The following is a 115,343-nucleotide window of genomic DNA, read 5'->3' as shown; positions in this document are numbered from 1 at the left end:
GAAAGAACAACTGTTAATGGAACTGCTGGGCCACACGGCTCGCTCCCTGACCCATCTCACCGCGTCAGTTACGTCGATGTCTTTCGAGTTGCTGCGCAGTGACGACGAAGTGGTCAAATCCGCCGGTCGACACATGATCGATCGCATGGCCACTATCAGCGCCGGGCTTGATGAGCATTGGCGTCTGATCGGCGAACTCACCGGCGTGCACGTCGCCCATGAGCAGATCGAAACCATCCAGGAAATCCAGCTGGCTGCGCCGCCGCAGTTGCCGCCGAATTGATCGCGGCGATTTATCGGCTGTCCTGATAACCGTCGATTCACAAGACGAACGTCGCTGGCGCCGCCTCTGCGCACGGGCCATAGTTTTGTTCCCGAGGGCGTGATCGCCTGCTCCCGAACAAGACAGAGACTGGCCATGACCAAGACTCTTCACCACCGTGCATGCCACCTGTGCGAAGCCATTTGCGGCCTGACCATCGAAACCACGGAAACCGATGGCAACGTTGCGATCACTTCGATCAAGGGTGATGCCCTCGACACTTTCAGTCGTGGTCATATCTGCCCAAAAGCCGTGGCCCTGCAAGATATTCAGAACGATCCCGACCGCCTGCGCCAGCCAATGCGCCGCGTCGGTAGCGAATGGCTGCCGATCGAATGGGACGAGGCGTTCGCGCTGGTGGCCGAGAAACTGGCGACGATTCAGGAACGTCACGGGCAGAACGCCGTTGCGGTGTATCAGGGCAATCCGAGCGTGCACAACTACGGCCTGATGACCCACAGCAATTACTTCCTGGGGTTGCTGAAAACCCGCAATCGCTACTCGGCAACGTCTGTCGATCAACTGCCGCACCACCTCAGCAGCTATCTGATGTATGGCCACGGTTTGCTGCTGCCGATTCCGGACATTGATCACACCGATTTCATGCTGATCCTCGGTGGCAATCCGTTGGCGTCGAACGGCAGCATCATGACCGTGCCGGATGTCGAGAAGCGTCTGAAGGCGATTCAGGCGCGCGGCGGCAAAGTGGTGGTGGTCGATCCGCGCCGCAGCGAAACCGCAGCGATGGCCGATCAGCATGTGTTCGTTCGCCCCGGTGGCGATGCGGCGCTGTTGTTCGGCATGCTCAATACGCTGTTCAGCGAAGGCCTGACCCGCGACAGTCATTTGCCGGTCGATGGCCTGGATGAGGTGCGCAACGCCGTGGCATCGTTCAGTGCCGAAGCCATGAGCCCGTTGTGCGCGGTGCCGGCCGAGCAGATCCGCCAACTGGCGCGCGACTTCGCTGCTGCGCCGAGTGCGGTCTGCTACGGGCGCATGGGCGTTTCGACGCAGGCCTTCGGCACCCTCTGTCACTGGGTGGTGCAGTTGATCAATTTGGTCACCGGCAACCTCGACCGCGTCGGCGGTGCTTTGTGCACCGAACCCGCTGTGGATCTGGTGGCGTCGACCTCGGGCGGGCATTTCAACAAATGGCAGAGCCGGGTTTCCGGGCGTCCTGAATACGGCGGCGAGTTGCCGGTTTCGGCGCTGGCCGAAGAAATGCTCACGGAAGGCGAGGGGCAGATCCGCGCGCTGATCACCGTGGCCGGCAACCCGGTGTTGTCGACACCCAACGGCCGGCAACTGGAGCAGGCGCTGGACGGCCTCGACTTCATGCTCAGCATCGACCTGTACATCAACGAAACCACGCGTTATGCCGATCTGATCCTGCCGTCGACCTCGGCGCTGGAAAACGATCACTACGACACCACGTTCAACCTGTTCGCCGTGCGTAACGTGACCCGCTTCAATCGCGCCATCCTCGACAAGCCCGAGGGGGCTTTGCATGACTGGGAAATCTTCGTCGGGCTGGCCAAGGCGTTCGCCGAGAAAACCGCCAAGGAACTGAAACCGACGATGCCGCCGGCGAAGATGATCGACATGGGCCTGCGCATGGGCCGCTACGGCGATGCGTCCGAGCACAAGCTGTCGCTGGCGACCCTGTACGATCATCCCCACGGCATCGATCTGGGTGCGTTGAAACCGAACCTGCCGTCACGTCTGAAAACGCCGAATCAGCGTATCCAGGCCGCACCGCCGGAAATTCTCGCCGACCTCGCGCGCTTCGCCGCATTGCAGGCGCCGGCTGCTGATGAATTGTTGATGATCGGCCGTCGCCATGTACGCAGCAACAATTCGTGGATGCACAATTTTCATCGACTGGTGAAGGGCAAGCCGCGGCATCAGTTGCTGATGCACCCGGATGACCTGGCCAGCCGTGGTCTGGCCGACGGGCAACGGGTTCGCGTGAGCTCGCGGGTCGGGCAGATTGAAGTGGAAGTGCTCGCCAGCCTCGACATGATGAAAGGCGTGGTCAGCCTGCCCCACGGGTGGGGCCACGCGCGCCCGGGCGTGCAGATGGCGATTGCCAGCGGCCAGCCGGGGTCGAGCGCCAACGACCTGACCGACGAGTGCCAGCTCGACGAACTGTCGGGCAACGCGGCGTTGAATGGCGTGCCGGTGACGGTGGCGGCGGCTTGAGCGGGTCTGTCGGGGAGACCGAGCATGGCGCTCGGGATTCCGTTACAATGCGCCACCGTGCCGACCTCTGAGTCGGAAAGTTCAGCCGAGGTGCTCCATGGATATCATCGAAACGATTAAAGAGCAGATTGCCAACAACACCATTCTGCTTTACATGAAAGGCTCGCCGAATGCCCCGCAGTGCGGCTTCTCCGCAAAAGCTGCGCAGGCTGTGATGGCCTGTGGTGAAAAGTTCGCGTACGTGGACATCCTGCAGAACCCGGAAATTCGCGCCAACCTGCCGAAGTACGCCAACTGGCCGACTTTCCCGCAACTGTGGGTCGGCGGTGAACTGGTCGGCGGCAGCGACATCATGACCGAGATGGCTGCAGACGGTTCGCTGCAAAGCACCATCAAGGCGGCTGTCGAAGCGGCAGCGGCGAACAAGTCCGAAGCCTGATCAGGCTTTATGTGGGAGCGAGCTTGCTCGCGAGAGCAATCTCTCAGTTTGCTGTGATGGTGACTGACACGACGTCTTCGCGAGCAAGCCCGCTCCCACATCGGTTTCATGCGACTTCTGCTTCTTCTGTAGGAGCTGTCGAGTGAAACGAGGCTGCGATCTTTTGATCTTCGGCCAACAAAAAGCCCCGCACCTCGAAAGAGGGCGGGGCTTTTTGTTGGTTATACGAGTTGACTGAGTATTAAGGCTGAAATCGATAAAGATCGCAGCCTCGTTTCACTCGACAGCTCCTACTCTTCGCCCATCTGCGATTGCAGATAGTTTTCCAGGCCGATCTTGTCGATCAGGCCGAGCTGGGTTTCCAGCCAGTCGATGTGTTCTTCTTCCGATTCGAGAATGTCTTCGAGCAGTTCACGGCTGCCAAAGTCGGCAACGGTCTCGCAATGAGCGATGGCGGCTTTCAGATCGGCATGGCCGGTCTTTTCGATGCGCAGGTCGCACTCGAGCATTTCGCGGGTGTGCTCGCCGATGTGCAGCTTGCCCAGGTCCTGCACGTTCGGCAGGCCTTCAAGGAACAGGATGCGCTTGATCAGCTTGTCCGCGTGTTTCATCTCGTCGATGGATTCTTTGTATTCGTGCTTGCCGAGCTTGTTCAGACCCCAATCTTCGTACATGCGCGCATGCAGAAAGTACTGATTGATCGCGACCAGCTCATTGGCGAGGATCTTGTTGAGATGCTGGATGACTGTAATGTCGCCTTTCATGATCGGAGTCCTGCCCTGTATTAACTGTATATAAGGCGGAGTTTGAGCTTGGCAGTTATAAGTGTCAAACCTAAGTTATTGAATAATAAATGAAAATTAATCGGAATAAGAATGTTTGTGTTCCGCGTCTGGACGCTAAGCAATTGATTTTCAGGCATAAAAAAACCGGACGCGAAGTCCGGTTCTTTGAAATGGGGGCATCAAGCGGCAGTAAATTCTACCGGGTAGGGGATCGCGGCCTGGGCGGTTTGCAGCTTGGTCAGGGTTTCGCGAACCACTTCCTTGGCAAGGCAGGCGCATTTGCCGCACTGGCTGGCGACGCCGGTGGCATGGCGAACTTCTTTATAGCTGCAGCAACCTTCATAGATCGCTTCGCGGATCTGTCCGTCGGTGACGCCAGTGCAGAGGCAAACATACATAAGTAAGAACCGTCGCTGGTTGTGACTCAATTGCGATGGATCTTAATGTTAACGAGAATGATTGTCAAAGTGCTTTCGGAACGCTTCGCAGCCAATTTCCCAGCGACTGACGAACGGTATTTTCCAAATGCTCGTCTGACCCCATGAATACGCAGTGGACAACCGAACAGGGAAAATCCGTTAAGGACAGGCCAAACACGCAGTGTATGATGGTCGTCCCTTGCGAAGAGGGTTCGTGTCACAGGGCTGTCGCCTGAGGGTGACAGGCTGGCCCGGACCCTGAACTTCAAGTTTTTACACCAGGAGATATCAATGAGCGTACTCGTAGGCAAACAAGCCCCAGACTTCACCGTCCCGGCCGTACTCGGCAATGGCGAGATCGTTGACAGCTTCACCCTGTCCTCGGCCATCAAAGGCAAATACGGCCTGGTGTTCTTCTACCCGCTGGACTTCACCTTCGTCTGCCCGTCCGAGCTGATCGCTCTGGACAACCGCATGGCTGACTTCAAGGCACGCAACGTTGAAGTGATCGCTGTGTCGATCGACTCGCATTTCACCCACAACGCCTGGCGCAACACCCCGGTCAACAATGGCGGCATCGGCCAGGTGAAATACACCATGGCTGCCGACATGAAGCACGACATCGCCAAGGCGTACGACGTTGAATCCGAAGGCGGCGTGGCTTTCCGTGGCGCGTTCCTGATCGACGACAAAGGCGTGGTTCGCTCGCAGATCATCAACGACCTGCCGCTGGGCCGTAACATGGAAGAGCTGATCCGTCTGGTCGACGCACTGCAATTCCACGAAGAGCACGGCGAAGTCTGCCCGGCCAACTGGAAGAAAGGCGACAAAGGCATGAACGCTTCGCCAGAAGGCGTTGCGGCTTACCTGACCGAGAACGCTGCAGCCCTGTAAGGCGCAACGTCGAGGTACAAAAAAACCGGCCCACGTGGCCGGTTTTTTCATGCGCAGGATTTGCTCGCCAAGGATCAGTCGTCGAAGTCTTCCCAGCCGCCCATCTGCTTCCAGCGATTGACGATGCCGCAGAACAGCTCAGCGGTCTTTTCGGTGTCGTAACGCGCCGAGTGCGCTTCACGACCGTCGAAATCGATGCCGGCGGCCTGACAGGCTTTCGCCAGCACGGTCTGACCGTACGCCAGACCGGCCAGCGTCGCGGTGTCGAAGCTGGAGAACGGGTGGAACGGGTTGCGCTTCATGTCCAGCCGCGCGACGGCTGCGTTGAGGAAACCCAGGTCGAAACTGCTGTTGTGCCCGACCAGAATCGCCCGTTTGCAGCCGTTGGCTTTCAGCGCCTTGCGGATGCCACGGAAGATGTCGGTCAGCGCGGTTTCTTCGCTGACGGCCATGCGCAGCGGGTGATCGAGCTTGATCCCGGTAAATTCCAGGGCTGCCGCTTCGACGTTGGCACCTTCAAATGGCTCGACGCGGAAGAAGTAGGTGTGATCCGGGTACACGAAACCCTTTTCATCCATGGCGATGGTGGTCGCGGCAATCTCCAGCAAGGCATCGGTGGCTGCGTTGAAGCCACCGGTTTCTACGTCGACGACAACCGGCAGGTAGCCGCGAAAACGTGCTGCCATCGGATGCCGGGAACCGCCGCCGCTACCTTGACCGTCCAGTTCGTCGTCGAAATGCTCTTCACTCACGCGTGTTCCTCCAGCAGGCGCCAGCGCAGTTTTTCACCGGCGCGCAGCGGGATAACGGTCAGCTCGCCAAAGGGCAGGCTGGTCGGGGCGGTCCATTCTTCACGGACCAGGGTGATGCGATCGGTGTTAGCCGGCAGGCCGTAGAAACGCGGGCCATTGAGGCTGGCGAAGGCTTCGAGCTGGTCCAGCGCGTTACGCTGTTCGAACGCTTCGGCATACATCTCGATGGCGGCGTAAGCGGTGTAGCAACCGGCGCAACCGCAGCCGGCTTCCTTGGCGTGCTGGGCATGAGGCGCCGAGTCGGTGCCGAGGAAGAATTTGGCGCTGCCACTGGTAGCGGCATCGAGCAACGCTTCCTGATGGGTGTTGCGCTTGAGGATCGGCAGGCAATAGAAGTGCGGCCGAATCCCGCCGACCAGCATGTGGTTGCGGTTGTACAGCAGGTGATGCGCAGTGATGGTCGCGCCGACGTTGGCCGAAGCCTCGTTGACGAACTGCACGGCGTCGCCAGTGGTGATGTGTTCGAACACCACTTTCAGCGTCGGGAAACGCTCGACCACGCGACGCATGTGTTCATCGATGAAAATCTTTTCGCGGTCGAACACATCGACGTCGCCACGGGTAACTTCACCGTGGATCAACAGCGGCATGCCGACGTCGGCCATGGCCTCGAGCGCCGGAAAGATCTTGTCGATGCTGGTCACGCCGGAATCGGAGTTGGTGGTCGCGCCGGCCGGATACAGCTTGGCGGCGTAGACGAAACCGCTGGCCTTGGCCTGACGAATTTCTTCCGGTTGGGTGCGGTCGGTGAGGTACAGCACCATCAACGGCTCGAACTGACTGCCGGCCGGGCGGGCAGCGAGAATGCGCTGACGATAGCCGTCGGCTTCAGCGGCGTTGCGCACCGGCGGTACCAGGTTCGGCATGATGATCGCGCGCCCGAAGGTGCGGGCCACATCGGCAACGGTATTGGTCAACACGGCACCATCGCGAAGATGAATGTGCCAGTCGTCGGGACGCAGCAGGGTCAGGCGGTCGGACATGAGGGGATTCCAGGCGGGTCAAACTGAGGCGAATGCTACCGGAAAAGACTCTTGCAGGCACCCGCTATCAAGTTTTGCCACAAGCGTCCGATATCCCGAAGGTATGCCGTAAACATTGTGTGAATCGGTGTTTGTGTTTCACAAGCCAATGGAGCCTCCCGTGCGCCAGCGTTATTTAGCCCTGCTCAGTGTGTTTGCCAGCCTTCCCGCGATGGCGCTGACCTACCAGACCCGTCTGGAGAACATTGAGTGGACGGTCGCCGGCGACCAGTTCGAGTGCCGCCTGACGCAACCGATCACCGATTTCGGCTCGGGCGAGTTCGTGCGCAAGGCCGGAGAGCAGGCGATCTTTCGGCTGAACGCCTACAACGCCATGCTCGGCGGCGGTTCGGCGACCTTGCTCGCCGCCGCTGCACCATGGCAGCCGGGGCGTGGCGATATCAATCTGGGCTCTGTGCGGCTGGGCAGCGGCAATGTGTTGTTCAACAGCTCGCAATCGCAGGCTGGTGGATTGATGAGCGGTCTGCTGGACGGACGCAGCCCGGTAGTGCGCCGCGCGTCTGGCGATGGCCGGGTCTCGGAAGTGCGTCTGTTGCCGGTCAAGTTCAGCAAAGCGTTCAACGATTATCAAAGCTGTGTGGCGAAATTGCTGCCGCAAAATTTCGACCAGATCAAGCAATCGCAGATCGGCTTTCCCGGCGAGGGCGTTGAGCTGGACCCGGCCGCCAAGGCCAAGCTGCAAGTGATGCTCGAGTACATGAAGGCCGATCCGACGGTGAACCACATCGAACTCGATGGCCACTCCGACAATAGTGGCAATCGCCTGACCAACCGCGAACTGTCGCGGCGCCGGGCGCTGGCGGTGGTCGATTTCTTCAAGGCCAACGGCATCCAGGAATCGCAGATCACCGTGCGTTTCCACGGCGAGCAGTATCCGATCGTGCCGAACACCAGCAAGGCCAATCGTGCGAAGAACCGTCGGGTCAACGTAAAACTGGCGCGCGTCGCACCGATTACCGCCCCGGCTCCGGCGCCGCAAGCGAGTACGCCGGCCACGGCCGCAGCGACTTCCTGACTCGCCGGTCATCGTCGCGCTCTCGACAGATTCTGTCGCTTTGTCGTCTTAAGCTGTCGCGCCTCTGTAAATTATCGCGTTTGAGCGGTAGACTCCCCGGCTTTCCGTAGAACCCCGTGGAGTGATGGCATGGCGGACGTAAACAAGGTCGTTCTGGCGTATTCCGGCGGCCTGGACACTTCGGTGATCCTCAAGTGGCTGCAGGATACTTATAACTGTGAAGTGGTGACCTTCACCGCTGATCTCGGTCAAGGCGAAGAGGTCGAGCCGGCCCGCGCCAAGGCTCAGGCCATGGGTGTCAAAGAAATCTACATCGACGACCTGCGCGAAGAATTCGTGCGTGATTTCGTGTTCCCGATGTTCCGCGCCAACACCGTTTACGAAGGCGAGTACCTGCTGGGTACTTCCATCGCCCGTCCGCTGATCGCCAAGCGTTTGATCGAAATCGCCAACGAAACCGGCGCCGACGCCATTTCCCACGGCGCCACCGGCAAGGGCAACGACCAGGTGCGTTTCGAACTGGGCGCCTACGCGCTCAAGCCAGGCGTAAAAGTTATTGCCCCTTGGCGCGAGTGGGACCTGCTGTCCCGCGAGAAGCTGATGGACTACGCCGAGAAGCACGCGATCCCGATCGAACGCCACGGCAAGAAAAAATCCCCGTACTCGATGGACGCCAACCTGCTGCACATCTCCTATGAGGGCGGTGTGCTGGAAGACACCTGGACCGAGCACGAAGAAGACATGTGGCGCTGGACCGTCTCCCCGGAGAAGGCTCCCGACACCCCGCAATACCTGGAACTGACTTACCGCAACGGCGACATCGTCGCGCTGGACGGCGTCGAGATGACTCCGGCCACCGTTCTGGCGACGCTGAACAAGATCGGCGGCGAGCACGGTATCGGTCGTCTCGACATCGTCGAAAACCGTTATGTCGGCATGAAGTCCCGTGGCTGCTACGAGACCCCGGGCGGCACCATCATGCTGCGCGCTCACCGCGCCATCGAGTCGATCACTCTGGATCGCGAAGTCGCTCACCTCAAAGACGAGCTGATGCCCAAGTACGCCAGCCTGATCTACACCGGTTACTGGTGGAGCCCTGAGCGTCTGATGCTGCAACAGATGATCGACGCTTCGCAGGTCAACGTGAACGGTGTTGTGCGCCTGAAACTGTACAAGGGCAACGTCATCGTCACCGGCCGCAAGTCCGACGATTCGCTGTTCGACGCCAACATCGCCACTTTTGAAGAAGACGGCGGTGCTTACAACCAGGCGGACGCGGCGGGCTTCATCAAGCTCAACGCGCTGCGCATGCGGATTGCTGCCAACAAGGGTCGCAAGTTGTTCTGAGCGGTTCAGATCGACGCGCAATAAAAAAGGCGGCCTGTTCAGGGCCGCCTTTTTTTTCGGAATTTTTGTGTGGTTCATCAAGCCGTTTCTCTTGTCTGCCTGTTGGCGGGTCGTCCCGTCAGCTTGTTCGCCCCAGCAAGGTGACTGTCTGCGTGCACAGGTTGTAAACGACACACAGCGTTGTGCCTGAGCTTTTCTTCGCCTGTTTGAGCTGTTGCAGCGCGGTATGTGCCGGAGAGTCCGAAACATGATTCGACAGGAAAACCAGAACACGCGGTTTTTTTCCCACCGCTCCGGAGAGTGTCGAGAATCGCATCGAATTCTCTGGACGCGTCAACATCTCTGGCGTCGATAATGTTCAGTTCGCTTATCAGTGGTGACAGCTTGATGGTCTGGACCACCGGGCTGGCCTGGCTTGCCATGTCGAGCGGAGGGTCGGGCGCGTTATGGATCCTGCAGGGACGCTGAAATCCGCCCCCCGCAGTGTTGCTGGATACCACACAGCTGGTTATCTCGAAAGCGCACGGTTCATCGGTTTTACGCAACGGTTCTTTTCGTTCGCTCTCGCGTTCCGGATGTCCAGTCGCCTTGAGGAAGCTTTTGTCTTTGCCGAAATCCGAGGGTGAGTAGAGGGATCGGTGATTGAAGTTGAGCGTGATGAAAAAAGAAATAACAAGTAAAAGGGAAAACTGATCAGAAACCACACATAGATTTCCCGATCCTTATTATCCAGAAACGGCAGCGAGACCGCCGCGGATGTTTCCGAAAGAATGGCAAATATGGCGATAACTGTCATTGGGTTGGTTATCTTGTTCTTTATCTTGAGCATGATTAAGTTCTATGTTGTGTGTTGGGTATTGACTGTTTCTATATATAGCAAAAGCGATCATTAAAGTTTCTGGGTGTTGTTTCAAGTTTTATAGACTGGCTGAGGGTGTGTCGAACTTGCGGTGCTGTCGCTTCGTAACGTCATATGTCTAATCGGCAATCAGCACGACAATTCGGGGGAAGATGGCATTACGTATGACTTCGGCGCGGCGTAGGACGCGTAGGCGTTTATCCGCAAAATCGATGCGGTCTTGAAGCAAGCAGTACGATTAGGCTGGGTATGGCGGGGTCTATTTGTGGGAATTATCCTCAATACCTGTAGGGAATGTCTCTCGATGCAAGTGCGTGTAAAAGTTGCTATGCGCTACAGCAAGTGACTGGGATATCGTGCGTGTTCTAAAAATTCGAACAGCGAAAACTGGACTTGCCCATGAATAAAGTGCTGATCGTGGATGACCATCCCGTCATTCGACTTGCGGTACGTATGCTGATGGAACGGCATGGCTACGAAGTCATTGCAGAAACGGATAATGGCGTTGATGCACTACAAATTGCTCGCGAACAAATGCCGGATCTTGTCATTCTGGATATCGGGATACCCAAACTCGACGGGCTGGAAGTTATTGCGCGCCTGACGTCCACCGCCATGCCGGTCAAAGTTCTGGTGCTGACCTCCCAGGCTCCCGGACATTTTTCCATGCGCTGCATGCAGTCAGGCGCTGCGGGATATGTATGCAAACAGCAAGATCTGACCGAATTGCTGAGTGCGATCAAGGCAGTTCTATCCGGCTACAGCTATTTCCCCAATCAGGCCCTGCATACCGTGCGAACCAGTCTGGGCAATGCGAGTGAAGCGGACATGGTCGATCGTCTGTCCGGGCGGGAAATGATGGTGTTGCAGCAGCTGGCGCGCGGCAAGACCAACAAGGAAATCGCTGATGGCATGTTCTTGAGCAACAAGACCGTGAGCACTTACAAGACTCGTCTGTTGCTGAAACTCAATGCGCGGTCTCTGGTTGATCTGATCGAGTTGGCGCAGCGCAATGGCCTGGTATGAACGATTCGACAACTGAGACCGTCATGGGCCGATCAAGCTTGGTTGTCGCAGAAAATGAAAAGCCTCCGCTTCGGGAGGCCTTCAGGTATCACAGATCAAAGTCGTAATCGGCCAATTGCCTTTGCAGTCGGCGCTCCTCAAGCAGGTTGTCGATTGTGCGACGCTTGCTGAGGTTGGTCTTCGCCACCTCAACCACCGGTTCGACCTCATCGGCCTCGACGGCAATAAAATCTTCTTCTACATCCAGTTGCTCTTTGTCGGTACTCATGAAGTCAACTCCCGGCTAAGACTGCCTTTGGCGCTCCTTATATCGACATTACTGCGGCGGGTAAAAAAGATTTTTTCAATCGATGGATACGAAAAACCGATGACGGCTCAATCGTCAGAAGTTTTATGTTTGTATTCGCACAGATCTTCAATGCGGCAGCTACCGCAGCGCGGTTTGCGCGCCAGGCAAACATAGCGGCCATGCAAAATCAGCCAGTGATGGGAGTCGAGCAGGAATTCTTTCGGTACAAACTTCATCAGTTTCATTTCAACTTCCACCACATTTTTCCCCGGCGCGATGCCGGTGCGATTGCTGACGCGAAAAATGTGCGTGTCGACGGCCATGGTCAATTGACGGAAAGCGGTATTGAGCACCACGTTCGCGGTCTTGCGTCCGACGCCGGGCAATGCTTCCAGCTCTTCCCGGGTCTGCGGAACTTCGCCGCCGTGGCGTTCAACCAGCAAACGGCAGGTTTCGATGACGTTTTTCGCCTTGCTGTTGTACAGGCCGATGGTCTTGATGTACTCGGACAGCCCTTCGACGCCCAGCGCATGAATCGCGGCGGGGGTGTTGGCGACGGGAAAGAGTCTGGCGGTGGCCTTGTTGACGCCGACATCGGTGGACTGCGCCGAAAGAATCACCGCAATCAGCAGCTCGAACGGCGAAGAGTAGGCCAGTTCGGTTTTCGGCTCGGGATTGTCTTCGTGCAGTCGGCGAAATATCTCAAGACGTTTTGCAGCATTCATGGGCGATGCGTTTCCTTGATGACAGAGTGACGGCGTGTCCACGCCTGATGTACGGCGAGAAGCAAACCCGATAAAACCAAAGCGCCGGGAACCAGCGTAAACAGATGCAATCCCTCGGGGAATAAAACCAGACCTGGCCAATGCGTCGATAATCCTCGGCCAAGGGTGCCATGGCCGATGATTTCGCGCAGCCCGCCGATCACCAGCATGAGCGTACCGAACATCACGCAGCGTTTGAGGCACTTGGTCATCGGCGCGCGAAGGAAACCACTGCATTCGAGCGCTACGCATTGCAAGGCAATGAGCCCTATATAAACCTCCGAGGTCTGGCGCCACGGTAGAAACCAGCGTTGCGCCGAAAGATCCGCGCAACTGGTCAAGGTTGCTGCGACTACCAGGCTGGCCAGCAAAACGCTTGTGCTCGCCAAGTGATTGCGCAGCGACGCCATACACACGGCAAACAGGCCGATTACCACGCTGAGCATCAAGATCATGCCCAACGCAGCGTTCAATGTTTGGGTGGCGCCCAGTAGCGGCACCAGCATCAGTAAACTCACCGTGCGTTTCATGGGTCAGTCCTCAACAGCAGCGCCCGATGCTCATCGAAGTAACGCAGTGCGTCATGGATCGCGTTGATGGCGGCGCGGGAGGTTATGGTCGCGCCAGCGATTTGATCAAACTGCCCCTGATCCTTTTTCAGCGCCCAACCGGCGTCCGTCGGCTCAGTACGGGATTTGCCGATGAAGGCCTGCAACCAGGCGTTCGGCCATTCACCGATGTGACCACCCAATCCCGGCGTTTCGCGCTGCTCAAGGGTTTTTACGCCCAGAAGTTTGCCATTTGCATCAATGGCAATCAGCAGTTCCAGAGTCCCCGCGTAACCTTCGCTGCGACTGCGCAACAGCACCGCCACGGTTTGCCCGGAGCGGGTCGCGCGGTAGCCGCCCGACAGCGTGCTATGGGGCCGTGCTGTGGCGGCGAGCGTCAGCGGTTGCTTCAGCGGCTGATTGTCGTAGTAATTGGCAGGAATCACATCGAGCACTTTGCGGCTGTCGAGCAAGTGCTGTTCGGCGGCAATTTGCAGTGCGCTGCTGCGCTGCAGCAGGTACGTCGCGCTGACGCCGCCGAGCGCCAGCAGCACAACCGCCATGACACTGGCTGAGCGGTTCACGCGTTCACCGCAGGCTGGCGGCTGGCGGCGAAGCGCTCCAGCGTCGGCACCAGCAGATTCATCAGCAACACCGCAAACGCGACGCCGTCCGGGTAACCACCCCAAGTGCGAATCAGATATGTGAGCAAGCCGACGCCAATGCCGAACAACAGGCGGGCGAGGGCGCTTTTCGCGCCGGACACCGGTTCTGTCACGATAAAAAATGCAGCGAGCATGGTTGCGCCGCTGAGCAGATGAAACAGCGGCGAACCATGGGAATCCGAACCCGATCCGTTCCAGCACAAGAGGCTGATGACGAACAGGCTGGCGAGCATCCCCACCGGTGCGTGCCAGGAAAAAATCCGCCGCTGCAACAGCAACAGGCCGCCGAGCAGAAACGCCAGATTCACCCATTCCACACCGCGCCCGCCGAAACGGCCGAAGGCCGAGTTGCTGGCGAACAGCTCATCGATGGTCAGGCTTTTATTGATGCGCAGACTGTCCAGTGCCGTGGCTTGCACCCAAGCGTCCGGCGCTTGAGCCGGGTCGAAAACCTGTTGCAACGCAGAGAGGAAGTCGAGGCCACGACCGGGCCAGTGCGTCATCGCTTGCGGGAACAGCACCATGCTCAGGACAAAGCCCAGCATCGCCGGATTGAAAGGGTTTTTGCCGACGCCACCATACAGGTGCTTGCCGAACAACAAGCCCGAGGCGGTCGCGATCACCGTCAGCCACCAAGGGCAATAAGCCGGTAGCGCAACGGCCAGCAACATCGCACTGACCAGCGCACTGCCATCGCGCAAGGCCGGTTGCACGCCTTGCCGACGCAGACAGGCAACGCCAGCTTCGACGAGCAAAGCGCTGGCAACCGCCAGCAACAGGTTGATCAACACGCCCCAGCCAAAAAACCAGAACATTGCCAGCAGCCCCGGCAGTGCAGCGAGCAGCACAGTATTCATCGCCTGTTGCAGGCGATCGTCCGCTGCCTCAAGGGGTGGCATGGTCTTGCACCTGGCGCTCGGCGTCAGCCACGGCTTGCTCCAGTGTTGCGATCTGCTCCGGCGCAGCCTCTGCCGCCTGAGCCTTTTTCAGCTCGGCGCGGCGCATGGCCAGTTGAATCTTCGCCCGTTTCAGCTCTGCGTCGTTGCTCGGGGCAGGGGTGACGGGCATAACCGGTTGGCTGCTTTCCAGCTTTGCCAGCGCTTGCTCGGCGGCTTCGAATTGTTGCTGCAGGACGATCAATTGCGACTGCTGCTCGAACGTCGGCGGATGACCGAAGGCCTTCAGTGATTTGTGCAGTTGCGCACGACTCATCGCCACATCAACCTTGGCCTTCTTCAGCGCCGCATCGGCGTTCGCGGCTTTTTGCGTACGCACCCGCTCCAGCGCGGCCTGCACCGGGTCGGCGGTCGACACTTGCGGCTGTGCCGCACGCTGCGCTCGCGCCTCGCGTTCGGCCTGCTTTTGCTGTTCTTCGCGCAGCAAGCGCTGGTTGCGTCGCTCGAAACGCTGGCGCGCGTGGTCACGCTTTTCGGCGCGGGCACGCTGTTCTTCGAGATTGAATGCGAGACCACCAACCACTGGAATGGTGTCAGCAGGCAGCGGATGCATTTCAATGCAGTCGACCGGGCACGGCGCGACGCACAGATCACAACCGGTGCATTCGTCGATCAGCACGGTGTGCATCAGCTTTGCCGCGCCAACAATGGCATCAACCGGGCAGGCCTGGATGCACTTGGTGCAACCGATGCATTCGGCCTCGCGGATGAAGGCGACCTGCGGCGGTGCCGGGCCACGGCTGATGTCCAGTTCCAGCACCGGTATTTTCAACAGCTCGGCCAGGGCAGCGATGGTTTCCTCGCCGCCGGGCGGGCACTTGTTGATCGGCTCGCCGTCAACGATGCCTTGTGCATACGGTTTGCATCCGGGATGGCCGCACTTGCCGCACTGGGTCTGCGGTAGCAGGGCATCGATGCGTTGAAGCAGACTCATGTTTTGATCAATCCACTGAATCCGAGAAAAATCACTGCGATCAGTCCGGCGCTGATCAGATCGACCGGCAAGCCGCGAAAGGGCAGAGGAATATCGTTGTCGGCCGTGCGCTGGCGCAGATCGCAGAATACGCTCAGCACCAGCCAGAAGCCCAACCCTGCGCCAACGCTCAAGGCTGTCGCATGCAGCAGGCCTTGATCGTTTTGTGCGTTGATCAACGCCAGTCCGAGTACGCCGGCATTGCCGAGCAGCAGCGGCCACAATCCATCGAACGGCCAGTCTGGCAGCCCGCGCGCCAGCAGTTTCAGCAGCGGCGTGATCAGCAACACGCTCAGCGGCAAAAACACAAACACGCGCAGCGCTTCAAGCTGCAACGGCACCAGCAACCCATGCCAGATCGCCTGACCAATGACGCCAACAAGCACCATCAGGCACAGCGTCGCCAATCCCAGCGCATGCACTTGGCGTCGGCTACCCGCCAGCAGCGGAGCGACGCCCAGCGGCCAGTGCAACACGAAGTTGTTGAGCAGCGCAGCACTGATCAGCGTTAACACGAGTTCGGTCATGGTTCTGCCAGCGAAACGGGCGGGTGTCTCTCAAGGGTAGGCACTATCGGGCCAGATATGAAAAATCCCACCGGCATGCAGAGCACGTCGGTGGGATCGTTTTACGGCAACGTCTTACTTGATGCGCTGACCCGGCTTGGCGCCGCTGTCCGGGCTCAGCAGGTAAATCTCTTCACCGCCGGGACCGGCTGCCATCACCATGCCTTCGGAGATACCGAACTTCATTTTCCGTGGCTTGAGGTTGGCGATCATCATGGTCAGGCGACCGTCGAGCTTGGACGGGTCCGGATACGCGCTTTTGATCCCGGAGAACACGTTGCGTTGCTCGTCACCGATGTCGAGCGTCAGGCGCAGCAGCTTGTCCGCGCCTTCGACGTGTTCGGCCTTGACGATCAAGGCGACGCGCAGGTCGATGGCAGCAAAGGCGTCGAAGTCGATTTCCGGCGACAGCGGATCCTTCGCCAGTTCGCCGTTGCCCGCAGGGCGGCGGCGCCAGTGTCGGTCTGGCTGGCGGTCAGGTCTTCTTTCGAGGCGTCGGTCATGGCTTGGACTTTTACCGGGTCGATGCGGGTCATCAACGGTTTGAATTCGTTCAACTGATGGTTGGCCAGCAACGTGGTGTGGTCATTCCAGGTCAGCGGCGCGACGTTGAGGAACGCCTCGGCATCGGCGGCCAGCAGCGGCAGCACCGGTTTGAGGAAGATCACCAACTGGCGGAACAGGTTGATGCCGGTGGCGCAGATCGCCTGGACTTCATCCTGCTTGCCTTCCTGCTTGTTCAACGACCACGGGGCCTTGTCGGCAATCCACGCGTTGGCGCGGTCAGCCAGGGCCATGGTTTCACGCATGGCGCGTGCGAAGTCGCGGGCTTCATAAGCGTCGGCAATGCTCGGCGCGGCGGCGAGGAAGGCCTCGGTCAGCTCCGGCGCGGCATTGTTGTCGACCAGCAGGCCGCCGTTACCCTTGTGGATAAATCCGGCGCAACGGCTGGCGATGTTGACCACTTTGCCGACCAGGTCAGAGTTGACCTTCTGTACGAAGTCTTCGAGGTTCAGGTCGAGGTCATCGACGCCACGGCCGAGCTTGGCCGCGTAGTAGTAGCGCAGGTATTCCGGCGACAGGTGATCGAGATAAGTGCGGGCCTTGATGAACGTGCCGCGCGACTTCGACATCTTCTGGCCGTTGACGGTCAGGTAGCCGTGCACGTTGATGCCGGTCGGCTTGCGGTAGCCGGCGCCTTCGAGCATGGCTGGCCAGAACAGCGCGTGGAAGTTGACGATGTCCTTGCCGATGAAGTGGTACAGCTCGGCAGTGGAGTCCTTGCCCCAGAACGCATCGAAATCCAGCTCCGGCGTGCGGTTGCAGAGGTTCTTGAAGCTGGCCATGTAGCCGATCGGCGCATCCAGCCACACGTAGAAGTACTTGCCCGGTTCGCCCGGAATCTCGAAGCCGAAGTACGGCGCATCGCGGGAGATGTCCCACTGCTGCAGGCCGGCGTCCAGCCATTCGGCGATCTTGTTGGCCACGGCGTCTTGCAGGGTGCCGCTGCGTGTCCAGGTCTGAAGCATGTCCTGGAAGTCCGGCAGCTTGAAGAAGAAGTGCTGGGAATCCTTGAGCACCGGAGTGGCGCCGGAGATCGCCGACTTCGGATCCTTCAGGTCAGTCGGGGCGTAGGTCGCGCCGCATTTTTCGCAGTTGTCGCCGTACTGGTCTTCGGTGCCGCATTTCGGGCAGGTGCCCTTGATGAAGCGGTCGGCCAGGAACATTTTCTTTTCCGGGTCGAAATACTGCGTGATCGAACGCTGGGCGATGTGCCCGGCGTCACGCAGCTTGAGGTAGATCTGGCTCGACAGCTCACGGTTTTCTTCGGCGTGAGTGGAGTGGAAGTTGTCGAAATCAACCAGGAAGTCGGCAAAGTCGGCGCTGTGTTCAGCCTGTACGTTGGCGATCAGTTGCTCTGGGGTGATGCCTTCCTTTTCCGCGCGCAGCATGATCGCCGAACCGTGGGCGTCGTCGGCGCAGACATAAATGCATTGGTTGCCGCGATGCTTCTGGAAGCGCACCCACATATCGGTCTGGATGTATTCCAGCATATGGCCAAGGTGGATCGAACCGTTGGCGTAGGGCAGGGCGCTGGTGACGAGGATCTTGCGTGGCTCGGACATGGGGCTTCGCTACTTGATGAAACGGAGGTCGGCCACTATAAAGCGCCGGGCAAGATATTTCACCCCTGCAAATCGTTGCCGGGCATGCCGTCCGGAGGACAGAAGGGGTACGATAGCCGCCATCTTTTCCAGTCTTGTTATCGGAGTTGCCCATGAGCGCCGTCACTCGCGCAGCGGTGGAAGCCGTCCTCAGCCAATACACCGACCCTTACCTGAACCAGGACCCGGTCAGCGCCGGTTGCGTGAAAAACATCGAGATCATCGGTGACCGCGTCAATGTGCAGCTGGAAATCGGCTACGCCGCCGGTCTGTTCAAGAGTGGTTGGGCGCAATTGCTGCAACTGGCCATCGAAAACCTCGACGGCGTGGTCATTGCCCGCGTCGAGGTTAACAGCGTGATCGCCGCACACAAGGCCCAGGCGCAGATTCCGGGGCTGGCCAACGTCAAGAACGTCGTCGCCGTCGCGTCCGGCAAGGGTGGCGTGGGCAAATCCACAACCGCTGCCAACCTCGCGCTGGCGCTGGCCCGCGAAGGCGCCAAAGTCGGCATTCTCGACGCCGACATCTATGGCCCGAGCCAGGGCATCATGTTCGGCATCCCCGAGCGCACCCGCCCTGAGGTCAAGGATCAGAAGTGGTTCGTCCCGCTCAAGGCCCACGGTGTGGAAGTCATGTCGATGGCGTTCCTGACCGACGACAACACGCCGATGGTCTGGCGCGGGCCGATGGTCTCCGGCGCGCTGCTGCAACTGGTCACGCAAACCGCGTGGGGCGATCTGGATTATCTGGTCATCGACATGCCGCCGGGCACCGGCGACATCCAGCTGACCCTGGCACAGAAGGTCCCGGTGGCAGGCGCAGTGATCGTCACTACGCCGCAGGATCTGGCATTGCTCGACGCACGCAAAGGCGTGGAAATGTTCCGCAAGGTCAACATTCCGGTGCTGGGCGTGGTGGAAAACATGGCCGTGCACATCTGCTCGAACTGCGGACATGCCGAGCATCTGTTCGGCGAAGGCGGCGGCGAAAAGCTGGCCACCCAGTACGGTGTCGAACTGCTGGCCTCGCTGCCGCTGTCGATGCTGATCCGCGAACAGGCCGATGGCGGCAAGCCGACCGTGATTGCCGAACCGGACAGCCAGATCGCCATGGTCTACCAGGAACTGGCCCGCCACGTCGGCGCTCGTATTGTGCTGCAGGAAGCGGCGACACCGGCGATGCCGAATATCACCATCAGCGACGATTGATCCATCAGCGGCGCTGAAAAACCTGTGGGAGCGAGCCTGCTCGCGAAAGCGGTAGATCAGACAACCAATGGGTTGAATGACACACCGCATTCGCGAGCAGGCTCGCTCCCACATTTGTTTCAGGGTGACAGTCAGATGCGCAAGCCGCCATCCATCTCCAGAATCCGTCCGGTGTAGTAGTCGTTCTCGAAGATATACGCCGCCGAATGGGCGATCTCCTCCGGCTTGCCCATGCGCTTGAGCGGTATCCCTGACGTCATTTTCTCCAGCGCTTCTGGTTTCATGCCCAAAGTCATCTCGGTTTCGATGAAGCCCGGCGCAATGCCCGCGACGCGAATGCCGTAACGCGCCAGTTCCTTCGCCCAGGTCACGGTTGCGGCTGCGACGCCAGCCTTGGCTGCGGAATAGTTGGTCTGGCCGACGTTGCCCGCGCGGGAGATCGACGAAATGTTGATGATCGCGCCGTTGTTCTTCAGCTCGACCATCTTCGCCGCCACCTCACGGGTGCAGAGGAACACGCCGGTCAGGTTGACGTCGATCACCGCCTGCCACTGGGCCAGGCTCATCTTGGTCATTTCGCCGTCCTTGACCTTCAGCAGCAGACCATCGCGCAGGATTCCGGCGTTGTTGATCAGGCCGTGGATGGCACCGAAGTCTTCAGCCACTTGCGCGACCATGTGCTCGACCTGTTCTTCATTGGCGACGTTGCACAGGTAGCTGCGGGCTTCGACGCCTTTGGCTTTGCAGGCGGCCACGGCATCGTCGAGTTTTTCCTGATTCAGATCAACCAGGGCCAGCTTGGCGCCCTTGCCGGCGAAATACTCGGCCATGGAACGGCCCAAACCCTGGCAACCGCCGGTGATAATGATTACTTTGTCGTTGAGTTGCATTCGCATGTCCCGCTGGCAGGTCTGAGTTGTTTTTGTTGTCGGCAACGCTCGATCGGCACCGGCCCGGGCCAGATTGCAGAGCAACATTTGCCCGGTGCGTGCCGGTTACTTTTCGCTGCGCGCCTGTCCGTTTTCTAGACGGAACCCATTTAAGGAGTCACAAATTGAGCGCTGAAGTGGCGAAGAATGCCCGAGAATTGCTTCTCAAGGAATACCGTGGAGTGCTGTCGACCCACTCGAAATCGATGCCCGGTTTTCCGTTCGGCTCCGTGGTGCCGTATTGCCTGGACGAGCAGGGCCGGCCGCTGATCCTGATCAGCCGCATCGCCCAGCACACGCATAACCTGCACAAAGATCCGAAGTGCTCGATGCTGGTGGGCGAGCGCGAGGCCGACGATGTGCAGGCGGTCGGGCGCCTGACGTATCTGGCCGAAGCGCAGAAGCTCGAAGACCCGGCAGCCATCGAGGCCGCCGCCGAGCGTTATTACCGCTACTTTCCGGATTCGCAGAATTATCACCAGGCCCACGATTTCGATTTCTGGGTGCTCAATCCGGTGCGCCATCGCTACATCGGCGGATTTGGCGCGATCCACTGGATCGACGATCTGACCCTGGCCAACCCGTTCGCCGGCAAGGCGGAAATCAACATGGTCGAGCACATGAACAGCGACCACGCCAAGGCCATCGCCCATTACGTCGAGCTCGCCGGGCTGCCCAACAGCGTGCCGGCGCAACTGGCCGGGATTGACAGCGAAGGCATGCACCTGCGCATCGGTCAGGCGGTCTATTGGCTTCCCTTTGCAGCGTCATGTAACACGCCGACACAAGTGCGCGAGGCCTTGGTTTCTCTGGCTCACGCCCAGTCCTGGCCGAAAAAAGCGCAAAGTTAAGCTTGAATTCACGCAAGGGCGACGTCATCTAAGGCTTACTGCAAGGCATTTCTTGCGTTGAGGAAACTTTGATGCGCCCTTTTCTGTTGCTCTTTCTGCTGTTTCCAGTGCTGGAGCTGTTCGTATTCGTCAAAGTGGCAGGGGCCATCGGGTTCTTCCCGGCCCTGCTGCTGATTATCGTCGGCTCGATGTTCGGCGTGTTCGTGCTGCGCGTCGCCGGCCTCGCCACGGCCCTGCGTGCCCGCGAAAGCCTGAACCGCGGCGAACTGCCGGCCCAGACCATGCTCGAAGGGCTGATGCTGGCCCTGGCCGGCGGTCTGCTGATCATCCCGGGCTTTATCAGCGATGTGGTTGGTCTGGTCATGCTGCTGCCGTTTACCCGACGCTTGCTGGCGAACAAGATGCGCCAGCGCGCCGAAGACCAGGCCATGCGCCAGCGCGCCTTCGCCGACGACCTGCAACCGCGTGGCGGCCCGGCCCCACGCGAGCCGCTCGGTCGAGAGCCGAATGTGATCGAAGGCGAGTTCGAACACCGCGACAACAAGTAACACAGCATCGACACGGCACCTGCGGGTGCCGTGCTCGTTTATGGCGTTTTTTTACTGCGTGGCGATGAAAAATTTTTTCCGCCAGCCCTTGTAATCGGCTTGTGCGCCCCTATGTATCGGTCACCGAAAGGTTTCCGGTATTCAAACCGGACAGACTTGCGCGGTTCGCTCGACGGACCGCAACCGGCGCAGGCCGGATTCGTTAAACCCGCCGGGACTACACCGGCCGATGAAAACCACAATTAGGAGAGATCGACAATGAAGCTTCGTCCTCTGCATGACCGCGTCGTCATCCGTCGCAGCGAAGAAGAAAAGAAAACCGCTGGCGGTATCGTCCTGCCAGGTTCGGCTGCTGAAAAGGCCAACCACGGTGTGATTCTCGCTGTAGGCCCGGGCAAAGCTCTGGAAAACGGTGAAGTGCGTGCACTGTCCGTGAAGGAAGGCGACAAGGTTGTGTTCGGTCCTTACTCCGGCAGCAACACTGTGAAAGTCGATGGCGAAGACCTGCTGGTAATGAGCGAGAACGAAATTCTCGCGGTTATCGAAGGCTGATATCCCCGTTCATTTTCCCGTTACTACAAAGTATTTAAGGAATATCGATCATGGCTGCTAAAGAAGTTAAGTTCGGCGATGCCGCCCGCTCCAAGATGCTCAAAGGCGTCAACGTTCTGGCTGACGCGGTAAAAGCGACCCTGGGCCCGAAAGGCCGTAACGTGATCCTCGAGAAGAGCTTCGGCGCTCCGACCATCACCAAGGACGGCGTTTCCGTCGCCAAAGAAATCGAACTCGAAGATCGCTTCGAAAACATGGGCGCGCAGCTGGTCAAAGACGTTGCCTCCCGTGCCAACGATGACGCTGGTGACGGTACTACCACCGCTACCGTTCTGGCTCAGTCGATCGTCAACGAAGGCCTGAAAGCCGTCGCTGCCGGCATGAACCCGATGGACTTGAAACGCGGCATCGACAAGGCGACCATCGCCATCGTCAAAGAGCTCAAAGCCCTGTCCAAGCCATGCGCTGATTTCAAAGCCATCGCTCAGGTCGGCACTATCTCGGCCAACTCCGACAACTCCATCGGCGACATCATTGCCGAAGCCATGGAAAAAGTCGGTAAAGAAGGCGTGATCACCGTTGAAGAAGGCTCGGGCCTGGAAAACGAACTGTCGGTTGTAGAAGGCATGCAGTTCGACCGTGGCTACCTGTCGCCATACTTCGTCAACAAGCCAGACACCATGGTTGCCGAGCTCGACGGCCCGCTGATCCTGCTGGTCGACAAGAAGATCTCGAACATCCGCGAAATGCTGCCAGTGCTGGAAGCCGTTGCCAAAGCCGGCCGTCCGCTGCTGATCGTTGCCGAAGACGTTGAAGGCGAAGCCTTGGCGACTCTGGTGGTGAACAACATGCGCGGTATCGTTAAAGTCGCTGCCGTCAAGGCACCGGGCTTCGGCGATCGTCGCAAGGCCATGCTGCAGGACATCGCTGTTCTGACCGGCGGTACCGTGATCTCCGAAGAGATCGGTCTGAGCCTGGAAAGCACCACCCTGGAGCACCTGGGTAACGCCAAGCGCGTGACCCTGTCCAAGGAAAACACCATCATCGTTGACGGCGCTGGCGTACAGGCAGACATCGAAGGCCGTATCGCTCAGATCCGTGCCCAGGTTGCCGAAACTTCCTCGGACTACGACCGTGAAAAACTGCAAGAGCGTCTGGCCAAGCTGTCCGGCGGCGTTGCAGTGATCAAGGTTGGCGCTGGTTCCGAAGTTGAAATGAAAGAGAAGAAAGCCCGCGTTGAAGACGCCCTGCACGCAACCCGCGCAGCCGTTGAAGAAGGCGTGGTACCTGGCGGTGGCGTGGCGCTGATCCGTGCTCTGGAAGCACTGACCGAGCTGACCGGCGACAACGCTGACCAGAACGTCGGTATCGCTGTACTGCGTCGCGCTGTTGAAGCGCCGCTGCGTCAGATCGCTGCCAACTCCGGTGACGAGCCAAGCGTAGTCGTCAACGAAGTGAAGAACGGCAAAGGTAACTTCGGTTACAACGCTGCTTCCGGCGAATACGGCGACATGATCGAAATGGGCATCCTGGACCCAACCAAGGTAACCCGTTCGGCTCTGCAAGCCGCAGCCTCGATCGGCGGTCTGATCCTGACCACCGAAGCAGCTGTTGCTGACGCACCGAAGAAAGAAGGCTCGGCTGGCGGCGGTATGCCAGACATGGGCGGCATGGGTGGCATGGGCGGCATGATGTAAGCCAGCCTTACCCCTGTAACGAAAAAACCCCGCCTGTGAAAGCAGGCGGGGTTTTTTATTGCCCGAATTCTGGGCGGGCTACAGACCGAGGTGTGGCCATCGCTGGCAAGCCAGCTCCCACAGGAATCCAAGGTCAGGCACAGAGTGTCTGAACACTTTGAGTCCCTGTGGGAGCTGGCTTGCCAGCGATGGCGTTCGATCAAGCGCTGACGGGGCGTGCTTTGACAACCGTTGCAGCCTTGCTCGCCGGGCGATACAGCACCCAGTAATAAGCCCCCAGACAAATCAGCCAGCAGAAAATAGCCGTCCACACGTTGTGCGAAAAGAAGTGCGCGCCCTGCATCATGCGGCTGATCGAGAACACCGAGCCCAGCGCAAAGGCAAACACAAACGCCTGTCGTGCGAGTCGCGGACGACGGTCGCGCAACACGAAGAACAACGCAAACAGGGTAAACCCGGTCGCCGCATGGCCACCCGGCCAGCAACGTCCCGGCTTGTCAGTGGCGGGGCGATGCTCCATCAGTTTGCTGTAGGTCTCGTGGCCGCCGAATTGCTCCAGGCTCCACGGGCATTGCACGGCGGTGACGGCTTTGACTGGCGTAACAAACGAAGTCGCCAGCCCCAGCGACAGCACCAGACAGCCCAGTTCGCGCTTGAACGGTTTCAGCCGTTCGATGAAAAACGCACCGATGAAACCGAGAATGGCGAACACCGAAAAGCCGATGACCACCTGTTTCGCCCGGTCATGCAGGATGTCTTCAAGGAAATAGCTGTGGCGCCCGATGAAATCGCCGGCGACCGGGTCGTAGAACATTTGCGCCAGAACCATGTCCAGATCGGTCAGTTCCAGCAACAGCAGAATGATCGCCGCCACCGCTGGGATGCCCAGACACAGCCACCAGTTCAGTGGCCTCGAAGCGGGAAGGGCAGAGGTCGACACCATGGGCAGATTCCTTGGTCGATGAAAAGAAAGGGAGAGCGCAATCGCGCGGAGTCTGCGCGCGCAGGCGTCGGCGATTTGTTAACCGAAAGTGAAAAAATCGTCGCAGCGCTCACGGCGCAGATTTATCGAAAAACGCCCCTAGCCCTGAGCCACACTTGGCCGTAAGCTGCGCGGGCCAAGACGGCCGTTACCCCGTTCGGAGGAGATGTCCATGCGAATTCTGCTGGTCGAAGACAACCGTGACATCCTGGCCAATCTGGCCGATTACCTGGGCATGAAAGGCTATACCGTCGATTGCGCCCAGGATGGTCTGTCCGGTCTGCATCTGGCGGCGACCGAGCATTACGACCTGATCGTGCTCGACATCATGTTGCCTGGCATCGACGGCTACACCTTGTGCAAACGCCTGCGTGAAGACGCCCGGCGTGACACGCCGGTGATCATGCTCACCGCCCGTGATCAACTCGACGACCGCCTGCAGGGCTTCAAGTCCGGCGCCGACGATTACCTGATCAAACCGTTCGCTTTGTCCGAACTGGCCGCGCGCGTCGAAGCGGTCATGCGCCGTGCCCAAGGCGGCGGCCGCCGTGCTTTGCAGGTCGGCGACCTGAGTTACGACCTCGATACCCTGGAAGTCACCCGCGAAGGCAAGTTGCTCAAGCTCAACCCGGTCGGCCTCAAGCTGCTTGCGGTGTTGATGCAGAAGAGCCCACACGTGCTGCGCCGGGAGATTCTCGAAGAAGCACTGTGGGGCGACGACTGCCCCGACAGCGACAGCCTGCGCAGCCATGTTCACCAGTTGCGCCAGGTGATCGACAAGCCATTCGCCAAGCCACTGCTGCACACCGTGCACGGTGTCGGTTATCGCTTGGCCGAGGGGCGAGATGGAGTTTAAGCAGAGTCTTTCCCAGCGGATCATCATCGCCTTTGCGCTGATGAGTGCGCTGGTGGCCGGCGCCTTCGCCATGGGCATCGTCGCCACGGTGCACCTGGTGGAGGAGAAGCTGATTTCCGCAGGGCTGGGCGGCGACCTGCAACGTTTGCTGTTGATGGACAACGTCTCCGACTGGAGCCATCGCCCCGAGCCTGACCAGCTGTTCTATTTCAGCGGTGGGCCGGGAGACTTCGAACTGCCCAAGGATCTGCGTCACCTCGATGCCGGTTTCCATGAAGTGTTTCGCGAGCAGCTGTCCTATCACGCCATGGTTGAAGTGGTAGATGGCCGGCGTTATGTCTTGCTGCAGGATCAAAGCGATTTCGAAGAGCGCGAGCGCGTGCTGTTTGCCGTGGTGCTGGTGGGCTTCGTGCTCAGTCTGGCGCTGGCGGTGTTTCTTGGCTGGGTGCTCGCGCGCAAAGTGATGGCGCCGGTGGTTCGCCTGGCCCGGCAGGTTCGCCATCGCGACCAGTTGCTCGGCTTGGCGCCACCCTGGCGCCGGATTACGCGGCGGATGAAGTCGGTGAACTGGCGGTGGCATTCGACGCCACGCTGGGGCGTCTGCGTCAGGCGCTGACCCGCGAAAGGCTGTTCACCAGCGACGTCAGCCACGAGTTGCGCACGCCGCTGATGGTCTTGGCCAGTTCCTGCGAATTGCTGCTGGAAAACCCCGGGATCGATCAGCGTGGCCGCGCCCAGGTCCAGCGCATTGCCCGGGCCAGCGAAGAGATGCGCGAACTGGTGCAGACCTTCCTGATGCTGGCGCGCGCACAGAACGAAGAAGCCGGGGCGGCGCCGCAGCAGAACCTGACGCAAGTAGCCGACAGCCTGCTGTGCCTGTGGCGCGAACCGATCGAGCGCAAGGGCCTGACGCTGTTGTTCGAGACGGGTAACCCACCTGACACGCGTTTCAACGCGACCTTGCTGAACGCGGTGATGGGCAACTTGCTGCGCAATGCTCTGCATTACACCGAGCAGGGCTTCATTCGCCTGACCCTCACTGCCAACGGATTTGTCGTCGAGGATTCGGGGGTGGGTATTCCCGAGGAGAAACGCGAGGCGATGTTCGAGCCCTTTGTGCGCGGCAGCGAGAAACGTGGCGAGGGTCTCGGCCTCGGTTTATCGCTGGTGCAGCGCATCTGCGAAAACCAGGGCTGGACGGTCAGCCTGAGCACAATGGACCCCAATGGCTGCCGATTCGAGGTAGATCTTGGCGTGAATGCCAGTAAATAGTGGCTCGAGGCTACTCCCGCCCACCTGTCTAAATCCTGTATAACGTTGTAATACTTTGCCGATTTACCTGACAGAATTTTCACAATTGGATGACCTGACGCTGACACGTCGCTGCCTAAGGTGACGTCATCAGAACTCAGGAGTCCAGATGATGGCCGGCCCGATCAAGCTCGATTTTTCCGAAAAGTACGACGACCAACACGCACAACGCTACCTGCGCAAGCACCAGGAGAGCCTTGGCCGCCGCCTGTCGCACTGGCGCGACGAGCAATTGGGGCGCAAGGCCCTGGCGTTGGCGGGGGATCCCGGACTGGTGCTGGATCTGCCCTGCGGCGCAGGGCGTTTCTGGCCGATGCTCGCGGAAAAGCCCAATCGGGTGATCATCGGTGCGGACAACTCCGAGTCGATGATCAAGACCGCGCTGCAAGGCCAGCCGGCCGATGTGGTCAAGCGCGTACAACCGCTGCACACCTCGGCGTTCGATATTGCCTTGCCGGATAACGCGGTCGATAGCATCTTCTGCATGCGTCTGCTTCACCATATCGGTGAAGCCGAGCACCGTAAGGTGATCCTGCGCGAATTCGAGCGGGTCACCCGCGACAGCGTGATTGTTTCATTGTGGGTCGATGGCAACTTCAAGGCGTGGAAGCGCAAGCGCGCCGAGCTGGACCGGCCGAATCGTGATTACCAGAATCGCTTTCTGATTCCGGCGGCGACGATCGAAAAAGAATTTGAACAGGCGGGTTTCCGCATTCAGGAACAACTGGACTTTATACCGCTCTATGCGATGTGGCGGGTTTACGTATTACGCAAGAGGTAGAGGATGGCAGTGCAAGCAGCGGTTGGAGCGGATCTCGCTTCGCAAGATGGTTTCGATTATTACTGGGCCCAGCGTGGCGAATGGGTGGAAGAACCCAACGTGCGCCGCGGTGGTGAAAGCGGGGTACAGCGCATCGTCGGCCGTGACGGCCAGTTGCTGTACGCCAAGCGCCAGACCGGGCACATCTATCGCAGCTGGTTGCACCCGTTCGGTCGCCCGACCGTATTGCGTGAACTCGATGCGCTGACCGGCGTGAGCAAACTCGGTGTGCGGGTTCCGCAGATCGTCTTTTGCGGCGCGCAACCGGATCCGCAACACAAGTGGCGCGCACTGCTCGTCACCAAATCACTCGATGGCTTTCAGGAACTGGAGCATTGGCTGGCCGCTGCTGGTGGTCGCGATCAATGTGGCGATGTGGTTTACGAGCGCGTGCTCAAGGACCTCGCCGAAAACCTCGCGCGCATGCACAAGGGCCGCTGGCAGCACAGCTGCATTTACATCAAGCACGTTTTCGTGCGCGTGACCGGTGAAGGCGAAGCGGCGCAGGTTGAAGTGGCGTTGATCGATCTGGAGAAATGCCGCCAGCGCCTGACCGCCTATCGCGCTGCGCAGCATGACATGAAGCAACTGCGTCGCCATTCGTCGTTCCGCGATGCCGACTGGAAAAAACTCGTCTACTTTTATGAGACGGCGTTTGGCAGCGCTATCAAAGGTTTATAGCGATGAAACTCGAAATTGCACGAGGTTTGTTCCTGGTCGGGGCCTTGGCAGTTGCTTCACTGGCGGTGGCTGCCTGGGAGCAGCCGCGCATGCAGGTCATAGGGGCGTCCGGGAACGACGCTCATTGTTCGGTTCCACGGGTGGCGAAAGCCTCCGTGGCGACCCAGCCCGATCATGATTTGCTGTTGTTCATGTTCGGACTGTCCCAGGGAATGAGGCCAGCCAGTTGAAACGATTCAAGCCCAAATAAAAGGCCTCGCAGTTGCGAGGCCTTTTTTGCACCCGGCTTTATCGGTTCACACCTTACCTGTGGGAGCGAGCTTACTCGCGAAGGCGTCGTGTCATACAACATCTTTTCCAACTGACATACCGCTTTCGCGAGCAAGCTCGCTCCCACATTGGATCTCTTTATTACGTGGGATCCGGTTTCGCCAGAAAGGTGTAAACGCACGGCAGTACGAACAGCGTAAACAACGTGCCAATCGACATCCCCGTGGCAATCACCAGGCCGATGTCAAAGCGGCTCACCGCTCCCGCGCCCGTCGCCAGAATCAGCGGCACCATGCCGAACACCATCGCCGCCGTGGTCATCAGCACCGGGCGCAAGCGAATTGCTGCCGCTTCCTCCACCGCTTCACGGGCGCTCAGGCCCTTGTCCTTGCGCAACTGGTTGGCGAACTCGACGATCAGGATGCCGTGCTTGCTGATCAGGCCGATCAGCGTCACCAGCCCGACCTGGGTGTAAATGTTCATGCTCGACCAGCCGAGAAACAACGGAATCAGCGCGCCGCAGATCGACAGCGGCACCGTCACCAGGATCACCAGCGGATCGCGGAAACTCTCGAACTGCGCGGCCAGCACCAGAAAGATGATCGCCAGCGCCAAGGCAAAAGTTACCCACAACGCGCTGCCTTCCTGCACGTACTGCCGCGAGGCACCGCCGTAGTCGAAGGCAAACCCGGCCGGGGCTTCTTCGCGGGCAATCTGCAGCACGGTGTCGATGGCTTCGCCCATGCTCACCAGCGGGAATCCGGAAATCTTCGCCGCATTGAGTTGCTGGAACTGATTGAGCTGTCGTGGTCGCGCGCGATCACTGACCTTGATCAGCGTCGACAGTGGCAGCAATTCGCCCTGAGTATTTTTCACGTAGTAGTTGTTCAGCCAGTCCGGGTTATCGCGGTAGGCCCGTTCGACCTGGGCGATGACCTTGTAGCTGCGGCCGTCGATAGTGAAGCGGTTGATTTCCGCCTCGCCGAGCAAGGTCGCCAGCGTGCCGCCAAGATCAAGCATCGAAACGCCCATTTGCGCGGCCTTGTCGCGGTCGATATCGACCACCACTTCCGGCTTGTCGAACGCCAGATCGAGATCGACAAAAGCGAATTTGCCCGACTCCATGGCGCGTTTCTCGATGCGCTCGGCGACTTGCAGCAGCAGCTCGTAATCATTGGCCGTATTGATCACGAATTCGAAGGGCAGACCTTCACCGGTACCGGGCAGGGAGGGCAGATTAAAACCGAAGATCTGCAAGCCCGGAATGCTCTCCAGCTTGCTCTGCACCTCGGGGAGGATTTCCATCTGCGTGCGGTCGCGCTCGTTCCATGGTTTGAGCAGGAAGCCGCCGATACCGGCCTGTACGCCGTTGTAGCCGTTGATCTGGAACGATGAGTAGTACTCCGGGAACTCTTTGAAGATGGTGATGAATTCGTCGGTGTAGGTGCTCAGGTAGTCGAGGTTGGTCGGCTGCGGCGCGCTGGCCATCATGAAAATGATGCCCTGATCCTCGTCCGGTGCCAGTTCCGACTTGGTGAACTTGAGAAACACCGGAATCAGGCACAGCACGATCACTGCAAACACCAGCACCACCGGCCGGGTATTGAGCGTGCCGTGCAACATGCTTTGATAACGGCGTTTGAGGCCTTCAAAGACTCGGTCGAGACGATGGGCCAGGCCGCTGGGATTCTCTTCGTGGCGCAGCAGAAACGCGCACATCATCGGCGACAAGGTCAGGGCAACGACGCCGGAAATCACCACCGCCCCGGCCAGGGTCAACGCAAACTCCTTGAACAACGCCCCGGTCAGCCCGGTGAGAAAACCGATCGGAGCATACACCGCCGCCAGGGTGATGGTCATCGACACCACCGGCATGGCAATTTCCCGCGCGCCTTCCAGCGCTGCGTCGAACGGCGTCTTGCCTTCCTCGATGTGCCGGTGAATGTTTTCCACCACGACGATCGCATCGTCCACCACCAGACCGATGGCCAGCACCATCGCCAGCAGCGTCAGCAGGTTCATCGAGTAGCCCATCATCTGCATGAAGAACATCACGCCGATCATCGACAACGGGATGGTCACCACCGGGATTACCACCGAACGCAGCGCGCCGAGGAACAGGAACACCACGACGATAACGATCAACACCGCTTCGAACAGGGTTTTCACCACCTCGTCGATCGAGGCCTGAATGAATAGCGTGGCGTCGTAGGCGATTTCGCTTTTCAGGTTCGGCGGCAGTTGCGCTTCGAGCTCGGGCATCAGCTTGCGCACTTCCCTGATCACGTCCAGCGGGTTGGCGCCGGGGGTGGCCTTGACGCCGATGTACACCGATGGCGTGCCGCCGAACGAGCTGATCGAGTTGTAGTTTTCCGCGCCCATTTCCACCCGCGCGACGTCGCGCAGCAGCACGCGGCTGTCACCGTCGACCTTGAGCGGAATCGCCGCGAAGGCCTCGGCGGATTTCAATTCGGTGTTGGCGTTGATGCTGGTGACGGTGTACTCGCCCTTTACTTCGCCAGCGGCGGAGAGGAAGTTGTACTGGCGCACCGCAGCGGTCACGTCGGCGGCGCTGAGGCCGAAGCCGGCGAGTTTCACCGGGTCGAGCCACAGGCGCATGGCGAACACCTGGTTGCCGAGGATCTCCGCTTCGGCCATGCCCGGCAGCGTCGCCAGTTTTGGCTGGATGACCCGCGACAGGTAGTCGGTGATCTGCGGGTTGCTCAGGTCCTTGCTGAAGAAACTGATGTACATCAGCGCCGAAGCGTCGGCGGATTCCTTGCTCAGCACCGGGTCTTCGGCATCCTGCGGCAGCTTGTTCTTCACCTCGTTGGCCTTGGCCAGCAGCTCGGTGAACAAGCGGTCGGTGTTGGCGCCAATGCGCGCGTAAATCGAGATCACCGAGAAGTTCTGCCGGCTGACCGAAGTCATGTAGTCGATGCCCTCGGCACTGGCCAGGCTTTGTTGCATCGGTTGGGTGATGTAGCCCTGAATGGTTTCGGCGTTGGCCCCGGGATAAGCCGTGGTCACCGTGATCAGGGCGTTTTCCATTTGCGGGTACTGGCGCAGCGGCAGCTTGCTCCAGGCCTGGAAGCCCAGCAGCACTATCAGCAGGCTGACCACGGTGGCGAGCACCGGGCGGCGGATGAACGGATCGGTAAAAGCCATGGGGATTCCTTGATCAGTCGGCGCGAGGCGGACTGTTCTGCTCGCCGAGGGTCTTGTCGTCGCTGATGGCGATGTGGGCACCGTTGTCCAGTTTGATCTGGCCCGCCGTCACCACTTGTTCGCCGCTCTGCACGCCCTTGTTGATCATCACCAGGCCATCGCGGCGCTCACCGGTCTCGACAAAACGACGTTCGGCGATCAGCAGCGGTTGGCCTTTATCATCCTTGGTGACGCTGCCGTCCTCGGCCTTCTTCTGCCCGACCACGTACACCGAGTTGCCGTACAGCGTGTAGGTGATCGCGCTTTCCGGCACCACGATGTGCTTCTGCGGATCGGGCAGCAGCACCTCAAGGCTGGCGAACATCCCCGGCAACAGCTTGCCGTCGGGGTTGGCCAGGGTGGCGCGGACAAGGATATTGCGTGTGGTGCTTTCGACGATCGGGTTGATCGCGCTGATCTTGCCGGTAAAGTTCTGTCCCGGATACGCGGCGACGGTGAACTGCACGGGCTGGCCGATGGCGAGTTTCGGCACCGCTTGTTCCGGCACGAAGAAGTCGGCGTAGAGGCTGCTCAAGTCTTGCAACGTGGCGATTTTGCTACCGCTGGCGAGGTAGTCGCCGACGTCGACCTGGCGGATGCCGATGGTGCCGCTGAACGGCGCGAGGATGCGCTTTTTCGCCAACGACGCGTTGAGCTGATTGACCGTGGCCTTGTTCTTTTGCAACACGGCGGAGAGGCGGTCGTACTCGCCTTTGGAGATCGCGCGGCTGTCGACCAGCTGCGCGCCACGGCCGAAATCAAGCTGCGCCAGGCCGAGATCGGCGCGGGCGGTTTCCAGCAGGGCGGTTTCCACGGCGCTGTCGAGTTGCAGCAATGGCTGGCCGGCCTTGACCTTCTGTCCGGATTCGAATTTGAGTTCAGTGACGGTGCCGGCAACTTCCAGACTCAGGTCGACGCCTTGCAGCGCCTTGAGCGAACCGACAGTGGGCAGGCGCATCTGCCATGGCTGTTCGCCGGCGGTGGCTACGGCGACGCTGATGGGTGGTTTCGGTTTGGAAAAGCCCTGGATCATCGTGTAGATCGAAAAGGCTTTGTATCCGCCCAGCACCAGGACGAGCAGCAAGACAACACCCAACATGATCAGCATGCGGCGACGCAGCATAAGTCCAGTTCCTTGGATAAATCATGAGACAGGCGGGCACATTACTCCGAGTACAGGGGGATTCCAACTGGCAGTTATTACAGGGTAGAAGAGGAGGGCGATCGGAACACCAGTCCTGTGGCGAGGGGATTTATCCCCGTTGGGCTGCGAAGCGGCCCCCTGAATCCTTCAGTCATACCGCAATTGCAGTTTTAAGGGCGGCTGCGCCACCCAACGGGGATAAATCCCCTCGCCACAGGATGGGGGCCATCTCAAAAATGGGGGGTATCAGGCCATCAAGTGCAGATGGTTGTCCCAGAGCCCCGCCGGCAATTCCAGCGGCTTGGCCAGCAACGGTTCCTGACGGCAATCGTAATAGCGGCAACGGCCCTGACCCGAGGTCACGACAAAGCCATCCTTCACCGCTCCGACGCCAGCGCAATCCGGCAAAGGCGCATCGAGGCGCATTTCACCACTGTCCAGATCCCAGATAAAGAAGCGGTTGCCACGCGGCGCCGTCAACGCGACCAGACGCAGATCGCTGTGCACCGCGACGCTGGCAGTGTAGTGCCCCATCGCCTGCAACTGATCCTCCGCCACCGGGAACGCCACGAATGCTTGCCCCGGCCGCTTGATCGCCAACAGCTCCGAGCGCTCGTGAGACGGGCCCATGAATTGCTGGCCGGCAACGATGGTGCCGTCGCTGGCGATGCCCAGGTGGCGCACGCTGTTCATCTGCTGGGCGAGGGTTTCCTTGCTCAGCAATGTGCCGTCACGCTGCATCAGCACCAGACTCGGCTCCATGGCGTTGAGGTTCATGTCGACGCGGCTTTCCGCCTCGGTACGAATCCCGCCGTTGGCCACCACCAGCGTCTCGCCGTCGGGCATCCACGACACCTGATGCGGGCCGAGGCCATGGGTGGAAATCTCGCCCGTGTGCACCAGCCGTTCGCCCTCGAACTTGTACACACCGAGCAGGCCACGGCCGGGATCGCTCGTGTCGTTCTCGGTGGCATACAGGTATTCGCCGTCCTTGTGCACCACGGCATGGCCGTAGAAGTGCCGGTTCGGCTGCGAGGTCACGGTCTGCAGCAGCTTGCCGTCGCGCAGGTCGATCAGGTAACTCTCGGTACCCGGACGCCGTGCAACGAACAACGCCAGCGGCTGCGTGGGGTGGTTGATGATGTCGTGACAACGCTGGCCGACGTGAGTGGCGAATAGCCGCGTACCGTCGAGCCGATAGCCGACGGCGTAATGCTTGCCGTCAGTATCGTCGCGCGCCGACAGCAGAAGCGGGCTCTGATCCTTGCGTTTGAACAGCGTCCAGCCGCCCAGCGTCACTGCTCCCAGCAGTGCACTACCTAAAGTCAGAACCTGACGTCGCAGCATGGCACTCGCCCTCATCAGTCACCGTCGTTGGCATTGAAGCCCAGTTGGATGCCCAGCGCCTTGGCCAGTTCGCCTTCATGCAGGCGATGGACGACGTTGAGGCTGTCGTAGATATCGTTGAGTTGCTGGCGACCGGCGTCGTCTTCGAGCATTTCGCCCAGCGAGCGCTGGGTGCTGTCGAACAGCTTGAGCGAAGCGGCATAGGCTGCATCGATCTTGTCCGCCAACGGTTTCTGCTCCGCCGGCAACAGACCGCGCAGGCCTTTGTTGTCGACGCCTTCCCAGACGGTTTTCGCCGCTGCGAGGCTGGCTTCCAGCGCCGTCAGCGAGGACTGGCTGCGCCATGCATCCGCCTGGAATGGCTGCGGCACGCCTTTGCTCTGACGGCCCATTGGCGTGCCGAGTTTTTTCTTCAGAGTATCCAGTGCCGTCACTTGGACGCGCAGCAGATCGGCGATCGCTTCGTGGGAATCGGCGTAGCGCTGGTTGGGGAACTTGCTCATTTGCGCGAGCATGCCGTCGGTGTTGTTCCAGCCCTGCAGGATTTCCTCGGCCAGTTGCTTCTGGCGTTCGCCGATGGCGATCAGCAGCGGGCAGTATTTGGCTTTTTGCGCATCGTTGGCGACGTCAGGCTTGGCGTCGAAGAGGATGTATTCGTAAGCCGACAGGCCCTGCACCACGACGCTGGATTTGGCCAGGGCAGCGGCATCGATCTGCGGCTGGGCGACGACCAGTTGCTCGACCTGACGGCCAACCAGATTTTTCTTGTCCGGCCAGAATTGCACTTGCCACGAACGATTGCCCTCGGCCAGCGGACCGATCAGCAGTGGTTGCAGTTCAGCCCAGGCTTTCTGCGCGTGGAGAAAATCGGCACGGGCGGTTTCCAGGCTTTCCTTGCCCTGGCAGTAGGCGAGGGCGCTGACCGCCAGTTGTCGGTCGGCTTCGACCCAACGGGTGTAGGTCGGCAGGATCACCGATTTGGCGATCGCCGCCGAGGTGACCGCTTGCGGGTCCTGCGGCGAACAGGCGCCGAGGGCGAGCGCGGCAAGGCTGGTGAACAGTAACTTGGGACGGAACATGTCGGGCTCCCGATGTTTTTTCAGTATTTAAAGTGAGTTCAGAAACGCCAGCAACGCAGCGCGCTGCTCGGCATTGAAAGACAAAACCTGTTGCTGCGCCGCCGTCGCTTCGCCGCCATGCCAGAGCACCGCTTCGAGCAGGTTGCGTGCGCGGCCGTCGTGCAAAAACTGCGTGTGGCCACTGACCGCTTGCGTCAGGCCGATCCCCCACAGCGGCGGCGTGCGCCAGTCGCGGCCGGAGGCCTTGAATTCCGTGCGGTTGTCCGCCAGGCCTTCGCCCATGTCATGCAGCAGCAAGTCGCTGTACGGACGAATCACCTGATTGGCCAATTCCGGTTCGGCGGCATCGGCGGCGGTGGTGTATTTCGGTGTGTGGCACGACTGGCATCCAGCCTGGAAAAACAGATTCTTGCCGGCCAGCACCTGTGGTTCGTTGACGCCACGGCGCGCCGGCACTGCCAGGTTGCGGCTGTAGAACAGCACCAGACGCAGAATGTTGTCGCTGACTTCCGGCTCGCCGTCCGGGCCATTGCCGTTCGGCGCCTGTTTGCAGGCGCTTTGCGCCTCGGTGCAATCGTCGAACGGCCGCAGGCTGGTGGTCAGGCCCATGTCACCCGAGAACGCATGAACATTCTGTTGATTGAGATTCGGCTGCCCGGCTTTCCAGCCGAACCGGCCGATGACGGTCTTCTGCAACTGGTCATCCCAGACCTGGTTGGGCCGGCCGTTGATGCCATTGTTCTCTTTCGCCTGGGCGGCGGCGTTGGCGAGGATCGCTTCTTCGGGGATCGCTTCGAGCAGGCCCAGACCAATCATCGGCGGTGCCACCCGCGCGGAAAAACGCGTGTCCGGGTGCATCGGGCCGTAACCGAGTTGGGTGATCTGCAGGGTCGGTTTGCGTAACTCGACCTCGGTGCCGTCCTTGAACCGTACCGGCACCGGTGTGTAGTCGACGCGCACCTTGCCTTCCGGGGCAACGCCGGGCACGGCCATGTCCTGGAATTGCCCGCCATACACCGGCTCCGGCACTACGCCGAGCTGTTCGATGACTTTGGCGTAGGGCGGCGCGTCGGGAATCGACAGGCGTACCAGCATCGACACTGCATTGCTTGCATCAGGTGCCGGCGGATGCCCGCGACCGTCCTTGATGTGGCAGTTCTGGCAGGCGTTGGTATTGAACAACGGGCCGAGACCGTCGCGGGCCGTGGTGGTCGACGGCGCGATCACCCACGGGCTGCGAAAGAAACTGTTGCCGACACTGAAGTCCACGCGCCGCGAGGGCGGCAGGTTGGCCGATGGCAGGGAAAAGGCGTTCTGATCGCTCTTGCGCACAGTCGCCGCACCGCCCGAACGCGCTTCCCCCGGCTCGGCCTTGGTGAAACGCGGGGCGTCATCGCAGGCACTCAGGCCCAGGGCCAGCAACAGTGCGGACAAGCGAAGCGGCAACGACAGCATCAGACATCCTGCAAACGGGCGAAAACAAAGGCGCAAAGTCTAACAGGGCGGGGGAGTTTGAATAAGAGGAATTATCGTTTGCTTGATAACGCGCAAGCCTTGAAGCGCATGCCAACACTGTGGGAGCGAGCCTGCTCGCGAAAGCGATGCCCGACGCGCTGAAAATGCTGCGCCGGATCAAGCCTTCGCGAGCAGGCTCGCTCCCACAGGGATAGTGGTGTGCCAATAATGAAAAAGGCGACCCGAAGGTCGCCTCTTTTTGACGCGGACGCTGCGATCAGAATTCGTGATCGGCGTTGTCCGGGTTCAGGTCGCTGATGCCCAGTTTGCCGGCAGCGGCTTCGATCGAGCCGGTCTGCTTGACCAGCGCGGCGATGGCGTCGCGGACCACCTGGTTGCCTGCGGTGTTGCCGGCGGCAATCAATTGGTCGTAGTGCTCACCCTTGTTGGCGTGATCGACCATGACCTGGATCTTCGCTTCGGTCGCGGCCAGATCGGCTTTCAGCGCGGTGTCGGCAGCCGGGTCGGCCTTGGCCACCAGCGACGACAGGCTGGCGCCGGTCAGCTTGGTGCCGTCAACACGGGTGTACTCGCCCAGGTAAACGTTACGCACGCCTTTCGCGTCGTAGAAGTGCGAGTAGTGGGTGTTGTCGCTGAAGCAATCCTGCTCGTCTTCAGGGGAGTTGGCTTCCAGGGAAACCTTCATGCGCTCGCCCGCCAGTTCACCCAGGGACAGGCTGCCCATGCCGAAGAGCATTTTGCGCAGGCCGGTTTCGCCTGGCTCGGCTTCCAGGGTGGCGCGGTAGTTGTCGGCCACGTTCGGCTTCCAGTTGCCGACCATTTCTTCCAGATCGCTGACCAGCAGTTGAGTCACGGCTTTCAGGTAGGCACGACGACGCTCGTTGTGACCGCCGGTGGCGCCGGCGCCTTCCAGGTAGTCCGAGGCCGGACGGTTGCCAGCGCCCGGGCCGGTGCCGTTCAGATCCTGGCCCCAGAGCAGGAATTCGATCGCGTGGTAGCCGGTGGCGACGTTGGCCTCGGAACCGCCCAGCTCGTTGAGGCTGGCGAGTTTTTCCGGGGTGATCTCTTTCACGTCGACCTTGTCTTCGCCGACCTGCACTTCGGTGTTGGCGATGATGTTGGCGGTGGCGCCCGGGTTACCCAGTGCGTGCTCGTAGGATTTGTCGACGTAGTCGATCAGGCCTTCGTCCAGCGGCCAGGCGTTAACCTGACCTTCCCAGTCATCAATGATGGTGTTGCCGAAGCGGAACACTTCGCTCTGCAGGTACGGCACGCGCGCGGCGACCCAGGCAGCCTTGGCGGCTTTCAGGGTGTCGGCGTTCGGCTTGGCGAGGAACGCGTCGACGGCGGTTTGCAGGGTTTTCGCGGTGGATTCGGCATCGCTGTAAACGGCGAAGACCATGTCGGCGTAGTGCGCGACCACAGCCTTGGCGGCGGCATCGTCAACTTTACCGGCAGCAGGCGCAGGTGCAGCGGCAGGCGCCGGGGCTGGAGCAGCGCTGCTGGACGCCGGAGTCATCTCGGAGGCTTTTTCTTTGTCCTTGCCTTCGCCGCAACCGGCGAGGGAAATAGCGATGGCCAGCAGACTGGCGGTAGCCAGAGGCATACGAATCATGGCGAACATCCTGCTTCGGTAGTTGAGTGGACTGGCGCCGGGGGCGCGCAAAACTGCGACATAATGCAAATCTTTCGCATTATGTGTAAAGGCGTGGCTGGAAATATTTCTTATTTGCGCATCACGATCAAAAGATCGCAGCCTCGTTTCACTGTAGGAGCTGACGAGTGCAACGAGGCTGCGATGTTTTGAGCTTATAAAATAGCCGCGTTACTGCGCTGCGCCTGCTTGAGGTAAATCCCCAGCTCCCGCGCCGGCAGCGGTTTGCTGTAGTGGTAGCCCTGACCTTCGTGGCAACCCTCGGAGATGATGTAGGTTTCCTGCTCGGCGGTTTCCACGCCCTCGGCAATCACCTGCATGCCCAGGCTTTTGCCCAGTTGAATGATCGCGCGAACGATGGTCGCGTCGTCGTCGTCATCGAGCAGGTCCTGAACGAAGCTCTTGTCGATCTTGATCTTGTCCAGCGGCAGGCTTTTCAGATAACTGAGGGATGAATAGCCGGTGCCGAAGTCGTCGATCGCAATCAGCGCACCGGAGCGGCGCAGGCTGAGCAGATGCTGGGCGGCGGTGGTGATGTCTTCCATCAGGCCGGTTTCGGTGACTTCCAGTTCCAGACTGCGCGGCGGCAAGCGGTACATCTGCAGCAGATTGTTGACCACCCGTGGCAGCTCGGCGTGGTGCAGTTGCACGGTGGACAGATTGACCGCCATGCGCAGATCGACGAAACCCTGATCGTGCCACTCGCGCAGTTGCTTGCAGGCCTGATCGAGCACCCACTCGCCGATGGCGATGATCGTGCCGTTCTGTTCGGCTAGCGGGATGAACAGGTCCGGCGGCACCAGTCCATGCTCAGGATGCTGCCAGCGAATCAGCGCTTCGACGCCGACCACGCGGTGGTCGCGATAGCTGATCTGCGGCTGGTAGACCAGGTAGAACTGGTCGCGGATCAGCGCGTCACGCAGGTCTTTTTCCAGCTCGCGACGACGGCGCATCTCGCTGTCGACGCTGGCGATATAGAACTGATAGCGATTGCGCGAGCGGGTCTTGGCCAGGGTCATGGTCTGCTCGGCTTTCTGCAACAGCTTCTCGGTACTGTCGCCGTCCTCCGGAAACAGGGTGATGCCGATGGTCGCGCGCAGGCGGATTTCCTGATCGTCAAGGGCGAAGGGCGCTTCCAGATCATCGAGAATGCTCTGCGCCAGTTCCGCGGCTTCGTAAGGCTGTTCAATGTCGGCCTGCACCAGGGCGAACTGGTCGCCGCCCAAGCGGGCGAGGGCGCCGAGGCGGCCGCTGTGGGCACGTAAACGATCGGCCAGGGCCAGCAGCAGTTGATCGCCGGTCTGGTAGCTGAATTGTTCGTTGATGCCTTTGAAATCATCCAGGCCGACGCACAACACGGCGACGCGGCGCTGCAACTTGCCGGCATCGACAAGAATCTTGTCCAGTTGCTGCTGCAATTGCTGGCGGTTCGGCAGCCCGGTGAGGAAGTCGTACTGAGCCATGCGCAGCAGGCTGTTTTCCGCTTCGTGGCGCAGATGGGTATTGCGTTCGATGGACTCGAGCAACTGGTTGGCGGTGTTGATCCACAGGCCCAGTTCGTTTTTTTCGTGGCCCTTGATCTGCGGGATCTTGTGCTCGCTGGGACGATCCGGATTGATCTCGGTGAGGTGCTCGATGATTCGCGACAGCGGCTTGGTCAGCAACCAGTGATAGACCAGGTACAGCACCAGCCCCAACGCCAGCGCACGCAGCACGCCGGAGATGAAAATGATCACCGAGCTGACGATGAAACCTTCGCCATAAGTGGCGGTGTCGAGGGTGATGCTCAGGTCGCCGTAGTATTCGCTGTAGGGCCCGCGACCGACCAGTTGCGTGGTGAAGGTGCGTTCCTGACCGAGAATCAGATCGGTCAGCCAACGGCTGTTGGAGTGCTGCAACTCGCGGGATTTCTGCGCCAGCATCGCTTCGTTGGGGTGGCCAATGGAGGCCTGGCGCACGGCGTCGTCCTGGAACAGCCCTTCGATCACCTGCATGCCCATTTCCCGATCCAGACTGTAGACAGCCTGGGTCGACGGATCGCGGAACATGTCGAGGATGCGCTCGGCATCGCCGGCAACCGCCTGACGGGTCTTGTAGGCATCGAAGACAATCTGCGCGCAGCTCAAGACTACGCCTACGATCAATGCCGACAGGAGCACGACCCGGAGCAACTTCACCGACAAGCTGTTCTTGAGTTCCAGCTTCAAAGAGGTATTCCTTGTTCCGTGCGGATAGCGTCAAGTTGCCATGAGTATTGGCAATCCCGGGTTGGCCGTCAAAGGGACAATCAGGCACGGGAAAATTCGCCGGTATCCTGGCCGCCATGTGGTCATTTGAGTAATAGCTCTGAATTACTGTGTCGGTTGCAGTCGCCCGCAACTTGAGCACCGGGTCAAAGATTTTTTCCTGTCTCTGATGGTAGTCGGCTGCAGGCCGGCGGCAAACGGCGCGAAGCTTCTTTTGCCGTGCGACAAACGCCATGCGCCGGGCATAAAAAAACCCGGCCGAAGCCGGGTTTCTGGACTGACGTGCAGCTTAAGCAGTGAAGGTCTTGCCTTCGAACTGCTCGGCCACGAACTTCCAGTTGACCAGGTTCCAGAACGCTTCAACGTACTTCGGACGCAGGTTGCGGTAGTCGATGTAGTAAGCGTGTTCCCAGACGTCGCAGGTCAGCAGCGGGGTGTCGCCGCTGGTCAGCGGGTTGCCGGCGCCGATGGTGCTGGCCAAGGCCAGGGAACCGTCAGCCTTTTTCACCAGCCAGCCCCAGCCGGAACCGAAGGTGCCGATCGAGGTTTTGCTGAATTCTTCCTTGAACTTGTCGAACGAACCGAACGCGGCGTTGATGGCATCTGCCAGTGCGCCGGTTGGCTGACCGCCGGCGTTTGGCGCCAGGCAGTTCCAGTAGAAGGTGTGGTTCCAGACCTGAGCGGCGTTGTTGAAGATGCCGCCCGAAGAAGTCTTGACGATTTCTTCCAGGGTCTTGCCTTCAAACTCGGTGCCTGGCACCAGGTTGTTCAGGTTCACGACGTAGGTGTTGTGGTGCTTGTCGTGGTGGAACTCCAGGGTTTCCTTGGAGATGTGCGGCTGCAGGGCATCGTGTGCGTAAGGCAGCGGCGGCAATTCGAAAGCCATGATGATTCTCCTAATCAGGTCTGTTGCGGTGAGCGCAAGGCCGATCACGGGCGGCCGGAAATGCACCGGCGAGTTTTTACTCTTTGCGGCGCAGGGTTCGGATCATAGCACCGGGGTCGCGCCTTAACCACGCAACAACTGTGTGGGATAGAGGTTCCAGAGCCTTTGGCAATTAATCACCCGGCGATGATCAGTTGTGCGGCGACCGCAAACATCATCAACGCCACGACCAGATCGAGAATGCGCCAGGTACTCGGGCGGGCCAGCCACGGCGCCAGCCACGCGGCGCCGAGGGCCAGGGTGAAAAACCACAGCAGCGAGGCACTCGCCGCGCCGACCACGTAAGCGCCTGGCACTGATTGCTGCGCGCCCAGCGAGCCGATCAGCAGTACCGTATCGAGATAAACGTGGGGGTTGAGCAAGGTCACCGCCAGAGCGCTGAGCATCACTGCGCGCAGCGAGCGCACGGTCTGGTTCTCGCCTTGTTCAAGGCTCTGCTTCGAACAGGCCCGTCGCAGCGCCTGGCTGCCGTACCAGATCAGAAACGTCGCGCCGCCCCAACGGGCGATCGCCAACAGGGTCGGGTTCTGCGCCAGAATCGTCGCCAGGCCGAACACTCCGGCCGCGACCAGAATCGCGTCACACACCACGCACAATGCCGCCACCGGCAAATGGTGTTCACGGCGCAGGCTCTGGGCCAATACAAAAGCGTTCTGCGTGCCGATCGCCATGATCAGGCCGAACGCCACCAGCAGGCCGTTTACATAGCTTTGCCACATGGGAGATGTCCTTGAAAGAGAGTGCTTGCTGGCTATTCTCCGGTGTAAGGCTGTATAAGAAAAACCAATAGTGCTGATCGCCCATTAGGAAAACTGATGTTCGACTATAAATTGCTTTCCGCGCTGGCTGCTGTGGTCGAACAGGCCGGATTTGATCGCGCTGCACAGGTCCTTGGTCTGTCGCAGTCGGCGATCTCCCAACGCATCAAATTGCTCGAGGCGCGGGTCGGCCAACCCGTGCTGGTGCGTGAGACACCACCAGCGCCGACGGAAATCGGCCGACGTTTGCTCAACCATGTGCAGCAGGTGCGTTTGCTCGAGCGCGACTTGCAGTCGGCGGTGCCAGCGCTGGACGAAGAAGGTCTGCCCGATCGCCTGCGCATCGCCCTCAACGCCGATAGCCTCGCCACGTGGTGGGCCGAGGCCGTCGGCGATTTCTGCGCCGAGCAGCATTTGTTGCTCGACCTTATCGTCGAAGACCAGACCGTCGGCCTCAAACGCATGCGTGCCGGTGAAGTGGCCGCGTGCCTGTGCGCCAGCGAGCGCCCGGTGGCTGGCGCACGCAGCGTATTGCTCGGCGCCATGCGCTATCGCGCCTTGGCCAGCCCCGCATTCATCGCTCGGCATTTTCCCGATGGCGTGCGCGCCGAACAGTTGCCGCGCACCCCGGCGCTGGTGTTCGGCCCGGACGATTTCCTCCAGCATCGCTACCTGGCGCTGTTGGGCGTCGACGGCGCGTTTGAACATCACTTATGTCCGTCTTCTGAAGGCTTCATTCGCCTGACCGAAGCCGGCCTCGGCTGGGGCCTGGTGCCGGAACTGCAGGTGCGCGAGCAGTTGCAACGCGGCGAGCTGCGCGAATTGCTGCCAGATAAACCGATCGACGTGCCGCTGTACTGGCATCATTGGCGCAATGGCGGCCAGTTGCTCAATCTACTGACCGAACAACTGCTGCGCTCCTCAAAGCAATGGCTAGTGGCTTGAACGCAGCTGCAAGCGTCAAGCTGCAAGCGGCAAGAACACGCACCGTTTCAACTTGCAGCTGAAAGCTCGAAGCTTGCAGCTGCTTCCTGGAGTTTTTGATGAAGATTTTGGTTACCGGCGCCAGCGGCTTTATTGGCGGGCGCTTTGCGCGTTTCGCCTTGGAGCAGGGCCTTGAAGTGCGGGTCAACGGTCGCCGGGCCGAGAGTGTCGAGCATCTGGTGCGCCGCGGTGCCGAGTTTGTGCCGGGCGATCTGACCGACGCCGATCTGGTGCGCGATCTGTGCCGCGACGTCGAAGCGGTGGTGCATTGTGCTGGTGCGGTCGGCGTGTGGGGGCGTTATCAGGACTTTCATCAGGGCAACGTCGAAGTCACCGAAAACGTCGTCGAAGCCTGCCTCAAGCAGCGGGTGCGGCGGCTGGTGCATCTGTCGTCGCCGTCGATCTATTTCGATGGCCGCGACCATCTCGGTCTGACCGAAGAGCAAGTGCCCAAACGCTTCAAGCATCCCTACGCCGCGACCAAGTATCTGGCCGAGCAAAAGGTCTTCGGCGCTCAGGAATTCGGTCTGGAAACCATCGCCCTGCGCCCGCGTTTCGTCACCGGTGCCGGCGACATGAGCATCTTCCCGCGCCTGTTGAAGATGCAGCGCAAGGGTCGTCTGGCGATCATCGGCAACGGCTTGAACAAAGTCGATTTCACCAGCGTGCAGAACCTCAACGAAGCCATGCTCAGCAGTTTGTTGGCCCAAGGTTCGGCGCTGGGCAAGGCCTACAACATCAGCAACGGTGCGCCGGTGCCGCTGTGGGACGTGGTCAACTACGTGATGCGCCGGATGGACGTCGATCAGGTGCGTAAATACCGATCGTACGGTCTGGCCTACAGCGTCGCGGCGCTTAACGAGGGCGCGTGCATGCTCTGGCCCGGACGTCCGGAGCCGACCCTGTCGCGCCTGGGCATGCAGGTCATGAAAAAAATTTCACCCTCGACATCAGCCGCGCCCGGCATTATCTCGACTACGATCCGCAAGTCAGCGTGTGGGCTGCCCTCGATGAGTTCTGTGCGTGGTGGAAAGCTCAGGACATCCGTTGAAACGATTCGGCCGGGCGGCAATGAACCGCCTTGCGGGTTGAGGGTCAATGCCTGCGGCTGCGGCGGTTATACTTCGCAGCATTTAGCCATCACCGCGTTTGCCAAAGGTTGCCTCAATGTCCATGCGAAACGATGCCCACGACGACGATTTCGACAACGTGCCAAGCCTGCGCGCCGATCCGTTCGATGACGATGACATCGCGCCCAGCCCCCGTACCTCCGTGCATTCGCGCACGGCGCCAGTGGTCAAGGTCAAGGCCGCCAGCACCGGGCCGCTGTGGGCACTGGTTGGCGCGTTGTTTTTCGCCTTCATCGGTCTGGCCTGGTGGAGCTTCCAGCAGATTTCGTTGATGGAGCAGCAACTGGTTGCTACCCAGGAAAGCTTCGCGCGGATCAGCGAAGAAGCGGCGGGGCGTCTGCAGGATATTTCCGGCAAAGTTGTCGCCAGTCAGAGCAACGTCAGCAGCGACAGCGAAGCGCTGAAGCTGCAGATCAAACAACTCGAAGGCAAGCTGCTCGACCAGAGCAAGCAGCAGCAAGGCGTGGCCGGGCAGGCCAGCGAGCTGGACAAGCGGCTGGCGCAGATGACCGCGCAGACCACCGAACAACAGAACGCCAATACCCAATTGCAGGCGCAGGTCAAAGCCCTGAGTGCTGAACTGGCGACAATCAAAAGCACGCCGGCCGATACCAGCAAGGTCGATGCCCAGTTGAAAAGTTTCGATGCCCAGTTCAAAAGCCTCGGCGCCGATATCGCCGCGCTGAAGAAGCAGGGCAACCCGAGCGCGGCGATCGATCGTCTGGAGCAGGACATCGTCGTGCTGAAAAGTCAGCAGGACAACCGCCCGGCAGCGCCACAGGGTGGCGGCAATACTGCCGAGTTCGATGCGTTTCGCGCGCAGATGACCCGCAACCTCAACACCCTGCAGGCGCAAATCCAGAACCTGCAACAACAGATCAATTCCCGCCCGTAAGCGCTCAGCGAGGCTGGCGAGCATTGCTTGTCAGCCTCACGGCGCAATGTTCAGAAACGCTCTGAATATCTCTACATGACCGCAAGCCGTCTACGCTCTTGAAACACCAAAAAGAACGAGGGATGCGCTATGGGGTTTTTGCATAAAGTGGCCTGGCTCGGCCTGATCCTGTTGGCCGGCTTCGGCCAGGCCAGCGCCGCCACCGCCGCCAAGGATGACAGCCAGGCCGCAATCGCCCTGCTGGAAAAAGCCTTGGCTTATTACCACGACAACGGTGACAAAGCCTTCGCCGCATTCAGCCGCCAGGGTGAGTTCGTCGACAAGGATCGCTACGTGTTTGTCCTCGACACCAAAGGCGTGATGCTTGCCAGTGGCGGGCCGTCATCGGCGCTGATCGGCCGTGATGTCAGCGAAGTGCTCGGCCCGGATCTGCAGAAGGCGTTCAAGGATGCGCTGAAAGTGCCGGAAGGCAACGGCATCCAGCAGGCCGAATACCGCTGGCAGAACTGGGCCGACGCCAAGGTCGAGCGCAAGCATGTGTTCTATCAGCGTGTCGGCCAGCGCATTCTTGCCGTGGGTTACTACCTGCCACGGGCCTCGGCGGAGCAGGCCAAGGCCTTGCTCGACAAAGCCGCGACGGATCTGACCAAGGACGAGAAGGGCACGCTGGTAGCGATCAACTCGCTCAAGGGTGGATATCTGCAGGATGACCTGTATGTATTTGTGGTCGATCTGAACAATCAGCGGTATGTCGCCCACGGCACCAACCTGCGCTTGATCAACACTGATTTCGGCAAGGTCAAGGACCCGGAAGGCAAACCGGTGGGCGAGCCTATTCTGGCGCTGATCGGCAAGCAGGATGAAGGCGAATATGAATACCGCTGGAAAAACCCGGTGACCGGCAAGATCGAAGACAAGCATGCGTACCTGAAAAAGGTCGGGCATTTCCTCGTCGCGGTGGGTTATTACAGCCCTTGAGCGCGCGACGATCGTTCCCACGCTCCGCGTGGGAATGCAGCCCGGGACGCTCTGCGTCCCATCCAAGGCCGAACGCAGAGCGTCCGTTGAGGCATTCCCACGCAGAGCGTGGGAACGATCAGCGCAAAAGGCTCATTTCGCGCCGTGCTCCCGTCCGCGCAGCAGGTTGTTCGGCATGGCAATCGCCGCTGCCAGCCCCAGCAACGACACTGCCGTGCTGACCCAGAGTAAATGGCGGAAGGTCACCAGCAGCTCCGCGCGCAAGGCGTTCTGCGCTTCACCGGGTGCTGCGTTCAGGCCATCGAGCAGGACGTTGCCCGAATGCCCCTCGCTGATCAGCGAGTTGCTCGCCAAGTGGGCGAAACTGGAATCGTGCAACAACGCCAGCAACAGCGCCGACATCAACGCCACGCCCACCGCGCCGCCCAGTGAGCGGAACAGATTGGTGGTGCTGGTGGCGACGCCGATGTCGCGTTGTTCCACCGAGTTTTGCGTGCCGACCAGCGAGGTCGGGAACTGCATGCCGCCAGCGATGCCGCTGAGCAACATGAACAAACCGCTGAGCAGCGTCGCTTGTGGTGGACTGAAGGCCATGCCGAGAATCGAAATCGGCATCAGAATCGCGCCGGTGAGAATCTGCGGTTTGTAGCGTCCGGTGATCGAGGTGCGACGGCCGGCGAAATAGGCGCCGATCGGCAAGCCCATGGCCAGAGGCAGCAAGTGCAACGCGGCGCTGTCGGCGCCCGCGCCGGTGACGCTTTGGAAGCGCAGCGGCATCAACACGATCAGCGAGATGGCCTGGAAACTGGTGAAGAAAATCGTGCACCAGCACAGCAGGGCATTGCGGTTGGCGAACAGGTGCATCGGCAACAATGGCTCGCGTGCACGACGTTCATGCCAGACGAACAGCGCCAACACCACCACGGCGCAGGCGAACAGGCCAAGTACTTCGCTGCTGCGCCATGAATGGCCCTGGCCGACTTCAGTGATGCCGAGCAGCAACGCCGTGAGGCCGATGATCATCAGCACCGTGCCAAGGTAATCGATCACCGGTTTGCGCTGCGGAATCGGCAAGCCGCGCAGGTTGCGCCGTGCCACCCACCAGGCGCCAAGCCCCAGCGGCAGGTTGATCAGAAACACCCAGCGCCACGACAGGTATTCGGTCATGTAGCCGCCAAGCACCGGGCCGGCGACGCTGGCCACGGCGTACATGCTGCTGAAGTAACCCTGATAGCGCCCGCGTTCACGTGGCGGGACGATGTCGCCGATGATCGCCTGGCTCACCGAGATCATGCCGCCGGCGCCGATGCCCTGAAGGATCCGTGCCAGCACCAGTTGTTCCATGCTTTGCGCCATGCCGCAGAACAGCGAGGCGAGGGTGAACAGGCCCATGCCGAACAACATCAGTTTGCGTCGCCCATACAGGTCGCCGAGCTTGCCGTAGATCGGCACCGCCACGGTCATCGCCACCATGTAACCGGAAATCACCCAGGCCAGCAGGCTGACGTCCTTGAATTGCGCGGAGATCGCCGGCATCGACACGGCGACGATGGTCTGGTCCAGTGCACCGAGGAAGATCGCCATCATCAAGGCGACCAGCACGCTGCGAATGGCCGGTTTGGGCGTTTCAGGCTGATTGAGAGTGGTCACGGAAAACCTGCGGGCAGTGATGGACCCGCGCGGCCATCGCGCGCGGGTGGATGCTCGCAGTGTAAGTCGGTAGGAAGCTATTCGATAGCCTCGTACGGAAGCCCGACGTAATTTTCTGCAATGGTTTTTTGCCCGGCTTGCGAGCTGACGAAGTAGTCCAGTTCCGAGGCGCTGATGCGTTGGCTGAACTCATCGTGCTCGTCAAAGCGATGCAGCATCGACGTCATCCACCAGGAAAACCGTTCGGCTTTCCACACCCGGCGCAGGCAGATCTCCGAGTATTTTTCCAGCAGATCGGTGCGATCTTCGCGATAGACCTTGAGCAGGATATTGAATAGCGTGCTGACATCGCTGGCGGCCAGGTTCAAGCCTTTGGCGCCAGTGGGCGGGACGATATGGGCGGCGTCGCCGACGAGAAACATGCGCCCGTACTGCATCGGCTCGACGACAAAACTGCGCAGCGGCGCGATGCTTTTTTCGATCGATGGGCCGGTCACCAGTTTTTCCGCTAGAGCAACCGGCAGGCGTTTTTTCAGTTCATCCCAGAAACGCTGATCGCTCCAGTCATCGACGTTTTCATCCGCCGGCACTTGCAGGTAATAGCGAGTGCGCGTGGCCGAACGCATGCTACACAAGGCGAAGCCGCGTTCGTGGCGGGCGTAGACCAGTTCGTCGTGGACCGGCGGCGTGTCGGCGAGAATGCCCAGCCAGCCGAACGGGTAGACCCGCTCGAAGATCTTCAGGCAATCGGCAGGAATCGACTGCCGAGCGACGCCATGGAAACCATCGCAACCGGCGATGTAATCGCAATCGACGCGCCAGCTTTCACCGTCCTTTTCGAAGGTGACAAACGCTTCGTCGCTTTTCATGCCGTGGGGAACCACATTGCTCGCTTGATAAATTGTTGGCGCGCCGGCCTCCCGACGAGCGGCCATCAGGTCGCGGGTGACTTCAGTCTGGCCGTAGACCATTACGGTTTTGCCGCCGGTCAGTGCGTGCAGGTCGATGTGCACCTGACGCCCATCCAGCGCCAGATCGAAGCCGCCATGAACCAGGCCTTCAGCGTCCATTCGCTGACCGACGCCGGCCTGACGCAGCAGCTCTACCATGCCTTGTTCAAGCACGCCGGCGCGGATGCGCCCGAGAATATAATCGGGCGTCTGGCGTTCGAGGATAAGCGTGTCGATGCCAGCGTTGTGCAGCAACTGGCCGAGGAGCAGTCCGGAAGGACCGGCGCCGATAATGGCGACTTGGGTTTTCAGGGTTTTCATTGTTTTTATGACTCGCAAGCTTCACGCAGCAATCGCCGTGAATGATTTTATGGATCGAGTGCTTGCATTTTTCCCTTGCGGGTCTGTCAATTGAAGGTGAAAACTGAGCCGATACCTGTACATTCTGCCAATCGGTGCGATTATCGCCCATAAACCCGAGGCCTGGATTGAAGTATGAACAAGCCTGCCCTGCCTTCGATTCCGGTGTTCAAGCTCTACGGTGAAAGCCTGGACTGGCCGACCCCGGACTTGCTGCACTGTGAAACCATTTCCTCGCGCAGTCGCGAACACCAATGGGAAATCAAACCCCACCGCCACGCGGATCTGTGCCAGCTGCTGTTCGTTTTCAAAGGTCAGGCAGAGCTTGAAATCGAAGGCCAGCGCACGCAGCTCGAGACCCCGGCGATTCAGGTGCTGCCACCGTTGTCGGTGCATGGCTTTCGATTTACCGAGGATGTTGAAGGCTTCATCGTTACCCTGGCCACGCCACTGATCAATCATTTGCAGGCGCAGCTGGGCGACTCGGTACACGCCTTGGCCCGCGCGGAAAACTACCCGGCCGGCAAGGATGGCGATTATCTGAACAGCCTGTTTTCAGCGTTGCAGGCCGAGTACAACGGCCATCAACCGGCGCGGGAAATGCTCATGCATTCGCTGGTCAGTGTGATCATGGTCTGGGTCAGCCGCCAGGCAATCGTCCGCCACAAGGCCAGCCAACGGCCGCAACGCCAGCGCGAATACCTCAACGGTTTCATTCAATTGGTGGAAGAGACTTACCGCCAGCACGTCAAGGTCGAAGACCTCGCCCATCGACTGGGCATCTCCGTGTCGCACCTCAACGGCACCTGCCGTGAACTGGCCGGGCAACCGGCGTTGCAGATCATGCACGAGCGCCAATTGCTGGAAGCCAAGCGGCTGCTGACCTACACCAGCATGACGATTTACGAGATGTCGGAGTTGTTGGGATTTTCCGATCCGACCAACTTCACGCGCCTGTTCCGTCGCCGCGTGGGAATTTCGCCAAAGGCATTCCGCGACCGTTTGAAGGCCGAACAACAACACTGAGAATACCGCCAGCCCCTGTGGGAGCGAGCCTGCTCGCGAATATGGTCTTTCATTCAGCATCGTGGTTGACTGACACACCGCATTCGCGAGCAGGCTCGCTCCCACAGGGGATGCAGTCCAGGTCAGTCTTGTCAGCGCAATGCGTTCAGCGTGGCATTGTGCGGAATACACCGCTCATAGTTGCAGCTCGCATACTCGCGCGGCAGCTGACGCAACTGCTCGACCCGCCAGGCAGCGGTGCCGTACAGCGCCAGCGTCGCGGCGCAGGTGATGAAAATGGCGGCGTATCTTTTTGTTTTGATGTTCATGGCGTGCGACCTCTGAACGTCTACCTTGCGGTATTACTTTGAGCATAGGTCAGGCAGGCGCAGCTGCAAGCTTTAAGCGGCAAGCGGCAAGCTGTCACGACGCGGTCAGCTCGGCGCTTGTGGCTTGAGGCTCGCAGCTTCATCCCACGCGGGATTTTCGGGAAAGCGCCGAACCAGAAAGTCGAGCAAGCTGCGCAGGGCCGCCGGCATGTGTTTGCGTGAGGCGTACACCGCGTAGATAGTCATCTGGCGCGGTTCTGCGTGTGGCAGCAAACGCAGCAGTTCGCCGTTGTGAATATGCACGCCAGCCTGGTAGGTCGGCAGCATCGCCACGCCCGCGCCGGCTAGGGTTGCGCGCAGGAGGGTGCTGGCCTCGTTGGCGCTGATATTGCCCTGCACCGGTACCGAAACCGGTTCACCATCCTCTTCGAAATGCCAAAGGCTCTTGCCGAAATAGGAATGGGTCAGGCAGTTATGTCGGCTCAAATCCTCAACCGTCTGCGGCGCCGGATGCTCAAGCAGATAAGCCGGCGCTGCGCAGACCACCGAGCGACACACGGTCAGGCGTCGGGCGATCAGATTCGGATCAAGATCGTTGCTGGTGCGAATCGCCAGATCGATGCGTTCATCGACCAGATTCACCGTGCGGTCGAGCATCTGCAGATCGATACTCACGCCTGGGTAAAGCTTGACGTATGCCGCGACCGCATCGGCCAGTTGCGCCTGGCCAAACGAGGTGCTGACACTGATCCGCAGCAGTCCGCGCGGCGCGTCATGGGGTTCGCTGACGGCGGCCTGCATGTCCTGCGACAGCTCGATCATTTGCCGACAACGCGGGAGGATTTCACTGCCGGCGGCGGTCAGGCTCAGTTTGCGCGTGGTGCGGTGCATCAGCCGCGCGCCGACCCAGTCTTCCAGCTCCGCCAGATAGCGCGACACCACCGGCCGCGACAGGTCGAGGTGATCGGCCGCCGCCGACTGACTGCCCAAATCGACCACCGTGACAAATACCCGCATTGCTTGAAGCCGATCCATGATTTGCCCGCTTTCAGAAACAAACTATGTCCAAGCATCGCATTTTTTGTACTGAGTCTGGCAACTAAGCTCTGTTGCATCGCCAGACTGGCATTCGAAACTCGGAGCAACAAATGATCGGCTTCACCCCTTTCAAACGCGTTCTGCTCGCCGCAACATTTTTCGGCTTTGCCGCCCATGCATCCGCTGCCGAGCTGAACCTTGATGTCTACAATCCGGGCACTCAGGCGATTTTCCCAGTCAGCTCGGTGCTGGTCAGCGGTGAGAAAGAAGCGATTCTGGTCGACGCGCAATTCGGCAAATCCCAGGCCGAGCAGGTGGTGGAGAAGATCCGCGCCAGCGGCAAGCAGTTGACCACCATCTACATCAGCCACGGTGACCCGGATTACTACTTCGGCCTCGACACCCTGACCCAAGCATTCCCGCAGGCGAAAGTGCTGGCTTCGCAGCCGACCGTCGATCACATCAAGCACACCGTCGACGGCAAACTGGCCTACTGGGGGCCGAAAATGGGCGCCGACGTTCCGGCGAAAACCATTGTCCCTGAAGTGCTCAAGGGCGACAGCCTGACCCTAGAAGGCAAGCAGTTGCAGGTGATCGGCCTCGATGGCAAGCAGCCGGATCGCAGCTTCGTATGGATCCCGTCGCTCAAAGCAGCGGTCGGTGGCGTAGTGGTGGCCGAGAACATTCATGTGTGGATGGCCGACACCCAGACCGCGCAATCCCACGCCGATTGGCTGCACACTCTGCACACCATCGAAAGCCTGAAACCGCAAACCGTGGTGCCCGGCCATTACCTGGGCGACAGCAGCCGCTCGCTGGCCAGCGTGCAATTCACCGCTGATTACATCAAGGCCTTCGATGCCGAAACCGCCAAGGCCAAAGACTCCGCTGCACTGATCGCAGCGATGAAAAAGCGCTACCCGCAACTCGGCGAAGAAAGTTCGCTGGAGCTCAGCGCAAAAGTCGCCAAGGGCGAGATGAAGTGGTAAGCCGAACCTGAACACGCAGCATTTTCAAGCCAACTGGAGAACGTCATGAGCAAGATCGCAATCATTGGTGCCACCGGCCGTGCCGGTAGCCAACTGCTGGAAGAAGCCCTGCGTCGCGGCCACAGCGTCACCGCCATCGCCCGCGATACCTCGAAGATCGGCAGCCGCGCCGGTGTCGTCAGCAAGAGCCTCGACGTGCTGGATTCGGCGGCGCTACAAGCGGCGGTGGCCGGTCACGACGTGGTGATCAGCGCAGCGCATTTCGCCACCGTCCCGGCCTCGGCGATTGTCGGACCGGTGAAGCAGGCGGGCGTGAAGCGCTTGCTGGTGGTCGGCGGCGCCGGTTCGCTGTTGCTGCCGGACGATACGCGGGTGATCGACAGCGCCGGTTTCCCGGCTGAATACAAAGCCGAGGCGAGCGCAGGGGCGGCGTTTCTGGAAGCGCTGCGTCAAGAGCAGGAACCGGACTGGACTTTCCTCTCGCCGTCGGCGGAGTTTGTCGAGGGTGAACGCAGCGGCCAGTATCGCGTCGGCAAGGATCACCTGTTGGTCAGTGCCGAAGGGCGTAGCTGGATCACCTTTGCCGATTATGCGATTGCGCTGATTGACGAAGTGGAGACGCCGAAGCATTTGCGGCAGCGTTATACGGTCGGTTACTAAGGCCGGGCAAAGTTTCAATGTGGGAGCGAGCCTGCTCGCGAAGGCGGCATATCAGTCAACATTCATGCTCAATGAACGACCGCATTCGCGAGCAGGCTCGCTCCCACAGGTGAGTGCAGATTTTCAGCGAGACCAGGCCTGTTCGACCAACCAGTCCATCAGTTGCTGAAGAGGCGCGCAAGGTTCCGCGTCCTGCGGCACCACCACGTAATACGCCAACCCCGTCTTCACCTTCAACGCAAACGGCATCACCAGCCGTCCTGCGTCCAGATCATCGCCAATCAGCGACCAGTCCCCAATTGCCACGCCCGTGCCATGGGAGGCCATCGACATCGCCTGATCCAGCGTTTCGAAATGCTGGCCGCTGCTCAGGTTGCCCAGTTGCAAACCCGCCGCATCGAGCCATACCGACCAGTCCTGAATGTCGTGGGTCGGGTGCAACAACAGATGATTCTGCAAATCCTTGGGTGAATTCAGCGCCGGGGACCCTTTGAGCAATTGCGGCGAGCAGACCGGTGTCAGTTGCTCGTCGAACAGATGCAGCGCGCCTGGCGAATGGTCCGGCGGCGGGCCGTAGATCACCGCGGCATCGAATGGCTCGCGCTGAAAATCCACGCCGTGTTGCAGCGAGGCCGTCAACTTCACCGGCACGTCCGGGCGTTCCTTCTGCCATTGCAGCAGACGCGGCAGCAGCCAGCGCATCACGCAGCTCGGCGCCTTGAGTTGCAAGGTTTGCCGCGTCCGGCCGATCTGCTCGGTCGCCTCGCTGATCAGCCCGAAGACCTTCTCCACCTGCGGTAGCCATTCGTGTCCTTCGGCCGTCAGCGCCAGCCCTCGTGCCAAACGAATGAACAACGGATAGCCGAGCTGTTCTTCCAGCCCGGCGATCTGCCGGCTCACCGCGCCCTGAGTGATGTGCAACTGCTCGGCGGCGCGAGTGAAATTGCAGCATTGCGCGGTGATCCAGAACGTATGCAGAGCGGGCAGGGGAGGCAGGCGTTTCATGGCGATCCGAGGTATGACGTGAGGACATGGCTAGTATGACTATTAATCGATTGTTGCCGCTAGGTGTGCGCCGTTCCAATGGCCCCATGTGCAGACCTTGTGGGAGCGGGCTTGCTCGCGAATGCGGTGGGTCAGTTATCTCGTCGCTGTTTGACACACCGCTTTCGCGAGCAAGCCCGCTCCCACAGGGGATCTGCGTTTCACCGAACGAAAGGGGCAATCAACATGGCAACGTGCGGCGAAGTACTGGTCAGGCTGTTGGAAAATTACGGGGTCGAACAGGTGTTCGGCATTCCCGGTGTGCACACCGTTGAGCTGTACCGAGGCCTGGCCCGTTCAAGCATCAACCACGTCACGCCTCGTCACGAACAGGGCGCCGGCTTCATGGCCGACGGCTATGCACGCACCAGCGGCAAACCCGGCGTGTGCTTCATCATCACCGGCCCGGGCATGACCAATATCACCACGGCCATGGGCCAGGCTTACGCCGATTCGATTCCGATGCTGGTGATTTCCAGCGTGCAGTCGCGGAGTCAGCTGGGTGGTGGGCGCGGCAAGTTGCATGAGCTGCCGAACCAGAGCGCACTGGTCGGCGGCGTCGCAGCGTTCTCGCACACGCTGATGTCCGCTGCCGAACTGCCGGTGGTGCTTGCTCGTGCTTTCGCGCTGTTCCAGGCCGGGCGACCGCGTCCGGTGCACATCGAAATTCCGCTGGACGTACTGGTGGAAGAGGCCGATGAGTTGCTCGCCAGCGTGCCGGTGAATATCGACCGCGCCGGCGCCGCACCGGCTGCCGTGGCCCGGATGGGCGAACTGCTCGCCACCGCGCAACGTCCACTGATTCTCGCCGGCGGCGGTGCTATCGACGCGGCGCCGGAGCTGACGCGAATCGCCGAATTGCTCCACGCTCCAGTGGCGCTGACCATCAACGCCAAAGGCATGCTGCCAACCAGCCATCCGCTGTTGATCGGTTCGACGCAAAGTCTGGTCGCCACCCGCGCACTGGTCGCTGAAGCTGACGTGGTGCTGGCGATTGGCACCGAGCTGGCCGAGACCGATTACGACGTCACTTTCGCCGGCGGCTTCGAGATTCCCGGCAAGCTGCTGCGCATCGACATCGATGCCGATCAGACCGTGCGCAACTACCCGCCGCACGTCGCACTGGTCGCTGATTCGGGCAACGCCGCGCAAGCCTTGCTCAGCACCCTGACGCAGAAACCGCTGGCCGAGCGCCGTAATGATTGGGGCCAGGTACGGGCCGCGCGTTTGCGCAATGAACTGGCCGCGAGCTGGGACGCGCCGACGCTGGCGCAGACGCGTTTCCTTGAAACCGTACTGCACGAATTGCCCGAAGCGGTGTTCGTCGGCGATTCCACGCAACCGGTGTACACCGGCAACCTCACCTTCAACCCCGAGCGTCCACGTCGCTGGTTCAACGCATCCACCGGTTACGGCACCCTCGGCTATGCGTTGCCAGCGGCGATCGGTGCGTGGCTCGGCGGCCAACTCGATAACGGCGCGCGCCCGCCCGTGGTGTGCCTGATCGGCGACGGCGGCTTGCAATTCACCCTGCCGGAACTGGCCAGCGCCGTCGAAGCGCGGGTGCCGGTGATCGTGCTGCTGTGGAATAACCAGGGTTACGAGGAGATCAAAAAGTACATGGTCAATCGCGCTATCGAACCGGTCGGCGTGGACATCTATACCCCGGATTTCATCGCCGTAGCCAAGGGCCTCGGCTGCGCCGCGCAAGCCATCAGCAGCATCGACGAATTGTGCGCAGCGTTGCGTAAGGCGACGGACCGGCAAGGCCCGACACTGATTGAAATCGACCAGAACCAGTGGATGCAGGCGGTGGCCCAATGATCAGTTTTCCAACCACACTCGACGGGCTCTACATCAACGGTCAGTGGTCGGCGGGGGGCGAACATCTACGGGTGATCAACCCCGCTACCGAAGCGCTGCTGATCACCGTCAACGGCGGTGACGAACACGCCGTCGATCAAGCGATCAGCGCGGCGACCGAGGCGTTCAAACACTGGTCGAAAACCACCGGCGCCGAGCGCGCTGTGATCCTGCGCAACATCGCCAACGGCGTGCGCAACGGTCGCGATCACTTGATGAACCTGCAGTCGAGCAACAATGGCAAACCGCAGTTCGAAGCGGCCATCGATGTCGATGACGTGATCGCTACTTTCGACTATTACGCCGAGCTCGCCGAAGGCCTCGACGTCGGTCAGGACAGTAATGTGCCGCTGCCCAGCGAAGATTTCAGCGCACGCTTGCGACGTGAGCCGTGCGGCGTGGTCGGGCTGATCGTGCCGTGGAATTTCCCCATGGTCACCACCGCGTGGAAACTGGCGCCAGCGCTCGCCGCCGGTTGCTGCGTGGTGCTGAAACCTTCTGAAGTGACACCGCTGCCGGAGCTGGAACTGGCGGCGATCATCGCTGAATCCGGGTTGCCCGACGGCGTGTTCAATCTGGTCTGCGGCACCGGTCTGGCGGTGGGCGCGCCGTTGTCGGCCGATCCGCGCATCGCCAAGATCTCCTTTACCGGCAGCAATGCGGTTGGCGTGCAGGTGATGCAACGCGCTGCCGAAACCGTGAAGGGTGTGAGCCTGGAGCTGGGTGGCAAATCGTCTTTGCTGGTGCTGGCGGATGCCGATCTGCAACTGGCGGTGGAACTGGCCTGTGGCGGCGCGTTCTTCAACGCCGGGCAGATGTGCTCGGCCACCAGTCGCGTGCTCGTCGCTGAGGAATTGATGGATGAGTTTCTCCAGCGCCTGCAACAGCGCGCACAGGCGATCCGAGTCGCTGATCCGTTTGATGCGGATGTGGAGATGGGCGCGCTGGTCAATCAGGCACAGTACCAGCGGGTGCTTGGGCATATCGATCGCGGCCTGAGTGCGGGGGCGCGTTTGCTCTGTGGCGGCAATCGTCCGGCGCATTTGCCGCGCGGTTATTTTCTGCAACCGACGGTGTTCACCGACGTACCGCTGGACAGCGCGTTATGGCGTGAAGAGATTTTCGGCCCGGTGGTGTGTGTTCGCAGTTTCGGCAGCGAGGCTGAAGCGATTGCCTTGGCCAATGACACGCAGTTCGGCCTGGTCGCGAGTGTGGTGACGCGCGATGCCACAGCGGCGGATCGCGTGGCCAATGCCTTGCAGGCGGGGCTGGTGTGGTTCAATGCTCCGCAGGTGATTTTCCCGCAGGCAGCGTGGGGTGGTTACAAGCAGAGCAGTGTCGGTCGTGAGCTGGGGCCTTGGGGGTTGGCGGCGTTTTTGGAGATCAAGCATGTGATCCGCGCGGTCTGATCATAGATATGTAGCGCCTGGACTGACCCCTTCGCGAGCAGGCTCGCTTCCACATTGGAATGCATTTCCCTGTGGGAGCGAGCCTGCTCGCGAAAGCGCCATAAGCCCCACTTCAGATTCCGGATCAGACAGAAAGCCGCAACCGCGCCAGATCCCGCAACGGCGGCGCGCCAAACAGGCGGCTGTACTCACGGCTGAATTGCGACGGACTTTCATACCCCACGCGATACCCCGCCGCCGAGGCTTCCAGCCCTTCGGTCAGCATCAGGCGCCGCGCTTCCTGCAGGCGCAGTTGCTTCTGGTACTGCAACGGACTCATCGCCGTCATCGCCTTGAAACGATGATGCAGCGTCGACACGCTAAGGTTCACTTCCCGGGCCAGATCATCGATGCGCAGCGGCTGTTCGAAATTGCCGTTGAGCCATTTGATCGCCTGGCTGATGCGATGGCTCTGGCTGTTCGCAATCGCAATCTCATACAGACGATGGCCCTGCGGGCTGCGCAGCAAGCGGTAGAGAATCTCCCGGCGAATCAGCGGCGCAAGCATGGCGATGTCTTTCGGCGCGTCGAGCAGCCGCGCCAGACGCAGCACCGCGTCAAGCATGGCGCTGTCGATTTTTTCCACGTACAGCCCACGTCCGGTCGGCCGTGTCGGTACGCCCATCGGGCCGGCATCGGCGATCAGCGCGGTGATTTCGGTCGGATCAATGTCGAGGCGCACGGCGAGGATCGGTTCCTCTGGCGAGACGTTGACCACGCGCCCGCTGAGCGGCATCGAAACCGACACCACCAGATAATTCAGCGGGTCGTAATTGAAGAACTCGTCGGCCAGGCGCACCTCTTTGCGCCCCTGCGCCATGATGCACAGTGCCGGCTGCGCGAGCACCGGGGCAAAGTCATGGGACTTGGTGTGGCGCGACATCACCAGCGAACCGATGGCGGTCTGGTAGCTGCCATCGTCGCTGGTGTTGCGGCGGATGATCGCCGCCAGCTCCGCACGCTGCTTTTCCATGTCGGCGCTGGGTTCGGCTTGAAAACGATCAAATGACGTCATGCAGGGCATCCTCGGCAAGTGAGGGGGGAATGCAGCAGAGCATATGTTTGTGCAAGCAGCGGCGGTAGACACATTCTGCCAAATGCTTGCCTGATTCTGCACCGCGCCGTTCCCGAACGTCGCCGAGATGCCCGACCGTAGGAGCTGCCGAAGGCTGCGATCTTTTGATTTTTGTTTTTCAGATCAAAAGATCGCAGCCTTCGGCGGCTTCTACAGGGCAGCGGTGGCGCTGGGGTTTTGGCAAGTCTCGCAGGATTGTGCAACGCGAAGGCAGGAATCGACTAACGGCGCGGCGGCCCCGGCCCTTAATCTTTGCTCCAGTCGCAGCCCGTCCCCCGGCTGCCACGCGATTTCATGGAGGGTTGATCATGTCCAAGCAGATGCCTGTCAGTCATATGGCCTTCGTTCGCGCCCAGGCCGGGCGTTCAGCGGAACTCGGCGTGCGCCTGAGCGCATTGATCGAAGTCTCGCGCGCGGCGCCCGGTTGCCTGAGTTTCTCGTTGCAACAATCGCAGTGCGACGCCGACCTGTGGCTGGTCAGCGGTTACTGGAGCAGCCAGCAAATGATGACTGCGTATTTCAACAGTCCGTCGATGGAAGTCTTCGCCGAGCTGGTCCAGGACCTGGTGGTCAACAGCCTCGACTTCCACACTTTCAGGGACGTATCTGCCGCGCAGGCCCTCGGTCAATGTTCGGCGCCGATACACAAACTCGCCGGTTGAGGGTTTAATGTCCGGCTTATTTGATTGAGCCAGGATCCGCGACATGGCACGTAAAGAGTTTGAACGCTTCGAAGCAGTCTCCGCAGTCGTCCCCGTTGAGCTGGGCGGTAACAAGGGTTATTACGCGGCCATCGCGGTCAAGGCCCTGGTCGATGGCGGCGCACCACGCTTTCACAAATTGCTCGATGAGCAGGTGTTTCCCGGCGCCATCGCTGCCGATGAAGCGGCAATCAATGAGCTGGACAAGCTCAAGGGCGTCACTGATGACGCCGAGCTGATCTGGTAATTATTTCTGCGCCCCGGGGCGCCACATCTTGAACAGAGCCTCAGGCCCCAGCTGGAAATAATCCGCCGGACCGCCGCCGCGCAGAATCGGTTGTGCGGCGGCGGTGTCGTAGATGCCGTCCTTCAGCAGCCATTTGGCGATGTGCACCGCAACCACCTCACCGAGGATCAGCCAGCTCGGTACGGTTTCGCCATCGGCGCGTTGCAGCTGGATTATCTGCGTGACTTTGCACTCGAAGGACACCGGGCTTTCGGCGACCCGAGGTACAGAAATCACCTTTGATGCCACGGTGGTCAGCCCCGCCAGTTCAAACTCGTTGACCTCAGGCGCGACCATCGCGCAGCTCTGGTTCATCTGCTCGGCCAACGGGCGTGTGGCGAGGTTCCAGACGAATTCGCCGGTCTGTTCGATGTTGTTCAGACTGTCTTTGCGCCCGACGCTGGAAAAACCAATGATCGGCGGCACGTAGTTGAAGGCGTTGAAGAAACTGTACGGCGCGAGATTGAGTCGGCCTTCGGCATCCTGCGAGGAAATCCAGCCGATGGGCCGCGGGCCGACGATGGCGTTGAACGGATCGTGAGGCAGGCCGTGGCCGTTGGCGGGTTCGTAGAAATGGATGTCATCGGACATGGGGAGCGGATTCCTGGGCTGCATTCGGATGCAGCCATAGTGCAAGGACACCGCGCATATTTCCAGCCGGACGCAAATCACCCCTGTAGAAACTGCCGAGGCTGCGATCTTTTGATTTTGACCATGAACGGGCAGCATTCATCAGTGATGAATGACCTTTTTTCCGGGTGACAATTTTTTCATCCTTCTCCGACCGCTTTTTCACCCGCGTAACGCCAGTCTGCACACGGCCAGAAAATCAATAACCGGCCGTCACAAACTGGAGCGTTCCCGCGATGAATAAATTGCCTCAAATCACCCTGGCCTTCTGGGTCATGAAAATCTGCGCGACAACCCTGGGGGAGACCGCAGGCGATTTGCTGTCGATGACCCTCAACGTCGGTTACGCGATGAGTTCGCTGATTCTGATCAGTGTGTTCGTGATGACGTTAATCACTCAGTTGATGGCCAGGACTTACAAACCGCTGCTGTACTGGCTGGTAATTCTGTCGACCAGCACCGCCGGCACGACGATGTCGGACTTCATGGATCGCACCCTCGGGCTGGGTTATGCCACCGGTTCGACGATCCTCATCGCGATTCTCCTGGCGATCTTTGTCGCGTGGCGTCTGAGCGGCGATTCGCTCAATGTCAGCAAGGTGCAAACGTTCCGTGGTGAGATGTTCTACTGGATGGCGATTCTGTTTTCCAACACTTTGGGTACCGCTCTGGGTGATTACCTGGCCGATGATTCGGGTCTGGGTTTTGCCGGCGGCGCGTTGCTGATCGGCTCGACGATTGCGGCGGTCGTGCTGCTCAAATACTTCACGAAGATTTCGCCAGTGCTGCTGTTCTGGGTGGCGTTTGTGCTGACCCGGCCCTTCGGCGCGACGTTGGGCGATTTGATGACCAAGCCCCACGAAAAGGGCGGGCTGGATTTCGGCACCATTGGCTCGTCGGCGGTGCTGGCGGGGATTCTGCTGGTGATGATCGTTGGCGCTTCGTATGCGCAGAAGCGCTTTGGCAAGCCGCAGGTTGCCGAGTTGACTTGATTCCGCGTCGCCCTCATTCGCGAGCAAGCTCGCTCCCACAGGGCAATGGGGTGCCCACAGAATATGTGAGCACCACCGACCATTGTGGGAGCGAGCTTGCTCGCGAAGGGCCTCACAGCCACCGTTGCAGTGGCTGAAAAAACCGATCAGTCAGTCACGATCCGCGAATGCTTCTGGGTGTCTTTCATGGTGATGTACACCAGCAACGACACGGCAATGCACGCGGTGACGTACCAGTAGTAGCCGGTTTCCATGCCGATGCTCTTGAACCACAGTGCGATGTATTCGGCGGTGCCGCCGAAGATCGACACGGTCAGTGCGTACGGCAGGCCGACGCCCAGGGCGCGGATTTCGGTCGGGAACAGTTCGGCTTTTACTACCGCGTTGATCGAGGTGTAGCCGCTGACAATGATCAGCGCCGCCATGATCAGGAAGAACGCGCCCCACCAGGTCTGGATGGTGTGCAGGGTCATCAGGATCGGCACGGTGAAGATCGTACCGAGCACGCCAAACGCGATCAGGATCGGGCGCCGGCCGATCTTGTCCGACAGGCCACCGATGATCGGTTGCAGGCACATGAACAGGAACAGCGTGGCGGCGGAAATGGTGGTCGAGTCGGAGATGCTCATGCCGACCGTGTTCACCAGGTATTTCTGCATGTAGGTGGTGTACGTGTAGAACGCCAGGGTGCCGCCCATGGTCAGGCCGACCACGGTCAACAGCTCTTTCGGATGGCGCATCAAGGTGCGCATCGCGCTTTCCTTGGACTTCTCTTTCTTGGTGAATGACTCGGTTTCTTCCATGCCGCGACGCAGATACAGCGCCACCACTGCACACAGCGCGCCGATGGCGAACGGGATACGCCAGCCCCACGCGTACAGCTGTTCGGTGGTCAGCATGTTTTGCAGCACGATCAATACGCCGAGGGCGATGAGCTGACCGGAGATCAGCGTCACGTACTGGAAGCTGGAGAAGAAGCCGCGACGCTCCTTGGTCGCCATCTCCGACAGATAAGTCGCCGAGGTGCCGTATTCGCCGCCAACCGACAGGCCTTGCAGCAGGCGGGCGAACACCAGCAGGATCGGCGCGCCGATGCCGATGGTTTCATAGTTCGGGCTCAGGGCGATCAGCAGCGAGCCGAAGCACATCAGGTACACCGAGGCCATCAGCGCTTTCTTGCGCCCGACCTTGTCGGCGTACATGCCCATCAGCCAGCCACCGATCGGGCGCATCAGGAAGCCCACGGCGAAGATCGCTGCGGTGTTCATCAGTTGCGCAGTGGTGGAGCCGGCGGGGAAGAAGGTCTTGGCGAAGTACAGGGAGAAGGCGGCGTAGACATACCAGTCGTACCACTCGACCATGTTGCCGACAGAGCCGCTGAAGATCGATTTGATCCGGCTGGCGGTGGTTCTCGGTTTGGCCGGCACGGCAGCCGACCCAAGGGGCAGGGCGTTGGAGTTATCCATTGAAGGATCCTTCGTTTAATTGTTTTTGTGGAGCGCGTCTGAACGCAGCCTGCCAGGGCTATAGCAGGAGGTGTGCCAAGGGGCGGAGCGCCGGACTAGAGGGGGTGGCGGGGAGGCGTGAGCGGTTTTGTGCCGACTGATTGGGCTGCGTGAGCGGATTTCCGCTTGTCGCGTGAAGATCAAAAGCCCCTCACCCTAGCCCTCTCTCAGAGGGAGAGGTGACTGACCGAGGTGTTCTTGTGGGTGTGATCGTTCCCACGCTCTGCGTGGGAATGCCTCAACGGACGCTCCGCGTTCGGCTTCGCAGGGGACGCAGAGCGTCCCGGGCTGCATTCCCACGCGGAGCGTGGGAACGATCAATCTCTGCCTCACTCCGCCAGAAACATCTCCCGACTCAACCCATGCCGCTGCATTTTTTCATTGAACGTGCGGCGCGGCAGTTGCAGTTCTTCGAGCACGGCTTTGACATCACCTTTGTGCCGGGTCAGCGCCGCGCGCAGGCATTGTGCTTCGAAGGCTTCCTGCTGCGCCGCCAGCGACTGGCCCGGATCAATCGCCGCCACCGGCTCATCCAGGCCCAACACCTGACGTTCGGCGACGTTGGCCAGTTCGCGCACATTGCCCGGCCAGTCATGGCTGAGCAGATGGCTTAATTGCGCGCCTGTCAGCGGTGGAAACGTTCGGCCCAAACGTTGCGCGGCGTTCTGGGCAAAGGTTTCGAACAGCAACGGAATGTCTTCCCGGCGATCGCGCAGCGGCGGCAGGCGCAGTTCGGCGACGTTCAGGCGATACGCCAGGTCTTCACGAAAGCGCCCGGCGCGGGCTTCGTCGAGCAGGTCCGGTTTGGTCGCCGCGACAATGCGCAAATCGACGCGAATGCTCTGGTTCGAACCCAGCCGTTCAAGCTTTTGCTCCTGCAAGACCCGCAGCAGTTTCACCTGCTGGGCCAGCGGCATGCTTTCAATCTCGTCGAGAAACAGCGTGCCGCCATCGGCGTATTCCAGCTTGCCGATGCGCTTGCCGGAAGCGCCGGTAAACGCACCGCTCTCATGGCCGAACAGCTCGGCCTCGAACAGTTGCTCCGGAATCGCCGCGCAGTTCAGCGCCACGAACGGTTTGCCGGCGCGCGGGCCGAAATCATGCAGGCAACGCGCGACCAGTTCCTTGCCGCTGCCGGTTTCGCCACGAATCAGCACGTTGACCGGCAACGTCGCCAGATCCAGCACCTGCCGACGCAACGTCTGCAAGCCCCGAGATACGCCCAGCAACGTCGCATCGAGCTTCGCGCGGTTGTCGGCCAGTTCGTGCAGGGCGCGGTTTTCCAGGACCAGGCGGCGTTTGTCCAGCGCCCGGCGCAGGCTGCCGAGCAGGGTTTCCGGGCTGAACGGTTTTTCCAGAAAGTCGTAGGCGCCGTCGCGCATGGCTTCGACCGCCATCGGCACGTCGCCATGGCCGGTGAGCAGAATCACCGGCAGATCGGCGTCGCGCTTTTGCACTTCGGCGAGCAGTTGCAAGCCGTCCATGCCGGGCATGCGCACGTCGCTGAGGATCACCCCGGCAAAATGTTCCGGGAGCGCGGCGAGGCATTCTTCGGCGCGGCTGAACAGCTGCACTTCGAACCCCGACAGGCTCAGCCACTGTTCGACGGCGTCGCGAATGCTGCTTTCGTCGTCGACCACCATTACCGAATTGAGCATCAGATGTGTGCCTCCAGATCGATTGGCAGGGTCAGGCTGAACACCGCGCCGTGGTCGCCATTCTCGGCGCTCAGGCGGCCGCCGGATTCATGCACGATGGCGAAGGATACTGCCAGCCCCAGGCCCAGACCATCGCCCACCGGTTTGGTGGTGAAGAACGGATCGAACACCTGACCCAGATGTTCCTCGGCAATGCCGCCGCCGTTGTCGCTGACGCTGAGCCGCCACAATTGCTCGTCCGCCTCGAGACGAATTTCCAGGCGCTTGCAGGCTTTGCCCTGTATCGCGTCCAGCGCATTGCGCAGCAGATTGATCAACACCTGTTCCAGACGAATCGCATCACCGCGCACCCACGCCGGACGCGCCAGGTGCAACACCAGACTGACCTGCTCGTCACGCAGGCGCGCATCGAGCAGTTGCAATGATTGGTCGACCACGGTCGCCAGATCCAGACGTTCGCGCAAACCGCCCGGACTCTTGCGCGCGAACGTCTTGAGATGGCCGGTGAGGGCGGCCATGCGCGTGAGCATGTCGTCTACCGGTTTCAGCGCTTTGTAGGCGTCATCGACGCGGCCATGTTCGAGCAGCAGGCGCAAGGTTGCCAGTTGCATGCGCTGGGCGGTCAACGGTTGATTGATTTCGTGGGCCAGCGCGGCAGACATCTGCCCCAGCGCAGCGAGTTTGGCCGATTGCACCAGACCTTCCTGAGCGGTGCGCAAGTCGCGAGTGCGCTCCTCGACCAGACGCTCGAGTTCTTCGCGATTGCGCTGACGGACCTTGGCCAGCCGCCAGCGCTGATTGAGAAACAGCAACAGAAACACCAGCGCCAGCCACACACCGGCGGCGGCCAGCGCGGCATTGCGCAAATCTTCGAAGGCGACTTGCGGACGGCGCAGCAGGTGCAGGGTCCAGCCTTCGGTGGTCAGTGGTAGCGACTCCCAAAGATAGTCTGCAGTGCCGTCCGGGCCTTCGACCCGGCGCAAGTCGCTGTTGTCATCGAAGCGCCGTAACGGCAAATGGGTCAGCGGCACCAGTGATTGCTTGTCGTACTGACGGGTGGTTTTGATTTCGGCCAGATCGCTGGCGCTCAACGGTCGCAAGGCGCGATAACGCCAGCCCGGTTGATTGGCGATGAAGATGATCCCGCGCGCATCACTGACCAGCAGCGTATCGCTGCCCTGGCTCCATTCGCGTTCCAGCTCCGGGAATTCCAGTTTCACCACCATTGCACCGAGGAACTCGTCGTTGTCCCCGAGCACTGCGCTGGAAAGGAAATAACCGGGAATCCCACTGGTCACGCCTACCGCGTAAAAACGCCCGGTGCCTTGGGTGCGGGTCTGGCTGAAGTAAGGACGAAAACCGTAATTGTGCCCGACGTAACTGCTGGGCAAGCGCCAGTTGCTGGCGGCCACGGCCAGACCGGTGCGATCGAGCAGTTCAAGGGTCGAGGACTGCGCCGCACCGTTGATCTTTTCCAGCTTCAGATTCAATGCCGCTTGCTGCGCAGTATCGACCGGCCCGGTCAGCGCCGAACGCAATTGCGGGTCCAGCGCCAGTACGGCGGGCAAGGCGCGATAGCGATCGATCAGGGTGTGCAATGAGTTGGCGTACAGCCCCAGTTGCTGATTGGCGCGGGCGGCGTCTTCTTCCAGCGCCTGACGTTCGGCATGGCGCATGGCGAGCGTCGCGGCCACGACCGTGCCGGCGATGATCAGCAGGGTGTACAACGACAGACGCAGGGTACGGGAAGTCGGCAACATGCTCGGTGCTGGGTCGGCAGAACGGGCGTGCACGATAGCATGGGCCGAGGTGGCCCGGCGTGCTGTACACGCCGGCCGTGTCTGCTAAACAGCTGTCTCCCGTACCTGACGTCGATGCACAAGGTTCGACCGCGGTTTGGCAACGGGCCTGGTTCTCGGTTCGGCAGCGATCGACTGTTCCAATTGTTGCAAGCGGTCGGTTACGCCGTCGGCTTCGCTGGGCTCTTCAACCAGCTGCTTTGCCGTTTCCAATGCCTGGTCGATCGCCTCGAACGGATCAATACCGCTCCTCACCAGCTTCATGATTTCCCGTTGTTTTTCGCCGGACAGTACGTCCAACTGGTTGTAGAACATGTCCTGAAGACGTTGCGGATAGCTGCTGAGGGTTTCGTTGAAGCGTTTGATACCGTTGAGCACTGTGCTGGCGTCATCCGCCAGATCGCTCGCTCCATCCATCACCTTCTGCGCAAGGTCTGCTCCGGACTGCACGGCGTCGCTGATCGCTTGGGCGCCATCGTTCAGTTCTTCGGTATGCATGACTTCAGTGAGCTTCAGACCCTTTTTGAAAAAGTAATACCGCATGACCGGAATGGCGATGGCGCCTATCACGCCGCCCACGAGGCCCCCTATAAAACCGCCACCCAGAGCACCGGCCGCCGCGCCAGCCGCCGCGCCAGCCGGAAAGCCGAGCAAACCACCGATAACGCCACCCACTGGCGTGCCGACCGCTGCGCCAAATCTGCCGCCTTTGTAAATCGATCTCAGCCCATAGCGGGAAAAAATGAATTTTCGAAATGTCAGGTTTTCACGCGCATCGTCGATCGCTGCGCCTTCAGGGATGAGTGCGTCGAACTTGGTGGCGAACTCATGCAGTTGACTGATCGAATCGCTGACGTTTTTCGTCATGCCTACCAGTCCGCGCAGGCTGTTTGCCAAAGATTTCAAGTAGCCTGACGTGTCGACGTAGAGCAGCGGATTGTTCGACACCATCGCATAGAGATTTAACCCATCCACATCCCCGGCCGGATCGGCGCTGACCCAGCGCTGCAACCACGGCGCGTAATAACGGGCGCCGTAGTAATACAGACCGCTGACATCCATCTCCTTGCCGGAGTAACGGATGAAGCGATACACGGTTTCCGATTCCGGCTTCATCCATGCTGTTTCGCCGAACGGGTAATAGCCTTCTGCGCTGGTGACGTCAGCCTTTTCATCAAGCTCCATCACGCAAGAGCCGAGATGGTCCTGGAGGGTGTAGCGCAGTTGGTTGTTGGCGACAGGTGGAGTCGTTACCCAATGCAGACAGCGCGCGTTGCCGAGGCTGATGACATGCAGTTCTTCGCCGTTGTCTCTGGTGCGGATTTCCAGGCCGGGCAGATAACGCACCTGATGGAAGTGATTGGCACCGGGAGCGAAGGTTTCGTGACGCTTGAACACCCGCACGCCTTGGCTGTATCGGTAGTGTTCAGCGTCGTTGGCGCTGTCTTTGCGCAGGACCAGATCGATATGTTCAAGCTCGTCGCGGCCGTTCCAGTGCAATGACGGACCGTGGTGCAGCCTGCGTTGATTGCCGTGCGGGTCGAACCAGGCGCCGAAGTCCGGCGGCTCGTCGCCTGTTTCCCAGCGCACGCCGCGGTTGCTTTTGTCGTCGATGCACAGCGTTCGGGTACGACTATTGCCGTCGCGCTGATGACGCAACTCGGTCAGGTTGCCGCCATCGTCATAGGTATACGTCTGGGTGTAGTTGAGGCGGTTTCGTTCGTCAGGCGGTTGCGGCAGGCCGGGGATGTCCGGGGGCAGGGCATCGTCATGGCCGGTGGCGCGGATCAACCGGTACAAGGAGTCGTAGCTGAATTCACGGTGCCCGTCGACCCGCTGATTGGCGAACCAGACGGGCTCGAAGGCGTGGTCTTCGATCCGGGTGATATTGCCGACGCGGTCGTAGAAATATTCCAGATCCTGCAACCTCGGCTGATCGGGTTTCTGACTTGTCCGTGTGCGCAGGCGACCATCTGCCGGGTCATACGTCCACTGGCTGAGCACTTCGTTACCGTCCAGCTGCGAGATGATCTGATCGTTGGCGTTGTACTGCACGTCCAGCAACACCTGCATGACTTTCGTCTTGACCTCCAGCTCCACTTGTTTGAGCTGCCCGGCAAGTCCGTAACGAGATGCTCTGCGGTGTCCGCCGGCATCGATCTGTTCCAGCACAGCGCCGAGTGGGCTGAACACCTGATGGCTGGTGAACGCTGCGTCATCATGAAAGGTCCGCTTTTCCACCAGCAGTTGCCCGGTGAGGGCATAACTGGTGATGTCCAGCGAACCTGAAGAATCTGTCTGTCGGATCAACTGCCCGCGCAGGTTGGAGTCTGGTTTAGCCGAGCTAGGGGCATAGGTGAAAGTATCGAGCTGACTATCGCCGTTTCCGGTGAGCTCTAGCTGCACCACGCGCAGTTGCTCGTCAAAGGTCGATTGCCAGCAGTGGCCGCGCTCGTCCCAGCGCTGCCGAGGCTCCCCGGCCAGTCCCGGCAGTACCAGGCGCCAGCCACTATCGACACTGTCGATTTTCAACGGATCGCCGTTAAGCGAGTAGAGGGTGGTGAGATTGGGTTCAGATAAGCGCGGATCCCGTTTCGCGACCAGGCGTGCGGCAGCGTCATGAGTCTGGCAGGTGATCAGGCGTTCAACCTTTGCACTCGTCGTTGCACGCAGATAGTCAACCTGCCTGACAATCAACGTCCGAGGATCTCTGACCTGCACACTGGGGGTATGGAAATGCGTTGATCTGTTCATGGCCAATGTGCTCAGGATTTATCCAGCCGCAGAGCGAAGATAAACGTGCCAGAAAGTATGCAAACTTTTTTATGCCGCCTTTTGGCCGGTATATTGGCGATATCTGCCAAGCAGCTCGATACCGCGCCTTGCTTCAGCCATCCGTACGGCGATCTCCTTCTCGATCCGATTGCGACTGATTGCGTTGGAGTCCTGGGTTCCGACGCTACCTTTTGCAAGATCCAGGACAAAACCGAATGAGCCCGCTACACCTTGGTCATAAAATTCGTTGACGCCGATTTCGCTGAAAGCTGCATTGATGTCGCTCTGGTCCTGTTCAAGCATGTCGGTAATTGAAACCAGCGCTGTTTCGAGGTTATCAATTTCGATATCTCTCAAACCGGCCAGCGCTGTTGCTGTGTCCAGCCCTGAGTGAACAATGGCCATCATGTCGCTTGCAGCAGGTACCCCTGCAATTTGGCTGAGCGTTTTCTCAGTGGCTGTTTCGATCAGTTTGTTTTGTCCCTCGGAAGTCCTCGGATCATATGATCTGAGTGTTTTTTTCAAATATTTCAGGGGGTAAAAAAGCCTGTAGTGGCGTTGCTGTGAATGCTGTTCGGGTTCAGTTTTCCGACAGCGGGCAGGACAGGAGTAGAAGCGGTGGTAAGTTCGCCAAATTTGTCCATTGCCGCGCCGGCGACTTTTGAGGCGATAATCCCACCGATTATTGTCCCGCCTATGGGCAGTATTGCCGTCCCGATTGCACCGCCTGCTTTTCCTGCTGCCGTGGTGGCAGCACCTTTACTGATGTTGAAGGTTGTGTTTATGGCCATGCGTTTGGAAATGTCGGCAGCGCTGAACATTCCGTTCAGTTGACGATTGAGCATTTGTAACTCCTTGCCCAAGTTGTCCAGGACTTTCGTGTAGGTCACGATGTCCTCCCTGACATCTTGCGGTAGGTCTTTTTTATTACCGTCGTTATCGATGAACAGGATCGGATTGTTGCCGACGAAACCATACAGATTGAGTCCATCCACATCCCCCGCCGGATCTGCGCTGACCCAGCGTTGCAGCCACGGCGCGTAATAGCGGGCGCCGTAATAATACAAACCGCTGACATCCATTTCCTTGCCGGAGTAACGAATGAAGCGGTACTCGGTTTCTGATTCCGGCTTCATCCAGGCGGTTTCGCCGAACGGGTAATAGCCTTCTTCGCTGGTGACTGTCACGTCTTCATCCAGCTCCATCACGCACGAACCCAGATGATCTTGCAGGCTGTAGCGCAGTTGGTCGTTAGTAGTGGGGGGCGTTGTTACCCAATGCAGGCAACGTGCATCGCCCGCGCTGACGATGTGCAGTTCTTCGCCATTGTCTTTGCTGCGAATTTCAAGGCCCGGCAGGTAGCGGACCTGATGGAAATGTCGCCTGTTTTGAGTAAACCACTCGTGACACTTGAAGACCCGCTGACCTTGGCTGTAGCGATAGTACTCGGCGTCGCTATCGCCGTTTTCGTGGGAAAGCAGGTTTACCCTTTGCAACTCGTCCCGGGCATTCCACTGCAACGCCGGCCCATGCTGGAGATTCCGCTGATTGCCGTGAAGGTCAAACAAGGCGTCGAAGTCCGGATCCGCATCACCCGGTTTCCAGCGCGCAGCACGATTGCTGTGGGAATCGACGAACATTTGCCGCGTATAGGTGTTGCCCTCACGTACATGGGTCAACTTGAGCAGGTTACCGCCGTTGTCGTAGCTGTAGGTCTGGCTGTAATTGAGGCGGTTTTTCGGATCGCTCGGAGCCGGCAAGCCAGGAATTTGCGAAGGCGGCGCATCGTCGTAGCCGGTGGCGCGAATCAGGCGGTACAGCGTGTCGTAGCCGAATTCGCGATGGCCGTCGACCCGCTGGTTGGCGAACCACGACGGCGTGAAGGCGTGATCCTCGATGCGGGTGACATTGCCGACACGGTCGTAGAAATATTCCAGGTCCTGCAGGCGGGACTTCTCCGGGGGCTGACTGGTCAGGGTACGCAAGCGTCCATCGGCGCGGTCGTAGGTCCAATGGCTGCGTACCCCGTTGCCGGCCACTTGCTCGATGATCTGGTCACTGGCGTTGTAGTGTGTGTCCAGCAATACCGGTTTGCGCACTTGGCCATCGATCCACAGATCCACCCGCCGCAGCTGTCCCGCAAGGCCATAGCAAAATTGTCGGCGATGTCCGCCGGCATCGATCTGCTCCAGCAGGGCGCCCAGCGGGCTGAATACCTGCCGGCTGGTGAATGCTGCGTCGTCATGAAAGGTGCGGGTTTCGATCAATGACGGGCCGACGAGCGCATGGCTGGATATTCCCAGCGACCCTGAACTGTCGGTTTGCTCGATCAACTGGCCGCGCAGGTTGTGGCTGGCGCTGACCTCACCATCGGCATAGGTGAAGGTGTCGGTCTGGTCCTCACCGTTTCCAGTGACCTGCAATCTGACCACGCGCATTTGATTGTCGAAGGTCGATTGCCAGTGATGGCCGCGTGCGTCCCAACGCTGTCGTGGTTCACTGGCCAGCCCCGGCAATATCAGGCGCCATCCGCTATCAACGCTGTCGGTGAATAGCGCATCGCCGTTAAGCGTGTAGACGGTGGTGGTGTTGGCAACCGGCAAGCGCGGATCGTGCTGCGCCACCAGACGCCCGGCCACATCGTGCTCCTGAGCGGTCACGATAGCGCTGGCTGCGCCATTTGCGGCGGAGCGCAAATAAGCGACCTGACGGATCGGCAAGCCTCGGCCGTCAATCACCGCCAGGGCCGGAGTGCGCCAATGCAACGAGGCGGTCATGCGCCCGACTCTCTCGAATGCACCACCTCTTCGGCAGTGTCGTTGAAGTCCTCGCTGATGGTGAACCAGGGATGGCAAGTCGTTCTGGCGAAGTCTTCTTTGGCGTTGATCAGCTTGATCAGACGCCCCAGCGCGTCATAAAACAGTTGGTCGAACAGTCCGAGTTTGCGCACTGATTGATTGACGTACCGGTGCGTATTGGCGAAGAACGGCCGGTACTGGCGTATCGGCAAACCCTTGTTGTTGTACTCGACGCGTTCGCTGATGCGCCAGCGCCTTTGCGCCATTTGCTCGCCCTCCTCGATAAGCAACTCACCGTTTTCGTCTACGGTGTAGGCCAGCCCCGGGTCAACCTCTTGCAGGGTTTGCAGAATACGACCGAAGCCGTCGACGCAGGTTTTGACAATCTGGATCTGCACGTCGGGGTCGTCGGGGTAGCGGTCAGCGCTGAGCATCACGGTGTGCACGGGCTCGCGATAAGCAGCATCGATAGCGTTGAGCAACAGTTGATCGTCGGGTGCCAGGTCTTTGCCTTCGGCCAGGCGCTGCCGTGCGCTGGCGCGTATGTGTCCGCCGGGCAACAGGTCGCCTTGCCTGATCGATCGGGTTTGAAGGGTGGAGGCGGGGATCCGGCCCATCCAGCTGAACAGGTTCTTGTGCAGGGTACTCGCTGCTTTTTGTACGGTTAAATATGGATTCTCGATGGCGTATTCCGCACTGGTGTCCGGTTTTGTCCAGCCGGTCAGCTCATGGAATCCGGCGTCTTTACCGTTTTCCGTGCCGTAGAAGCTGGTGACCAGCGGCTGACCTGACGGTTCGTAGATGACTTCTTCGATATTTTCATTAGCGTCAATGAGTCGCTTGGGTTTGAGTGCGTGGTAATCAAACTCCGCCACGCGAGTAATACAACCGTCAGGCAGCTCCATGCGAACGACCGTCAGGTAGTGTTGATCGTATTCGGCTTTGGTCACGCCATGGCTTTGCGTTTCGTTGAACTCAAGGACTTTGTAGAACGCCTGAAGGTTGCCATATCGCGCGAAGTTGAACCGCGCCGACCAGAGGTTTTTGTCTGCGCTGGGCATTGCCTCGAACATCGGCTGCATGTCTTTGTAGCCAATGTCCTCCAGGGCTTTAGTGATATCGAACTCCGGCACCATGCTGTAAGCGTCCAGCGCGGTCTTGTCCAGCAGCGCCAGCTCCAAAGAAAATCGCAAGGCTTCGAAACCGGCGACGCCGTCCTCCAGCTCCAGGCCTTCTATATCCACATAGCGCTGGACAGATTGCGACGTCAGGACCCGTTCGTTATTCCACTGTGTTGAATCCTGATGCGCTCGCAGCGTTTCAAAAGACACCTGAGCGGGGTTCAGCCCTGTGGGCAAGGTACCTTTGCGCAATTTCAGCGCATTGCTCCGTTCCTGATAAGGCAGGCCCAATCGCCACTGCTGCGGCCCGGTCAGGTTGATCATGCGCGCACGGGTTTCACTGATGTAAAACCATTGCTGCGCGTCGTCATGGGCGTCGCACCACCATTGATTCAGGTGGTCCTCGGTGAAGGGTGGCGGACTGTCGGCCGTCAGCCGTCGCGCGTAGCTCACCGAGAGTGCATGGGTCACGGCAGCAAAAGCGTCCCAGCGCAGAGTCACATCGTGGCGGCATAGCGGGTCATTGATAAAACCATCGCACTGATAACTGATGGTTTCCACCTGCAGCGGCAGCAAAACGGCCGCGGCATATTGCCCCTGCGGCTGCACTTCGCGCACCAGATAGCGTGTCTCTTGAACCGAGTACAGTTGGGGTTCGTCGGGTGGCCGGGCATCGGCCTGGTAGGCATAGGTTTCCGTACGGGCCACCGAGCCGACCAGTGCCTGGGCGATGCGATAGCGACTATAGGCATCCTCCGGGGTAATGGGTTCATCGATTTCACCTTTGGGGTGGTAACGACTGAACAGGGTTTCGCCCAATGGGTAAGCGTCCACATCCGCGCTGAAGTAATCGTCGCGTGGGCGATTCATGTCTTGCCCGTTGTGAAACCAGATGCGGGTCTGCGCCGGCTCGCTGAAGCCAGGCTCTGAAGGCCCCGTGGCCCTTTCGCAATCGAGTTGTTGCAAGTAGCCGAAACCGCGAAATTCGCGTTCCCTGCCGTCGTAAAATCCCTCTCGCCATTCAAATAACTGGGTCAACCGGACGTTGGTGATCTCATCGTGCTGCTCCTGCTTTTTCACCACGGCCAGCGGAAACGGCAAATGACACACCGGGGCGCGCCCCAGTGTCAGGAGACGGGCCTTTTCATCCAGCCACTCCTGTGCCGAGCTGCGATAAGTCACGCTGGAGCAACAGCCCATATTGTTATTGCTGCTGGCCAACAGATAAGGTTTGTTCGCAACGAAATCGTAGCGCCAGTGCCTCGGCTTCATATGCGGTACCGTCAGAATCAGGCTGGCGCAACCCAGCCCCTGCAGATCGGCAAAGCTGACCTGGCACAAACGGTCGTAACGCACCCCTTCCGGCCACGGCACGCTGACAGGAATTTGCTCCAGACCGTTGCCGCCACGGTTGAGATAGATCTCGAATGTGTCGGATTTCAGATAGATCAGCGCCGGCGCGCCAGAACCGTCGAGGTCGGCGAGGCGCACTCGCGAAGCGTCGAATTCTTCATAGGTGAAGGGCAGGGCGCTGATCTTGCGTCCTTTGCCGAATTTGCCGTGGCCGAAATTCGGCCAGCAGCGGACCTCGTCATGGCGGATACGGCACAGTTCCGGCATATCGCTGCCGAGCAGGTTGCCCAGCAACACCAGCTCTGTGGGCGAGTTGCTGAAGACCGGCAAACGGTCGTCATCATATTCATGGGGTATTTCCTGTGCGGCGGCGAAGCCTTTTTCCCGCAGGCTGGCATAGAGGCGCACGCGGTCGGGGCTGATGCTCGCCGCTGACATCAGCCCGTCCCCGCTGAAATCCCCCATGGTCAAAGACAGATCCTGGTGCTCTCTGGGGAACTTGTCGAACGCGCTGAACAGTTCGAATTGCCGCTGCGCATTCAGCGCATGAAACCCGCAGTAACCCAACCGGGCGATGATCAGGTCCAGACGGCCGTCACCGGTCAGGTCGAGCAGTTGCGCCACGGCGCGGTTTCGATTCGCGAGCGGAATTCTGTCCAGCAAGGTCCACGGGCCGTATCCGATCAGCTCGGTACCGGGCGCCGCGCGCAGCGGTTCACGGTAATACCAGGCGTTGTCGTAGCGGCAGAGAAACCCCGGCACCCCTTCGCCATACAGATCGACGCATTGGTAAAACCCGCCGTCTTCGATGCCCGGTTGGTTCTGGTTTTCCAGCAGGGGCGCAGGCGTTTTGCTGATTTCGAAGGGGGCGTACTCGAACTCTACCGGCGGTGAATGCTCGACATTGCCTTCAGTATCGAAGGCCTGATAGTGCGCTGCGCTGATCTGGCTGTAAGCCCACTGTGCGATGTTCTGGATCGGCCGGTATTCCAGCAGCAATCGACGTGCGAGCTTCGCTTCTGTCGCCAGACCCTCAGGGAAATGATGAAACATCAGCACCTGCTGGCAAAGTCTGCGTGTGCCCAGTTCAAAACCCTGACCATAGGTTGAAAACCGGTCCTGTCGTACCCGCCACCGGGTTTCTTCATCGTAGGTCGGGATCTGCGTCAGTGAGTCGCTGCGCTCGCCATAATCGAACAACAGTTGAAAATGCCACGCCAAATCCGTCGGCCTGTCGAAGTCCCAGCTGTAAAGGCGGTCGCTCGCCGTGGCATTGCCATGACACACCCGTCGCAGATAACGCTGGGCGCGGTAATCGTGAATCGCGTCCTGTTCGTCCGGCTGATCGTCTGCCTTGTATTCGTAGCAGATGTGTTCGCCATGCGCGTTCATGCTTTCGCACAGCAGCCAGCTGCTGACGCGCAAAGGGTCGGCGGGGTCGGCGCGGCGTGAAGCGGCGGTTTTGCCGTAGACATGCAATGTGCCATCGGCGCCGTGCACCAGCCAGAAGGGCGCTCCGCCTTCGGCCGGATGCCAGCATTCGCGCAGGGAAAAATCACTTTCGATCCGCGCCCGATAAGACACCACCGTATGCGCCGGAATGGGCCGGTCGCGGTAGGTCGTTTCGCTGCGTGACTTCAGGTTGCCATCGTCATCCAGCTCCGGCATCCATACTTCGCCGTCATGGCCGATGATTTCGTCGTGCTCGGTGTAGCGCGGTACGCCCTTGTTGGTACGTCGGCTGATCTGGCTCAGCCCGGCCAGATTCCAGCCAAGGCCAAACGGGCTGTTACCACTCTGGCTGCTGGATGACAGGAGCATGTGCGGGTCATAGCCACGGCCAGCGGTCGGGATCGGCAGTTCAACCCCGGCTGTGCCCGTCGGACCTACCGCGCTCCAGCTCTTGCCGATAGTCGCAATCGACGAGCTTTTGGCGATGGAGGGAGCGGTGATGCTCAGGTCTTGATCGGGCATGTCGATTCCATTCGCGGGAAGTGGGCGTTCATGGAATGACGCTAGCAAGAATGGTGGAAAAATGAACCTGTCAGATCTGACAGGTGCGCAAGATCATTTTCTGTGCATTGGCGGGTTGGTTATCGCGATCGGTATCAACCAAAAAAACGGCCGGGCATCTTTGCAGATGCACCGGCCGTTTCGATGTGGCGAAAAACTTACTGCACTTCAACCGCCAGACTTTCGCTGATCTTCTGTTGCCAGATCGCCGGGCCGGTGATGTGTACGGATTCGCCTTTGCTGTCCACCGCGACGGTGACCGGCATGTCCTTGACCTCGAATTCGTAGATCGCTTCCATGCCCAGCTCGGCAAATGCGAGCACCTTGGACTTCTTGATCGCTTGCGCAACCAGGTAGGCGGCGCCGCCGACAGCCATCAGGTACACGGCTTTGTTGTCCTTGATCGCTTCGATCGCGGTCGGGCCGCGCTCGGATTTGCCGATCATGCCCAACAGACCGGTCTGCTCGAGGATCTGACGAGTGAATTTGTCCATCCGCGTTGCGGTGGTCGGGCCCGCCGGGCCAACCACTTCGTCACCGACCGGATCAACCGGGCCGACGTAGTAGATGAAGCGACCCTTGAGGTCGACTGGCAGGGTTTCACCCTTGTTGAGCATCTCTACCATGCGCTTGTGCGCGGCGTCGCGACCGGTGAGCATCTTGCCGTTAAGCAATACGGTTTCACCCGGCTTCCAGCTCTGCACGTCTTCCGGGGTCAGGGTGTCGAGGTTGACGCGACGTGCCGACGGGCCGGCTTCCCAGACGATTTCCGGGTAGGCGTCCAGCGGTGGCGCTTCCAGCGAGGCCGGGCCGGAACCGTCGAGCACGAAGTGCGCGTGACGGGTGGCGGCGCAGTTGGGGATCATGCACACCGGCAGGGAAGCGGCGTGGGTCGGGTAATCCATGATCTTCACGTCGAGCACGGTGGTCAGGCCACCGAGGCCCCGGGCGCCGATACCCAACTGGTTGACCTTCTCGAACAGCTCCAGACGCATTTCTTCGATGCGGTTCTGCGGGCCACGGGCCTTGAGCTCGTGGATGTCGATGGATTCCATCAACACTTCCTTGGCCATTACCGCAGCTTTCTCGGCGGTGCCGCCGATGCCGATGCCGAGCATCCCCGGCGGGCACCAGCCGGCGCCCATGGTCGGCACGGTCTTCAATACCCAGTCGACGATCGAGTCGGACGGGTTGAGCATGGCCATTTTCGACTTGTTCTCGGAACCGCCGCCCTTGGCCGCCACGTCCACTTCCACGGTGTTGCCCGGGACGATGGAGTAGTGAATCACGGCCGGGGTGTTGTCCTTGGTGTTCTTGCGCGCACCCGCCGGGTCGGCGAGGATCGAGGCACGCAGGACGTTTTCCGGCAGGTTGTAGGCGCGACGCACGCCTTCGTTGATCATGTCGTCCAAGCCCATGGTGGCGCCGTCCCAGCGCACGTCCATGCCGACACGGACGAACACGGTGACGATACCGGTGTCCTGGCAGATCGGGCGGTGGCCAGTGGCGCACATGCGCGAGTTGATCAGGATCTGCGCCATCGAATCACGCGCCGCTGGCGATTCTTCGCGCAGGTAGGCTTCGTGCATCGCCTGGATGAAATCCACGGGGTGGTAATAGGAAATGAACTGCAGGGCGTCGGCAACGCTCTGAATCAGGTCATCTTGCTTGATCACGGTCATGAGTCGCGCTCCTCTAAAACACGATGGGGCAGCTACAAGCTTTTAGCTTCGAGCGGCAAGTTAAAGCATTACGCGGACAGCTTGAGCTTGCCGCTTCAGGCTTGCGGCTTGTAGCTGTCCCTTTGTGGCGCGACGCTAAAAAGGCGCGGCAGTATACCGCGCCTCGGTGGTGGGGGCACATTGGCTTTTGGTCGGATGACCCTGTGGCGAGGGGATTTATCCCCGCTCGGCTGCGCAGCAGTCGTAAAACCTGTGAGCTCAGAGTGATTGACCGGTTGCAAGGGGCCACTTCGCAGCCCATCGAAGATAAATCCCCTCACCACAGGGACCTGGTGCGGGCATCAATGCAGCTCAATCAGGTCATGCATTTGACGTCAATTTTCGAGCCCGAAAATCGGTGGTCATTTAGCGACCGGGCCTCTAAAGTGGCATCCGGTCTGTAGAGTAGGACACTCGGTCAGCCTCCTATCGCACGGTGAGTCAACGATTGACCCATAACGCCATTCAACGCCTTTTGCTCAAACGCTTCGCCCTCGCTGCGGCCACCTACGGATTGGCTTTGCTGCTGCTGTGGCTGGCGTTTTTCACCGGGCATTATCAGCAATCGCTCAGTGGCGTGGCCATCGGCAGCGCCCTGGTGGTCATCAGCCAGGCGACCCTCTTCGGGCTGTTCTGGAGCGGGCGCAACCTGCGCTTCGCCGACCCCAGCCTGACCGAAGCGCAAGTGCTGATGGGCCTGGGCTGGCAGACGTGGCTGATCGCCCATGTCGACGAGGCACGCGGCGCTTTTCTGGTGTTCTACGTGCTGATCCTGTTGTTCGGTCTGTTCCATCTCACCCGACGCGTGTTCATCCGTTGCGCGCTGCTGGTGTTTTTCAGTTTCTGCGCCATTACCCTGTGGGACGCTTACCACTTCCGCTTGGCCGAACCTGCGCTCGCGGCGTTGCAGGTGTGCATTCTGGCGATGGTGCTGGCGTGGCTGGTGCTCTATGCGCGCTTTGTCCAGGTTTCCCGACAACGTCAGCGCCAGCGCCGCTTTGCCTTGCAGGCGCATCAGGACACCCTGCGCGGGATGATGCGCCAGCTCGAAGATCTGGTGGCCACCGATGAGCTGACCGGGCTGTTCAATCGCCGACATTTCCTGCGCATTGCCTCGCGCGAGCTGAACGCGCTGGACAGCGACGTGATGCACGGCCTGGCGCTGATCGATCTGGACCACTTCAAACGCATCAACGACCTGCACGGCCACGCCGCCGGCGATCAGGTATTGCAAGCGTTTGCCGGGGTGGCGCAAGCGTGCCTGCGCGACGGTGACGTGCTGGCGCGTTATGGTGGCGAGGAATTCGTTGTGCTGGTGCCTGACTGTGACGCCGAACGCCTGACCGCGTGTTGCGAGCGTTTGCGCATCGCCTTCAGCGAGGTGGAATTGATGGGCCTGCAAGTGCGCAACCTGAGCCTGTCGGCGGGCATGACCCTGTTGGCCGTTGGCGATGATCTGGATGAGGCGTTGCAGCGTGCCGATCAGGCGCTGTATCGGGCCAAGCGCGACGGGCGCAATCGCTGTGCCGCCGCGTGGGAGAACGTCGATGCCTGAATTGCGGGTCGGTGATCGGCAGTGGACGGTCGAGGCGGGCAGCAACCTGCTCGATGCGCTCAATCACAACGGCGTCGCCGTGCCCTACAGCTGCCGCGCCGGCAGTTGCCATGCCTGTCTGGTGCAATGCGTTCAAGGCGCACCCACGGATAATCGTCCGGATGCGCTGAGCGCCGAGCAACGCCTGCAAGGCTGGCGGCTGGCCTGCCAATGTCAGGTGAATGAAGATCTGCAGGTGCACACCTTCGATCCCATTGCCGACGGTCGCCCGGCCGTCGTCGAGGCGCTGGACTGGCTCAGCGACAACGTTTTGCGTCTGCGTCTGGTCCCGCAGCGGCCACTGCGTTACAGCGCCGGCCAGCATCTGGTGTTGTGGGTCGGCCATGTCGCCCGTCCGTATTCATTGGCAAGCCTGCCGCAAGAAGATCGCTTTCTCGAGTTTCACCTCGATTGCCGCCAGCCCGGCGAATTCATCGATGCCGCACGCAAGCTGCAGATCGGCGACGCGATCCGTCTCGGCGAACTGCGCGGCGGTGCCTTGCATTACGATGCGGACTGGCACGCCCGACCGCTCTGGCTGCTGGCCGCCGGCACCGGTTTAGGCCCGCTGTTCGGCGTGCTTCGTGAAGCCTTGCGCCAGGATCACCAAGGCGCCATCCGCGTCATTCACCTGGCCCATGACGAACGCGAGCACTATCTGGCCAAACCCCTTGCCGCACTGGCCGCGCAGCGGGAAAACCTCAGTGTCGAGCTGTGGACAGCGGCCGAGTCGGCCGCCGCTTTGGCGCAACTGCGCCTTGTTTCCCGGCAGACCCTGGCCTTAGTCTGCGGCTCGACGACCAGCGTCGACGCCTTCGCCAAGCGTCTGTACCTGGCCGGATTGCCGCGCAATCAACTGCTGGCCGACGTGTTTGTGAGCCGTGGTTGAGCGCTGATATCTCAGACGCGAGACACGCCATGACCGAAGCCATCCTGCTGGAACGCGAACGCGGTGTGCTGACCCTGCGCTTCAACCGCCCGGACAAGAAAAACGCCCTGACCCGGGCTATGTACAGCCGCCTCGCCGAAGCATTGAAGCAGGCCGACAGCGACCCGCAAATCAATGCTGTGCTGATCACTGGCAGCGCCGAGTGCTTCACGGCCGGCAACGACATCGCCGATTTCATCGAGCAACCGCCGAGCGACCTCGACAGCCCGGTGTTTCACTTCATGCTCAATCTGCTCGAATGCCGCAAACCGGTGATCGCCGCCGTGGCCGGTGCCGCGGTGGGGATTGGCACGACCCTGCTGCTGCATTGCGATCTGGTGTATGTCAGCCGCGATGCGCGGCTGCGCATGCCGTTCGTCAACCTCGGATTGTGTCCCGAATTCGGTTCCAGCCTGATCCTGCCGCGTTTGCTCGGGCAGGCGAAAGCGGCTGAGTTATTGCTGCTTGGGGAAGGCTTCAACGGCGAACAGGCTGCGCAGTGGGGGATTGCCACCGAAGCGCTGGACAGCGGTGAAGCGACCTTGAGCAAGGCTCGGGAAGTGGCCCTGCGGTTTGATGAATTGCCGGCCGAAGCGGTGCGCATCAGCAAGCAATTGATGCGAGCGCCCGATCGCGAGCTGCTGCGCAAAGTGATCGAGGAGGAGGGCGGGTTGTTCACCCAGCGGCTGCGTTCGCCAGAGGCGGTGGCGGCGTTGAGTGGGTTTTTTCGCTGAATCTTGAGACGCCTTCGCGAGCAGGCTCGCTCCCACAGGAGATTGCATTTCAAATGTGGGAGCGAGCCTGCTTGCGAAAGGGCCTTACCAGACAAATTATCTGTTGAATCTAAGCAAAAAAGCCCCGCCAGTCACTTGGCGGGGCTTTTGCGTTCAGCTGCCGGTCACTCAGACCTGCGGGTCGCCGACATGCAGGATCTTCATGCCATTGGTGCCACCGGTGGTGTGGTAGCTGTCGCCCTTGGTCAGGATGACCCAGTCGCCTTTTTCCACGACGCCGCGCTTGGTCAGCTCATCGATAGCTTTCTGGCTGACTTCGTGCGGTTCCAGCGAGGCCGGGTCGAACGGGATGGTGTAGACGCCACGGAACATCGCCGCGCGGGCTTGGGCTTCGCGGTGCGGAGTGAACGCGTAGATCGGCACCGAGGAGCGGATACGCGACATGATCAGCGGGGTGAAGCCGCTTTCAGTCAGCGCGATGATCGCTTTGACGCCCGGGAAGTGGTTGGCGGTGTACATGGTCGCCAGCGCAATGCTCTCGTCGCAGCGGCTGAATTCCTTGCCGATACGGTGGCTGGAGGTCTTGCCAGTCGGGTGCTTCTCGGCGCCGACGCAGATGCGCGCCATGGCCTGTACGGCTTCCAGTGGGTACAGACCGGCGGCGGATTCGGCCGAGAGCATGACGGCGTCGGTGTAGTCGAGCACGGCGTTGGCCACGTCGGACACTTCGGCGCGCGTCGGCATCGGATTCTGGATCATCGACTCCATCATCTGCGTCGCGACGATCACGGCCTTGTTGTGGCGACGTGCGTGCAGAATGATTTTCTTCTGGATGCCCACCAGTTCGGCGTCGCCGATTTCCACACCGAGGTCGCCACGGGCCACCATCACCGCATCGGAGGCCTTGATCAGGCCGTCGAGGGTTTCGTCGTCGGCCACGGCTTCGGCGCGTTCGATCTTCGCCACCAGCCAGGCAGTGCCGCCGGCCTCGTCGCGCAGTTGACGGGCGTATTCCATGTCGGCGGCGTCACGCGGGAAGGACACCGCGAGGTAGTCGACTTCCATTTCGGCGGCGAGCTTGATGTCGGCCTTGTCTTTTTCGGTCAGGGCCGGCGCGGTCAGACCACCACCGCGACGGTTGATGCCTTTGTGGTCGGACAGCGGGCCGCCGATGGTCACGACGCAATGCAGTTCGGTGGCGGTGGCGGTTTCAACACGCATCACCACGCGGCCGTCGTCGAGCAGCAACTCGTCGCCTACGCCGCAGTCCTTGACCAGATCCGGGTAGTCGATGCCGACCACCTGCTGGTTGCCTTCGGTCAACGGATGGCTGGTGGAGAAGGTGAACTTGTCACCGATCTTCAGCTCGATCTTCTTGTTGGCGAATTTGGCGATACGGATTTTAGGGCCTTGCAGGTCGCCGAGCAGGGCGACGAAGCGGCCGTGCTTGGCCGCGAGGTCACGCACCAGCTTCGCGCGAGCCTTGTGCTCGTCGGGGGTGCCGTGGGAGAAGTTCAGACGGGCAACGTCCAGACCAGCCAGAATCAGCTGTTCGAGAACTTCCGGCGAGTTACTGGCCGGGCCAAGGGTAGCGACGATTTTGGTACGACGGACGGACATGCAAAGACTCCTGAGTTCAAGCGCAGGCAGAGGCTACTATGCTCGAAGGGTGTAGTCATTGTTCGAATGCACTACTTATCGTTTTCTTTATTGAACGCGGCAACTTTGCGCTCAGCGCGCCTGAAGATTTCCGACCAGGGGTCGATACAGAGCACAAGACAGGAGAACCCCTATGCGATTGTTGCCCATTGCCGCCCTTGCCCTCAGCGTCCTCGCCGCGACGGGTTGCACCCGTTGGTCGATGAACCATCATTTGAACAACGCCTACAGCGCCTATGAACGTGGCAATTGCGAGCAGGTCATGCTCGAACTGTCCAAGGTCGAACGCGCCAGCCGCGCCCGCCCGTATGTGTGGCCGGAAGTGTCGATGATGCGTGGCCAGTGCCTGGAACGGCAGAAGCTGTACATCGACGCGGTGCAGACCTACCAGTTCATCATCGCCTCATACCCGAACAGCGAATACGCCTACCGCGCCCGCGCACGTCTGGAAACCCTGCAGAGCCTGGGCCATTACCCGACACGCAGCGCCGCTGCGGTGGTGCGGCCGACACGCTTCTGACGGCGTTGTCGTACAAAATCTGGCCCTCTGTACAAGCTCCGCTATAGTCAAGGAAACCGCTTGCGAGCCTTGTCTCGACGGCGGCGCAACACCTGCGACTGGCCGTGGTAAAGGTGACGGCGCTATGCGAGCGTCACACCGGAAGCGGGGAGAGCGGGCCTGCCGCACAGGTTCGTTCCGAAGCACAGGTGCGGCTCCTTGCGGAGCCCTGCATGGCGAACAGCACATCATGTTTACCGACCGCCGGATCGAACGGCACCAATTGCCGTATTACCTCAGAGTCTTCAACAGCGTCACCGACAAACCTGTCGGCTTTCTCGGCAATGTGTCGGCGGACGGGCTGATGCTGATCAGCCAGTTGCCGATGATGGTTGGGGTGGATTTCCAGTTACGCCTCAAGGTCCCCGCCCGCGATGGCAGCCAGCAAGTGATCGATTTCAGCGCCTGCTGCGTGTGGTGCCATGAAGACGCCACCCCGTTGCATTACGACGCCGGTTTCATCCTGCGCCGTGCGCCGGCGGAATTTGGCCAACTGGTGTTGGCGTTGCAGCGCTACTTCAGTTTTCAACCGCTGCCGGCATCGGCTTGATTAGATTCCCCTGAGTCCAGGTAGCCAGTTATCGAGCGTGCGCCCGCCGGTTGAATAATTGTTTCGCTATTGTCAGGACGTTTTTAATGCCAATAAGGTCTTGTTGACTGTCAGAATTGCCAGTGGTCGCTCATTCCGCAGTCCCGTAGCTTCAGTGCAAGTTTGCCTACTTGCGCAGGAGCACTGAAATGGACGACGAGATTGGAAAATCCAAGAGCGGGAATGAGCAGGAGAGCGAGAATCAAGCTCACACCAACCGCTTAACGGACAAATCTCTCGCTGATAAGGCTTCCTTCGCAGGTGTGGCCGAGGGGAAACAATATTCCGATGTGTTCTGGGCCAACGCTGTCGCCACTACCCTTTATCAGACTCACCCGCGCGTGACTGAATTGACAACCGAACTGAAGTGTCAATACAAGTTTGAAAATGGACGAATTTATGTAAGAACCTTGATGTACAAAATGACTACCCGATATGGTAACTGGTATCGCGCCAATATTGATTTGGCGCTCAAAGCGGGTGAATATCAACGCATAAACTCACCGGACAAGATGAGCCAGGACACGCAGTGGCATAATTACGTCATTCACCTGAGCGTGCCACTTGGAGACTATGGTGTAGAAGTTTATCTGCAAATGCGTGTTGATTATGACGGAACTAATAACGACGTTGAGCCTGGGGAGGGCTGGAATCAAAAAATTATTCCCGCACCGCCACCTGTCATAACATCGCCGAAAACAGATGAACTGGTCAGTATGCCTTTCAATGTTGAGGGCGACGGTCATCTGCCTGGCGGTATTATCTATCTGTCAGGGTTGCGTGGTCCTTATTCAGTCGCGTTGGGCACCGCGATTCCGACAAGGGACGGTAAATGGGCTGCGTTTATTACATTGCCCTCGGACATTACGTCTTTTTATGCGATCCAGCATATAGGTTCTGAGAGATCGATTCTCTCCAGTTCCGTCACGATTCGAACAGTGCACAGTGCAATAACCTCACCCTCGGCAAATACCTTGGTGAATCACTCTCAGTTGGTGTTCAAGGGAACTCGTAACAGGGAAGCAGAAATTTCGGTACAGGACGCGCGCAATAATAATGTTCCGTTGACCATTAGCGACAATTCCAACACGGACACCTGGGAGCTTCCCCTTAAGTCAGGGATATTCGTCCCCTCCGGTGATTTTTTAGTCAGAGCAAAAAACGTATCGGCCGGTCACTCCAGCACTTACTCAAACGAAGTAGCCTTGAGGATGTTGGGTTTTCCCGCCATTGATTCCGAAGTTGTGCAAGACGCGGCTTTCGACCTTGAAGGCGATAATGGGTTTCCCGGCGCCAAGGTAGAAGTTTTTGAGGATCTGAGCAACGTCCGGTTAGGTACAAGTGAGGCGCTGACAGACACTCATTGGCTCGTCAAGTTGAAAGGCTTGCCACCGGGTCCGCTCTCTCTTGTCGTGAAACAAACGCTCCAAGGTCTCTCGTCCGGGGCATTCAAGGCCCACGCCTTTAGCATTCGTCCTCCTGCGCTGGAAATACCACACTACGAATTTCCAGCCGCACAGACAGTGCAGTTCTCCGGCGCCGGCCACTACAACCCGAAACTCGACACGCGGATCCGGTTCATCGTCAAAAGTTTCCCTGGCACCACGCCACCGAACACGCCTCCCATCGTCAACGTGCAAAAAGATGGGTCCTGGGTCGTAACAGCAACAGGCTGGGGAGTGGGCAATTATTCAGTCGAGGTTGTGCAGCAGATCGCCGATAACGCCAGTGACTGGATCGACTCGCATGCTTGTCAATTTGAAGTCAGACACTCGCTGCCACAGGTCAGCGAAGTTACTCATACCCCTGCCTATCGTCCGGTGTTCAGCGGCAAGGGCTACCCAGGTGCGACTGTCCGGTTTACATATCCTGACGGCTTGGAATTTGCTCCTGATGCCGCTGTGCGGAATGAGCGGTGGTCCAGCGCTACTCCAAAGGAGCTGGGGCCGACGAAAGATCAGCGAATCTTCATATACCAATCCATTGGGGATGTAGATTCGCCTGCGCACCTCGAGTATGTGTTTTCCATCCCGCCTCAGGCGCCAGGCCTGAACGATCCACAAGAAAACGGCCAGTCGCCAATATTTACCGGCACCTGCTGGCAGGGGGCAAAGGTCCTCCTGGCCTTCAACGGCGAAGGCCGCTACGTGGCTGAAACAGACGGGAATAAATGGCGGTACGAAAAACCCGGTGGTTTTGCTCCTGGGAATTACACCATCAGCGTCACCCAGTTTGCTGCCGAACAGGAGTCGGGCCCGGTCAGAAAAGACTTCACCGTCAGACGGAACATGCTGAAACCGCAGATCGCCACACCGCTGGAAGGTGCCGTGGTTGCAGCGGATCTGATTGTGACCGGCGGCAACGGCATGGCCGGCGCCTCAATGCAATTGCGCGATGCGCAATATGGCAATGTACTGGGGCAACTGGACTTGACCGCAGATGGCCCCTGGTCGATCAGCCTGACCGATCTGCCGCGGCGTGGGTACAGCATTGATGCGCGGCAAACGCTGGAGGAGCAGAAATCCGAGCCCAGTGATCCGCGTTCCTTCACGGTAGCGCTACTCGCCCCGCAGATTACCGTTCCGAAGCAGGACGGCACGATGACGCGCGATGGCAGGATTGAGGGCACCGGTTGGCGCGGCGCTTGGGTTGAAATATGGGACGTGGATGCGAACGTGCAACTGGCTACCGATATCGAGGTCCAGCCTGATGGCTCCTGGTACTCGGAGTTGAAACAGTCGACGGGTCACCATCAACTGTGGGCCCGGCAATCGTTCGCGGGGACCCGGTCCGAAGAAAGCCCGATACGAAGCTACAGGGTTGTCCCGAATGCTCCCGCCATCGAGACCCCAACCGCCGACGATCATGTAGGAAGGCGAGTGTGGGTGTGCGGTTTTGGCGTACCCGGCGACAAAGTATTGGCGACACTGGGCGATGCCCGGGGAGAGGCCGTGGTTGCGGACAATCGCACCTGGTCGATGCTATTGAACCTGAGTGTTGCAGGCGGCAATCACGCGTTGCAGGTGATTGCTTCATCCGCAGAGTTTCAATCTGAGCCGACCCTGCAGCAGCTGGCGGTGGGCACTTATCTGCCAATCATAGAGGCGCCGCAACCGGGGCGCCAGGTTGATCGCAACCCTTGGTTCCGAGGACATGGTCGCCCTGGTCTCGGCCATCTGGTGAGCTGGTTCAATCCTGAGGTGGTCTGGCTCGAGCACGTTCCAGTGGACGGAGGGCAATGGCAGGGCCAGTCAGGACAATCGCTGCCGGCAGGTGGCACTTGGTACTGGTTTCACCAGACGCTCACTGATGACGAAGGAGAAACGGTATCAGAGCGCGTGCTGAGTTCCCGTTTCGAGGTTGATGCTGGAGACGCGCCAGCGAAACAGCGTCGGTAGAACCCGATGAACGGTAGATAAACCTGTCAGTTCTGACAGGCGACAATTGGCAGCCATGAGCGCTTAATTGCAGTCAATCCGACGTCGCTCCGGACAATTGGCGAAGTGGTTCAGCGCCGTCATACCCAAGGATACCGATCATGGCAGATACGCTTCGTCCCGCTCAGCAATTGCTCGACCAGATATTCGGTGAGTCAGCATTCGCTGGGAACACCGGCCTGGCAAAGCTGCGTGCCGACCTCCAGGACAGCTCGATTTTCCCGCTGGTTAAACACAACGCCGAGGGCTTGATCAGCCGATATGGCCTAAGTCCCGTTGATGCGCAAAAAATCATCCGGCCACTGCGCTCTATGGCCACGTATATCTTGCGCCAGTACATCGAGCACACCCAGCGCGGGAGCCCCGAGGCGCCAGCCGAGCCTTTTAGTGGGCTGCTTTCCATTGTCGACGGTCCCAATCTGGAGCGCCTGTTCAAACCCCAGTTTGAAGAGAAGTGTCCCGTGGGTTCGCCCGAGGCCATTGATTCGAGAGCGGCGTATCTGGTCTACCTGTACCAGCTCGTTGACGAGATCGAGGTTGCAGGCGACCCCGCAACCAAGCCATTGCACGATCGGCGAGCGGACCTGAAGCGCCTGGTGATCGACGAGCAGTCGACGAACCAGCGCGTGTCTTCGGTCGAAGTCAGTAGTTCGATCCTGCAGGCTTTCATCGACTCGTACATACCGATAGAGGATCAGCAGGAGGCAATGATTGCCGCGCGTTATCCCATTGGTCTGCCCTACTACAAACCCTGGAGCACCATTGAAGAAGTGGTGCGTTCCCATGAGCTGTTGGCAGGTGATTTTGTGCGGGCTACCGATTTGCTGGCCCCGGGTTTCCTGCGTTCGGATGACTGGATCGCCGGATCCGGGGCGGCATGGGCCCTTGACACGGGCCTGGGGCCCTACCAGCGCGAGCTTCTGACAGAGCCTTTCATCCCGTTTGACGGCGAAATCTATAGGAGATTTTACGCCGACAACTTCGGCGTTGAAGGCACGGATGTCGGCAACCTAAATCAGGTCATGTTTTTTTGCGAACGGACGGAACTCGATACGCCAAGGCTGACGCGTCTGTTATCGGTAGGTGCTTTCGAATCGGAACGCTCGCCAAATGTGCAATACGACACCGATGATGACGGCACATCCGAAAGCGGACGCTACGGTTCGGTTTATATCAATGGCGGTAAGCATCCCGGTATCGGTTTCTATAACGGTGTCAGCCAATACGCGCGAATCTACCTGGCACCCCACACCGCTGAGGGCCTGAACGGTTTCGACCGGATGAACCGCAAGTTACGCTTGGACAAGTGGTTTGAAATGCCCAGTGGCGAAGTGGATGACGTCGTGGCTGCCTTGATCAACGCCGAGCGTCGCGGCGCGGGAAACGAGCAGTGGGCGATCTCCGAAAACGTCGTTCATGGTCTGGGCCTGTTCCAGCGGTTGCGCAAGCACTACAACTGTTCTGCGGCGGATTTCGCTGTGTTCGTCGACCAACTGGCGATCTATGGTCGCGGCGAAGCACTCTCGCAGTTCGACCGGATCTTCAATAGTCAGGGAAGTCACAGGGCCCCTTTTGTACTTGACGGGGAAGGCTTTGACTGGATACCCGCGCCGGGTATTGTCGACCTGACAATCAGTCAATTGTGCAGCGCACTGGGTATCAGCCTTCAGACCTACGCCTATCTGGCTCTCGCCGTGGCCAGCGCCTATACGCCCGATCCAAAGTTGTCGCGCAGCAGGGCAGTCATTTCGAGCTTCTATCGACTGGTGGCACTGGCGCGAATGTTCGGGATCGCCCCCGTAGAAGCGATTTCGCTGTTGAGCCTGCTCGGAGGGAAAGCGTGGCTTGACGGTCTGGCGGGAGAACCGAGCATCGATCCCGCTGGAGAAGGTCCGGATGTCTTGCACCTGATCGAAGCCATGCACACCTGTGTCCAGTGGTGCCGTCAAAGCGATCTGCCGGTGCTTTGGATGTTGCAGCACGTCTCGCCTTTGTTGCCGGTGAGCCAAGCAACGGATCGCGACTTGCAGTTTTTTGGACAGGTTCGCGGCCTGCTGCCCGCAGCGCTATTTTCCGAGAGCGCCCTGATGATGGCGGGCGTGCCAGCTGCAAGGGTCGACAGCTGGGTGCAATTGCTGTCGATCGAGGCCGCAGGTCTGCAGCCCCTGATTGATGATGATGGTCTGCTGCTGGCCCCCTGGGGGACGGCCGAGCAATACCGCCTCTTTGTCCTGAACAAACTTCGCTGGGCGATCAGGACCGCTCTCGGCGACCTGCCCCCCGCAGAACTTGAAACGACACTCGCGATCATGCTGACAGTCTTCAATCAGGCCAGCGAGGCGCAGTCATCGATTGTCCAGGAAACCCTTGCCGTTTACGCCAATATTGAAGCCGAGAAAGTCCTGCCAACGCTCAATTGGGCTGGCGCGACGGTGGCCGGGTTATTGCGTCAGATAAAAGACCTGCCGATGACCGAAGCCGAACAGCCGCGTCGCGCACGCACTGAAAGTCCCCCTGAACTGCTTGGAGTTCTTGCCCAAGTGCGCCGCTTCAGTGAAATCGTCACACAGCTCGACTTGAGCGCAAATCTGCTGGAGGACTATCTGGCCTATGGAGCTCAGGCCTGGATCGGCCATCTGCCGGAAGATTTTTCGTTGTCCACACTTTACTACCTGACGGTGATGACCCAGGCGATCACCATGAGCGAGCAGCCTGAGCAGGACTTGCTGGATTATTTTCAAGAGGTCAATGAGCTGCGTGAAGGTCTCAGCGGTGATGCACTGACGCTGGCGCAAAAGGCAGCGGAAATCAGGCTGGCGCTCTTTTTGGGCTGGAGTGTGCAAGACGTGCATGAATGTCTCCTGCACATAGTGCCGACGACCAAGGTGCTGAAAAATCTCGCTCAGCTGGACGTTCTGATGCGCTTGCGCAGGCTGTCTGCAGAGAGTGGTATGGATGCCAAGACCATTCTCCTGATCGGCAAGCTGCCGGAAGAAGACGTCGGCAATGCCTATGAAGCGGCTGCCGAGTTCGCCTGGCTCAGCGACGAACCGCTGGTTCCCGTTATTCCGCGGGCGGGCGATCTCGATCAACTGGTCAACGTGGTCTGGACATTGAGCCCTGCCACGGTCATCGCCAACAAACCCGGTGAAAAAGCCGTCTATACCGTTACTGTCACCGACGCCGATAACAAGCCGATCAGTGGCCTTCGCCTGAACTGGCAAACGACCCTGGGCGATATTGTCAGCAACGACACCAATCTACAGGGTGTACTCACCGCGACGTTCACGCCGGGGGCATTGCCGGGCAGAGAAACACCGCTCTTCTGGCCTGCGCTGTTCAAGCCGAGACCCGCAGACCCCGTTGATATTGTCGTGGACCTGACCTCCATGACGCCTGAGAAGACATCACAGCTGCCGCCTGGCAGTGTCCGGATCGGCCAGACTGTCGCATTCAGCATTCAGTTGCTGGATGACTACGGCAATCCCGGCAAAAAACGCAAGGTTGAGTGGAGCTGGAGATTGCGAGCGCCCGGCAAAGGGGTCGCGATCATTGAACCGGATCATGGCGTTACCGATGAGCAAGGCCGCTCACAGGTAGTCGTCTCCAGTCATACCGGCGGCACGTTCGAAATCATCGTGAAAAGCACGGATAGCGGCAATACAGCCTATTTCGACCCCATCACGTTCGCAGATAACGAGCCGGCTTCCTGAGGGTATCGCTTTTTCACACATTTGAACTCAAGCCATATTCCAAGGAGAGAGGACGATGAACTCGCATGTCACTGGCACGTTGCTGGAGAAACACCGCTCGGCATTGATCGATTTTTGCATCGGCGCACTCGCGCGCAAATCCGGGCATGATTTCCTCAAGACAGAGGCGGATCTGTCGGAGTTGTTTCGCACCGACGTGCAAAACACCCTGGCCGTAGAAACCTCCTATGTGGCAGAGGCGACCAGTTGCGCTCAGCAGTTCATCGATGCGGCACTGCACAAACTTGAGCCAGGTTACCAAAATCACACCTTCAACCCCGAACTGCTTGAGCGTTGGAAGCTGGACAGAACCTATTCCGAATGGGCCGCAGCGCAATTGATCCAGACTCATCCTTCCAGCTATATCAACGCCTATGTGCGTCAACGCAAAACCAGCCTGTTCAGGGTTCTCGAAAACGATCTCAACCAGACCCGCCTCAGTGCCGATTCGGTTCTGATTGCGCTGCGCAACTATCTGCAAGCCTTCGAGCGGATCTGCAATCTTGATGTGATCAGTGGCTACATGGACGGCCTCGAGCCTGCCGACTCTGTTTATTGCTTCATCGGCAGAGAACGCGTCCCTCCGTACCAGTACTACGTACGCAAGGTTCGCGTCGAACTGCTCAAGAGCAGTCGCGCGGTCAATCCGGCGGCCTGGGATGAATGGCAAGCGGTCGATATTCCAGCGGTGAACGGTGTCCTGGACATGCGCCCGCTGATCTGGAACGGCCGGCTTTGCGTGGTCTGGGCACAGTGGCGTGACAAAGTCACCGGCAAAACCGCAGAAGACTTCATCCCCCACAAGCTGGACATCAACCTGGCGTTCATGACCGAGAACGGCCAGTGGTCGGCACCGCTGAGCCTGCACAGTTCAGAGCACGCCAACCCAGTGACGAGACCCGACCCGGTCCGGCTGATCGCCACGGTCTCGACCGACCATCAACACCCCAAAGGCAAGCTGGGGGTGCTGCTGACGGGGACGGTGATGGAAGTACCAGTTGATGAGAATGGCGACCCGGAAAAGGGCGAGCCAGAGCCCAAGCCATTCAACCACCTCGCTGTATTCGATGTACTGATGCGCCCTGTCACGGATTCAGGCGCCTGGCTGACGTCTGCCCGGGACGACCGCTTCCTCACTGCCGAGACAGTTCAGCACCCACTCGGCAGTCAGGTCAGCATCGTCAGCGAAGATGCTCCGGCCGGCAGCATGACGCTGTATCTGGATCTGAATGTCTTCGCGTTGCGAGTGGGTGAAAACGATGTGCTGACCGTCGATGGTCTATGCCGCCCAACCCCACTGGATGGCAAGGACGTGGTGATGAGGCTGAAAATCCTCGGGAATCCGACGGCTGGTGATCCGCTGCCTGTCGAGACCGCGCAGAACACCGCAGGCAACTGGACAATGCCACTGGGAAAATTTACGCGGGCAAAAGGCTCATGGCCAAACCCCACGAGTTTCTCGCTGGGCACTGACACAGCGGGATACGGCACGAAAAAATTCCATCTGAGCATCGTCGACCTGACGGACTTCATCCCGCCAACCCTGTTGAAAAACACCGTCGACGCGGCGCAGTTTCTCGACCTCAACCTGGGCGGGGACTACGCCCTCAAGTATGTGCGGCTCAATTCCCTGTTCGGCCCCGAACTGGTGCAGCGCGCCAATATTTCTCCGGACGCGGTTCTGGATTGGCAAACGCAGCACCTGAAAGAACCGGGTCCTACAGGCTTTCCTGCATTCGAAGAACCCAACGGGCCTTTTGACGGTGCCAATGGCCTGTTCTTCTGGGAACTGTTTTTCCACGCGGTACATCTCGTGGCAACACGACTGCGCGATGAGGATCGGTTCAGCGATGCGCAGCAATGGCTGCATTATCTGTTCGCTCCCCACGCTCCTGCCGACCCCGACACGGTGCCCAATCCCCGTCCAGCCTACTGGCGTTGCCGTCCGTTGACCGGTCCAGGAAGCTCTGGCGCCGAGAGCCTTGCGCCGCTGGATCCGGATGCCATCGCCTATTCCGAGCCGAAACATTACAGGCTTGTAGTATTCGTCGAATACGTGAAAAACCTGATGGCATGGGGAGACTGGTATTACCGCCAGTTGACTCGCGAAAGTCTTGCCGCTGCCCATCTGCGTTACGTACAGGCCGGTTTTTTTATGGGCAAGCCACCCTCGGGGAGTACCGTCAGCCGTTGGCAGGCGATCACGTTGGGGGCGTTGCTGGAAGAATGCAGCAAACGCCCGGATCTGGAAAAGTTTGAAAGCGAATTTCAGTTCAGTCTGGCCGATATTTCCGCCGGCTCCGATGTCGCACCACAGCTGGGCCTGTTGGCCTGCGGCCCTTTCAAAATTCCGATCAATCAGGTGTTGGTCGGCTGGATCGAGGCGCCGCGCAAGCGCCTGTTCAATCTGCAAAACAATCTGACCATTGACGGTCGTCCGCTGGACATACCGTTGTTCAGCCCGCCGGCTGATCCCAACCAGCTGCTGCGTGACCGGGCAGCCGGCAACAATGGCAGACCGCGGTCGATGGGGCAGACACGGGTCATCGCTTTCTATTGGCGGGTAGCCTTCGAGCTCGCCTTGCGGGCGGTGGAAACCATGCAGCAGTTTGCCGCAGAGATACTCAACGTGCTGGAGCGCCGTGATCGCGCTGAACAAGAGGAACTGCAGCAAAGCCATCTCGTCGAGCTGGGCAATTACGCGCTGACTGTGCAAGAGCAGACCATTGCCCAGATGGAGGCGGTAGTCGTATCGCTTACCGAAAATCGGCAAAAAGCCGTCGAGCTTGCTCAAGCGTATGCGACACGCTACGAAGAAAACGTATCGGACGCCGAGTACGCAGTCATGTCCAACCTGCAACGCTCCAAGGAACTGGCGATGCAGTCTTCTGCGCTCAGAACAGCGGGCGGAGCGGTCGCAGCGCTGCCGAAGATTTTCGGCATGTCCAATGGGGGCGCGCTGCCTGAGCAATTACTGTTTGCCTCTGCCGACATATTCAATATTTTGTCGATCGGCGCGCAGGCGGATGCCGACAAACAAGGCACCAACGAAACCTATCGCCGGCGACGCAATGACTGGGCACTGCAACGTGATCAGGCACTGGCGGAGATACGCGCAATCGACGCGCAAATCGTAGCGCAGAATCATGCTGTGGCCGCTGCCCGGATCAACCTCGCACAGACGCTCAGGGCGAACGGTCAGGCGGTGACGATGTACAACTTCCTGAAAAAACGTGCGACCTATGCCGAGCTGTTCAACTGGATGCTCGGCCAGCTCAAGGCGTTGCACTATCAGGCCTACGATGCGGTGGTCAGCCTGTGCCTCAGCGCACAGGCGTCACTGAGCGCGGAAACGGGCAATTACGCAGTAACCCCGCCGCCCCAGGTGTTGCATGACCAATATCATGGACTGACCGCCGCCAATCATCTGCGCAATTACCTACTGCTGCTCGAGCGTGAGTATGTGCAGCGCACCGAGCTGAAGCTGCAATTTGTGAGGACCATCTCGTTGCGCTCGTTGTGTGATGACGTTAGTGACCGTCAACCCGGTATCGACAACTGGGCGCACGCGCTGAAGCAGCTATGCGATACCGGGTCACTGGAATTCAGACTCACGCAGTTGCTCTTCGATCGTGATTATCCGGGTCACTACTGCCGTCAGATCAGTTCGGTGGCGGTCACGCTGCCGGTCGTCGCCGGGCCATTCGAAAACACGCGAATGATTCTGACGCAGATCAGCAACATGACGGCCACCGAGGCGACGGTGCAATCGGTACAGTATCTGCTCGATCCGACGGCGGGTGTAGCGCCTGCCGATGTTGTGCATAACGTGCGCAGCGGTCAGCAGATCGCGATTTCGCTGGCCGTCGGTGATGACGGTACGTCCGCGGTGAAACCCGAGGAGGGCCTGCTGCGGCCTTTCCAGTTCACAGGCCTGATCGGCAGCTTCTCGTTGTATTGCCCCTGGTTTGACCGGGCTCGCCAGGCGGAACAGCTTGCCAGCCTGACTGACATTATTTTCGAGATCCACTACACAGCCAGAGCCGGCGACCCGACGTTTACCCAAAAAGTCATGGATCTGGTGATTGAAGCGGAAGAAAACGCCGAAGCAGCAGGCAAGGGAGGGCGCGGTCATGCCTGAAGCGATCATTCATGCACGCGAGAATCTGGTGAACGATGGCGAGTTTCTCCAGGGCTTGAAACAGTGGCAGAAGCAGGGGCGCGTCGATAAGGAGTCCGAGCCTTATCTGGGCAAGGATCAATCCTTTCTGGCTGCGCGTAACGAAGGCAAAGCGTGGCAGGACATCACCTTGCCCAGGTCATCGGCTGACAATGCGCGTTATGTCCTGAGTTTCCTTTGGGAAACCCGACACACCGAGCCGGGCTGGCTGTCGGTGTACAAAAATGGCGTCCGGGTCGAGCACTTCGAGCTCCCGTCCGGCAACGCCCGCGACCGCGAACAGGACCAGATCCGTCTCAACGCCGGGCTCCCGCTGGATTTGAAACCGAACCTTTTCCGTGAACCGCTGATGGCATCGTTTGTTGCGGGCGATGTTTTACGAATCGAGATAAGCAGTCCGAAAAACGCCCCTTCCTCACGGGAAAAAGTCTGCATCACCTGCATTGACCTGCAATTGGAACTTGAGGACCCGCAAGTGCAGAGCATCATCCTGGATGAACATGCCCGCGCGGCCGGCGCTCCGCTTTATCTGTGCCTGGGCTCCGAGTTCCTCAACGAACACCGGCTCCGGTTCTGCCTGGCGGATGATAGTCCGTGGCTCGGCACTCAGGCCGCACTGGCCATTGTGAACAATCCCATGCGAGCAGTCACTGCTGAGCCCCGCTGGGAAACCAACCAGCCACTGACCGATGGATGGGTCATCACCTGCCCGCTTCTGGACGATGCGCAAGACTATGCATTTACATTGAACCTGATCAATCAGTACACCGCCGAGCCCTATGCGATGCAGGTGTCTTTAGGACATCACCGTCTGGTGTTTCAGGAAACGCGAGAGGCTGCTTATTACCCGCTGCTCGGCGAAAGTGTTTCCCTGGGGGTGAAAGTGGTGTCGCCTTACACCGCTCGGGGCGTTGGCGGGCGAACTGTAAACTGGTCGATCGCCGGTGACGTCATTGGCGCCTGCGTTACCGATCAGCAGGGTTGGGCGTATATCGATTATTCGCCCACCCTCGAGCATGTGGGCGATGTGGTGATACAGGCTTCGGTTGAAAGTCTTTATGACATCACAGGGGTGGCCACGCAGGACTTTGCGGTCAAGGTTCTTGGTGAGAGCCCTTGGCAACACGTGGTGTGTTTCGAAAACGGTGATATGAGGGAATGGCCGGCGGACGGCTACCCGAATCGAGGATCGATGCATGTCCTTGATCTATCGATACCGGCCGGCAGCCCGTTGCGAGATTCTTCGATTGCGCTGCAGTGGTCCGGTGATCCTGCCATTGAACTGGGGGTGGTTGTCGAGCCGGCACTGGGTGAATGGCAAGAACCAGCGAGCAGCCTGCGGTGGTCGCTTGCTGCGCAAGACAAGGTCGATGGCCAGTTCGGTCTGTTTCTGGTGTGCTCCAAGTTACTGAAACCGTCACCGATAAAACGCATGTTCCTGGCACGCAACAAAGTCGAGATCGGCGACGTACGCGAACCCGACAAGACGCCAGTGCTGGATGAAAACGAAAGCGCACTGCTGCGTCTGCAGGTTATTCATCGCACCGACAGCGGCGATATAAACGGCGTCATCGGCGCGCAGGTCGAATGGAGCATGCCGGGGGCCAAACCGTCCATACGACCTCAGGCAGCGACGGCTGGGCGGGGGCGTGGTGCAAGCCGTTGGAGGTGCAGGAAACCACCGTCAATGTCAGCGTCAGGGCGCATCCCCAAGCGCCATCCGTTCCTTGGTCATTCAAGGTCAATGCGATCGCGACCAGCCCCTGGAATAGCAGGGTGCAGATTTTGCTTGATGGTGTCGAGGTCGAGCGCAACACCCTTGGCCTGCTCTGCCATCGCGGGCAGCAACATGAGCTGCAGATTCTTCCGCTTACCGATGATTGGCTGGGTCGAAACGTCAGTCTGCACTGGCGCGACGCCGATCCTGGGATCGGAATGCAGATTTCCGAATTGGGCGTGCGCAAACCCCTCACCGAACAAGGCCTGAAATGGACGCTGAATGCCGCCGACAGTAACGTCAGTAGTCTTTTTCAATTAAAGCTGCACATCGAGGGCGGCGAGCCTGATCGTGAACTGACGGGACGGCTGTTCCAGCAGGATCTGAATCTGGAAATGAGCCTGATGCTCGACCAGATCCGCGCCGCGCTGGATGTACAGCCTTTATATCCATGTCTCGCAGCGGTGCACGACTTCAAGGTCCTGCCCCAGGGTTTGAGTCCACTCATCGGACTGGATATCGCGTTGGTATGGTCGGGAACCTCGGCAGAAGAACTGGACGCAAAAGTATTTCCAGCGTTGGACTCGACGCAGAAGTTGACTGACGGTGGTTTTGTCTGGTCGCTGGATTTCTCCCGTAGCGCCCGGCCCGGGAAGTTCCAATTAACCGTGTCGCTGCCGCAACTGACCCTTTCGTCCGAGGGCAAACCCATGGAGCTGGCGCACAACAAGCTGCGAATTGCGCAATGGCACGAGACCCCGGTGACTCCGGTGGTGGGTGAAGAACCGCTATGTTTGTGGGCACAAGTGATATCGGCATTCTCAGGGCTTGGCGTCGGACAAATCCCTGTGCAGTGGACGGGGCTCTCCGAGCACGTCGAGTCAACCGATGACGAGGGTTGGAGCGGTCATGCCCATGTGCCCGCACGCGCCGGCGAGCAGCAAATAACCGCAGCGATCATCAGCCCCTACAACGGTTCTTCTGAACAGCGCTCGATGAAGGTCAGGGCATTGGCCAGCGATCCGTGGAAGGGCCTCACGATCAGCGTTGACGGTGGAGAGCCAGCGCCCTTTGGTGAAAAAGTCCTGTTCGCACGTCGCTTGCTTGATTACCGGATCGAAGTGAATGCCGACGAGGGAAGTCAGTTATTCGAGCGCAATCTGAGCCTGGGTATTGCCGACAGAGGGCCATCTGCATTTGGCATCCGCGGTCTTGACTCCCTATTGGGTGTCCCGAAACCCTTCAGCGATTCCGGCCTTGTGTACGACTTCAGCGTTGGCGACGAGAACAACGGTAGCTTCGGTTTTTATTGCGCAGCCGAAGATCTGGCAAGTCTGTCGCCGATTCATGCCGTCTCGGTGGGCGAAGGCTCGCAAATGATGACCATCGCCGAGCGCTCGCGAGTCCTTCGGACACTGTTCTGGGGTGACACCGTATCCGAGCAGATTACGCTGGTCTCGAATGACGGGAACAAGGCGATGCGCGGCAAAACAGTGGTCTGGAGCCATCCGGATTTCGGTGAGCGGATCACCACTACCAACTATCACGGGGTGGCGAGCATTGCTTTTGTGCCCACCACTACTGGCGCGTCGTCGTTGGCGGCGAGGGCGGGGGATGCGCTGTATTCGGAGTCGCTTTCGTTGCCGTTTTTTCTCCATGAGCCTCGGGAGATTAAAGAGCTGGTCTGTGATGAACCTTCCGGTTATCCGGGACAACAGATCACCGTTCAGGCGTTGGTGGTTTCGGCTATCACCGGCGATCCTTTGAGCAATGTCGAAGTGATGTGGGATTACGACAATAAAGCCATGCCGGCGACCATGACGGGAGCCGACGGCTGGGCCACGCTTAGTTTCATCCTGGAGGCGCCGGGGGAGGCGGCCCTGTGGGCGACGGTAACGGGAGGGGTTGCGGGCTGGGATGTGAATTGGCTGGCACTGACTGTCGTTGAGCGTCCAGCGGCTGTGAAGTCCGTGATCGCTAAGCCGAATCCGGCTTTCGTAATGGACTGGGTAAACATGACTGCGTTGATCGTAGACAAGGCTTCTGGAGAGCCGATGCCGAAAAGAAACATTCTTGTCTCCATTAATAGGAGGCCATTAATTGAGTCCAGTACAGATGGCAATGGTAAATTCCAAACCTCCTGGAAGGTGATGGACCTGTCGGAAACCGTTTCCCTTGACGTCAAAGTCGAGAATCCTGACGGCACCTCGAGCAGCGGATCTGTGCTCGTGCTGATCGAGAGATGATCAAAGCGCTGCACTTCTCTTCCAGCTGAGATACCGCGTAACCAGTTCAGCTCCCAACTCGGCAGGCCGGACATCCACCACCGGAACGCCATGAGCGCTCAACCGCTCATGGAGTTCTGCCCGTTCATTCATGTAGTTCACCGTGCCACAGTAAGCCAATGCCTCGGGCAAGGTTTGCACCGGTGTCTGGCGTAACGTATCCAATGTTTCTTCGCGCAGACTGGCGACCAGCACCCGATGTTGTGCGCTCAGGCGCTTGACCGCGCTCAGCAACTCCTCATCGTCTTCATCACGCAGGTTGGTCACCAGTACGACCAGTGCCCGGCGCTTCTGTCGTGTCAGCAGTTGATTGGTGGCGGCTTGATAATCGGCAGGACGTTGCGTGCTGTCGAGGTCGTAAACCGCGTTGAGCAGCACGTTCAGTTGCCCGCTGCCTTTGACTGGCACGACATGGCGCGTTTGATCATCGGCAAACGTACTCAATCCCACCGCATCGCCCTGACGCAACGCCACATAACTGAGCAAGAGGCAGGCATTGAGCGCGTGGTCGAAGTGCGACAGTTCATCGTCCTGGCTGCGCATGCGTCGGCCGCAATCGAGGAGAAAGATGATTTGCTGGTCGCGCTCGTCCTGATACTCGCGGGCAATCGGTGTGCGCTGGCGCGCCGTGGCTTTCCAGTCGATCTGGCGCAGGCTGTCGCCTTCACGGAATTCGCGCAGTTGGTGAAATTCCAGGCCCTGACCGCGACGTTGCCGCTGGCGCACGCCGAGTTGGCTGAGCCAGTTGTCCACCGCCAACAGCTCACCACCGTAGAGCCGGGCGAAGTCGGGGTAGACGCGGGTCTGGTCGGCGACCTCGATCAGGCGTTTGCCTGACCATAAGCCCAAGGGACTCGGCAGGTTGACTTCGCACTGTTCAAAGCGGAAATGCCCGCGTCTGGTCGGGCGCAAACGGTAAGTGATCCGGCTGACATGACCGGGTTGGAGCTCGACGGCCCATGGCAGATGTTCGAACGCGAGGCCCTCGGGGACGTGGTCGAAGAGATCGATGTTCAGTGGCTCGGCTAACTCATGGGCAACTTCCAGTTGCACCTCTGCCCAGCGCCCCAGTGCCAGGCTGCCGGGCACCTGCCTTTTGATAAGCGGCGAGGGCGAACGTCTGAGGCGCACCGCGTCAATCACTGCCAGCGCCAACAGCGCCAGGAGCAAACCCCAGTTGATCGAAACCAGACTACTTGGAACTTCAAGCTGCAAAGCCTGCAAAGTGCCGAGCACCATGCTGACCACCAGCAGCACGGCCAGCCAGATCAGCAGCAGTCGCGAGGGTTTCACAGGCGCGGCGCCGGCACTTGGTCGAGCAATTGCGCAAGCACCTGATCGACCTGCAGGCCTTCGATGTCCAGCTCCGGCGCGATGCGCACGCGATGGCGCAGCACCGCCAGCGCGCAGGTTTTGATGTCATCCGGAATGACAAACTCGCCGCCGCGCAATAACGCCCGGGCACGGGCACAACGCACCAGTGCAATCGAGGCGCGTGGTCCGGCGCCGAGGGTCAGCCCCGGCCAGGTGCGCGTACTGCGCGCCAGACGCACGGCGTAATCGAGGACCTGATCATCCAGCGGCAAGTCGCTGGCGATACGTTGCAGGGCCTGGACATCCTTGGCCTGCAACACCGTGCGCAGCGGTTGCACATCGAGCATGTCGGCGCGGGTCGAACGACAGACCTGACGGACCATGTTCAACTCCTGATCGGCGTCGGGATAATCCATGCGCACCTTGAGCATGAAGCGGTCGAGTTCGGCTTCCGGCAGTGGATAAGTGCCTTCCTGTTCGATCGGGTTCTGCGTCGCCAGCACCATGAACGGTTGCGCGATGGGCAGGGCGCGACCTTCGAGTGTCACCTGCCGTTCCTGCATGGCTTCGAGCAACGCTGCCTGGGTTTTCGCCGGGGCGCGGTTGATCTCATCGGCCAGCAACAGGTTGGTGAACAGCGGGCCTTTGCGCAGCTTGAACTGTTCGGTCTGCAGGTCATACACGGCGTGACCGGTGACGTCGCTGGGCATCAAATCCGGGGTGAACTGGATGCGCGCGAACTCGCCGCCGAAGCATCGCGCCAGTGCCCGCACCAGCAAGGTCTTGCCCAGGCCGGGCACGCCTTCAAGCAGCACGTGGCCGCCGGCGATCAGTGCGGTCAGGACATCGTCGATCACCGCCTCCTGGCCGATCAAGGCCTTGTTCAATTCGTTGCGCACCGCCTGCGCCAACTGGCTGGCACGCTGGCGTTGCTGGGCGGCGTGCGTCGCGCTGCCGGGCTCGATCTGTTCAGTCATAACGCGTTCCTCAAGGTTTGCAGATGAGCGACCTGACGGCTGAATTCGGCGCTGGACAATCGCTGCTTCGGTCGTGGGCTCAGGGCTTGGCTGATGGCGCGGGTGGGTTGCCGGGTCAGGCGCGCTAACGCCAGCCATTGCTCGGCCACATTCAATTGATCGAAACCGGGATGGCGGCGGCGGGCGCGGCGCAGGATGTCTTGCTGCAGCGCTTGCAACAAGGCTTCCTGGCCGTTATGCCGCAAGAGGAAATCGGCGCTGGCGCGCAGATGTTCGAGCAACTGTCGGCGGCCTGCTGGCGCCGGCATTTGCACCGGGCCGTGACGCACGCCGGCCTGCCACAGCCACAGGCCGATCAAAGCGAGCAGGGCGACGATGGCCTGCGGGAAATAGCGCCAGAGCAATGACCACAAACTGTCGTGCGCCGTGTTGTAAATCAGCGTGACGTCGGTGTCGGCGCTCAGGTACCAAAGCAGCCAGGCGTTATCGTATTGGCCGATGGTCGGGGTTTTCCACAGCTCGGCATCGGTGACCACGGTGACTGTGCCGAGGCCGTACACCCGTTGCATCATGTGCGTGGCTTTGGCGCTGTTGGCCCAGGCTTGCGCGACATTGTTGGGGTCGTCGAGGTGGAAGTCGGTGTCGAACCCGGCGTAGGCCGGCGCATCTTCGTCTTCCAGGTACAGCTTGGTCAGTTTCGGGAAGCGGTCCTTTTCCACTGCTTCCGGAGGATCTTTCAGATCCTTGCTCAGCGATTGCTGCAGTTGCACCCGGTCGAGCAGCAAATCATTACTTTGCCGGGTTTGCGCATCCCACAGCGACTCGGCAACAAACACCAGCCGCCCGCCGGCGCGAGTCCAGTTCAGCACTTGATCGACTTCACGCGGCGTCATCCGCGCGCGCTCGCCAAACAAAAGCAAAGTGTGGCTATGCGGATCGATCTGCGGCAGCACCGCCAGGGTCTCGGCGTGATTGACCGAGAGGCCGCGCTCGCTCAGGAACATTTCCGCCGCCAAGTAAGGATTGGCTTGCGCGGCAGGCGAGGGGCCGTGATCAATGGTTTCCTGATACGGCTGGGCCTTGAGATAGAGGAACAGGCTCAAACCGCCAAGCAGCAGAAGCGCCAGCGCACCCAACAACCAGCCGATGCGCCGGTTCAATGCCCGGATCCTTTGCTGAACAATTCACGCCAGCCGTCGCACAGTTCTGCTTGCAGATGCGCGGCTGGAACCCGATGCCCGTAGGCCATGTTCTGCCAGTGAGCAGTGAGGTTGCGGCTGTAGGCGAGCAGGTCCGGGCGTTGTAATTGCTCAATGCGTTTGAGGATCTGGTTTTCCGTGTCGGCGGCTTTCAGCGTCAGGTCAAAATCATGCAGCAGATGGCTCAGCAGGCCGCGATAGAGCAGGCCCAGCGCGGCGCGAGGTTCGCTCAGCCACAACTGTTCGGCGCTGGCGGCGATGTCATTCGGCAGGGTTTCACGGTTCAGATCAAGGCCGAAGACTTGTGACGGCGCCGCTAGTTTGCGGCGCGTTGGCAGGTTCGGGCGGCGGCTGACGAAAGCCTGGAGAAATTCGCGATAACGCCAGATCAACCAGCCCAGCGCGGCTATCAGCGCGCCCCACAGCAGCACTTCAATCACGCCGGCGAGGCTATCGAGGTGCCGGCCGTCGAGCCAGCCGAGCAGGTTTCAGCCACTGCGGTGCCTCACCCGGTTGCTGGTTCTCGGCGGGTTTTGCCGGGTCGTCGCCGAAGCGATAGCGGGTGACGCTTTCCTTGTTCTTGAACGGCGGTTGCTCAAGCAGCGACTGGATGCTGTCGCGCGAGGCCTGACTGGTCAGCGGCTGATTGAGCAACCTTGGAGCATCCGGCGCATCGCTGGCCCATGCCGGTTGCAGATTCGGCAGCAGCAGACACGCCGCCAGCAACATCCCGAGCACGCCGTTGTTCAAGCGCTGGCGCAAACGGCGGAAAACCAGCTCGATATCCCAGGCTTCCAGTTGTGTGCGGCGGTTCAGGTACAGGCTGAAACCGCAGGCGACATATACCGGTCCCCAGGCCACCAGGATCAGTGCATAAAAAACGTTGGTCAGATGCTCCAGCCAACGCCAGTCCTGATCGGCGGCGAGCAGCAGCGACTGCCAGTCCCAATCGGTTTCGATCTGCTGCGGCAGCAACATATAGAACAGCAGCATCAAACCGATCCACAGCGCGGTTTCCAGATGCACGCCAATAATCGTCAACCATTGCGCGGCGCCGCCGTTACGTTGCAGCAGCACCTGCAGCCGTTGTTGCCTGGCCTCGCCGTCGAGACCTTCGAGTTGCGTCACCGGCAGCACAAAGCTGCGACTCAGGCTCAGCCGGCGCCAGGTCAGACTGGCCAGCAATTGCGGTTTGAGCAGGCGCGGCCATTCACGCAAGGCTTGCTTGAGTGTTGGCGTTTCGCCGAACAGCGCTTTGGAAAGGATGTACAACGGCAGGCGTTCATAGGCCGGTTTCAGCCACCAGAAAATCAACACCGCCAGCGATGGCGAATCCCACAGCAACAGGCTGAGCAGGGCGAACAGCGGCAGGGTGACGATCGCCCAACTGGTCATTAATAACCGGCGGTGCTGTTGGCTCATCAACACGCCCAGGTCCATGGCTTCCCAGGTCGTGCGCGGTCGAATCACCACACTGGCGTCACTCAGGCGCATGGCGGGTCCTTCCGGCAAACAGCAGATACACCGCAACGGCCAGCCACAGCGCGGCGCCGACGGCGTATTTGGTCAGCGGCGTGACGCTGGTTTTCGACGACCAGTAAGCCTCGATGAATGCAGCGATGAGCAAGAACAGCATGACCCCGCACACCAGCATTACGCTTTTGCGCGCAGCCAGGCGCAGTGCCTCGCTGCGCGTCAGGCGCCCCGGTGCAATCAGCGCCCAGCCCAGCTTCAGGCCGGCTGCACCGGCGAGAGCGATGGCGGTCAGTTCGAATGCACCGTGAGCGATCACGAACGACCAGAAGGTCTGGCCAAAACCGATTTCGCTGAGGTGTCCGGCCACCGCGCCGATGATCATGCCGTTGTAGAGCAGGAAAAAACCGCTGCCCACGCCCATCAGCAAACCGCTCGCGAAGGTCTGAAAGGCAATGCCGATGTTGTGCATCACGTAATAGCCGAACATCACCCAGTCTTCGCTGGCTGCCCGTTCCGCGGAGCGGCCGAGGTGGCCGCCGACAGGGTCGTACATGCCTTGCATCTCGCGCACCTGATCGGCCGGGATCAGGTTGTAGATCAGTTCCGGGAACAGGTAAACCAGCAGCGCGAAACCGATCAGGCTGCCGAAGAACAGCAGGCTGGCGACCGCGACGAAGCGCCACTCTTCACGCACCATTCGCGGGAAGTCGGCGAGGATAAAACTGATGATTTGCGCACCCAGCCGACTGCGATGCCGATACAGCTGTTGATGACCGCGCAGCACTTGCTGCTGCAATGAGTCGATGAGAAAACTGCTGTAGCCGCGCGCCTGGGCCAGGGCCAGATGTTGGCAGAGGCGTCGATAGGCCTTGGGGAAAGCGGCCACTTGCGAAGTGTCCTTGCCGTGTTCGAGGTGTTCGAGCGCCACGGCGAAGCGCTCCCATTCGGCCTTGTGGCGGGTTTCGAACAGGCTCTGCTTCATGGCGTCGGCCCCAACAGACCGCGCGCAATGCCGTTGAGTTCGGATACCGCTTTGTGCGCAGAAATGTGCAGCGGCTGAGCCAGCAATGCCGCCAGCTCATTGACCCGGGCCGGCGACAGCTGCGCCTGACGTTCGGCGAAACCGAGCACCGCGCGTTGTTCGCTGAGCGTGAGCGCAAAGGGGCAGCGACGAGGTTCGGCGTCAGGCAATTGCGGACGGCTCAGCGGCCGCTCGCTGTAAACCACCAACGTGCTGGCAGCAATATCGCCCAAGCGTTTGAAGGTCGGGTGTTGCAGACAACTGAGCGCACCGAGGAAATAGCCGAAGGGCAGCAGATCGACGAAGCGCAGCAGGTTGCGCAGCAATGAGGCCGACCAGCCGATCGGTGTGCCGTCGTCGTGCACAACGCGCAAGCCCATCCACTGTTTACCCGGCGAGCGGCCCTGACGCAGTACCTCGAACAGCACCATGTACCACCAACTGATGGCAAACAGCAGCAAAGAGCCGAGGCCCATGCCCAGCTTGCCGAGAAATGCCAGTGCGATAAACAGCACGCCCAGAATCAGGCCGCGGATCCCTAGATCGATGGCAAATGCCACGGCGCGCACCATCAACCCGGCAGGGCGCAACGGCAGATCAATGCCTTCCGGCGTTTCGACCTGATGCCGCGTATCCAGCGATGCTTTCCTTGGCGGTGCTGTGTGTTCGAGCATGGGCTACCTGATGTTCGCCTGTCCGGGATGCAAGTGCGCCTGATGCTAGCAGCCTCTCGGGGGGAAACGACATCACTATGTATTGCACAGCGTGTAACCACTCCGTAGAGGCTGACGATACTGGCCCTTGTGGGAGCGAGCTTGCTCGCGAAGGCGCAGTGACAGGCAGCCTCAATGTTGAATGTGCTGGCCCCTTCGCGAGCAAGCTCGCTCCCACAGTTCGAGTACCTTTAAGCTGTAGGAAATTGGAAAAAATGCTGTTCGGAGGACAGGAGACTGGCTCCGGAGTCGGCTGAGCGCCTAGACTTCGCCGATCTTCTGTTCAGGATGCGCCCGTGACTTCAATCTTCTGGTACGACTACGAAACCACTGGCATCAATCCGCGCAACGACCGGCCGCTGCAAGTGGCCGGGATCCGCACCGACCATGCGCTCAACGAAATCGATGAGCCGGTCAACCTCTATTGCCAGCCCAGCGAAGACATCCTCCCGCATCCGGCGGCCTGTGCGATCACCGGCATCACCCCTGGCCAGCTCGCCGAGAAAGGCCTGAGCGAAGCCGATTTCATGACTCGCGTGCATGCGCAACTGGCCGCACCGGGTACCTGCGGCGCCGGTTACAACACCTTGCGTTTCGACGATGAGATGACCCGCTACAGCCTCTATCGCAACTTCTTCGACCCCTACGCCCGTGAATGGCAGGGTGGCAACAGTCGCTGGGATCTGATTGATGTGGTGCGCGCCGCTTACGCGTTGCGCCCGGAGGGTCTGGTCTGGCCGACCGATGACACGGGCCGGGTGTCCCTCAAGCTTGAACGCCTCACGGCGGCCAACAATATCGATCACGGGCATGCCCACGAGGCACTGTCGGATGTGCGCGCTACGATTGCGTTGGCGCGGCTGATTCGCGACAAACAACCCAAACTCTACGAGTGGCTGTTCCAGCTGCGCAGCAAGCAAAAGGTCATGGATCAGATCCGCCTGTTGCAGCCAGTGGTGCATGTGTCCGGACGTTTCTCGGCGGCGCGCAGTTATGTCGGCGTGGTCCTGCCGCTGGCCTGGCACCCGAAGAACCGCAACGCCTTGGTTGTCTGTGATTTGCATCTCGATCCGCAGGGGCTGCTGGAGCTCGACGCGCAAACCCTGCGCCAGCGCTTGTACACCCGCCGCGATGAGTTGGCCGAAGGTGAACTGCCGGTGCCGCTCAAGCTCATTCACATCAATCGTTGCCCGGTGGTAGCGCCGCTGAAGGTATTGCGCGCAGAAGATCAGCAACGCCTTGGGCTGGATATGGCGCTTTATGATGAACGGGTCATGCGACTAACTGACGCACAACAAGTCTGGAAAGATAAAATCGCAGCGATTTATGCCAGCGAAGATTTCACTCCCAGCGAAGATCCCGAGCAACAGTTGTACGATGGATTTATCGGTGATCGTGATCGGCGTCTATGCGAACAAGTTCGAGCGGCTGATCCTGCGCAATTGGCGCAAGAGGCATGGCCTTTCGATGATGAACGTTTGCCTGAATTACTTTTTCGATATCGAGCACGCAACTTTCCAGACACCTTGGATGTGGCGGAACAAGAGCGCTGGAGATTGTTTTGTCAGCAGCGTCTTACGCAACCCGAGGCCGGCGCGCCGAATACCGTGCAGTCTTTTACAGAAGCGGCCGAGCAATGGTCGCTTAGTGCGACGCCCCTGCAGCGCGAGGTACTCAATGACTGGCAGAACTATGTCCAGGCATTACGCAAACGTTTGAATCTTTGAAATCGAACATACCCGGAATTAATTTGCGGGCATAAAAAAACGCCAGCTCAAGCTGGCGTTTTTTTGTTCGCGGATCGCTCGGCGAAAGCGTCGCGGCTTAGCCCAGCAGGGTCGCCCAGCCTTCAACCACGTCACCGCCCCACTTGGCTTTCCACTCTTTCAGAGTCTTGTGGTTGCCACCTTTGGTTTCGATGACTTCACCGTTGTGCGGGTTTTTGTATTGCTTAACTTTGCGTGCACGCTTGGTGCCGGTAGTTTTTACTGCGCCGCCACGTGGCGCCTTGGATTTGGCTTCCGGATCCAGCAGCGCGATGATGTCACGCAGCGACTTGGAGTATTCACCCATCAGCGTGCGCAGTTTGCCTTCGAATTCCAGTTCGGCTTGCAGTTTGTCGTCTTCGGACAGGTTCTTCAGACGGGCTTGCAGCTCTTTGATGGCTTCTTCGGTGGCGCGATATTCGTTGATCAAGGACATGAGTACTACCTTTTGTAGAATGCTGAATGACAGGGGACAGTGCCGCAATAATAGTCAGGCTGTTTCATCAAGTAAACATTTAGATCGGCTTTTTATTTAAATGAGTTACAGGAAATTAGCCGTCAATTGAATGTTCCGTTAAATAATGTGATGGAGTCAGCACAGATATTTACAGTTGTCTGACAAAAGCCTCGGCAAAGCGTCACGGCGTTGACGAAGATCACCGTCAGAAAGTCGTTTCGCCGGGCTTCGTCCCACCCGGCGCGCATGCGTACTGCAGTTTTCCTGCACAGTCGCTAGAATGGCGGCCTTTGTGAAGTTCTGGAGTTTCCCCCTCATGCGCACTTTTCGGCTGGTGATATCTTGCCCGGACCGCGTTGGCATCGTTGCCAAAGTCAGTAATTTTCTGGCCTCTCATAACGGCTGGATCACCGAAGCGAGCCACCACTCTGACAATCAAGTGGGCTGGTTCTTCATGCGTCACGAAATCCGTGCCGATTCGCTGCCGTTCGGTATCGAGGAGTTGCGCGAGAAGTTCGCACCGATCGCCGAAGAGTTCTCGATGGACTGGCGCATCACCGACACCGAGCAGAAAAAACGCGTGGTGCTGATGGCCAGCCGCGAATCCCACTGCCTGGCCGACCTGCTACACCGCTGGCACAGCGACGAACTGGACTGCGAAATCTCCTGCGTAATTTCCAACCACGACGACCTGCGCAGCATGGTCGAATGGCATGGCATCCCGTACTACCACGTGCCGGTCAATCCACAGGACAAGCAGCCGGCATTCGACGAAGTATCGCGTCTGGTCAAACAGCACGACGCCGAAGTAGTAGTGCTGGCGCGCTACATGCAGATCCTGCCGCCAGACATGTGCCGCGAATATGCGCACAAAGTCATCAACATTCACCACAGCTTCCTGCCTTCGTTTGTCGGCGCCAAACCGTATCACCAGGCGTCCCTGCGTGGCGTGAAGCTGATCGGTGCGACCTGCCATTACGTCACCGAAGAGCTGGACGCCGGCCCGATCATCGAGCAGGACGTGGTGCGTGTCAGCCACAGCGACAGCATCGAAGACATGGTGCGTTTCGGCCGTGATGTCGAGAAGATGGTGCTGGCCCGCGGCCTGCGTTATCACCTCGAAGACCGCGTGCTGGTGCACGGCAACAAGACTGTTGTGTTCTGATCGAGCACGCCACGCTTGAAAAACCAGGGGCCTGGGCGTTGAATCGCTCAGGCCCTTGTCATTTGCGCCCGAGGAACAGCCATGAGCGACCCACTGGACAAAGCTACTTCAAAAGCGCCCGCCACTCTCGGTGAGGGTTGCCTGAGTCGTTACGACCCGGAAGACATGAGCCCCGAGGACGGCACCGAGTTTCCCGGTGCCGCCGAGTTGTGGGAACAGGTGAAACCAGAGTCGGACGATGAAACCGGTAATGCCTGAAAAGATCGCAGCCTTCGGCAGCTCAGAGAGAGTCGCGTTTCAATGTAGGAGCTGCCGAAAGCTGCGATCTTTCAAGCTTGGTGCACTTTCATCAGCTTCTTCAGCAACGGCTTGCCCAGCATCAACACAAACACCGGGCCACCAACCAGCAGATAGAAGTAATACGTCACCACGCGCCAGATCAGAATTGCCGCCGCTGCGGTAGATTTGCCCACCATCGGCGCCAGCAGCGCTGCAGACGTCAATTCTGCGGCCCCCGCGCCACCGGGCAACAGGCTGAATTGACCGGCGCCCAGCGATAGCATCTGCACCAGAAAACTCCAGGCCCACTGCAAGTCGGCACCGAGCCCGCGTAGCGCCAGATACAGCACGCTATAGCGCAACAACCAGTGTACGCAGGTCAGGGCGAACACCTGGATCAGCGTCTGCCAGGGCAGTTTCAAGGTATCGGTAAACGCCGCGAGAAAGTGCAGCAATTTGCGCGCCCAGCGGCGACGCGTACGCGCCGTGACGTTCATACCTGCCAACAGCCGGCCGCTCAGACGAATCAACGCCCGGTGAAAGCGTGCAATCAACACGCAACTGACCAAGCCGCCGAACAGCGACACTGCGCTGACTGTCAGCAGCCACTCGAGCCGATCGCTTAAGTGCTGGAACAGCGCGTAAATCAGAATTGCGCTCAGCGCGCAGAGAAAGAACAGCAGATCGCTGAGCTGATCCATGGCAAATACCGCACTGCCTCGCGCCGGACGTACGCCGCAGCGCGCCAGCAAGGCCATGGTCGTCAGCGGCCCGCCACTGCCGCCGGGCGTGGCGCAGTAAGCGAACTCGGCCGCCATCACCACACCGAGGCTTTTCAAGGGCGCGACCTTGTCACGCTGATCGCCGAGCAACAATCGCAGGCGCAGGGTATTGATCCCCCAGCACAGCAGAATCATGCCGAACATGATCAACAGCCAGTTCAGCGGAAAGCTGCGCAGGCGTGACCAGGTTTCCCCGCCGCCGAGCAGCACCGGAATCAGCACCGCCGCGAGCAGGCCGATCAGCAACAACAGGCTGCGCTTCATGCTGCGCGTTCCAGCTGACCGTGCTGGCGGTCAAGCCAATCGATCTTGGTCAGCGGCACGCGTCCGTCTGCCAGCAGGCGTTGCAAGGTGTGCAACCAGTAATCGCGCGAGAAACGGTGGCGCATGTCCACCGGATGCAGGCCCAGGCGAATCACCGGCGCCTCGCGCCAACGCTGTTCACGTTGGTCGCTGACGATTTTCGACAAGCCGCGACGCCAGGCACTGCGCGCACTCCATACCAGTCCCGGAGCATCTATGGCGCTGAAGTCGGGCAAGCGATAAAGATGCTGTGGATCGCTGGTGTAGCTGAGTGGCAATTCGCGCAAGGCTTGGCGGGTGCCGTCGCTCATCAGCCAGGCCGGGGCAACGAAGCCATGCACTGGCCAGTCGTACCGCTGAAAGATTTCAAGGCCGGCGTGCAGGCGGGCCAGGGCGGCTTCGCGGGACAGGCGATAGAACTCGCCCTCATGGGTGTAGACCCGGCGCATGAACCAGTCGCGCGGGGTGTTCGGCATGGGTTCCTGGTCGTCGTGGTAATAACCGTGCAGCGCCAGTTCATCGCCCCGAGCGACCCGGGCATCGAGCACTCGGCGAAATGCCGGGTTGGCATCAAGCGCATCATGGCGATGGAAGTCCGGCACCACCAGCCACGTGATCGGCACATTGCCCAAGGCATCGACGGCGTCGACGAAGGGCTGGTAATCCGCCCACGTCGAGGGCGCCACGTCGTGCAATACCAGGCACACCGCTTTCATGTTCTCAACCATTGGCCACCCGTGGCAGCGTATGACCGAGCACCGCATGGTAGTGGCTGAGCAGGCTATCGACCACCGTGTCCCAGGCGTAATGTCGTTCGACATGCTGGCGCGCCTGGCGACCGAGGCGCTCACAGCCACGACTGAACAGTTCGCGCACGGCATTGGCCATGGCTTGCGGGTTATTCGGTGCACAAAGCAAGCCGCAGGAATCGTTAACGATCTCTTCAAACGCACCGGCCGCCACCGCCACCACCGGAATGCCACAGGCCATGGCTTCGAGGATGACCAGTCCGAAGGTTTCCTGGTCGCCGGCATGCAGCAGCGCATCGGCGCTGGCCATCAGTCGCGCGACTTTTGGCGCCGGGCAGAATTCGTCGATGACGCTGACGTTGTCCGGCACCGCAGCGGGCATCGACGAGCCGACCAACAGCAAGTGATAGCGCGGGCCGAGGCGCTGCATGCACTTGAGCAGCACCGGCAGGTTTTTCTCCTTGGAACCGCGCCCGGCGAAGATCAGCAAGCGAGTGTCTTCGGCAATCCCCAGCTCGGCACGCAGGCCGGGGTCTCGGGCGTCAGGATGAAAGGTATGCAGATCCACACCCAGCGGTTGCACATGAACGTTGCGCACGCCGAGCCCGGTGAGCTTGTCAGCCATGACCTGACTCGGTGCGAGCACACGATCAAAATTGCCGTAGAGACGAGTCACGTAAGCCTCGACATTCGGCGTGACCCAATGGCCCATGCGATTGCCCACCAGCAGCGGCAGATCCGAGTGATAAAAGCCGATCACCGGCACATCCAGCTGCCGCCGGGCATCCAGCGCCGCCCACGCGGTGAGGTAAGGGTCGCCGACTTCGATCAGATCCGGCTGCAAATCCTGCAGGACGTTTCGCCAAGGCGCCAGGCGCAGCGGGAAGCGATAGCCTTTGCCGAAGGGCAGGGCAGGTGCTGGAACCGTGTAAATGCCGTCATGTTCACCCAGCCGCGCGCCGGGGATCAGCAGGCTATGACGAATACCGCTGCGGTCGCCGAGGCGACGGTGTTTGGCATCCAGATAAGTACGCACGCCTCCGCTGGCCGGGGCGTAGAACATGGTGATGTCGGCGATATGCACGGTGAGCAACCCTCCGCTGTGTTGTTCTCCCTTGGTTGACCGTTATCCAGAATAGATGTTCGGTCGGGATTGCGCGGTGGGGTGTCAGTCGGGTTTTGTTGAAAGGTAGATATTCGCGAGCAGGCTCGCTCCCACAATGGAATGCATTTTCCCTGTGGGAGCGAGCCTGCTCGCGAAGTGGCCAGTCGCCGCAGCTTAAATCCTGAAGCTGCCCACCAGTTGCTTGAGGCGCGAAGCCTGCTGCTCCAGATCCGAGCACGCGCGCAAGGTCGCTTGCAGGTTCTCCACGCCTTCCTGGTTCAGCGTGTTGATCTCAGTAATATCGACATTGATCGACTCGACCACAGCAGTCTGCTCTTCAGTCGCGGTCGCCACCGACTGGTTCATCCCGTCGATCTCACCGATGCGCAGGGTCACGCTGTTCAGGCGTTCGCCGGCAAGGTTGGCGATCTCCACGCTGTCCTGACTGTGGCGCTGGCTGTCGCTCATGGTGCTCACCGATTCCCGAGCGCCGACCTGCAGCTCCTCGATCATGGTCTGCACCTGTTGCGCCGATTCCTGCGTGCGGTGCGCGAGGTTACGCACTTCGTCGGCCACCACGGCAAAACCACGACCGGCCTCACCGGCGCGCGCCGCTTCGATCGCGGCGTTCAGCGCCAACAAGTTGGTTTGCTGGGAAATGCTGGTGATCACTTCAAGAATCTGGCCGATGTTGACAGTCTTGCTGTTCAGCGACTCGATATTGGTGCTCGATGCACTGAGCATGCTCGACAGTTGGTTCATCGCTTTGATGCTGCGCTCGACCACTTGCTGGCCATCCTCGGCCAGCCCCCGAGCGTCGCTGGCCTGGTTCGAGGCTTGCGCGGCGTTGCGGGCAATTTCCTGGGCGGCGGCGCCGAGCTGATTGATCGCGGCGGCAACGCTGCTGGTGCGCGAGGCTTGCTGGTCGGAGTTGTACATCGACGAGTTCGAAGCTGCGACCACGCGCAGGGCGACCTCGTTGACCTGGCCGGTAGCTGAGGACACTTCGCGGATCGAACCGTGAATGCGCTCGACGAAGCGGTTGAACGCGGTGCCGAGGATGCCGAATTCATCGTTATTGATGATATTCAGGCGTTTGGTCAGATCGCCTTCGCCGTCCGCGATGTCTTCCATGGCGCGGGTCATCACGTGCAGCGGCTGGATCAGCAGGCGGATGAGCATGCCGAGCAGGGCAATGATGATCGCCACGGCAATAATGGTCGCGATTACCGCCGAGGTGCGGAATTCGCTGAGCATCGCGTAGGCCTGGTCTTTATCGATCGACAGACCGATGTACCAGTTCACCGACGGCAGGCCTTTGATCGGGGCGAAAGTGACGATGCGGGTTTTGCCATCAACCGTCACTTCGCTGAAATCACTGCTGATGCGCGGGGTGTCCTGCGGGTAGGCTTCTTTGAGCGACTTCATCACCAGAGCCTTGTCCGGGTGGACGAGGATCTTGCCGTCGGCGCTGACCAGAAACACATAGCCCATGCCGTCGAAATCCCGCGCGGCGAGGGTATCGACCAGTGATTGCAGGCTCAGGTCGCCGCCGACCACGCCAACACTCTGCCCGGCCTTTTTCGACGCGGTGGCGATGGAGATGATCAACTGGCCGGTGGCCGCATCGATGTAGGGTTCGGTCAGGGTCGAGGTGCTGCTGCTTTCGGCACCTTTATACCAAGGGCGTACGCGCGGATCGAAACCGTCCGGCATTTTCACGTCCGGGCGGATGGTGAAGTGGCCGGTGGCATCGCCCAGATAGGTGGCCATGAACGTTGAAGTCAGGCTTTTCTGTTCGAGCAGGCTGGCGACCGTGGCAGGTTCCGGATTGATGGCGATGTTCTGCGCGGCGTTTTCAATCAGCAGAATGCGCCCGCTGAGCCAGGTCTGGATATTGCCGGCGGTGACCTCGCCCATTTCATTGAGGTAATTGTTCAGGTCATCGCGGATCGCATTGCGCTGCAGCCAATCGTTGTACAGCGTGAACGAGGCGAAAGCGGCAATGACGATGAGGGCGGCGGCAAGCAAAATCTTATGGCTGAAGCGCAGGTTTTTGTTCATGGCTTGGGGTTCCGCTAAGGTCTTAATGTCCTGGGCGTGCTTTGATAGAGACGCGCACTGTGGGCAAGGTTGAAAAACTGATATTTCCGGCTCTCCTTAGGGAAATGTCTGACCCTGTTTTCTGACGGGTCTGTCCAA

The 115,343-nt window shown here is 59.8% G+C and carries 87 protein-coding genes and 6 pseudogenes (1 of these 93 only partly in view); 41 read left to right on the top strand and 52 right to left on the bottom strand.

Annotated elements, in window-relative coordinates:
• From ACZZZ4_RS03155 to grxD, 3 genes are all read left to right on the top strand, one after another.
• Positions 1-283, top strand: the 3' portion of a protein-coding gene (locus tag ACZZZ4_RS03155) for a hypothetical protein (RefSeq protein ID WP_016773401.1). 8 nt of this gene lie to the left of the window's left edge; 283 of the gene's 291 nt are visible here — the last part of the coding sequence; the start codon falls outside the window, past its left edge; the stop codon is at positions 281-283.
• 135 nt (positions 284-418) lie between these two features.
• Positions 419-2,524, top strand: coding sequence for a molybdopterin oxidoreductase family protein (locus ACZZZ4_RS03150; protein WP_463547234.1), 2,106 nt, complete (start codon positions 419-421; stop codon positions 2,522-2,524).
• A gap of 97 nt (positions 2,525-2,621) precedes the next feature.
• Positions 2,622-2,963 carry a Grx4 family monothiol glutaredoxin gene (grxD, locus tag ACZZZ4_RS03145; RefSeq protein ID WP_016773402.1) on the top strand — a complete coding sequence of 114 codons (342 nt, stop codon included), beginning with the start codon at positions 2,622-2,624 and terminating at the stop codon, positions 2,961-2,963.
• A 290-nt stretch (positions 2,964-3,253) separates the two neighbouring features.
• Here the strand turns inward: grxD and bfr are convergent, their stop codons facing one another.
• Both bfr and ACZZZ4_RS03135 read right to left on the bottom strand, forming a co-directional pair.
• On the bottom strand, positions 3,254-3,727 hold the full coding sequence (gene bfr, locus ACZZZ4_RS03140; protein WP_039758367.1) for a bacterioferritin: 474 nt from the start codon (positions 3,725-3,727) through the stop codon (positions 3,254-3,256).
• 200 nt (positions 3,728-3,927) lie between these two features.
• On the bottom strand, positions 3,928-4,146 hold the full coding sequence (locus tag ACZZZ4_RS03135) for a bacterioferritin-associated ferredoxin (RefSeq protein WP_463547233.1): 219 nt from the start codon (positions 4,144-4,146) through the stop codon (positions 3,928-3,930).
• Between the two features lie 312 nt (positions 4,147-4,458).
• On the opposite strand from ACZZZ4_RS03135, the gene ACZZZ4_RS03130 reads away from it, so the two are divergent.
• Positions 4,459-5,061, top strand: a complete 603-nt coding sequence (locus ACZZZ4_RS03130) for a peroxiredoxin (RefSeq protein WP_003227723.1) — start codon at positions 4,459-4,461, stop codon at positions 5,059-5,061.
• A gap of 74 nt (positions 5,062-5,135) precedes the next feature.
• On the opposite strand, the gene rnt is transcribed toward ACZZZ4_RS03130, so the two are convergent.
• Together rnt and pyrC are read right to left on the bottom strand one after the other, a co-directional pair.
• Complete coding sequence (rnt, locus tag ACZZZ4_RS03125) at positions 5,136-5,813, bottom strand: ribonuclease T (protein WP_463547232.1); 678 nt, start codon at positions 5,811-5,813, stop codon at positions 5,136-5,138.
• Positions 5,810-6,856, bottom strand: a complete 1,047-nt coding sequence (pyrC, locus tag ACZZZ4_RS03120; protein WP_463547231.1) for a dihydroorotase — start codon at positions 6,854-6,856, stop codon at positions 5,810-5,812. The genes rnt and pyrC overlap by 4 nt, the downstream gene beginning before the upstream one ends.
• 160 nt (positions 6,857-7,016) lie before the next feature.
• Here pyrC and ACZZZ4_RS03115 point away from each other — a divergent pair, with 160 nt between their 5' ends.
• Together ACZZZ4_RS03115 and ACZZZ4_RS03110 are read left to right on the top strand one after the other, a co-directional pair.
• Positions 7,017-7,931, top strand: a complete 915-nt coding sequence (locus tag ACZZZ4_RS03115; RefSeq protein ID WP_415761631.1) for a flagellar protein MotY — start codon at positions 7,017-7,019, stop codon at positions 7,929-7,931.
• A gap of 129 nt (positions 7,932-8,060) precedes the next feature.
• The gene (locus ACZZZ4_RS03110) at positions 8,061-9,278 is read left to right on the top strand and encodes an argininosuccinate synthase (RefSeq protein WP_007953201.1); all 1,218 of its coding nucleotides are present in this window, start codon (positions 8,061-8,063) and stop codon (positions 9,276-9,278) included.
• A 586-nt stretch (positions 9,279-9,864) separates the two neighbouring features.
• Here ACZZZ4_RS03110 and ACZZZ4_RS03105 read toward each other — a convergent pair.
• A pseudogene (locus tag ACZZZ4_RS03105) lies at positions 9,865-10,107 on the bottom strand (hypothetical protein); the annotation flags it as partial.
• Between the two features lie 429 nt (positions 10,108-10,536).
• Between ACZZZ4_RS03105 and ACZZZ4_RS03100 the strand changes: the two are divergent.
• Positions 10,537-11,163, top strand: a complete 627-nt coding sequence (locus tag ACZZZ4_RS03100; protein WP_129997567.1) for a response regulator transcription factor — start codon at positions 10,537-10,539, stop codon at positions 11,161-11,163.
• A gap of 88 nt (positions 11,164-11,251) precedes the next feature.
• Here ACZZZ4_RS03100 and ACZZZ4_RS03095 read toward each other — a convergent pair whose 3' ends face one another.
• The 8 genes and pseudogenes from ACZZZ4_RS03095 to metG all read right to left on the bottom strand — a co-directional run bounded on the left by ACZZZ4_RS03095 (position 11,252) and on the right by metG (position 18,050).
• On the bottom strand, positions 11,252-11,431 hold the full coding sequence (locus tag ACZZZ4_RS03095; RefSeq protein ID WP_016773409.1) for a PA3496 family putative envelope integrity protein: 180 nt from the start codon (positions 11,429-11,431) through the stop codon (positions 11,252-11,254).
• Positions 11,432-11,538: 107 nt separating this feature from the next.
• On the bottom strand, positions 11,539-12,177 hold the full coding sequence (gene nth, locus ACZZZ4_RS03090) for an endonuclease III (protein ID WP_039758344.1): 639 nt from the start codon (positions 12,175-12,177) through the stop codon (positions 11,539-11,541).
• On the bottom strand, positions 12,174-12,746 hold the full coding sequence (locus ACZZZ4_RS03085) for an Rnf-Nqr domain containing protein (protein WP_129997566.1): 573 nt from the start codon (positions 12,744-12,746) through the stop codon (positions 12,174-12,176). Before ACZZZ4_RS03085 ends, nth begins: the two co-directional genes overlap by 4 nt.
• Entirely contained in the window at positions 12,743-13,348 is a 606-nt protein-coding gene (locus ACZZZ4_RS03080) for an RnfABCDGE type electron transport complex subunit G (protein ID WP_463547230.1), read from the bottom strand. The genes ACZZZ4_RS03085 and ACZZZ4_RS03080 overlap by 4 nt, the downstream gene beginning before the upstream one ends.
• Positions 13,345-14,328: an RnfABCDGE type electron transport complex subunit D gene (locus ACZZZ4_RS03075; RefSeq protein ID WP_463538686.1), complete on the bottom strand. Its 984-nt coding sequence runs from the start codon at positions 14,326-14,328 to the stop codon at positions 13,345-13,347. The genes ACZZZ4_RS03080 and ACZZZ4_RS03075 overlap by 4 nt, the downstream gene beginning before the upstream one ends.
• The gene (rsxB, locus tag ACZZZ4_RS03070) at positions 14,315-15,319 is read right to left on the bottom strand and encodes an electron transport complex subunit RsxB (protein ID WP_463547229.1); all 1,005 of its coding nucleotides are present in this window, start codon (positions 15,317-15,319) and stop codon (positions 14,315-14,317) included. The genes ACZZZ4_RS03075 and rsxB overlap by 14 nt, the downstream gene beginning before the upstream one ends.
• Entirely contained in the window at positions 15,316-15,885 is a 570-nt protein-coding gene (locus tag ACZZZ4_RS03065) for an Rnf-Nqr domain containing protein (protein ID WP_415761638.1), read from the bottom strand. Before ACZZZ4_RS03065 ends, rsxB begins: the two co-directional genes overlap by 4 nt.
• Positions 15,886-15,999: 114 nt before the next feature.
• A pseudogene (gene metG, locus ACZZZ4_RS03060) lies at positions 16,000-18,050 on the bottom strand (methionine--tRNA ligase).
• A 152-nt stretch (positions 18,051-18,202) separates the two neighbouring features.
• Here metG and apbC point away from each other — a divergent pair.
• The gene (apbC, locus tag ACZZZ4_RS03055; protein ID WP_415761640.1) at positions 18,203-19,297 is read left to right on the top strand and encodes an iron-sulfur cluster carrier protein ApbC; all 1,095 of its coding nucleotides are present in this window, start codon (positions 18,203-18,205) and stop codon (positions 19,295-19,297) included.
• A gap of 131 nt (positions 19,298-19,428) precedes the next feature.
• On the opposite strand, the gene ACZZZ4_RS03050 is transcribed toward apbC, so the two are convergent.
• Positions 19,429-20,187, bottom strand: a complete 759-nt coding sequence (locus tag ACZZZ4_RS03050; protein ID WP_039758329.1) for an SDR family oxidoreductase — start codon at positions 20,185-20,187, stop codon at positions 19,429-19,431.
• Between the two features lie 164 nt (positions 20,188-20,351).
• On the opposite strand from ACZZZ4_RS03050, the gene ACZZZ4_RS03045 reads away from it, so the two are divergent.
• The 4 genes from ACZZZ4_RS03045 to groL all read left to right on the top strand — a co-directional run bounded on the left by ACZZZ4_RS03045 (position 20,352) and on the right by groL (position 23,874).
• The gene (locus ACZZZ4_RS03045) at positions 20,352-21,077 is read left to right on the top strand and encodes a HugZ family pyridoxamine 5'-phosphate oxidase (RefSeq protein ID WP_039758327.1); all 726 of its coding nucleotides are present in this window, start codon (positions 20,352-20,354) and stop codon (positions 21,075-21,077) included.
• A 71-nt stretch (positions 21,078-21,148) separates the two neighbouring features.
• A complete protein-coding gene (locus ACZZZ4_RS03040) occupies positions 21,149-21,625 on the top strand; it encodes an FxsA family protein (RefSeq protein WP_463547228.1) in 477 nt (158 codons plus the stop codon).
• Between the two features lie 258 nt (positions 21,626-21,883).
• Positions 21,884-22,177, top strand: a complete 294-nt coding sequence (locus ACZZZ4_RS03035; RefSeq protein ID WP_007916610.1) for a co-chaperone GroES — start codon at positions 21,884-21,886, stop codon at positions 22,175-22,177.
• 50 nt (positions 22,178-22,227) lie between these two features.
• The gene (gene groL / locus ACZZZ4_RS03030) at positions 22,228-23,874 is read left to right on the top strand and encodes a chaperonin GroEL (RefSeq protein WP_090285825.1); all 1,647 of its coding nucleotides are present in this window, start codon (positions 22,228-22,230) and stop codon (positions 23,872-23,874) included.
• 199 nt (positions 23,875-24,073) lie between these two features.
• Here the strand turns inward: groL and ACZZZ4_RS03025 are convergent, their stop codons facing one another.
• The gene (locus ACZZZ4_RS03025) at positions 24,074-24,817 is read right to left on the bottom strand and encodes a phosphatase PAP2 family protein (RefSeq protein WP_129997559.1); all 744 of its coding nucleotides are present in this window, start codon (positions 24,815-24,817) and stop codon (positions 24,074-24,076) included.
• 211 nt (positions 24,818-25,028) lie between these two features.
• Between ACZZZ4_RS03025 and colR the strand changes: the two genes are divergently transcribed.
• From colR to ACZZZ4_RS03000, 5 genes and pseudogenes are all read left to right on the top strand, one after another.
• Positions 25,029-25,712: a two-component system response regulator ColR gene (colR, locus tag ACZZZ4_RS03020; protein ID WP_016773421.1), complete on the top strand. Its 684-nt coding sequence runs from the start codon at positions 25,029-25,031 to the stop codon at positions 25,710-25,712.
• Positions 25,702-26,984: pseudogene (locus ACZZZ4_RS03015) on the top strand (sensor histidine kinase). Before colR ends, ACZZZ4_RS03015 begins: the two are co-directional and overlap by 11 nt.
• A gap of 151 nt (positions 26,985-27,135) precedes the next feature.
• The gene (locus ACZZZ4_RS03010) at positions 27,136-27,804 is read left to right on the top strand and encodes a class I SAM-dependent methyltransferase (protein WP_039758514.1); all 669 of its coding nucleotides are present in this window, start codon (positions 27,136-27,138) and stop codon (positions 27,802-27,804) included.
• A gap of 3 nt (positions 27,805-27,807) precedes the next feature.
• Positions 27,808-28,524 carry a lipopolysaccharide kinase InaA family protein gene (locus ACZZZ4_RS03005; RefSeq protein ID WP_463547227.1) on the top strand — a complete coding sequence of 239 codons (717 nt, stop codon included), beginning with the start codon at positions 27,808-27,810 and terminating at the stop codon, positions 28,522-28,524.
• Between the two features lie 2 nt (positions 28,525-28,526).
• Positions 28,527-28,754, top strand: a complete 228-nt coding sequence (locus ACZZZ4_RS03000; RefSeq protein ID WP_016773424.1) for a hypothetical protein — start codon at positions 28,527-28,529, stop codon at positions 28,752-28,754.
• Between the two features lie 181 nt (positions 28,755-28,935).
• Here the strand turns inward: ACZZZ4_RS03000 and ACZZZ4_RS02995 are convergent, their stop codons facing one another.
• The 9 genes from ACZZZ4_RS02995 to ACZZZ4_RS02955 all read right to left on the bottom strand — a co-directional run bounded on the left by ACZZZ4_RS02995 (position 28,936) and on the right by ACZZZ4_RS02955 (position 42,612).
• The gene (locus ACZZZ4_RS02995; protein WP_129997557.1) at positions 28,936-31,962 is read right to left on the bottom strand and encodes a multidrug efflux RND transporter permease subunit; all 3,027 of its coding nucleotides are present in this window, start codon (positions 31,960-31,962) and stop codon (positions 28,936-28,938) included.
• A 13-nt stretch (positions 31,963-31,975) separates the two neighbouring features.
• The gene (locus ACZZZ4_RS02990) at positions 31,976-33,124 is read right to left on the bottom strand and encodes an efflux RND transporter periplasmic adaptor subunit (protein ID WP_039758306.1); all 1,149 of its coding nucleotides are present in this window, start codon (positions 33,122-33,124) and stop codon (positions 31,976-31,978) included.
• Positions 33,125-33,391: 267 nt separating this feature from the next.
• Positions 33,392-34,492 carry a DUF1513 domain-containing protein gene (locus ACZZZ4_RS02985; RefSeq protein WP_463547226.1) on the bottom strand — a complete coding sequence of 367 codons (1,101 nt, stop codon included), beginning with the start codon at positions 34,490-34,492 and terminating at the stop codon, positions 33,392-33,394.
• Between the two features lie 14 nt (positions 34,493-34,506).
• On the bottom strand, positions 34,507-35,571 hold the full coding sequence (locus ACZZZ4_RS02980) for an imelysin family protein (protein ID WP_024014143.1): 1,065 nt from the start codon (positions 35,569-35,571) through the stop codon (positions 34,507-34,509).
• 27 nt (positions 35,572-35,598) lie between these two features.
• Positions 35,599-37,023 (bottom strand): di-heme oxidoreductase family protein, encoded by a 1,425-nt coding sequence (locus ACZZZ4_RS02975; protein WP_463549246.1) that lies wholly within the window; start codon positions 37,021-37,023, stop codon positions 35,599-35,601.
• Positions 37,024-37,303: 280 nt separating this feature from the next.
• Positions 37,304-38,662: an imelysin family protein gene (locus ACZZZ4_RS02970; RefSeq protein ID WP_116659279.1), complete on the bottom strand. Its 1,359-nt coding sequence runs from the start codon at positions 38,660-38,662 to the stop codon at positions 37,304-37,306.
• 194 nt (positions 38,663-38,856) lie between these two features.
• Entirely contained in the window at positions 38,857-40,908 is a 2,052-nt protein-coding gene (locus tag ACZZZ4_RS02965) for a putative bifunctional diguanylate cyclase/phosphodiesterase (protein WP_016773430.1), read from the bottom strand.
• 328 nt (positions 40,909-41,236) lie between these two features.
• Entirely contained in the window at positions 41,237-41,833 is a 597-nt protein-coding gene (locus ACZZZ4_RS02960; RefSeq protein WP_016773431.1) for a superoxide dismutase, read from the bottom strand.
• 176 nt (positions 41,834-42,009) lie between these two features.
• A complete protein-coding gene (locus ACZZZ4_RS02955; RefSeq protein ID WP_016773432.1) occupies positions 42,010-42,612 on the bottom strand; it encodes a LysE/ArgO family amino acid transporter in 603 nt (200 codons plus the stop codon).
• A 96-nt stretch (positions 42,613-42,708) separates the two neighbouring features.
• Between ACZZZ4_RS02955 and ACZZZ4_RS02950 the strand changes: the two genes are divergently transcribed.
• The 4 genes and pseudogenes from ACZZZ4_RS02950 to ACZZZ4_RS02935 all read left to right on the top strand — a co-directional run bounded on the left by ACZZZ4_RS02950 (position 42,709) and on the right by ACZZZ4_RS02935 (position 46,638).
• Complete coding sequence (locus ACZZZ4_RS02950; RefSeq protein ID WP_039758296.1) at positions 42,709-43,596, top strand: LysR family transcriptional regulator ArgP; 888 nt, start codon at positions 42,709-42,711, stop codon at positions 43,594-43,596.
• A gap of 98 nt (positions 43,597-43,694) precedes the next feature.
• Positions 43,695-44,686 (top strand): annotated as a pseudogene (locus ACZZZ4_RS02945) (NAD-dependent epimerase/dehydratase family protein).
• A 116-nt stretch (positions 44,687-44,802) separates the two neighbouring features.
• Positions 44,803-45,660 (top strand): ATPase, encoded by an 858-nt coding sequence (locus tag ACZZZ4_RS02940; RefSeq protein WP_463547225.1) that lies wholly within the window; start codon positions 44,803-44,805, stop codon positions 45,658-45,660.
• Between the two features lie 129 nt (positions 45,661-45,789).
• On the top strand, positions 45,790-46,638 hold the full coding sequence (locus ACZZZ4_RS02935) for a cache domain-containing protein (RefSeq protein WP_463547224.1): 849 nt from the start codon (positions 45,790-45,792) through the stop codon (positions 46,636-46,638).
• Between the two features lie 132 nt (positions 46,639-46,770).
• On the opposite strand, the gene ACZZZ4_RS02930 is transcribed toward ACZZZ4_RS02935, so the two are convergent.
• Both ACZZZ4_RS02930 and pobA read right to left on the bottom strand, forming a co-directional pair.
• A complete protein-coding gene (locus ACZZZ4_RS02930) occupies positions 46,771-48,288 on the bottom strand; it encodes an MDR family MFS transporter (protein ID WP_463547223.1) in 1,518 nt (505 codons plus the stop codon).
• Positions 48,289-48,365: 77 nt separating this feature from the next.
• Positions 48,366-49,559: a 4-hydroxybenzoate 3-monooxygenase gene (pobA, locus tag ACZZZ4_RS02925; RefSeq protein ID WP_463547221.1), complete on the bottom strand. Its 1,194-nt coding sequence runs from the start codon at positions 49,557-49,559 to the stop codon at positions 48,366-48,368.
• Between the two features lie 174 nt (positions 49,560-49,733).
• Between pobA and ACZZZ4_RS02920 the strand changes: the two genes are divergently transcribed.
• Positions 49,734-50,624, top strand: coding sequence for a helix-turn-helix domain-containing protein (locus ACZZZ4_RS02920; RefSeq protein ID WP_463547220.1), 891 nt, complete (start codon positions 49,734-49,736; stop codon positions 50,622-50,624).
• Between the two features lie 131 nt (positions 50,625-50,755).
• Here ACZZZ4_RS02920 and ACZZZ4_RS02915 read toward each other — a convergent pair whose 3' ends face one another.
• Both ACZZZ4_RS02915 and ACZZZ4_RS02910 read right to left on the bottom strand, forming a co-directional pair.
• Positions 50,756-50,932: a hypothetical protein gene (locus ACZZZ4_RS02915; RefSeq protein ID WP_016773438.1), complete on the bottom strand. Its 177-nt coding sequence runs from the start codon at positions 50,930-50,932 to the stop codon at positions 50,756-50,758.
• 105 nt (positions 50,933-51,037) lie between these two features.
• Complete coding sequence (locus ACZZZ4_RS02910; protein WP_463547219.1) at positions 51,038-51,967, bottom strand: LysR family transcriptional regulator; 930 nt, start codon at positions 51,965-51,967, stop codon at positions 51,038-51,040.
• Between the two features lie 113 nt (positions 51,968-52,080).
• Here ACZZZ4_RS02910 and ACZZZ4_RS02905 point away from each other — a divergent pair, with 113 nt between their 5' ends.
• Positions 52,081-52,959, top strand: coding sequence for an MBL fold metallo-hydrolase (locus tag ACZZZ4_RS02905; RefSeq protein WP_463547218.1), 879 nt, complete (start codon positions 52,081-52,083; stop codon positions 52,957-52,959).
• A gap of 45 nt (positions 52,960-53,004) precedes the next feature.
• Positions 53,005-53,619 carry an NAD(P)-dependent oxidoreductase gene (locus ACZZZ4_RS02900; RefSeq protein WP_463547217.1) on the top strand — a complete coding sequence of 205 codons (615 nt, stop codon included), beginning with the start codon at positions 53,005-53,007 and terminating at the stop codon, positions 53,617-53,619.
• Between the two features lie 123 nt (positions 53,620-53,742).
• Here the strand turns inward: ACZZZ4_RS02900 and ACZZZ4_RS02895 are convergent, their stop codons facing one another.
• Positions 53,743-54,624 (bottom strand): LysR substrate-binding domain-containing protein, encoded by an 882-nt coding sequence (locus ACZZZ4_RS02895; protein WP_463547216.1) that lies wholly within the window; start codon positions 54,622-54,624, stop codon positions 53,743-53,745.
• 225 nt (positions 54,625-54,849) lie between these two features.
• Here ACZZZ4_RS02895 and ACZZZ4_RS02890 point away from each other — a divergent pair, with 225 nt between their 5' ends.
• A complete protein-coding gene (locus ACZZZ4_RS02890) occupies positions 54,850-56,487 on the top strand; it encodes a 5-guanidino-2-oxopentanoate decarboxylase (protein WP_463547215.1) in 1,638 nt (545 codons plus the stop codon).
• Positions 56,487-57,935, top strand: a complete 1,449-nt coding sequence (locus tag ACZZZ4_RS02885) for an aldehyde dehydrogenase family protein (RefSeq protein ID WP_463549245.1) — start codon at positions 56,487-56,489, stop codon at positions 57,933-57,935. Before ACZZZ4_RS02890 ends, ACZZZ4_RS02885 begins: the two co-directional genes overlap by 1 nt.
• Positions 57,936-58,059: 124 nt before the next feature.
• On the opposite strand, the gene ACZZZ4_RS02880 is transcribed toward ACZZZ4_RS02885, so the two are convergent.
• On the bottom strand, positions 58,060-58,989 hold the full coding sequence (locus tag ACZZZ4_RS02880) for an AraC family transcriptional regulator (protein ID WP_042607330.1): 930 nt from the start codon (positions 58,987-58,989) through the stop codon (positions 58,060-58,062).
• A 368-nt stretch (positions 58,990-59,357) separates the two neighbouring features.
• Here ACZZZ4_RS02880 and ACZZZ4_RS02875 point away from each other — a divergent pair, with 368 nt between their 5' ends.
• Together ACZZZ4_RS02875 and ACZZZ4_RS02870 are read left to right on the top strand one after the other, a co-directional pair.
• The gene (locus ACZZZ4_RS02875; protein WP_039758266.1) at positions 59,358-59,711 is read left to right on the top strand and encodes a putative quinol monooxygenase; all 354 of its coding nucleotides are present in this window, start codon (positions 59,358-59,360) and stop codon (positions 59,709-59,711) included.
• 43 nt (positions 59,712-59,754) lie between these two features.
• Positions 59,755-59,997: a hypothetical protein gene (locus ACZZZ4_RS02870; RefSeq protein ID WP_039758265.1), complete on the top strand. Its 243-nt coding sequence runs from the start codon at positions 59,755-59,757 to the stop codon at positions 59,995-59,997.
• Here ACZZZ4_RS02870 and ACZZZ4_RS02865 read toward each other — a convergent pair whose 3' ends face one another.
• The gene (locus ACZZZ4_RS02865; RefSeq protein ID WP_415761663.1) at positions 59,998-60,627 is read right to left on the bottom strand and encodes a flavin reductase family protein; all 630 of its coding nucleotides are present in this window, start codon (positions 60,625-60,627) and stop codon (positions 59,998-60,000) included.
• Positions 60,628-60,902: 275 nt separating this feature from the next.
• Between ACZZZ4_RS02865 and ACZZZ4_RS02860 the strand changes: the two genes are divergently transcribed.
• Positions 60,903-61,658, top strand: coding sequence for a COG4705 family protein (locus ACZZZ4_RS02860; RefSeq protein WP_039758263.1), 756 nt, complete (start codon positions 60,903-60,905; stop codon positions 61,656-61,658).
• 146 nt (positions 61,659-61,804) lie between these two features.
• Here ACZZZ4_RS02860 and ACZZZ4_RS02855 read toward each other — a convergent pair whose 3' ends face one another.
• The 8 genes from ACZZZ4_RS02855 to ACZZZ4_RS02820 all read right to left on the bottom strand — a co-directional run bounded on the left by ACZZZ4_RS02855 (position 61,805) and on the right by ACZZZ4_RS02820 (position 78,362).
• Entirely contained in the window at positions 61,805-63,124 is a 1,320-nt protein-coding gene (locus ACZZZ4_RS02855) for an MFS transporter (protein ID WP_024014128.1), read from the bottom strand.
• 368 nt (positions 63,125-63,492) lie between these two features.
• Positions 63,493-64,821, bottom strand: a complete 1,329-nt coding sequence (locus ACZZZ4_RS02850; RefSeq protein WP_129997542.1) for a sigma-54-dependent transcriptional regulator — start codon at positions 64,819-64,821, stop codon at positions 63,493-63,495.
• The gene (locus ACZZZ4_RS02845; RefSeq protein ID WP_463547214.1) at positions 64,821-66,581 is read right to left on the bottom strand and encodes an ATP-binding protein; all 1,761 of its coding nucleotides are present in this window, start codon (positions 66,579-66,581) and stop codon (positions 64,821-64,823) included. The genes ACZZZ4_RS02850 and ACZZZ4_RS02845 overlap by 1 nt, the downstream gene beginning before the upstream one ends.
• 84 nt (positions 66,582-66,665) lie before the next feature.
• Positions 66,666-69,374, bottom strand: a complete 2,709-nt coding sequence (locus tag ACZZZ4_RS02840; protein WP_463547213.1) for an RHS repeat domain-containing protein — start codon at positions 69,372-69,374, stop codon at positions 66,666-66,668.
• 69 nt (positions 69,375-69,443) lie between these two features.
• Entirely contained in the window at positions 69,444-69,920 is a 477-nt protein-coding gene (locus ACZZZ4_RS02835) for a hypothetical protein (protein ID WP_463547212.1), read from the bottom strand.
• A gap of 5 nt (positions 69,921-69,925) precedes the next feature.
• Positions 69,926-72,172, bottom strand: a complete 2,247-nt coding sequence (locus ACZZZ4_RS02830) for an RHS repeat-associated core domain-containing protein (RefSeq protein WP_463547211.1) — start codon at positions 72,170-72,172, stop codon at positions 69,926-69,928.
• Complete coding sequence (locus ACZZZ4_RS02825) at positions 72,169-76,641, bottom strand: SpvB/TcaC N-terminal domain-containing protein (RefSeq protein ID WP_463547210.1); 4,473 nt, start codon at positions 76,639-76,641, stop codon at positions 72,169-72,171. Before ACZZZ4_RS02825 ends, ACZZZ4_RS02830 begins: the two co-directional genes overlap by 4 nt.
• 197 nt (positions 76,642-76,838) lie before the next feature.
• Positions 76,839-78,362 (bottom strand): fumarate hydratase, encoded by a 1,524-nt coding sequence (locus tag ACZZZ4_RS02820; RefSeq protein ID WP_463547209.1) that lies wholly within the window; start codon positions 78,360-78,362, stop codon positions 76,839-76,841.
• A gap of 487 nt (positions 78,363-78,849) precedes the next feature.
• Between ACZZZ4_RS02820 and ACZZZ4_RS02815 the strand changes: the two genes are divergently transcribed.
• Genes ACZZZ4_RS02815 through ACZZZ4_RS02805 form a run of 3 tightly spaced genes read left to right on the top strand, consistent with a single transcriptional unit; the run spans position 78,850 to position 81,657 of the window.
• A complete protein-coding gene (locus ACZZZ4_RS02815; protein WP_463547208.1) occupies positions 78,850-79,956 on the top strand; it encodes a GGDEF domain-containing protein in 1,107 nt (368 codons plus the stop codon).
• Positions 79,949-80,884, top strand: a complete 936-nt coding sequence (locus ACZZZ4_RS02810) for an iron-sulfur-binding ferredoxin reductase (RefSeq protein ID WP_463547207.1) — start codon at positions 79,949-79,951, stop codon at positions 80,882-80,884. The genes ACZZZ4_RS02815 and ACZZZ4_RS02810 overlap by 8 nt, the downstream gene beginning before the upstream one ends.
• A 29-nt stretch (positions 80,885-80,913) precedes the next feature.
• A complete protein-coding gene (locus ACZZZ4_RS02805) occupies positions 80,914-81,657 on the top strand; it encodes an enoyl-CoA hydratase-related protein (protein WP_463547206.1) in 744 nt (247 codons plus the stop codon).
• Between the two features lie 168 nt (positions 81,658-81,825).
• Here the strand turns inward: ACZZZ4_RS02805 and pyk are convergent, their stop codons facing one another.
• Positions 81,826-83,277 (bottom strand): pyruvate kinase, encoded by a 1,452-nt coding sequence (pyk, locus tag ACZZZ4_RS02800; RefSeq protein ID WP_024014116.1) that lies wholly within the window; start codon positions 83,275-83,277, stop codon positions 81,826-81,828.
• Positions 83,278-83,449: 172 nt separating this feature from the next.
• On the opposite strand from pyk, the gene ACZZZ4_RS02795 reads away from it, so the two are divergent.
• From ACZZZ4_RS02795 to ACZZZ4_RS02770, 6 genes are all read left to right on the top strand, one after another.
• Positions 83,450-83,836 (top strand): tetratricopeptide repeat protein, encoded by a 387-nt coding sequence (locus tag ACZZZ4_RS02795; RefSeq protein WP_016773461.1) that lies wholly within the window; start codon positions 83,450-83,452, stop codon positions 83,834-83,836.
• Between the two features lie 229 nt (positions 83,837-84,065).
• Positions 84,066-84,425, top strand: a complete 360-nt coding sequence (locus tag ACZZZ4_RS02790) for a PilZ domain-containing protein (protein ID WP_463547205.1) — start codon at positions 84,066-84,068, stop codon at positions 84,423-84,425.
• A gap of 188 nt (positions 84,426-84,613) precedes the next feature.
• The gene (locus ACZZZ4_RS02785) at positions 84,614-87,862 is read left to right on the top strand and encodes a hypothetical protein (RefSeq protein ID WP_463547204.1); all 3,249 of its coding nucleotides are present in this window, start codon (positions 84,614-84,616) and stop codon (positions 87,860-87,862) included.
• Between the two features lie 140 nt (positions 87,863-88,002).
• Positions 88,003-91,614 (top strand): Tc toxin subunit A, encoded by a 3,612-nt coding sequence (locus ACZZZ4_RS02780; protein WP_463547203.1) that lies wholly within the window; start codon positions 88,003-88,005, stop codon positions 91,612-91,614.
• Between the two features lie 55 nt (positions 91,615-91,669).
• Positions 91,670-95,794, top strand: a complete 4,125-nt coding sequence (locus ACZZZ4_RS02775; RefSeq protein ID WP_463547202.1) for a Tc toxin subunit A-related protein — start codon at positions 91,670-91,672, stop codon at positions 95,792-95,794.
• 1,815 nt (positions 95,795-97,609) lie between these two features.
• A complete protein-coding gene (locus ACZZZ4_RS02770; protein ID WP_463547201.1) occupies positions 97,610-99,796 on the top strand; it encodes a hypothetical protein in 2,187 nt (728 codons plus the stop codon).
• Here the strand turns inward: ACZZZ4_RS02770 and ACZZZ4_RS02765 are convergent, their stop codons facing one another.
• From ACZZZ4_RS02765 to ACZZZ4_RS02740, 6 genes and pseudogenes are all read right to left on the bottom strand, one after another.
• Entirely contained in the window at positions 99,797-101,128 is a 1,332-nt protein-coding gene (locus ACZZZ4_RS02765; RefSeq protein ID WP_463547200.1) for a DUF58 domain-containing protein, read from the bottom strand.
• Positions 101,125-102,126, bottom strand: coding sequence for an AAA family ATPase (locus ACZZZ4_RS02760; protein ID WP_463547199.1), 1,002 nt, complete (start codon positions 102,124-102,126; stop codon positions 101,125-101,127). Before ACZZZ4_RS02760 ends, ACZZZ4_RS02765 begins: the two co-directional genes overlap by 4 nt.
• Positions 102,123-103,286, bottom strand: coding sequence for a DUF4350 domain-containing protein (locus ACZZZ4_RS02755; protein WP_463547198.1), 1,164 nt, complete (start codon positions 103,284-103,286; stop codon positions 102,123-102,125). The genes ACZZZ4_RS02760 and ACZZZ4_RS02755 overlap by 4 nt, the downstream gene beginning before the upstream one ends.
• Positions 103,283-104,819, bottom strand: a pseudogene (locus tag ACZZZ4_RS02750) (DUF4129 domain-containing protein). Before ACZZZ4_RS02750 ends, ACZZZ4_RS02755 begins: the two are co-directional and overlap by 4 nt.
• Positions 104,806-105,783 carry a stage II sporulation protein M gene (locus tag ACZZZ4_RS02745; RefSeq protein WP_463547197.1) on the bottom strand — a complete coding sequence of 326 codons (978 nt, stop codon included), beginning with the start codon at positions 105,781-105,783 and terminating at the stop codon, positions 104,806-104,808. The pseudogene ACZZZ4_RS02750 and the gene ACZZZ4_RS02745 overlap by 14 nt, the downstream one beginning before the upstream one ends.
• Positions 105,780-106,496, bottom strand: a complete 717-nt coding sequence (locus ACZZZ4_RS02740) for an RDD family protein (RefSeq protein ID WP_463547196.1) — start codon at positions 106,494-106,496, stop codon at positions 105,780-105,782. Before ACZZZ4_RS02740 ends, ACZZZ4_RS02745 begins: the two co-directional genes overlap by 4 nt.
• A gap of 335 nt (positions 106,497-106,831) precedes the next feature.
• Here ACZZZ4_RS02740 and sbcB point away from each other — a divergent pair, with 335 nt between their 5' ends.
• Complete coding sequence (sbcB, locus tag ACZZZ4_RS02735; protein ID WP_463547195.1) at positions 106,832-108,262, top strand: exodeoxyribonuclease I; 1,431 nt, start codon at positions 106,832-106,834, stop codon at positions 108,260-108,262.
• Positions 108,263-108,359: 97 nt separating this feature from the next.
• On the opposite strand, the gene mvaT is transcribed toward sbcB, so the two are convergent.
• On the bottom strand, positions 108,360-108,737 hold the full coding sequence (gene mvaT, locus ACZZZ4_RS02730; RefSeq protein WP_016773476.1) for a histone-like nucleoid-structuring protein MvaT: 378 nt from the start codon (positions 108,735-108,737) through the stop codon (positions 108,360-108,362).
• A gap of 337 nt (positions 108,738-109,074) precedes the next feature.
• On the opposite strand from mvaT, the gene purU reads away from it, so the two are divergent.
• Both purU and ACZZZ4_RS02720 read left to right on the top strand, forming a co-directional pair.
• Positions 109,075-109,923, top strand: a complete 849-nt coding sequence (gene purU, locus ACZZZ4_RS02725) for a formyltetrahydrofolate deformylase (protein WP_016773477.1) — start codon at positions 109,075-109,077, stop codon at positions 109,921-109,923.
• A gap of 81 nt (positions 109,924-110,004) precedes the next feature.
• Positions 110,005-110,181 (top strand): hypothetical protein, encoded by a 177-nt coding sequence (locus ACZZZ4_RS02720; RefSeq protein WP_165368375.1) that lies wholly within the window; start codon positions 110,005-110,007, stop codon positions 110,179-110,181.
• 71 nt (positions 110,182-110,252) lie between these two features.
• Here the strand turns inward: ACZZZ4_RS02720 and ACZZZ4_RS02715 are convergent, their stop codons facing one another.
• From ACZZZ4_RS02715 to ACZZZ4_RS02695, 5 genes and pseudogenes are all read right to left on the bottom strand, one after another.
• The gene (locus ACZZZ4_RS02715; protein WP_463547194.1) at positions 110,253-111,248 is read right to left on the bottom strand and encodes a lysylphosphatidylglycerol synthase transmembrane domain-containing protein; all 996 of its coding nucleotides are present in this window, start codon (positions 111,246-111,248) and stop codon (positions 110,253-110,255) included.
• Positions 111,245-112,015 carry a DUF2334 domain-containing protein gene (locus ACZZZ4_RS02710; protein ID WP_463547193.1) on the bottom strand — a complete coding sequence of 257 codons (771 nt, stop codon included), beginning with the start codon at positions 112,013-112,015 and terminating at the stop codon, positions 111,245-111,247. Before ACZZZ4_RS02710 ends, ACZZZ4_RS02715 begins: the two co-directional genes overlap by 4 nt.
• A complete protein-coding gene (locus ACZZZ4_RS02705) occupies positions 112,008-113,099 on the bottom strand; it encodes a glycosyltransferase family 4 protein (protein ID WP_205884317.1) in 1,092 nt (363 codons plus the stop codon). The genes ACZZZ4_RS02710 and ACZZZ4_RS02705 overlap by 8 nt, the downstream gene beginning before the upstream one ends.
• A 216-nt stretch (positions 113,100-113,315) precedes the next feature.
• Entirely contained in the window at positions 113,316-114,080 is a 765-nt protein-coding gene (locus ACZZZ4_RS02700) for a methyl-accepting chemotaxis protein (protein ID WP_425375757.1), read from the bottom strand.
• A gap of 93 nt (positions 114,081-114,173) precedes the next feature.
• Positions 114,174-115,205, bottom strand: a pseudogene (locus ACZZZ4_RS02695) (HAMP domain-containing protein); the annotation flags it as partial.
• Positions 115,206-115,343 lie beyond the last annotated feature (138 nt).

It is taken from the genome of Pseudomonas sp. AC252 (assembly GCF_979258105.1).
Note: the sequence above shows the minus strand (reverse complement) of the source record. Positions and strands in the feature narration are given on the sequence as shown.

Bases quoted from the DNA above. Each gene is read 5' to 3' on its own strand.
- ACZZZ4_RS02830 (WP_463547211.1), bottom strand. From the start codon at position 72,172: ATGACCGCCTCGTTGCATTGGCGCACTCCGGCCCTGGCGGTGATTGAC.
- ACZZZ4_RS02895 (WP_463547216.1), bottom strand. From the start codon at position 54,624: ATGAAACGCCTGCCTCCCCTGCCCGCTCTGCATACGTTCTGGATCACC.
- ACZZZ4_RS03035 (WP_007916610.1), top strand. From the start codon at position 21,884: ATGAAGCTTCGTCCTCTGCATGACCGCGTCGTCATCCGTCGCAGCGAA.
- ACZZZ4_RS02840 (WP_463547213.1), bottom strand. From the start codon at position 69,374: ATGAACAGATCAACGCATTTCCATACCCCCAGTGTGCAGGTCAGAGAT.
- ACZZZ4_RS02910 (WP_463547219.1), bottom strand. From the start codon at position 51,967: ATGGATCGGCTTCAAGCAATGCGGGTATTTGTCACGGTGGTCGATTTG.
- pyk (WP_024014116.1), bottom strand. From the start codon at position 83,277: ATGTCCGTCCGTCGTACCAAAATCGTCGCTACCCTTGGCCCGGCCAGT.
- ACZZZ4_RS03100 (WP_129997567.1), top strand. From the start codon at position 10,537: ATGAATAAAGTGCTGATCGTGGATGACCATCCCGTCATTCGACTTGCG.
- ACZZZ4_RS02955 (WP_016773432.1), bottom strand. From the start codon at position 42,612: ATGTGGCAAAGCTATGTAAACGGCCTGCTGGTGGCGTTCGGCCTGATC.
- ACZZZ4_RS02700 (WP_425375757.1), bottom strand. From the start codon at position 114,080: ATGTACAACTCCGACCAGCAAGCCTCGCGCACCAGCAGCGTTGCCGCC.
- ACZZZ4_RS02950 (WP_039758296.1), top strand. From the start codon at position 42,709: ATGTTCGACTATAAATTGCTTTCCGCGCTGGCTGCTGTGGTCGAACAG.
- ACZZZ4_RS02960 (WP_016773431.1), bottom strand. From the start codon at position 41,833: ATGGCTTTCGAATTGCCGCCGCTGCCTTACGCACACGATGCCCTGCAG.
- ACZZZ4_RS02795 (WP_016773461.1), top strand. From the start codon at position 83,450: ATGCGATTGTTGCCCATTGCCGCCCTTGCCCTCAGCGTCCTCGCCGCG.
- ACZZZ4_RS02880 (WP_042607330.1), bottom strand. From the start codon at position 58,989: ATGACGTCATTTGATCGTTTTCAAGCCGAACCCAGCGCCGACATGGAA.
- pyrC (WP_463547231.1), bottom strand. From the start codon at position 6,856: ATGTCCGACCGCCTGACCCTGCTGCGTCCCGACGACTGGCACATTCAT.
- ACZZZ4_RS02860 (WP_039758263.1), top strand. From the start codon at position 60,903: ATGAATAAATTGCCTCAAATCACCCTGGCCTTCTGGGTCATGAAAATC.
- ACZZZ4_RS02785 (WP_463547204.1), top strand. From the start codon at position 84,614: ATGGACGACGAGATTGGAAAATCCAAGAGCGGGAATGAGCAGGAGAGC.
- rsxB (WP_463547229.1), bottom strand. From the start codon at position 15,319: ATGAGTCTGCTTCAACGCATCGATGCCCTGCTACCGCAGACCCAGTGC.
- mvaT (WP_016773476.1), bottom strand. From the start codon at position 108,737: ATGTCCTTGATCAACGAATATCGCGCCACCGAAGAAGCCATCAAAGAG.
- ACZZZ4_RS02825 (WP_463547210.1), bottom strand. From the start codon at position 76,641: ATGCCCGATCAAGACCTGAGCATCACCGCTCCCTCCATCGCCAAAAGC.
- ACZZZ4_RS02850 (WP_129997542.1), bottom strand. From the start codon at position 64,821: ATGCTCAATTCGGTAATGGTGGTCGACGACGAAAGCAGCATTCGCGAC.
- ACZZZ4_RS03075 (WP_463538686.1), bottom strand. From the start codon at position 14,328: ATGCCACCCCTTGAGGCAGCGGACGATCGCCTGCAACAGGCGATGAAT.
- ACZZZ4_RS02905 (WP_463547218.1), top strand. From the start codon at position 52,081: ATGATCGGCTTCACCCCTTTCAAACGCGTTCTGCTCGCCGCAACATTT.
- ACZZZ4_RS03150 (WP_463547234.1), top strand. From the start codon at position 419: ATGACCAAGACTCTTCACCACCGTGCATGCCACCTGTGCGAAGCCATT.
- ACZZZ4_RS02990 (WP_039758306.1), bottom strand. From the start codon at position 33,124: ATGCTGCGTCGCCGCATGCTGATCATGTTGGGTGTTGTCTTGCTGCTC.
- ACZZZ4_RS02780 (WP_463547203.1), top strand. From the start codon at position 88,003: ATGGCAGATACGCTTCGTCCCGCTCAGCAATTGCTCGACCAGATATTC.
- ACZZZ4_RS03025 (WP_129997559.1), bottom strand. From the start codon at position 24,817: ATGGTGTCGACCTCTGCCCTTCCCGCTTCGAGGCCACTGAACTGGTGG.
- ACZZZ4_RS02980 (WP_024014143.1), bottom strand. From the start codon at position 35,571: ATGTTCCGTCCCAAGTTACTGTTCACCAGCCTTGCCGCGCTCGCCCTC.
- ACZZZ4_RS02920 (WP_463547220.1), top strand. From the start codon at position 49,734: ATGAACAAGCCTGCCCTGCCTTCGATTCCGGTGTTCAAGCTCTACGGT.
- purU (WP_016773477.1), top strand. From the start codon at position 109,075: ATGCGCACTTTTCGGCTGGTGATATCTTGCCCGGACCGCGTTGGCATC.
- colR (WP_016773421.1), top strand. From the start codon at position 25,029: ATGCGAATTCTGCTGGTCGAAGACAACCGTGACATCCTGGCCAATCTG.
- ACZZZ4_RS02745 (WP_463547197.1), bottom strand. From the start codon at position 105,783: ATGAAGCAGAGCCTGTTCGAAACCCGCCACAAGGCCGAATGGGAGCGC.
- ACZZZ4_RS02820 (WP_463547209.1), bottom strand. From the start codon at position 78,362: ATGACCGTGATCAAGCAAGATGACCTGATTCAGAGCGTTGCCGACGCC.
- ACZZZ4_RS02890 (WP_463547215.1), top strand. From the start codon at position 54,850: ATGGCAACGTGCGGCGAAGTACTGGTCAGGCTGTTGGAAAATTACGGG.
- nth (WP_039758344.1), bottom strand. From the start codon at position 12,177: ATGAATGCTGCAAAACGTCTTGAGATATTTCGCCGACTGCACGAAGAC.
- ACZZZ4_RS02805 (WP_463547206.1), top strand. From the start codon at position 80,914: ATGACCGAAGCCATCCTGCTGGAACGCGAACGCGGTGTGCTGACCCTG.
- ACZZZ4_RS03000 (WP_016773424.1), top strand. From the start codon at position 28,527: ATGAAACTCGAAATTGCACGAGGTTTGTTCCTGGTCGGGGCCTTGGCA.
- grxD (WP_016773402.1), top strand. From the start codon at position 2,622: ATGGATATCATCGAAACGATTAAAGAGCAGATTGCCAACAACACCATT.
- ACZZZ4_RS02790 (WP_463547205.1), top strand. From the start codon at position 84,066: ATGTTTACCGACCGCCGGATCGAACGGCACCAATTGCCGTATTACCTC.
- ACZZZ4_RS02985 (WP_463547226.1), bottom strand. From the start codon at position 34,492: ATGCTGCGACGTCAGGTTCTGACTTTAGGTAGTGCACTGCTGGGAGCA.
- ACZZZ4_RS02915 (WP_016773438.1), bottom strand. From the start codon at position 50,932: ATGAACATCAAAACAAAAAGATACGCCGCCATTTTCATCACCTGCGCC.
- ACZZZ4_RS02855 (WP_024014128.1), bottom strand. From the start codon at position 63,124: ATGGATAACTCCAACGCCCTGCCCCTTGGGTCGGCTGCCGTGCCGGCC.
- ACZZZ4_RS02710 (WP_463547193.1), bottom strand. From the start codon at position 112,015: ATGGTTGAGAACATGAAAGCGGTGTGCCTGGTATTGCACGACGTGGCG.
- ACZZZ4_RS03010 (WP_039758514.1), top strand. From the start codon at position 27,136: ATGGCCGGCCCGATCAAGCTCGATTTTTCCGAAAAGTACGACGACCAA.
- ACZZZ4_RS02995 (WP_129997557.1), bottom strand. From the start codon at position 31,962: ATGGCTTTTACCGATCCGTTCATCCGCCGCCCGGTGCTCGCCACCGTG.
- ACZZZ4_RS02940 (WP_463547225.1), top strand. From the start codon at position 44,803: ATGTCCATGCGAAACGATGCCCACGACGACGATTTCGACAACGTGCCA.
- ACZZZ4_RS03005 (WP_463547227.1), top strand. From the start codon at position 27,808: ATGGCAGTGCAAGCAGCGGTTGGAGCGGATCTCGCTTCGCAAGATGGT.
- ACZZZ4_RS02900 (WP_463547217.1), top strand. From the start codon at position 53,005: ATGAGCAAGATCGCAATCATTGGTGCCACCGGCCGTGCCGGTAGCCAA.
- apbC (WP_415761640.1), top strand. From the start codon at position 18,203: ATGAGCGCCGTCACTCGCGCAGCGGTGGAAGCCGTCCTCAGCCAATAC.
- ACZZZ4_RS02775 (WP_463547202.1), top strand. From the start codon at position 91,670: ATGAACTCGCATGTCACTGGCACGTTGCTGGAGAAACACCGCTCGGCA.
- ACZZZ4_RS03135 (WP_463547233.1), bottom strand. From the start codon at position 4,146: ATGTATGTTTGCCTCTGCACTGGCGTCACCGACGGACAGATCCGCGAA.
- ACZZZ4_RS03110 (WP_007953201.1), top strand. From the start codon at position 8,061: ATGGCGGACGTAAACAAGGTCGTTCTGGCGTATTCCGGCGGCCTGGAC.
- ACZZZ4_RS02845 (WP_463547214.1), bottom strand. From the start codon at position 66,581: ATGTTGCCGACTTCCCGTACCCTGCGTCTGTCGTTGTACACCCTGCTG.
- ACZZZ4_RS02715 (WP_463547194.1), bottom strand. From the start codon at position 111,248: ATGAAGCGCAGCCTGTTGTTGCTGATCGGCCTGCTCGCGGCGGTGCTG.
- ACZZZ4_RS02720 (WP_165368375.1), top strand. From the start codon at position 110,005: ATGAGCGACCCACTGGACAAAGCTACTTCAAAAGCGCCCGCCACTCTC.
- ACZZZ4_RS02760 (WP_463547199.1), bottom strand. From the start codon at position 102,126: ATGACTGAACAGATCGAGCCCGGCAGCGCGACGCACGCCGCCCAGCAA.
- bfr (WP_039758367.1), bottom strand. From the start codon at position 3,727: ATGAAAGGCGACATTACAGTCATCCAGCATCTCAACAAGATCCTCGCC.
- ACZZZ4_RS02810 (WP_463547207.1), top strand. From the start codon at position 79,949: ATGCCTGAATTGCGGGTCGGTGATCGGCAGTGGACGGTCGAGGCGGGC.
- ACZZZ4_RS03095 (WP_016773409.1), bottom strand. From the start codon at position 11,431: ATGAGTACCGACAAAGAGCAACTGGATGTAGAAGAAGATTTTATTGCC.
- ACZZZ4_RS02865 (WP_415761663.1), bottom strand. From the start codon at position 60,627: ATGTCCGATGACATCCATTTCTACGAACCCGCCAACGGCCACGGCCTG.
- ACZZZ4_RS02740 (WP_463547196.1), bottom strand. From the start codon at position 106,496: ATGCTCGAACACACAGCACCGCCAAGGAAAGCATCGCTGGATACGCGG.
- ACZZZ4_RS02970 (WP_116659279.1), bottom strand. From the start codon at position 38,662: ATGATTCGTATGCCTCTGGCTACCGCCAGTCTGCTGGCCATCGCTATT.
- ACZZZ4_RS02870 (WP_039758265.1), top strand. From the start codon at position 59,755: ATGGCACGTAAAGAGTTTGAACGCTTCGAAGCAGTCTCCGCAGTCGTC.
- ACZZZ4_RS03130 (WP_003227723.1), top strand. From the start codon at position 4,459: ATGAGCGTACTCGTAGGCAAACAAGCCCCAGACTTCACCGTCCCGGCC.
- ACZZZ4_RS02705 (WP_205884317.1), bottom strand. From the start codon at position 113,099: ATGTTCTACGCCCCGGCCAGCGGAGGCGTGCGTACTTATCTGGATGCC.
- ACZZZ4_RS03050 (WP_039758329.1), bottom strand. From the start codon at position 20,187: ATGCAACTCAACGACAAAGTAATCATTATCACCGGCGGTTGCCAGGGT.
- ACZZZ4_RS03040 (WP_463547228.1), top strand. From the start codon at position 21,149: ATGCGCCCTTTTCTGTTGCTCTTTCTGCTGTTTCCAGTGCTGGAGCTG.
- ACZZZ4_RS03085 (WP_129997566.1), bottom strand. From the start codon at position 12,746: ATGAAACGCACGGTGAGTTTACTGATGCTGGTGCCGCTACTGGGCGCC.
- ACZZZ4_RS02935 (WP_463547224.1), top strand. From the start codon at position 45,790: ATGGGGTTTTTGCATAAAGTGGCCTGGCTCGGCCTGATCCTGTTGGCC.
- pobA (WP_463547221.1), bottom strand. From the start codon at position 49,559: ATGAAAACCCTGAAAACCCAAGTCGCCATTATCGGCGCCGGTCCTTCC.
- ACZZZ4_RS03065 (WP_415761638.1), bottom strand. From the start codon at position 15,885: ATGACCGAACTCGTGTTAACGCTGATCAGTGCTGCGCTGCTCAACAAC.
- groL (WP_090285825.1), top strand. From the start codon at position 22,228: ATGGCTGCTAAAGAAGTTAAGTTCGGCGATGCCGCCCGCTCCAAGATG.
- ACZZZ4_RS02875 (WP_039758266.1), top strand. From the start codon at position 59,358: ATGTCCAAGCAGATGCCTGTCAGTCATATGGCCTTCGTTCGCGCCCAG.